Origin of the sequence: Streptomyces sp. ITFR-21, assembly GCF_031844685.1 — a bacterium.
Taxonomy (GTDB): Bacteria; Actinomycetota; Actinomycetes; order Streptomycetales; family Streptomycetaceae; genus Actinacidiphila.
The window spans coordinates 4,022,549-4,137,891 of the sequence record NZ_CP134605.1; the positions used below are offsets into that span (position 1 = coordinate 4,022,549).

Here is a 115,343-nt window from a genome sequence, read left to right on the forward strand (position 1 = left end):
GGCGCCGGAGCCGGTGAACATCCCGAGGGTGTCGAGGAGCTTCTGGTCGACGCTGATCCACCGGCCGTCGAAGGCGTCCTCGACCGCGCCGAGCGAGGCGGGCAGGTGGCCGGAGCCGTCCAGGAGGCGGTTCAGGCCGCTGAGGCCGCCGCCGTCCTTCGGGCCGCCGCCGGTGCCGCCGCTCTTTCCGCCGTCGCCGCCGGAGAGGGTGCTGTCCGCCTTCGCCAGGCCCTTGACGTCGGCCCGCACGTACAGGGTGCCCGCGATCCGCCGGACCTCGACCAGGTTCTTTCTGCCCGCCGCGTCGTCGGAGACCGCGACGGCGACCGAGACGTCCTTGTCGCCGGCCTGGAGCCGTCCGAGCGGCCGGTCGGCGCTGACCGCGTACCGGGCCCGCAGGTCCGCCAGCGACCGGGCGTCGTCCCTGGTGAAGCCGTCCTCGCCGCGCAGGACCGCGTAGATCCGGTCGGCCGGGGCGTCGAAGGAGACATCGAGGGTCAGCGACTTCTGCTCGCCCAGCGCGGTGAAGGCGTCGCGCACCGTGCCCTGGTGGTTGGCCTGGGCCGTCCCGCAGGCCGCGGAGCCGGCGGCGATCAGCGCCACCACCCCCGCGGCGGTGAGGCCCTTGCGCTTGGTGACGATGACGGCTCCCTGGTCGCTGGGAAAACATGACGATACGGCTACGACGGGAGACTACCGACGAGGGTTGTCTGAACCCGACCGGATTTCACGGCGGACCGGCCCGGGTTCACACCGGGTCGGCGCCGACCGCCCGCTCCCGCTCGCGGAACAGGAAGGCCGCCGCCACCCCGCCGATCAGCCCGAACAGGTGGCCCTGCCAGGACACGCCCGTCGCACTCGGCAGCACACCCCACAGGATCGAGCCGTAGAAGACGCCCACGATCAGCCCGACCACGATGTCCAGCGCCCGCCGGTCCACGAAGCCGCGCACCAGCAGATAGCCGAACAGGCCGAAGATCAGCCCGGAGGCGCCCGCGGTGTTGGTGTGCGCCGGCGCCACCAGCCACACTCCGAGGCCGCCGATCACGATGACGGTGAAGGCCACCGCCAGGAAGCGGCCTATGCCGCGCAGTGCCGCGATGAAGCCCAGCACCAGCAGGGGCAGGCTGTTGGACGCCACGTGCTCGAACCCGAAGTGGGTGAACGCGGACGGCACGACGTCCAGCAGCTCGCCGCTCCTGCGCGGGGTGATGCCGAGGGTGTCCAGCCGGTGCCCGGCGATCACGTCGACCGCCTCCAGCACCCACAGCAGCGCCACCCACGACAGCATCAGCACCGCCGCGGTGGTCACCCGGCCGCCGGCCCGCAGCGACCCCAGCACCGTGTCCGCCAGGCCCGTCCGGGGCCGCGCCGCGCGCCGACCGGTCGAGCCGTATGTCCCGTATGTCACCGAAACCCCCCTGCGGTCCAGTGGTCCTCCACTGGACCAACGTGCCCGGCGCGCGTCCCGGTTCCCGCGCGGACGGCCTGATCACGCTACCCACCGGCGCGGCGGTTACGCTCGACGGCGTGGAGCAGACCAGGCGCACCCCGTGGATCGTGGGCGTATCCGGTGCCTCGGGCACACCGTACGCGGCCGCGGTGCTGCGCGCGCTGCTGCGCGCCGGCGAGCAGGTGGACCTGGTGGTCAGCCGGGCCGCCCGGCTCACCCTGCTGGACGAGACCGGTGGCGCGTTCCGCGACGCGCACTGGCCCGACGACCTGGCCCGCTGGCTGGCCCGCGGCGCCGACGGCACCCCGGACGCCTTCCGGCGCGGCCTGCCCGACCTGTCGGCGGTGCGGTACTGGCCGGCCGGCGACCTGGCCGCCGGACCGTCCTCCGGGTCGTACCCGGCCAAGGGCATGCTGATCGTCCCGGCCAGCACCGCCAGCGTCGCCGGGGTGGCGCTCGGCCTGTCCAAGGACCTGCTGCAGCGGTCCGCCTCGGTGACGCTCAAGGAGCGCCGGCCGCTGGTGGTCGCGGTGCGCGAGACCCCGCTCGGCGGCCAGACCCTGCGGCACCTGGTCGCGCTGGACGACGCGGGCGCGGTCGTGCTGCCCGCCTCGCCCGCCTTCTACGCCGGCGCCACCCACATCCAGGACCTGGTGGACTTCGTGGCCGGCCGGGCGCTGGACGCCGCGGGAGTACCCCACCGGCTGTACCGGCGCTGGCGCGGCGAGCTGGGCGGGGGCGCGCCCGGCGGCGCGGCGGACGCGGGCCGCGGCGGCGGCGCGGGCCGGGCCGATTCGGCGATGGAAGAGCAGATGCACAGGGCGTAGCCCCGTTCATGCCTTAGATTCTTGTCCGGACAGCGCAGTCACGGCACGAACGGGAGGTTCCCCTCAGATGGACGTGGTGGACAGACGGCTCATCCAGGCGTTGCGTGAGAACGGCCGCGCCTCGTACGCGGAGCTGGGCCGGCTCGTGGGTCTGTCGGGGCCGAGCGTCACCGACCGGATCAACCGCCTGGAACAGGCCGGGGTGATCACCGGCTACCGCGCCACCGTCGCGCCCGCCGCCCTCGGCCTCGGCGTCACCGCGCTGGTCGGCCTCCAGCTGTCCGACGCCGCCGACCACGAGGAAGTGGCCCTGCGGCTGCGCGACCTGGACGAGATCGAGGACTGCTGGTTCATCGCCGGCGACGACTCGTACATGCTCAAGGTGCGGGTGGGCGACGTGGACGGCCTGGAGCACACCATCCGCCGGCTGTCCGGCACCAAGGGCGTGGCCAGGACCCGTACCACGGTCGTGCTGTCCACCAAGTGGGAGAACCGGGTCGGTCAGCTCCCGGAAGAGGTCTGAGCGTAAGGTCGGACGGGCCCGTCAGGGCGACCGCGGAGAAGGAGAGACATGGACGCTGGGCTCAAGCGCGAGCTGGAGGAGAAGGTCCACGCCGGCGAGCGGCTGACCCGGGAGGACGGCATCGCCCTCTACGAGTCCGACGACCTGGCCTGGCTGGGCGGCCTCGCGCACCACGTGCGCACCCGGATGAACGGTGACGTGGTCCACTTCAACGTCAACCGGCACCTGAACATGACGAACGTGTGCACCGCGTCGTGCGCGTACTGCTCCTTCCAGCGCAAGCCGGGCGAGAAGGACGCGTACACCATGCGGATCGAGGAGGCCGTCCGGCTGGCCAAGGCGATGGAGGCGGACAGCCTCACCGAGCTGCACATCGTCAACGGCCTGCACCCGACGCTGCCGTGGCGCTACTACCCGCGCTCGCTGAAGGCCCTCAAGGAGGCGCTGCCGCAGGTCTCGCTCAAGGCGTTCACCGCCACCGAGATCCACCACTTCGAGACCATCTCGGGCCTGACCGCCTCCGAGATCCTGGACGAACTCATCGACGCCGGCCTGGAGTCGCTGACCGGCGGCGGCGCCGAGATCTTCGACTGGGAGGTCCGGCAGCACATCGTGGACCACCGCACCCACTGGGAGGACTGGTCCCGCATCCACCGGCTGGCGCACGAGAAGGGCCTCAAGACGCCCTGCACGATGCTCTACGGCCACATCGAGGAGCCCCGGCACCGGGTGGACCACGTCCTGCGGCTGCGTGAACTCCAGGACGAGACCGGCGGTTTCCAGGTCTTCATCCCGCTGCGCTACCAGCACGACTTCGTGGACATGAAGGACGGCAAGGTCCGCAACACCCTCCAGGCCCGGACCACGATGGCGACCGGCGCGGAGGCGCTCAAGACCTTCGCGGTCTCCCGGCTGCTGTTCGACAACGTGCCGCACGTGAAGGTGTTCTGGGTCATGCACGGCCTGTCCACCGCGCAACTCGCGCTCAACCACGGCGCCGACGACATGGACGGCTCGGTGGTCGAGTACAAGATCACCCACGACGCCGACGACTACGGCACGCCCAACAAGCTGACCAGGGACGACATCCTGGACCTGATCCGGGACGCGGGCTTCCGGCCGGTCGAGCGCAACACCCGGTACGAGATCATCCGGGAGTACCCGGGCCCGGACGGCGACCGGCGGGAGTCGCCGCAGCCGATGCGGGTGTGACGAGCGAGACACAGGGAGCGTCCAGGGGCCGGTGACACTCCGCCGGGGGTGGTGGCTAGGATCGGCCCATGTCCCTTACCTGCCAGTTGGACCCGGTACTCGACGACGAGTTGCGGGACGGCGTCCTCGCGCTCTGGACCGAGGTCTCCGACGCGGGCGGCGCCGTCGGCTTCGTGCCGCCGGTCACCGCCGAGGACATCCGCCCCGATCTCGACGCGTCGTTCGCGGCGACCGCGGCGGGACAGCGGCGGCTGCTGGTCGGGCGCGACGAGGAGGGGCGGGTCGCCGCGACCGCCTTCCTCGGGTACAACACCCACCGGCTGATGACGCACTGGCTGTGGGTCTGCACGGTGATGGTGCACCCCCGCCACCAGGGCAAGGGGTACGGCCGTACGCTGATGGCCGCCGCCGAGCAGGCGGCCCGCACCTTCCACGGCATCGAGGCGATCCGGCTGACCTGCCGGGGCGGCACCGGGGTGGACCTTTTCTACGGCACCTGCGGGTACAAGGAGGTCGGGCGGGTGCCCGGGGCGATCCGGGTCTCGCCGGGGGACGACCGGGACGAGATCTACATGGTGCTTACTCTCTGAGGCGGGCGGGTTCCGACGCGGGCGGGTTCCGGCGCGAACAAGCTCTGACGCGGGTGGGCTCTGAAGGGGCGGGCCCTGCGGCGGGCGGTCCGGTCCCGGTCCGCCGGGCGGCGGCGGCCCGGAGCTCCCGGCCGGGAGCTCCGGGACCAGGGTTCCGGGCGCGGGCCGCGGGGTGCCGGTCGCGGAAGCGCGGGGCGCCCTGCCCGACAGATCCACAGCGGCGCGTGCTTCACTGGAGCCATGTTCCGTTACACCGCCCTGCGCTTCGGCCTCATCGTCGTCTGCTTCGGCGTCATCTGGGGGCTGGTGGAACTGCGCCTGCTGCCGGCCGGGCTCGGTGACTCCAACTTCCTCTGGGTCGCGCTGCTCGCCCTCATCGTCTCCGCCCCGCTCAGCTGGGTACTGCTGCGCGGCGCCCGCGAACAGGCCGCCCTCAAGGTCTCCCAGCGGGTCGAACGCACTCGCCTCAACCTTGCCGCCAGCGCCGGCCAGGAGGACGAGGCCGACGACGCCGCCCGTGCCGCGGCCTCCCACGACACCGAGCCGCACACGGCCTGACGGCGCCGACCGCCGCTCCGTCCGCCTGTCCGCCGGCTCGGCGCGTCTGTCCGTCCGTCTGTCCGTCCGCCGCGGGAAGGCTTGCGCGCGTCGCGCACTGCTGTCGCCCAGCTGACCGCCGAGGGCGCCGAACTGCCGGACGCGCCGGTCACCGGGCGCCGGCAGCGGCTGACCCCGGACACCACCGCCACCGTGATCTACACCTCCGGCACCACCGGCTGCCCCAAGGGCTGCGTGCTGAGCCACGGCGACTTCTTCGCCGGGGTCGACAACGCCATCGAGCTGCTCTACCGGGTGTCCAGGTCGGACAGCGCCGAACCGACCGCCACGCTGCTGTTCCTGCCGCTGTCCCACGTCTTCGGCCGGATGGTCGCGCTCGGCTGTGCCCGCGCCCGGGTCCGGCTCGGCCACGCGCCCAGCATCGCCACCGAGGACCTGCCGGCCGACCTGGCAGGCTTTCGGCCGACGTTTCTGCTGGCCATCCCGTACGTGCGCGGAGCTGTACGCGGGGCGCCGCTGAGGCGGACCGCCGCCGGACGGGATCCGGGGCCGGCGGGGTCGGTGGCAACGGGGTCGGTGGCGGCGGGCCGGTGGGTCGGCGGGCGGCCGGGTCGCCGGAAAAAGAGGCAGGGGCCCCGCTGTGTGCGGGGCCCCTTGGTACTGCAGGTTCTGGGCGCGATCGCGCCGGTGGAAAACCGGACTAGCGGGAAACTAGTTCGGGGTGACGTTCTCCGCCTGCGGGCCCTTTGGGCCCTGGGTGACGTCGAAGGTCACCGGCTGGTTCTCCTCGAGGGAGCGGAAGCCGGAGGCGTTGATCGCGGAGTAGTGAACGAAGACATCCGGGCCGCCGCCGTCCTGGGCGATGAAGCCGAAGCCCTTTTCAGCGTTGAACCACTTCACGGTTCCGGTAGCCATAAAGCCCTCCTTGGGCCCAAAGGGTTGCCCTGCTCCAGAACCTGCAACTGCGAAGTCTGAAAATTACAAAAGCCTGCGGGTTACATGCTCCGCAGGCTTTAGTACTGCAAGGAAACCAAACTGCAACTTGCGTCGAGCCTAGCATGGGCATCTTGGCTGCGGAAGGGCGGGAAGATCTCTCTTCCGCGGGTCGCCGCGCAGGCCGGGGCCGGTGGCGCCCCGGATCGGGCGCCGGCGGGGGACAGGCGCGGACATCGGGTGACAAAGGCCATACGGCGCGTCCGGCTCACCCCGGCGCGGACCCGCCAGGACGCAGGAGTAGCGTCCGCGATATGGACACATCTGCGCATGGCGACGTGGCGGGGAACCCGGCCGGGAGCGCGGCCGGCGCCGTCCGCCCCCGGGTGGGCCACATCCAGTTCCTGAACTGCGTACCGCTTTACTGGGGTCTGGCCAGAACCGGGGCGCTGCTGGACCTGGAGCTGACCAAGGACACTCCGGAGAAGCTCAGCGCGCAGCTCGTCGAGGGCCGGCTCGACATCGGCCCGGTCACCCTCATGGAGTACCTGCGGCACGCCGACGAGCTCGTCGCGCTGCCGGACATCGCGGTCGGCTGCGACGGGCCGGTGATGTCGTGCGTGATCGTCAGCCAGGTGCCGCTGGAGCGGCTCGACGGGGAGCGGGTCGCCCTCGGCTCCACCAGCCGCACCTCGGTCCGGCTGGCCGAACTGCTGCTCACCGAGCGGTACGGGGTGGCGCCGGACTACTACCGCTGCCCGCCCGACCTCTCGCTGATGATGCGGGAGGCCCAGGCCGCGGTCCTGATCGGCGACGCGGCCCTGCGCGCGTCCCTGCACGACGCCCCCCGGCTCGGCCTGGAGGTCCACGACCTCGGCCAGATGTGGAAGGACTGGACCGGCCTCCCCTTCGTCTTCGCCGTCTGGGCCGTCCGCCGCGACTACCTCGCCGCCCACCCCCGTGCCGTCCACGACGTCCACCGCGCCTTCCTCGCCTCCCGCGACCTCTCCCTCGAAGAGGTCGCCAAGGTCGCCGAGCAGGCCGCCCGCTGGGAAGCCTTCGACGAGACCCTCCTGCGCCGCTACTTCACCACCCTCGACTTCTCCCTGGGCCCCGACCAGCTCACCGGCATCGCCGAATTCGCCCACCGCGTCGGCTTCCCCCCCTCCACCCGCGTCGCCCTCCTCCCCTTTTCCTGACCGGGCCCTGGTCCCCGTCCGGCGGTTCAGTGCGGCGGCGCGAGCGTCACCTACCGTGACGATCTCGGGAACCTCCCTGCTCAAGCCCGTCATTTCACGTACGGGAATCCGTACGCATCCCGGTACCGTTCGCCGGCTCATGTCGGCACCCCCGCGTTCGACCGCGATCCCCGCCCCGGCGCCGCCGCGACGGCGACCGGGGCCGACCCGGGTTCGGGCGGGGCGGTAGGTTGGCGGGTCTGCGGGCCGTCGGACGGGTTCGCGACTCAGGAGCCACGGGGGTCGAACCTGCGGCACGTCAACGGAAGGCCCGAGCCGGTATGGCCAACGTCAACGTCACGTATCAGGACATGAGGGATGCGGCGGCCAAGCTGCGGACCGGCCAGCACGAGATCACCGAGAAGCTGCAGACACTCCAGAAGTACGTGCGGGACCTGGTGAACGGCGGCTACGTGACGGACCGCTCGTCGAGGCAGTTCGACCAGTCGTACAGCGAGTTCAACACCGGTGCCACCAAGACCATCGAGGGCATCGACGGCATGGCGAAGTTCCTGGAGAGCGCGGCCGACGCGTTCCAGCAGGCGGACGAGCAGCTGGCCAAGGGACTCGGCGGCTGACCGGGGTCGTCCACAGGGCGCGGCGTCCCTTCGGATGGCGGCTGACCGGCTGGCGTACGCTGGCCTGGTCCGCCCCACCCCCTCCGAAGGGACCGCCCCGGTGACTTCTCCGACCTTCCCGGTCTCCGCGGCCAGCGACCTCGCCGCCGTCCTCGACCGCGCCGCCCAGGGCGGCCGGGTCACCCCGGAAGAGGCGCTGGAGCTGTACCGTTCGGCCCCGCTGCACGCCCTCGGCTCCGCCGCCGACGCGATCCGCCGCCGCAGGTACGCGGGCATCGAGCACATCGCCACCTACATCATCGAACGCAACATCAACTACACGAACGTCTGCGTGACGGCGTGCAAGTTCTGCGCGTTCTACGCGGCCCCCAAGGACACCGACAAGGGCTGGAGCCGCGGCCTGGACGACATCCTGCGGCGCTGCGCCGAGACCGTCCGGCTGGGCGGCACCCAGATCATGTTCCAGGGCGGCCACCACCCCGACTACGGCGTCGAGTACTACGAGGAGCACTTCGCCGCGATCAAGCGGGAGTTCCCCCAGCTGGTCATCCACTCGCTGGGCGCCTCCGAGGTCGAGCACATGTCCCGCATCTCCGGCGTCACCGCCGAGGAGGCCATCCGCCGGATCCACGCCGCCGGCCTCGACTCCTTCGCCGGCGCCGGCGCCGAACTGCTCCCCGAGCGGCCCCGCAAGGCCATCGCCCCGCTCAAGGAGTCCGGCGAGCGCTGGCTGGAGATCATGGAGACCGCCCACCGCCTGGGCGTCGAGTCCACCTCCACCATGCTGATGGGCACCGGCGAGACCAACGCCGAGCGGATCGAGCACCTGCGGATGATCCGCGACGTCCAGGACCGCACCGGCGGCTTCCGCGCCTTCATCCCGTACACCTACCAGCCCGAGAACAACCACCTGAAGGGTCAGACACAGGCCACCCTCTTCGAGTACCTGCGGATGATCGCCATCGCCCGGATCTTCCTGGACAACGTGGCCCACATCCAGGGCTCCTGGCTCACCACCGGCAAGGAGGTCGGCCAGCTGTCGCTGCACTACGGCGCCGACGACCTCGGCTCGGTGATGCTGGAGGAGAACGTGGTGTCCTCCGCCGGCGCCCGGCACCGCTCCAACCGGATGGAGCTGATCCACCTGATCCGCGCCGCCGGACGGGTCCCGGCGCAGCGCGCGACCACATACGAGCACCTGGTCGTGCACGACGACCCGGCCGACGACCCGGTGGACGACCAGGTGGTCTCCCACCTGTCCTCGACCGCGATCGAGGGCGGCACCGCCCACCCCGAGCTGAAGCTGCTGGTCGCGGAGCGCTGAGCGGACCGGGGGCGGCGCCCCCGGGGCCGTCCGGGGCGCTGCGACCCGCGGGCCGTACGCCGCATAGGGTGGGCGGGTGACCCGCGCCTCATTGGAAAAGCAGCCGCAGGAAGTCGCCGCGATGTTCGACGGCGTCGCGGCCAGGTACGACCTGACGAACGATGTGCTGTCGCTGGGCCAGGCCCGCCTGTGGCGGCGGGCCGTGGCGCAGGCGCTGGACGTTCGGCCCGGCGAACGGGTGCTGGACCTGGGCGCGGGCACCGGCACCTCCTCGCTGCCGTTCGTCGGGGCCGGCGCCGAGGTCGTACCGTGCGACTTCTCCCTCGGCATGCTCAGGGAGGGAAAGAAGCGCCACCCCGAGCTGCCCCTGACCGCCGGGGACGCGACCCGGCTGCCGTTCGCCGACGGGTCGTTCGACGCGGTCACCATCTCCTTCGCGTTGCGCAACGTGCACGACACGGACGCGGCGCTGCGCGAGATGCGGCGGGTGGCCAGGCCCGGCGGGCGACTGGTGATCTGCGAGTTCAGCCACCCGACGCTGAAGCCGCTGCGCACGCTGTACACGGAGTACCTGATGCGGGCACTGCCGTCGCTCGCGGAGAAGGTGAGCAGCAACCCGGACGCGTACGTCTACCTCGCCGAGTCGATCCGCGCCTGGCCCGACCAGAAGGGACTGGCCGGGCGGTTGCAGGGCGCGGGCTGGTCCGCGGTGGCCTGGCGGAACCTCACCGGCGGGATCGTCGCGCTGCACCGGGGTACCAAGCGGGACGCGTAGCGCGCGGGCGGGCACGTGCCGCGTTGACAACCGGCCGCACGTGGCCCGGACCCGGCCGTCATCGACCTGGGCGTTGTCCAGCCGCCGCGGCTCGGCGGGCAGGGGCCGGACGGGACGCGGAAACACCGCTGGGCGCGGGCCGGAGCGGCGCCCGCGCCCCGCGCCTCATAGACTCGGCCCGTACCGTTGTGGCCCCGTGCAGCGACAGCGGCCCGCACCAGCATCTCGCACCACCCCCTCGCCGAAACGGGAGAGCCCCACCGTGACCGACACCGCCCTGTCCGAGCGCAGCGCCGATGTGATCGTCGTCGGCGCCGGCCCGTCCGGTTCGACGACCGCCTACTACCTGGCGAAGGCCGGACTCGACGTCCTGCTGCTGGAGAAGACGGCGTTCCCGCGCGAGAAGGTGTGCGGCGACGGACTCACCCCCCGGGCCACCAAGCAGCTCGTCGGCATGGGCATCGACATCTCCGAGGAAGCGGGCTGGCTGCGCAACAAGGGGCTGCGGATCATCAGCGGCGGACTGCGGCTGGAAATGGACTGGCCGGACCTGGCCGCGTACCCGAACTACGGACTGGTGCGCAGGCGTGAGGACTTCGACGAGCTGCTCGCCCAGCAGGCGGTCAAGGCCGGCGCGCGGCTGTACGAGCGGTGCAACGTCGGCGGCCCGATCACCGACGAGCGCACCGGCCGGATCATCGGCGTCCAGGCCAAGTTGGGCGAGGAGAAGACCCCGGCCGCCTTCTACGCGCCCCTGGTGGTCGCCGCCGACGGCAACTCCACCCGGCTGTCCCTGGGGATGGGGCTGCACCGGCGCGAGGACCGGCCGATGGGCGTCGCGGTCCGGACGTACTTCACCTCCCCCCGGCACGAGGACGACTACCTCGAGTCATGGCTGGAGCTGTGGGACCGGCGCGGCCCGCAGGCCCGCCAACTGCCCGGCTACGGCTGGATCTTCGGCCTCGGTGACGGTACGTCGAACGTGGGCCTGGGCATCCTGGACTCCTCCGCGGCGTTCCGCGAACTGGACTGGCGCGAGGTGCTCAAGGCGTGGGTCGGCTCCATGCCGGAGGACTGGGGCTTCACCCCGGACAACATGACCCAGCCGATCCGCGGCGCCGCCCTCCCGATGGCCTTCAACCGCCAACCGCACTACACCCGGGGCCTGCTGCTGGTCGGTGACGCGGCCGGCATGGTCAACCCCTTCAACGGCGAGGGCATCGCCTACGCGATGGAATCCGGCCAGCTCGCCGCCGACGTCATCACCCAGGCCCACGCCCGCGCCACCGCCGCCCAGCGCGAGTTGGCGCTGGCCGGCTACCCGCGCGTCCTCAAGTCCACCTACGGCGGCTACTACAACCTCGGCCGCGCCTTCGTGAAGCTCATCGGCAACCCCAAGATCCTCCAGCTCGCCACCCAGCGCGGCCTCACCCACCCCATGCTGATGCGCTTCTGCCTCAAGCTCCTCGCCAACCTCACCGACCCCCAGGGCGGCGACGCGATGGACCGCATCATCAACGGCATCACCAAGATCACCCCGCGCGCCTGACCGCGGGATCACCCCGCGCGCCGGACGGATCGGCGCGGGGCCCCGCCCGGCCCCGCGCGGTCGCGGCGGACACGTCCGCGCCCGAAGGCCGCCGCGGCCTCCCCAGCGGGGAGGTCGCGGCGGCCTTCGGGGTCGGGTCGGGGTCGGGTCGGGGTCGGGTCGGGGTCAGAGGACGGAGACCGCCCAGTCCGGCATGTAGTCGGCCAGTTGGTGGATGGCGACCGGGGTGGAGGGGTTGGCCGCGTCCAGGTACTGGCCGTCGCCTATGAAGACGCCCACGTGGTAGGCGCTGCCCTCGCCGCCCCAGAAGATGAGGTCGCCGGGCTGGAGGGCGCTGACGGAGACCGGGGTGCCGGCCGTGGACTGCTCCTGGGAGGTCCGCGGCAGGTCGACGCCGATCGAGGCGAACGCGGCCTGGGTGAGCCCGGAGCAGTCGTAGGAGCCGGGGCCGGTGGCGCCGTAGACGTACGGCTTGCCCAGCTGGGACTTCAGGAAGGCGATCAGCTGGTCGACCTTGCCGGAGGACGCCGGGGCGGCGGACGCGGTCGACGCCGTGGCCGTCGGCGCGGCCGAGGACGCGATCGGGGTGGCGGCGGCCGTGGTGGCGAGGCGGGGCCGCGCGGCGGCCCTGGCCGCCGCCGCGCGTTCCCGGGCGGCCTTGGCCTTCTTCGCGGCGGCCGCGGCCCTGGCCTCGGCGAACCGCTTGGCCCTGGTCGCGTCTTTGGCGGCGTCGGCGACGGCCTGTTCCCTGGCGGCGGCCAGCGACGCGTCGATGGCGTCCTGTTCGAACGCGGCGGCGGCCTGCCGGGCGCTGTCGGCGATCGTGACGGCCGCGAAGGTGCCGGTGTCCGTCGTGCGGTCGGGGCGCGTGTTGTCGGCCATGGCCGGAGCGGCCGCGCCGCTGAGAGCGAGCGCGCTGACGGCACCGCCGACGAGTCCGGCCCTGCGCACCCACGTGGGGTGGCCGGGCGCCGCGTGCCGCCGGCGGCGGGTATGGGGAGGCGAATCGGACGTATGCGTCCGTAGCTGGTTCGGGGACATGCGCTCCTGGCTATCAGGAACGGTTGGTTCCGTTCAACAAAGGTGGGATGCGCCACACTTGACGTGTTCACGGCCTAACTGACCGTTTTGCGATCGTGGCCGCCGACGGCTTTGCTCCGGTTTGGGCCGGCTGGCGGCGTATGCGTTCGTGCGCCGGTTCACGCGCGCCAATTCCGCGCTCCCCAGGCTCAGTCGACGGCGCCGCCGCGCGCTACCACGGGGTCCCGTCCAAGGCCAATTTGCTTCCGCCTGCCGCCGCTTGATAATGCGCGCACCTCTCTGACCAGCGGTAATACCCGGGGTTGGGCGGGGAAGTGGGTGTTTGGGGCTCATCGGCCGCATGATCACCGCTCATCCGACTTCATGATCGTTCGCCTCGTGGTGGAGATCACAAAGCCGGGGGCGTACCCCGTGTCGCAGATCACAGACCGGGAGGCATAGGATGCAGGCGACTTGGGCTTGTGAACTGCCTCACATAGACGCGATCTTCGCGGATCTGTGACCCGGCGAGCGCCCAGGCCACGGTCCGTACAGGTCAGTCATTGTCGACTGGAAGGAGCGGGGGACGGTGAACGCTTACGCGCCCATCCTCGTGCTGGGAGGCATCGCGGCCGGCTTCGCGGTCTTCTCCGTTTTCATGGCCTCGATCATCGGGCCGAAACGGTACAACCGGGCCAAGTTGGAAGCCTACGAGTGCGGCATCGAGCCGACGCCCCAGCCGGCCGGCGGCGGTCGCTTCCCGATCAAGTACTACCTGACGGCGATGCTCTTCATCGTCTTCGACATCGAGATCGTCTTCCTCTATCCCTGGGCCGTCACCTTCGACCGGCTGGGGATGTTCGGGCTGGTGGAGATGCTCCTCTTCGTGCTGACCGTCTTCGTCGCCTACGCCTACGTGTGGCGTCGTGGCGGCCTCGAATGGGACTAGGAAACCGGGACTAGGGGACCGAAGGGGACTCAGGAGCCAACGCATGGGTATCGAAGAGAAACTGCCGAGCGGATTTCTGCTGACGTCGGTGGAGACCGCGGCGGGATGGGTACGTAAGGCGTCGGTTTTCCCGGCCACCTTCGGACTCGCCTGCTGCGCCATCGAGATGATGACGACAGGCGCCGGGCGCTACGACATGGCCCGGTTCGGCATGGAGGTCTTCCGCGGCTCGCCGCGGCAGGCCGACCTGATGATCGTGGCGGGCCGGGTCAGCCAGAAGATGGCGCCGGTGCTGCGGCAGGTCTACGACCAGATGCCGAACCCGAAGTGGGTCATCTCGATGGGCGTCTGCGCCTCCAGCGGCGGGATGTTCAACAACTACGCGATCGTCCAGGGCGTCGACCACGTCGTGCCCGTCGACATCTACCTGCCCGGCTGCCCGCCGCGGCCGGAGATGCTGCTCGACGCGATCCTCAAGCTGCACGAGAAGATCCAGCACGGCAAGCTCGGCGTGAACCGCGTGGAGGCCGCCCGCGAGGCGGAGGAAGCGGCTCTCAAGGCGCTCCCCACCATCGAGATGAAGGGGCTCCTGCGGTGACCACCCCGAACAACGGCACCCCGAAGAACGGCGCGGGCGACGGCGGCCCGCCCGGCGGCGCCCCCGCCGGTCTGCCCGGCCGGCGCGACGAGGGCGCCGGCGAGGTCATCGGCGTCCGCCACGGCATGTTCGGCGGCTCCGGCGAGCACGGCGCCGGCGACACCTCCGGCTACGGCGGCCTGGTCCGCACGGTCCGGCTGCCCGGCGCCGGCAGCCGCCCGTACGGCGGTCCCCGCGGTGAGACCGGCGAAGGGCCCTTCGACGAGATCGCCGACGAACTCGAGGGCGCCCTGGAGGAGCAGGGCCTGCCGCCGGCCGAGGCGATCGAGAAGACCGTGGTGGACCGCGGCGAACTCACCTTCCACATCGCCCGCGAGCACCTGGTCCGGGTGGCCAGGACCCTGCGCGACGACCCGGCGCTGCGCTTCGAGCTGTGTACCGGCGTCAGCGGGGTGCACTACCCCGGTGACCAGGGCCGCGAGCTGCACGCCGTCTACCACCTGCGCTCGATCACCCACACCCGGCTGATCCGGCTTGAGGTCGGCGTCCCCGACACCGACCCGCACGTCCCGTCGCTGGTCCCGGTCTACCCGACCAACGACTGGCACGAGCGGGAGACGTACGACTTCTTCGGGATCGTCTTCGACGGCCACCCGGCCCTCACCCGGATCATGATGCCGGACGACTGGCCGGGCCACCCGCAGCGCAAGGACTACCCGCTCGGCGGCATCCCCGTCGAGTACAAGGGCGCCCAGATCCCGGCTCCCGACCAGCGGAGGTCGTACAGCTGATGAGCAGCACACACAGCACTCCCCACGCGCCCGCCCAGGCCGAGGAGCGGGAGACCACCGAAGGCCGGGTCTTCACCGTCACCGGCGGCGACTGGGACGAGCTGGCCGAGTCCGTCGCCAAGGCCGACGACGAGCGGATCATCGTCAACATGGGGCCGCAGCACCCGTCCACTCACGGCGTGCTCCGGCTGATCCTGGAGATCGACGGCGAGACGGTCACCGAGGCGCGCTCCGGCATCGGGTACCTGCACACCGGCATCGAGAAGAACATGGAGTTCAGGACCTGGGTCCAGGGCTCCACCTTCGTGACCCGGATGGACTACCTGACGCCGCTGTTCAACGAGACCGCGTACTGCCTGGCCGTCGAGAAGCTGCTCGGCATCACCGACCAGGTTCCGGACCGGGCCACCGTCATCCGGGTGCTGATGATGGAGCTCAACCGGATCTCCTCGCACCTGGTCGCCGTCGCCACCGGCGGCATGGAGCTGGGCGCCACCACGATCATGATCTACGGCTTCCGCGACCGCGAGATGATCCTCGACATCTTCGAACTGGTCACCGGCCTGCGGATGAACCACGCCTACATCCGGGTCGGCGGCCTCGCCCAGGACCTGCCGCCCGGCGCGGTCGACCAGGTGCGGGAGTTCGTGAAGAAGTTCCGCAGGAACCTGCCGGAGTACGACAAGCTCGCCACCGGCAACCCGATCTTCAAGGGACGGATGCAGGACGTCGGCTACCTGGACCTGACCGGCTGCATGGCGCTCGGCGCCACCGGACCGATCCTGCGCGCCGCCGGACTGCCGTACGACCTGCGCAAGGCCGACCCGTACTGCGGCTACGAGACCTACGACTTCGACATCCCGACCGCCGACAGCTGCGACTCCTACGGCCGCTTCACCGTCCGGCTGCAGGAGATGCGCGAGAGCCTGCGGATCGTCGAGCAGTGCCTGGACCGGCTGGCGCCGGGACCGGTGATGGTCGAGGACAAGAAGATCGCCTGGCCCGCGCAGCTCGCGCTCGGCCCCGACGGCCTCGGCAACTCCCTGGACCACATCAAGAAGATCATGGGCACCTCGATGGAGGCCCTGATCCACCACTTCAAGCTCGTCACCGAGGGCTTCCGGGTGCCGGCCGGCCAGGCGTACACCGCGGTGGAGTCGGCCAAGGGCGAGCTGGGCGTGCACGTGGTCAGCGACGGCGGCACCCGCCCGTACCGGGTCCACTTCCGCGACCCCTCCTTCACCAACCTGCAGACCATGGCGGCGATGTGCGAAGGCGGCCAGGTCGCCGACGTCATCGTCGCGGTGGCGTCCATCGACCCCGTGATGGGAGGTGTCGACCGATGACAGAAGTCGCCCTGGGCCTTCCGCAGCTGCCCGCGCCCGACTTCCCGGCCGACGTCCGGGCCCGGCTGGAGACCGACGCCAAGGAGGTGATCGCCCGCTATCCCGGCTCGCGCAGCGCCCTGCTGCCGCTGCTGCACCTGGTGCAGTCCGAGGAGGGGTACGTCTCCCGCACCGGCATCCGCTTCTGCGCCGAGCTGCTGGACCTCACCACCGCCGAGGTCACCGCGGTCGCGACCTTCTACACCATGTACCGCCGCAAGCCCTCGGGCGACTACCAGGTCGGCGTCTGCACCAACACGCTGTGCGCCGTCATGGGCGGTGACGCCATCTTCGACGAGCTCAAGCAGTACCTCGGCGTCGGCAACGACGAGACCACCGCGGACGGCAAGGTCACCCTCGAACACATCGAGTGCAACGCGGCCTGCGACTTCGCCCCGGTGGTGATGGTCAACTGGGAGTTCTTCGACAACCAGGACCCGCAGTCGGCCAAGCAGCTGGTGGACGACCTGATCGCCGGCCGCGAGGTCCGCCCGACCCGCGGCGCGCCGCTGTGCACGTACAAGGAGACCGCCCGCATTCTGGCCGGCTTCCCCGACCAGCGGCCCGGCGCCAACGACGCCACCGGCGGCGCCGGCCCGGCCTCGCTGGCCGGCCTCAGGCTGCACCGCGGCGACGGGGCGCCGGCCAAGGTCGTCGGCCAGCGCGCCGAGCCGCCCGCCGAGGACGCCGGCACGTACGCCACGCCGACCTCCCCGTCGCCCGCCCAGCACCTCAGCTCGCACGACGCGCCGCTGCCGACCGCCGAGTCCGCCCCGGCCCACCCCGCGGACCCGGTGGCAGACAACTCCGCCGCCGACCGGAACGCCGCGAACGGCACCGGCCGGAACGGCACCGAGGAGGAGAGCGAGTGATGACCGCGGAACCGGCCGAGAAGCTGCTCGCACCCGTACTGTCGGCGTTCTGGGACGACCCGCGGTCATGGACGCTGGACACCTACCGCAGGCACGAGGGCTACGAGGCCCTCACCAAGGCGCTCGCCATGGCGCCCGACGACCTGATCGCGTACGTCAAGGACTCCGGACTGCGCGGCCGCGGCGGCGCCGGCTTCCCCACCGGGATGAAGTGGCAGTTCATCCCGCAGGGCGACGGCAAACCGCACTACCTCGTCGTCAACGCCGACGAGTCCGAGCCCGGGACCTGCAAGGACATCCCGCTGCTCTTCGCCAACCCGCACGCGCTGATCGAAGGCATCGTGATCGCCTGCTACGCGATCCGCTCCCACCACGCCTTCATCTATCTCCGCGGTGAGGTGGTGCCCGTGCTGCGCCGGCTGCACGAGGCGGTACGCGAGGCGTACGAGGCCGGATACCTCGGCGAGAACATCAACGGCAGCGGCTTCGACCTGGAACTCACCGTGCACGCCGGCGCCGGCGCGTACATCTGCGGTGAGGAGACCGCGCTGCTGGACTCCCTGGAGGGCCGGCGCGGCCAGCCGAGGCTGCGGCCGCCGTTCCCCGCGGTGGAGGGGCTCTACGCCTGCCCCACCGTGGTGAACAACGTGGAGTCGATCGCGTCGGTTCCCGCGATCATCCAGCGCGGCAAGGAGTGGTTCAAGTCGATGGGCAGCGAGAAGTCCCCGGGCTTCACGCTGTACTCGCTGTCCGGCCACGTCGCCCGCCCCGGCCAGTACGAGGCGCCGCTCGGCATCACGCTGCGGCAGCTGCTCGACCTGAGCGGCGGGATCCGGCCGGGCCACCGGCTGAAGTTCTGGACCCCGGGCGGCTCCTCCACCCCAATGTTCACCGACGAGCACCTGGACGTGCCGCTGGACTACGAGGGGGTCGGCGCGGCCGGCTCCATGCTCGGCACCAAGGCGCTGCAGTGCTTCGACGAGACGACGTGCGTGGTGCGGGCCGTCACCCGGTGGACCGAGTTCTACGCCCACGAGTCGTGCGGCAAGTGCACGCCGTGCCGCGAGGGCACCTACTGGCTGGTCCAGCTGCTGCGCGACATCGAGGCCGGCAAGGGCCGGCCCGAAGACCTCGACAAGCTCAACGACATCGCCGACAACATCAACGGCAAGTCCTTCTGCGCGCTCGGCGACGGAGCCGCCGCCCCGATCTTCTCCTCGCTCAAGTACTTCCGCGCGGAGTACGAGGAGCACATCGAGCACAAGGGCTGCCCCTTCGACCCGGCCCGCTCCACCGCCTGGGCCGACAAGTCCCGTACGGAGGCCCTCGCGTGACCGTCACTACCAGCGCACCCTCCGGAGGAGCGGCGGCCGTGCCGCCGGAGAACCTGATCGCCGTCACCATCGACGGCATCGGGATCTCCGTCCCCAAGGGCACCCTTGTCATCCGGGCCGCCGAGATGCTCGGCATCGAGGTACCGCGGTTCTGCGACCACCCGCTGCTCGACCCGGTGGGCGCCTGCCGCCAGTGCATCGTCGAGATCGAGGGCCAGCGCAAGCCCGTCGCGTCCTGCACCATCACCTGCACCGACGGCATGGTGATCTCCACCCAGCTCTCCTCGCCGGTCGCCCGGAAGGCGCAGCGCGGCGTGATGGAGCTGCTGCTGATCAACCACCCGTTGGACTGCCCGGTCTGCGACAAGGGCGGCGAGTGCCCGCTGCAGAACCAGGCGATGCAGGTCGGCGAGCCGGACACCCGGTTCCAGGGCCGCAAGCGCACCTACGACAAGCCGGTGCCGATCTCGGCGCAGGTGCTGCTGGACCGCGAGCGGTGCGTGCTGTGCGCGCGCTGCACCCGCTTCAGCCAGCAGATCGCCGGCGACCCGATGATCGAACTGCTGGAGCGCGGCGCGCTGGAGCAGGTCGGCACCGGCGCCGGCGACCCGTTCCAGTCGTACTTCTCCGGCAACACCATCCAGATCTGCCCGGTGGGCGCGCTCACCTCCGCCGCGTACCGCTTCCGCTCCCGGCCGTTCGACCTGGTGTCGTCGCCGTCGGTGTGCGAGCACTGCGCCGGCGGCTGCGCCACCCGGACCGACCACCGGCGCGGCAAGGTGATGCGGCGGCTGGCCGGCAACGACCCGGAGGTCAACGAGGAGTGGCTGTGCGACAAGGGCCGCTTCGGCTTCCGGTACGCGCAGCGGCCCGACCGGATCAGCCACCCGCTGGTCCGCGGCGCCGACGGTGAACTGGCCGCCGCCAGCTGGCCCGAGGCGCTGGCCGCAGCCGCCGCCGGGCTGACCGCGGCGGCCGGCCGGGCGGCGGTGCTGACCGGCGGCCGGCTCACCGTCGAGGACTCCTACGCCTACGCCAAGTTCGCCCGGGTGGTGCTCGGCACCAACGACGTGGACTTCCGGGCCCGCGCGCACTCCGCCGAGGAGGCCGCCTTCCTGGCCGCCCGGGTGGCCGGCCGCGGCCACGACCTGGACCGCTCCGGCATCACCAACCGGCTGCTGGAGAAGGCGCCGACCGTCCTGCTGGCCGGCCTGGAGGCCGAGGAGGAGGCCCCCGGGGTCTTCCTGCGGCTGCGCAAGGCGTACCGCAAGTTCAAGCAGCAGACGTACGCGCTTGCCACCCACGCCAGCCGCGGCCTGGACAAGGCGGGCGGCATCCTGCTGCCGGCCGCGCCCGGCACCGAACCGGAGTGGCTGGACGCGCTGGCGGGCGGGGTCGGTCTGGACGAGGCCGGCCGGCTGGCCGCCGCGGCGCTGCGCGCCGAGGGCTCGGTCATCCTGGTCGGCGAGCGGCTGGCCGCCGTGCCCGGCGGGCTGACCGCCGCGATCCGGCTGGCCGCGGCCACCGGCGCCGAGCTGGCGTGGATCCCGCGCCGGGCCGGCGAGCGCGGCGCGGTCGAGGCCGGCGCGCTGCCCGGACTGCTGCCCGGCGGCCGGCCGGTCACCGACCCGCGGGGCCGCGAGGAGGTGGCCGCGATCTGGGGCGTAACCGCGCTGCCCACCCGCGCGGGCCGCGACACCGACCAGATCATCGCCGCGGCGGCGGACGGCGGACTCGCCGCGCTCGTCGTCGGCGGCGTCGAGGTCGCCGACCTGCCCGACCCGGCGCTGGCCCGCCGGGCGCTGGACGCGGTGGGCTTCCTGGTCAGCCTGGAGCAGCGGCCCAGCGAGGTCACCGAGCGCGCCGACGTGGTACTCCCGGTCGCCGCGGTGGCCGAGAAGTCCGGCGCGTTCCTCAACTGGGAGGGCCGGCTGCGGCTGTTCGAGGCCGCGATCAAGCCGGACCAGGCCACCACCCGGCACCAGCTGCCGGACGCCCGGGTGCTGACCATGCTCGCCGACGCCCTCGATGTGTCGCTGGGCCTGGCCGAGGTCCGGCAGGCGCGCGCCGAACTCGACCGGCTCTCCGGCTGGTCGGGCACGTACGGCACCCCGCCGGCCGAGACGTCCGTGGCGCTGCCGCGGCCCGAAGCGGGCCAGGCGGTGCTCGCCGGCCACCGGCTGCTGCTCGACCAGGGCCGGCTCCAGGACGGCGACGAGGCCCTGGCCGCCACCCGGCACGCCGCGGTGGCCCGGCTGTCGGCCGCGACCGCGGCGGAGGCGGGCCTGGCGGCGGGCGACCCGGTACGGGTCACCGGACCGGCCGGCACGGTCACGCTGCCTCTGGTGGTCACCCCGATGCCTAACCGGGTGGTCTGGGTGCCGCTCAACTCCGTCTCGGGCGGCGTGGCGTCCGACACCGGCGTCCGCCCCGGCCAGGTCGTCGGCATCGGCCCGGAGGTGGCCGAATGAACGCGACGAGCCGTGGAGCCGGGACGAACCGGACGAGCCAGACGAGCCGGATGGACAGCCCGACGTCGGCTCGCCGCCGCTGGGCCGGCCGGCCGCGGCCGAGCTCCGCCGCGGCGGAAAAGTGTGCGGAGGCACAGTCATGAGCGCATCGCTCGCGGCCACCACCGAGAACCTGTCGTTCTTCGGGACCGACACCTGGTGGCTGATCCTCATCAAGGCAGTGTTCTGCTTCGCCTTCGCGATGCTGACCGTGCTGTTCTCCATCGTGTGGGAGCGCAAGGTCGTCGCCTGGATGCAGCTGCGCATCGGCCCCAACCGGCACGGGCCCTGGGGCATGCTCCAGTCGCTCGCCGACGGCGTCAAGCTGATGCTGAAGGAAGACCTCGTCGTCAAGCGCGCGGACAAGGTGGTGTTCATCCTCGCGCCGGTCGTCGCGGCGATCCCGGCCTTCATGTCGTTCGCGGTGATCCCCTTCGGCCCCGCCGACAACGAGGTGTCCGTCTTCGGACAGCGCACCGCGCTGCAGCTCACCGACCTGCCGATCGGCATCCTGTTCATCCTGGCCACGGCCTCGGTCGGCATCTACGGCATCGTGCTCGCCGGCTGGTCGTCCGGCTCCACGTACCCGCTGCTCGGCGGCCTGCGCGCGTCCGCCCAGATGATCTCCTACGAGATCGCGATGGGCCTGTCCTTCGCGGCGGTCTTCCTCTACTCCGGCTCGATGTCCACCTCGACCATCGTCGAGGCCCAGCACGACCGCTGGTACGTCATCCTGCTGCCGGTGTCGTTCGTCATCTACATCTTCACGATGATCGGCGAGACCAACCGCGCCCCCTTCGACATGCCCGAGTCCGAGGGCGACCTGGTCGGCGGCTTCAACACCGAGTACAGCTCGATCAAGTTCGCGCTGTTCATGCTGGCCGAGTACGTCAACATGGTGACCGTCTCGGCGGTGGCCACCACCCTCTTCCTCGGCGGCTGGCGCGCGCCCTGGCCGATCTCCACCTTCTGGGAGGGCGCGAACCACGGCTGGTGGCCGATGCTCTGGTTCGTCGTCAAGGTCCAGCTGCTGCTGTTCTTCTTCATCTGGCTGCGCGGCACCCTGCCCCGGGTCCGCTACGACCAGCTGATGAAGCTCGGCTGGAAGGTGCTGATCCCGGTCTCCATGGTCTGGCTGATGCTGGTGGCCGCGGTCCGCGCGATGCGCAACGAGAACTACGACTTCACCAGGATCGTGCTCTACATCGGCGGCGCGGTCCTCGCGCTGCTGCTGATCTCGCTGCTGGTGGACCTGTTCCGGGACCGCGGGGACAAGCCGCAGACCGGCGGCCCGCTCGCGCCACCGCAGCGGTTCGACCCGATGGCCGGCGGCTATCCCGTGCCGCCGCTGCCGGGACAACAGGCGGAGCGGGTACCGCGCCGCCCCAGCCGGGCACAGCCCCAACTCGTCGGCGCGCCCGGACCGTCGGGCGCGGACGACGCCCAGACGGACAAGAAGGAGGACGGCGATGCCTGAGTTCCTCGGCCCGGTCGCAGGCTTCGGCGTGACCTTCAAGGCCATGTTCAAGAAGCGGCTCACCGAGCAGTACCCGGAGTACAAGAAGCCGACCGCACCGCGCTTCCACGGCCGCCACCAGCTCAACCGGCACCCGGACGGCCTGGAGAAGTGCGTCGGCTGCGAACTGTGCGCCTGGGCCTGCCCGGCGGACGCGATCTACGTGGAGGGCGCGGACAACACCGACGAGGAGCGCTACTCCCCGGGTGAGCGCTACGGCCGCGTCTACCAGATCAACTACGCGCGCTGCATCCTGTGCGGCCTGTGCATCGAGGCGTGCCCGACCAGGGCGCTCACCATGACCAACGAGTACGAGCTCGCCGACCGGACCCGCGAGTCGCTGATCTTCACCAAGGAGCAGCTGCTGGCCGGCCTCGAGGAGGGCATGGTCGAGTCGCCGCACTCGATCTTCCCGGGCATGGACGAGGGCGACTACTACCGCGGCGCGGTCACCGAGGCGGCGCCCGGCACCGTACGGCAGGTGGCGGTCTCCAAGGGCGAGACGCCGGAGCCGGCGGAGGCGCCCGAGGAGAGCGCGGCCACCGAGGCGCCCGAGGTCGTCCCGGCGCCCGGCGGGTCGCAGCCGGCCGGAACGGGGGCCGAGGTATGAGCGCCCTCGCCGCCGCCGCGTCGCAGACCTCTACCGGCGAGGCCGTCCAGTTCTGGGTGCTCGGCACCGTCGCCGTCATCGGCGCGCTCGGCACCGTCCTGATGAAGAAGTCGGTGCACAGCGCCCTGTCGCTGGCCGGCACCATGATCGTGCTCGCGGTGTTCTACCTCGCCCAGGGCGCGTACTTCCTGGGCATCGTGCAGATCGTCGTCTACACCGGCGCGATCATGATGCTGTTCCTCTTCGTGGTCATGCTGGTCGGCATCACCGCCGCCGACTCCCTCAAGGAGACGCTCAAGGGCCAGCGCTGGATGGCCGCGATCTGCGGCCTCGGCTTCGGCATCCTGCTGATCGCCGGCATCGCCAACGCCTCGCTGGACACCTTCGCCGGCACCGGGCAGGCCGACGCCGCCGGCGGCGGCAACGTCCAGGGCCTGGCCAAGCTGGTCTTCACCCAGTACGTGTGGGCGTTCGAGATCACCGGCGCGCTGCTGATCACCGCGGCGATCGGCGCGATGGTGCTCACCCACCGGGAGCGCACCGAGGAACGCAGCACCCAGCGCCAGCTGTCCGAGGCGCGGGTGCGGGCCGGCCTCCAGGTCACCCCGCTGCCCGCGCCCGGCACCTACGCCCGGCACAACGCGGTCGACATCCCCGGCCTGCTGCCCGACGGCACCGTCTCCGAGCTGTCGGTCAGCTCCACGCTGCGCGAGCGCGGCCAGATCCGCGACGTGTCCGGTGACGCGATGCGGCGGCTGGCGGCGCTGGAGCAGCGTTCCGAGGAGTGGCTGGAGCGCGACGAGCCGGAACGCCCGGTGCTGCCGGTCCGCGAGGACACCGACCGGGCCGCCGAGCGGATCCGCGACGCCGACCGCGCCGAGAGGGGTGCCAAGTGAATCCGGCCAACTACCTGTACCTGGCCGCGCTGCTGTTCACCATCGGCGCCGCCGGGGTGCTGGTCCGGCGCAACGCGATCGTGGTCTTCATGTGCGTCGAGCTGATGCTGAACGCGTGCAACCTGGCGTTCGTCACCTTCTCGCGGCTGCACGGCAACCTGGGCGGCCAGGTGATCGCCTTCTTCACGATGGTCGTCGCCGCAGCCGAGGTCGTGGTCGGCCTGGCGATCATCGTGTCGATCTTCCGTTCCCGCCACTCGGCCTCGGTCGACGACGCCAATCTGATGAAGCTGTAGAGGGGCTGCGACAGTGGAAACCCTGATCGGACTGGTGGTCGCGGCACCGCTGCTCGGCGCGGCCGTCCTACTGACCGGCGGCCGGCGGCTGGACCGGGCCGGGCACCTGCTCGGCACGTTGCTCGCGCTGCTGTCCTTCGTCTTCGGCCTGGTGCTGTTCGCCGACATGCTCGGCAAGGACGGCGACGCCCGCGCCCTGCACGCGCACCTGTTCACCTGGGTGCCGGTGGAAGGCTTCCGGGCCGACGCCGGCTTCCAGCTGGACCAGCTGTCGATGACCTTCGTGCTGCTGATCACCGGTGTGGGCACGCTGATCCACATCTACTCGATCGGCTACATGAAGGAGGACGAGCGCCGCCGCCGCTTCTTCGGCTACCTCAACCTCTTCCTCGCCGCGATGCTGCTGCTGGTGCTCGCCGACAACTACCTGCTGCTGTACGCGGGCTGGGAGGGCGTCGGCCTGGCGTCGTACCTGCTGATCGGGTTCTGGCAGCACAAGCCGAGCGCGGCGACCGCGGCGAAGAAGGCGTTCCTGGTCAACCGGGTCGGCGACATCGGCCTGTCGGTGGCGATCATGCTGATGTTCACCACGTTCGGCTCGTTCGCCTTCGGGGACGTGCTGCCGGCGGCCGGCCGGGCCGCGAGCGCCCAGCACGCGACCGTCACCGGCATCGGCTTCATGCTGCTGCTGGCCGCCTGCGGCAAGTCCGCGCAGGTGCCGCTCCAGTCGTGGCTCGGGGACGCGATGGAGGGCCCGACCCCGGTCTCGGCCCTGATCCACGCCGCCACCATGGTGACCGCCGGCGTCTACCTCATCACCCGGTCCGGGGCGATCTTCAACGCCGCCCCGGACGCGCAGACCGCGGTCGTCACCGTCGGGGCGGTCACCCTCCTCTACGGTGCGATCGTCGGTTGCGCCAAGGACGACATCAAGAAGGCGCTGGCCGGCTCCACGATGTCGCAGATCGGTTACATGATCATGGCGGCCGGCCTCGGCCCGATCGGCTACGTCTTCGCGATCATGCACCTGGTCACCCACGGCTTCTTCAAGGCCGGGCTGTTCCTCGGCGCCGGCTCGGTCATGCACGGCATGAACGACGAGGTCGACATGCGGCGCTACGGCGGCCTGCGCAAGTACATGCCGGTCACCTTCATCACCTTCGGCCTCGGCTACCTGGCGATCATCGGCTTCCCCGGCCTGTCCGGCTTCTTCTCCAAGGACAAGATCATCGAGGCGGCCTACGCCAAGGGCGGCACCGAGGGCTGGATCCTCGGCAGCGCGGCCCTGCTGGGCGCGGCGGTCACCGCGTTCTACATGACGCGGGTGATGCTGATGACGTTCTTCGGCAAGGAGCGCTGGAGCGAGACCCCGGCTCCCGACGCGCCGGACGCCGAGCCCGCGGCGGCCGGGGACGCGCACGGCGCCCCGCACCCGCACGAGTCGCCCTGGTCGATGACCGTTCCGATGATCATCCTGGCGTTCGGGTCGGTCTTCGCCGGCGCGCTGTTCAGCGTCAACAGCTCCTTCGTGAAGTGGCTGGAGCCGGTCACCGGGCACAGCGAGGGCGACTCGCCGGTCAGCACCGGCACCGTCACCGCCGCCACCATGGTCGTCCTGGTCGTCGGGGTCGGCATCGCCTGGCTGATGTACGGCCGCAAGCCCGTCCCGGCGGTCGCGCCCCGCGGCAGCCTGCTGACCAGGGCGGCCCGCCGCGACCTGCTCCAGGACGACTTCAACCACGTCGTGCTGGTACGCGGCGGGGAGCACCTGACCCGCTCGCTGGTCTACCTCGACCACTCCCTGGTCGACGGCGTCGTCAACGGCACCGCCGCCTCGGTCGGCGGCCTGTCCGGCCGCCTCCGCAGGCTGCAGAACGGCTACGTGCGCTCGTACGCCGTCTCGATGCTCGGCGGCACCGCGGTGCTGGTCGCCGCGACTCTTCTGATGAGGGCGGTCTGATAGCTCATGGCGGATTCCTTTCCCTTCCTCACGGTCACCGCCGCCCTGCCCGCGGTCGGCGCCGTGGTCACCGCGGCGGTGCCCGCGGCCCGGCGGACCGCCGCCAAGTACACGGCGCTGCTGTTCTCGCTGGGCACCCTGGTGCTGGCCGCGATCACCATGGCCCGGTTCGACCCGGGCGGCGACCGCTACCAGTTCACCGAGTCGCACGCCTGGGTGAAGAGCTTCGGCCTGCGCTACGAACTCGGCGTCGACGGCATCGCGGTCGTGCTGATCGCGCTGACCGCGCTGCTCATCCCGTTCGTGATGCTGGCCGGCTGGCACGACGCCGACACCCTCGAAGACCCCGACCCCAACCGGCGCTGGCGGCCCACCCAGGGCTTCTTCGCGCTGGTCCTGCTGGTCGAGGCGATGGTGGTGCTCTCCTTCGAGGCCACCGACGTGTTCCTCTTCTACATCTTCTTCGAAGCCATGCTGATCCCGATGTACTTCCTGATCGGCGGCTTCGGCGACCGGGCGCACTCCGGCGGTGAGGAGGAGGCGGGCCGGCAGCGCTCGTACGCGGCGGTGAAGTTCCTGCTCTACAACCTGGCCGGCGGCCTCATCATGCTGGCCGCGATCATCGGCCTGTACGCGGCCACCGCCAAGCAGCTCGGCACCGGCACCTTCTCGCTCCAGGAGATCCTGGCCGCCCGCGCCTCCGGCAAGCTGGACCTTGCGACCTCCACCGAGCGGTGGCTGTTCCTCGGCTTCTTCTTCGCCTTCGCGGTGAAGGCCCCGCTGTGGCCGCTGCACACCTGGCTGCCCAATGCGATGGGCGAGGCCACCGCTCCGGTGGCCGTGCTGATCACCGCGGTCGTCGACAAGGTCGGCACCTTCGCGATGCTGCGCTTCTGCCTCCAGCTGTTCCCGGAGGCGTCCAAGTGGGCGACGCCGGTGATCCTGGTGCTGGCGGTGATCAGCATCATCTACGGCGCGCTGCTCGCCGTCGGGCAGCGCGACATCAAGCGGCTGATCGCGTACGCGTCGGTGTCGCACTTCGGCTTCATCATCCTGGGCATCTTCGCGATGACCAGCCAGGGCCAGAGCGGCGCCACGCTCTACATGGTCAACCACGGCATCTCCACCGCCGCGCTGATGCTGGTGGCCGGCTTCCTGATCACCCGGCGCGGCTCGCGGCTCATCGCGGACTTCGGCGGGGTGCAGAAGGTGGCGCCGGTCCTGGCCGGCACCTTCATGGTCGGCGGCCTGGCCACCCTCTCGCTGCCGGGCCTGGCGCCCTTCGTCAGCGAGTTCCTGGTCCTGGTGGGCACCTTCAGCCGCTACCCGGTGCTCGGCATCATCGCCACCCTCGGCATCGTGCTCGCCGCCCTCTACGTCCTGGTGCTGTACCAGCGCACCATGACCGGCCCGGTCAAGGCCGGCATCGAGGGCATGGCCGACCTCAAGGCCCGCGAGGTCCTGGTGGTGGCCCCGCTGATCGCGCTGCTGCTCTTCCTCGGCGTGTACCCGAAACCGGTGACGGACATCGTCAACCCGTCCGTCAAGCACACGCTCTCCGACGTGCACAAGACCGACCCCAAGCCCGCGCTGGAGGCGAAGAAGTGAGCGCATCCGCATCCGCCGCCCCGGGGAGCGCCGTCCACAGCCTGTGGACGGCGGCGGCCCCCGTCGCGGACAAGATCCCGGCCCCGAAGATCGAGTACGCCCAGCTGTCCCCGGTCCTCATCGTCTTCGGTGCGGCCATGGTCGGCATCCTCGTCGAGGCGTTCGTACCGCGGAGGTCCCGCTACACCAGTCAGGTGGTGCTCGCCGTCGTCGGCCTGGCCGCCGCCTTCGCGGCCGTCGTCGCGCTGGCGGAGAAGGGGTACGGCACCACCAAGGCGCACATCGCGGCGATGGGCGCGGTCGCGGTGGACGGGCCCGCCCTGTTCCTCCAGGGCACGATCCTGCTGGTCGGGATCGTGGCCGTGTTCACCTTCGCCGAGCGCCGGCTGGACCCGAAGGCGCACGGCCGGCACGTCGACTCCTTCGCCGCGCAGGGCTCCGCGGTGCCCGGCGGCGAGCAGGAGAAGGCGGCCGTCCGGGCCGGCTTCGCCTCCACCGAGGTCTTCCCGCTGCTGCTGTTCGCGGTCGGCGGCATGCTGGTCTTCCCGGCCGCCAACGACCTGCTGACGCTCTTCGTCGCCCTCGAGGTCTTCTCGCTGCCGCTGTACATCCTGTGCGCGCTGGCCCGCCGCAACCGCCTGATGTCCCAGGAGGCGGCCGTGAAGTACTTCCTGCTGGGCGCGTTCTCCTCGGCGTTCCTGCTGTTCGGCATCGCGCTGCTCTACGGCTACTCCGGCTCGGTGTCGTACTCGACCATCTCGTCGGTGATCGACGGCACCGCCAAGACGACCCCGGCGCTGGCCGACACCACCGGCAACGACGCGCTGCTGCTGATCGGGCTCGCCATGGTCACCGTCGGCCTGTTGTTCAAGGTCGGCGCGGTGCCCTTCCACATGTGGACGCCCGACGTCTACCAGGGCGCGCCGACCCCGGTCACCGGCTTCATGGCCGCGGCCACCAAGGTCGCCGCGTTCGGCGCGCTGCTGCGGCTGCTGTACGTGGTGCTGCCCGGCATGCGGTGGGACTGGCGGCCCGTCATGTGGGGCGTCGCGATCCTCACCATGATCGCGGGCGCGGTCATCGCGGTGACCCAGACCGACGTCAAGCGGCTGCTGGCGTACTCCTCGATCGCCCACGCGGGCTTCATCCTCGCCGGTGTCATCGCCACCACGCCGGACGGCATCTCCTCCGTCCTGTTCTACCTGGCGGCGTACTCCTTCGTGACGCTCGGCGCGTTCGCGGTCGTCACCCTGGTCCGGGACGCCAACGGCGAAGCCACCCACCTGTCCCGGTGGGCCGGGCTGGGGCGGCGGTCGCCGCTGGTCGCGGCGGTCTTCGCGGTCTTCCTGCTGGCCTTCGCGGGGATCCCGCTGACCTCCGGGTTCGCGGGGAAGTTCGCGGTCTTCAAGGCGGCGGCGCAGGGCGGGGCGATGCCGCTGGTCATCGTCGGCGTCATCTCGTCCGCCGTCGCCGCGTTCTTCTACGTCCGGGTGATCGTGCTGATGTTCTTCAGCGAGCCCAAGGCCGACGGCCCCTCGGTCGCCGTCCCCAGCCCGCTGACGTCCACGGCCATCGCGATCGGTGTCGCCGTCACCCTCGTGCTGGGCCTGGCCCCGCAGTACTTCCTGGACCTGGCCGACAAGGCGAGCGTCTTCGTCCGCTGACCGGGGCGCGGCGCCGCCCCCCGCCCGACCGGCTGCCCGGGGGAGACCCCGGGCAGCCGTCGCGTCACCACTAGGTGGGGACCGCCAGCAGGAGCGCGAAGCGGTCGGCGGAGTCGGTCCACCACTGGCGGACGGTGAAGCCGCCGGCCTTCAGTTCGGCGGTGAGGGACTCGCGGCGGAACTTGCAGGAGATCTCGGTGCGCAGGTCCTCGCCGGGGCCGAAGTCGACGGACAGGTCCAGGTCGCGGACCTTGACGGTCTGCGCGGTACGGGAGCGCAGCCGCATCTCCATGCGTTCGTGCTCGGTGTTCCAGACGGCCACGTGCTCGAAGGCGTCCGGGTCGAAGTCCGCGCCCAGTTCCCGGTTGAGGACGTGCAGTACGTTCCTGTTGAACTCGGCGGTGACGCCGGCCGCGTCGTCGTAGGCGCGGATCAGCACCGCCGGGTCCTTGACCAGGTCCGCGCCCAGCAGCAGCACGTCGTCGCTGCTCAGCGCGAGCGACAGGGTGCGGTAGAAGACCTGCCGCTGCTCCGCGTCGAGGTTGCCGACGGTGCTGCCGAGGAAGGCCAGCAGCCGCGGGCCGGGTTCGTCGGACAGCGGCGGGCCGGACTCGAAGTCGGCGACGGTGGCGGCGACCTCGAGCCCCGGGTAGTCGCGGCAGATCGCCTGGCCGGCCTCCTCCAGGGCGGTGGCGCTGACGTCCAGGGGCGCGTAGCGGCGCAGCGTGCCGCCCGCGGTGAGCGCGTCGAGCAGCAGTCGGGTCTTGCGGGAGGAGCCGGAGCCCAGCTCGATGAGGGTGGCGGGCCGGATGAGGGTGGCGATCTCGGGGGCGCGGCGGGTGAGGATCTCCTGCTCGGCCCGGGTCGGGTAGTACTCCGGCAGCCGGGTGATCTGCTCGAACAGGTCGCTGCCGTGCTTGTCGTAGAACCACTTGGGCGGCAGGCTGCGCGGCGCCTCGGCCAGGCCGTGCCGTACGTCGGCGCGCAGGGTGCTGGTGAAGTAGTCGGCGGGCAGGCGGTCGTCGAGGGTGAAGCGGCTCTCGTTCATGTGGCGCGTTTCCTTGCGGTGGGGGCGCGGGGGGCGCAGGGGAACGACCCGCACGCCGGCCGTGGTGGCCAGCAGCAGCGAGTGGTCGGGGACTTCCCGCCACTCGGACGTGGTCCCGGTCATGTCACCGGTCACGCCGTCGGTGGGACTGACGGCCGCCTCGTCGTCCGGCTCGGAGGCCACCAGCGCGGTACCGGGCCCGGTGCGGTACCACAGCGTGTCGCCCCACGCCGTGGCCGCGACCGTACGGCCGTCGGTGAGCAGGAGGTTCAGCCGGGCGGTGGGCCGGGCCGCGGCGACCTCGCGGACCACCGCGGCCAGCGCGCCGCCCGGCGACTCGCCCCGCCGCAGCCGCCGGCAGATCAGGGCCCACAGCAGCGCGGAGTCGCTGTGCGTCTCCAGGTCCAGCGCCTGGGCGCCGCTGAGGTCGGTGGGCAGCCGGGTCCAGTCCGGGACGGCGCCGTTGTGGCTGAACAGCCAGCGGCCGTCCCGGAAGGGGGCCGCCGCCGACTCGTCCTGGGTGGTGCCCGCGGTGGCCGAGCGGACCGCGGCCAGCACCGCGCCGCTGCGGATGGTCCTGGCGAGCTCCGGGAAGTTGGCGTCGGCCCAGATCGGGACCGCCCGGCGGTAGCGGCCCGGCCAGGGGAAGCCGTCGTCCGGGTCCGCGTCCGGCGGATACCAGCCGAATCCGAAGCCGTCGGCGTTCACCGTCCCGTACCGCTGTCTGGCGGGCCGCCACGACTGCTCGTAGAGGCTGTGCGCGGGCTCGGTGAGCAGCCGTGCCAGCGGCACGGGCGGGCCGACGTAGGCGAGGTGCCGGCACATCAGGCGGGACTGCCGGAGGAGCCGTCCGCAGAACCGCCGCGGGCGCCGCCGCCCGGGGCGCCGGGGGTGGTGCCGGGGGCCGTGCCGTCCGTGCCGCCGGGAGCGGCGCCGGCCGGGGCGCCGCCCGCCGCGCCGGAGGCGTCCCGCGCGGTGCGGAAGCCCGCGAAGATCTGCCGCCGGACGGGGTAGTCCCAGTTGCGGAAGGTGCCCCGGACCGCCACCGGGTCGACGCCGAAGGCGCCGCCGCGCAGCACCTTGTACTCCGGGCCGAAGAAGACCTCCGAGTACTCCTTGTAGGGGAACGCCTCGAAGCCGGGGTACGGGCCGAAGTCCGAGGCGGTCCACTCCCACACGTCGCCGATCAGCTGCCGGGCGCCGCTGGGGGCGGCGCCCGCCGGGTAGCTGCCCGCCGGGGTGGGCTGGAGGTGGCGGGAGGCGAGGTTGGCGTGCTCGGGGCCCGGGTCGGCGTCGCCCCACGGGTAGCGCCGGGAGCGGCCGGTCGCCGGGTCGTGCCGGGCCGCCTTCTCCCACTCGGCCTCGGTCGGCAGCCGCCGGCCGGCCCAGCGGGCGTACGCGTCGGCCTCGTACCAGCACACGTGCAGCACCGGCTCGTCGGCCGGCACCGGCTCGACCCGGCCGAAGCGCCGCCGGATCCAGCCGCCGCCCGGCTCCCGCGACCAGAACAGCGGCGCCTGGAGGCCGACCTGCTCGACGTGCCGCCACCCCTCGGGCGTCCACCAGCGCGGGTCGCGGTAGCCGCCGTCCGCGATGAACTCCTGGTAGGCGGCGTTGGTCACCGGCACCGTGTCCAGCCAGAACGCGGCCACGTCCACGGTGTGCTCCGGGCGTTCGTTGTCCAGCGCCCACGGCTCGGCGCTGGTGCCCATGGTGAACGGGCCGCCGGGGACCAGCACCTCGCGCGGCAGCGTGGCGGCGTCGGCGGGCGCGGGCGGCGGCGCCGGCGCGTCGAGCACCGCCGGGCCCTTGCGGAGCTGGTGGGTGGCCAGCATCGTCTCGTCGTGCTGCTGCTCGTGCTGGGCGAGCATGCCGAAGACGAAGGCGCCGGCCAGCAGCGGCTCCGGGCTGTCGGCGGAGGTGTCCAGGGTGTCCAGGACCTCCCAGGTGCCGGACCGGACCTCGGCGATGTAGGCCCGGGACTCGGCGGGGCTGAGCAGCGGCAGCGCGGGGCGGTCGGCGCGCGCGTGCCGGAAGGCGTCGTAGAGCGTGTCGAGGTCGGGGCGCAGCCCCGGGCGGCGGCCGGCCTCCCGGATCAGCCACAGCTCCTCCTGGTTGCCTATGTGGGCCAGGTCCCAGACCAGGGGGGACATCAGCGGGGAGTGCTGGGCGGTCAGGTCCTCCTCGGAGACCGCGTCGGTGAGTTCGATGGTCCGGCGCCGGGCGGTCTCCAGCGCGGCGCGGGCCAGGGCGGCCGGCGACGGAACGGACGCCGGGGCGCCGGAGGCCGGGGAGCCCTCGGGTCCCGAAGCGGCCTCGGATACGGGAGGGGCCACCGTGTCAGGAGCGGCGGCAGGGACGGGAGTCGCGCCGCCTTGGGCAGCGCTGGAGCTCGTACGCGTGGAGTCGGTCACGACATGCCTTCCGGGGGATCAGGCGCGACGGAGCGCGTCCAACAGGTCATGGGCGGGGCTTCGGCCGCGGTCGGTATAGCGGTCGGCGAAGCCGGCGAGCGCCTGGATCAGGGCCGCGGGGTCGCCGGAACGCCCGAGGGCGCTCTCGGCCGCGGCGAAACAGGACCGGGCGGCCTTGGCGATGTCCGGATCGGCCAGGCCGAGCCGGGCCGCGCGCTGCCATATGACGTCGGAGGGGATCGGCTCCCCGTCCCGGCAGAGCGGCTCGGTGGCGGCGAAGGCCGCGTCGGCGGCGACCGGGTCGTCCAGCAGCGCCGCGGTCAGCGCGGTCGGCACGATCCAGTCGTCGCCGTACTGGGCGTCGATCATCCGCAGTTCCAGCCAGCCGCGCGGCCTGACCGGCGGGAACAGGGTGCTCAGGTGGTAGTCGAGGTCGGCGGTGGTGGGGGCGCGCAGCCCCGGGGCGCCACGCAGCCAGCCCCGGAAGGTCAGCCCGGCGGGCGCCGACCAGTCGCCGTCCTCGGCCCCGGGCACACACAGCACCTGGGCGTCCAGCGCGTAACGCGCCCAGGAGGTGGCCGGATCGGGGTGGTGGCCGGGCTGGTGGGTGCGGCCCGGGTCCATCAGCGCCCAGGTGGCCTGCCGGGTGGACAGCCAGCCGGTGGGCCGGCCGCCGCTCAGCGGCGAGTTGGCGAACGCGGCCACCAGCACCGGCCCGATCCGGTGGGCCAGCTCCCAGCGCGAGCGGTGGCCGGACACCCCGTCGGTGTCGTCGCCGCAGTCCAGATTGACCTGAAGTGAGGCGGTGCGCCGCATCATGGTGCGGCCCCAGGGGCCCTCGCGGTCGAAGTAGCCCTCCATCGCCCGGTAGCGGGGATGGTCGAGCACGCGGGGCGGTTCGCGGTACGGGTCCAGACCGCGGCCGACCAGGACCAGGCCGGCGCGCTCCAGGTGCTCTCGAAGGACCGCCAGGTCGGCGGTGGTGGCCTCGACGCACGCGGCGAGCGAGGGGGCGGGCGGGGAGCTGAGCTCCACCTGGCCGCCCGGCTCACGGGTGAGCCTGCCGTCCCTGGGCAGCGCGCCCGGGGCCTGGATCGGCGCGAGGGCCGCGTCCAGCCGTTCGACGGTGATCAGTTGCCGGGGGTCGGAGCGGTCCTGGACGAGCCATTCGAGCTCCACGCCGATGCGCTCGGGCGGGCCGGTCTTGAAACAGACACCGCGCACATGGGCTTCCGCCTCGTCTTCCAGCAGGTCCGCTGTCATCGGTCCACCTCCTCTCGTGATGCTCCGGAGCCGGGATCGCCGTCTCCCGGAGCGAGGACATGTCACATGTGCCGGCTCAACCTTAATTGGCCTCGTAACGGGGTGACCTTACGGAATACGGAACAGCGCTGGCTCAAGCGTTCGAATCAGCCAAATCATTCCCAGGCTCCCGCGGGTCAATCCCGCACCGCCCTTGTTGGCCTGTTTGCCATCCTTTCGGGTGGGACATAGGGAGAGAAATCCGGTTGTCAGGATTATACGGGCGGTGATCGTCCGCGTCCTGGCGTGGCCTGCCACAACGCCATGCCCCGGCGGTGATCCACACCCGACCGGCTACGCTGCCGGTGTAAGCAGCGTGACCTCGGCCCACCGCTCAGCGCCCACCCGATCCACGCCGGATCCGCAACCGAATCTCGCCAGATGCCAGATCAGCGACAGGAGTACCCCTCGTGACCGTCGTCGGGCCCTTCGGGCTGAGCGTGTGGGACGAAGCCCTCGAGGCCGACGTCCAGGCCGGCCTCGCGGCCGTGGAGGAGGGCCTGCAGGCGGCGACCAAGAGCGACGTGCCCTTCATCACCGAGACGGCCCGCCACCTGCTCCAGGCCGGCGGCAAGCGCTTCCGGCCGCTGCTGGTGATGCTGGGCGCCCAGTTCGGCGACCCGCACGCCCCCAAGGTCGTGCCCTCGGCCGTGGTGGTCGAGCTGACCCATCTGGCCACCCTCTACCACGACGACGTGATGGACGAGGCCGACGTCCGTCGGGGCGTGCCCAGCGCCAACGCCCGCTGGAGCAACTCGGTGGCGGTGCTGACCGGCGACTTCCTCTTCTCCCGGGCCTCGCACATCCTGGCCGACCTCGGCCCGGAGGCGGTACGGGTGCAGGCCGAGTCCTTCGAGCGGCTGGTCACCGGGCAGATCATGGAGACCGTCGGCCCCCGCGACGGCCGCGACCCGCTCGACCACTACCTGGAGGTCATCGCGGGCAAGACCAGCTCGCTGATGGCGGTCTCCGGCCGGTTCGGCGCGATGATGTCCGGCGCCGGCGAGTCGGTGGTCAGCATCCTCACCCAGTACGGGGAGCGGATCGGCGCCGCCTTCCAACTCGCCGACGACGTACTCGACATCGCCAGCGACGGCCGCGAGTCCGGCAAGACCCCCGGCACCGACCTGCGCGAGGGCATCCCCACCCTGCCCGTACTGCACGTGCGCCGCTGGTACATGCAGGCCGCCGGCAGCGTCTCGGCCGCCGACCGCCGGCTGAACGAGCTGCTGGACGGCGACCTCACCGACGACGCGCTGCACGCCGAGGCGCTGGAACTGCTGCGCGCCCACCCGGCCCTGGAGCAGGCCCGGCGCGACACCGTGCGGTACGCGGACGAGGCCCGCGCCGCCCTGGCCCCGCTGCCCGACATCCCGGCCAAGCTCGCCCTGGCGGGCCTGTGCGACGCCGTGGTCCACCGCACGGCCTGACCCCGCCCCCCGGGTACCGCGAGGTCGGCCCGACGCCTTCCGGCGCCGCCTGAGCACCTTCGGCGGGGAGAGCGGGGGAGCGGGGTGCCCATGGGTGGGTGCCGTCGGGCGTTATGGCACCGCCCTTTCCCCTTTTTTGCCGCCTTCTCGCCTCCGGGCGCTTCGATCCGGTGTCGACGGTCGACCGTGCTCATTCGCTCGTTCCTCGCTCGTTCCGCGCGCTCTTCCTTTCGACGCCGGCGCGCCCTTTGGCTCGCCGGCTACCCGGCCGGACGCACGGCGTGAGGTGGACGTGGGGGTGCCGTACGGCGGCGGGTTGGCCATGGGTGGGTGGCCGGTGGGGTTGGAGTGCCCATTCGTGGGTGCCGTTGGGCGCGGGGGTGCCGTCCTTTCTTTTTTTTGCCGCCTTCTCGCCTCCGGGCGCTTCGATCCGGTGTCGACGGTCGACCGTGCTCACTCCCTCGTTCCTCGCTCGTTCCGCGCGCTCTCCCTTTCGACACCGGCGCGCCCTTTGGCTCGCCGGCTACCCGGCCGGACGCACGGCGTGAGGTGGACGTGGGGGCGGAGTTGTCCGGCGCGGGGGTGCCGTCCCTCCTCTGGGCGCTTGGGGTCGGTGGGGGCGGTCGGCCGTGCGCGCCCTTCGGCTCACCGGTGCCGGGGGGTTGCTTGCGCTGGGCGGAGCTTTCCCTGGAACGTCCCCGAGGCTCGGGGACGCACGGCCTCGGGGGTTGTCATACCCGGGGCGTACATTCGGTTGCGTCCGGCGGCTGATGTGGTGAACCGGCCGGTTTGGTCAGATGGACACACCACTTCACGGCGGTCCGGGCGACAATGACCCGGGGAGTGGACGAGTGCGAGGCAGCCGACCGCCGCTGACGACGGAGGAAACGCAATGGCACGGATCCAGCCGGCACCGCCGGAAGCAGACGGCTTCGCACCCGGGACCGGCCGGGCCCGAGGACGCAGAGCCATGCGGTACGCCGTGCCCGTCGCGGTCGCGGGGGTCGCCGCGGCCACCATCAGCCTGGTGCCGGCCCTGGCCGACGCCGGCGCCCCGTCGCTGCCGCCGGTCACCGCGGAGCAGCTGCTGGCGAAGATCGCCGCCTCCGACACCCGGGCCCTGGACGGCTCGGTCCGGATCACCACCGACCTGGGCCTGCCCTCGGTCCTGTCCGGCGGCGCGAGCGGCCTCCTCGGGGGCGCCGCGGCCACCGGGTCCGGGAAGGACGCCGGCTCGCCGGCCGCGCCGCAGACCCGGCTCCCCGGGCTGCTGGTCGGCTCGCACCGGCTCCACGTGGCGGTCGACGGCCCCGACCGGCAGAAGCTGTCCGTCATCGAGTCGGCCGCCGAGTACAGCGTCGTCCACAACGGCACCCAGCTGTGGGCCTACGACAGCGCGTCCAACCAGGCGTACCACCGGACCCTGCCCCGGCCGGCGGCCGGCGACCGGCCCGAAGGGCAGCTGCCCGAAGACTTCCCGGCCACCCCGCAGGCCGCCGCCCGGCAGATCCTCAAGGCGGCCGACGGCACCGCCGCGATCACCGTCGACGGCACCGCCAGCGTTGCCGGACACAGCGCCTACCAGCTGCTCGTCACCCCGCGGCGCGCGGACGCCACCACCGTCGGCTCGGTCCGGATCGCGGTCGACTCCACCACCGGTGTGCCCCTGAAGTTCACCCTGGCCCCCAAGGGCGGCGGCAAGGCCGTCGTGGACATCGCCTTCACCAAGGTCAGCTTCACCGCGCCGGCCGCGAGCACCTTCACCTACAAGCCGGCCAAGGGCGTCAAGGTGACCGGGGGCGCCGCGGCGCCCGACCCCACCCGGAAGAAGAGGCCGGGCAGCTCCGCCGAACCCACCGTCGTCGGCAGCGGCTGGGACGCCGTCGCGGTGGTCAGGACCGGCGCCGGCCTGCCGGCCGGCGGCAAGGCGGACGGAAAGGACGCCCGGTCGCTGCTGGACGGCTTCGGCCGCCGGGTCAGCGGCTCCTACGGCAGCGGCACCCTCTTCCACACCCGCCTGGTCAACGCCCTGCTCACCGACGACGGCACCCTCTACGTCGGCGCGGTCACCCCGTCCGCGCTGACCCGCGCGGCCGGTGCCGCCGGGTGACGGTGCCATGGACACGCGCGGCGAAGTGGTGATCGAGACCCGCGGGCTCACCAAGCGGTACCACGGCACGCTCGCCGTGGACGGCCTGGACCTGCGGGTCCCGCGCGGCAGCGTGTTCGGCTTCCTCGGCCCCAACGGCTCGGGGAAAACCACCACGATCAGGATGCTGATGGGGCTGATCAGCCCGAGCGCGGGCAGCGCCGACGTGCTCGGCAGTCCGATGCCGCGCGCCGCCCGGACCGTGCTGCCGAGGGTCGGCGCGCTCATCGAGGGCCCGGCGCTCTACGGCTACCTGTCCGGCCGCGACAACCTGCTGCGGTACGACGCCGCCGACCCCGCCGCCGACCCCCGCACCCGGCGGGCCCGGGTCGGGGCGGCGCTGGACCGGGTGGGGCTGAGCGCCGCGGCGGCCAAGAGGGCGAAGGCGTACTCGCTGGGCATGAAGCAGCGACTCGGCCTGGCCGCGGCGCTGCTCCAGCCGCGCGAGCTGCTGGTGCTGGACGAGCCGACCAACGGGCTCGACCCGCAGGGCATGCGGGAGATCAGGACCCTGGTCAGGGAGCTGGCGGCGGACGGCACCACCGTCTTCCTCTCCTCCCATCTGCTGGACGAGATCGAGCAGGTCTGCACGCACGCCGCCGTGATGGCCCGCGGCCGGCTGGTCACCCAGGGCCCGGTCGCGGACCTGTCCGCCGGCGTCAGGGGCCGACGCCGGATCGCGGTCGGCACCCCGGACCCGGCGCTCGCAGCGGAGGTGCTGGCCGCCCACGGCGTACGGGAGCTGACCGCCGCGGGGGAGCGGGTCACCGGCGAGCTGCCGGTCGCCCCACCGGACCTCGCCGAGCTGACCGCGGCACTGGTCGCGGCCGGGGTCCGGGTCCGCGCGTTCGGCCCGGAACGGGCCTCCTTGGAGGACGCGTTCGTGGCACTGACCGGGGAGGGCTTCGATGTCGCGGGCTGAGCCGAACGCGGCGCGCGCGGGCGCGGAAGACGGCGGGCGGCGTATCGCGTCGAACGGGACAGGCGCGGGGACGGGCGCCGGTCGGGCCGCCGGTCCCGGCGCCCGGACAGGAGCCGGGGCCGGCCCTCTGGCCGCGAGCGGTATCGGCATCCCGACTGCCGCGGAGAGCGCGGCCGCGCCCGGGACCGGCGGCCCGAGCACCGCCCGGACCGGCACCGGCGCCGTACGGGCGCCCCGCTGGTGGTGGTCGCTCGGGCTGTTCCGGTCCGAGTTGGGCATCGTCTTCCGGCGGTGGCGGACGCTGGCGCTCCTGGCGGTGCTGGCGGGCGTGCCGCTGCTGGTCGGTATCGCGGTACGGATCGAGACCGGCGACGGCGGCTCGGTCGGCCGGGGCGAAGGGGACGGCCCCGCCTTCATCCAACAGGTCAGCGGCAATGGCCTGTTCCTGACCTTCGCCGCGCTCGCCGCGACCCTGCCGTTCTTCCTGCCGATGGCGATCGGCGTGGTCGCGGGCGACGCGGTGGCCGGTGAGGCGGGCGGCGGCACCCTGCGCTACCTGCTGGTCGCCCCGGCCGGCCGCACCCGGCTGCTGCTCGCCAAGTTCACCGCCGTGCTCGCGTTCTGCCTGGCCGGGGCGCTGACGGTGGCCCTCTCCGGGCTGGTGGTGGGCGCCGTGCTGTTCCCGGTCGGCGACGTCACCACCCTGTCCGGTACCACGGTCCCGCTGGCCGACGGCATCCTGCGGGCCCTGCTGATCGCGGTCCTGGTGGCCGCCTCGCTGGTCGGCCTGGCCGCGCTCGGCCTGTTCGTCTCCACCCTCACCGACAGCGGCGTGGGCGCGATGGCGGGCACGGTGGGCCTGCTGATCACCGTGCAGATCGTGGACGGCATCCCGCAGCTGCACGCCGTGCAGCCGTACCTCTTCCCGCACTACTGGCTGAGCTTCGCCGATGTGCTGCGCGACCCCGTGCAGTGGACGGGCATCGCCAGGAACCTGGGCCTGCAGGCCCTCTACGCGGCGGTCTTCGGCTCGGCCGCCTGGGCCCGGCTGACCAGCCGCGACATCACGGCCTGACCGGCTGCTGGGGCGCCTCCGCCGCCAGGCGGTCCGCCGAGGCCGCGGCGAGGGCGGCGCGGCCCCGGCCGGCGGTGCGCAGGGCGTCCCAGGCGAGCAGGACCAGCGCGGACCAGACCAGGAGGAACCCGGCCCAGCGCTCCAGCGCCATGTGCTCGTGGAAGTAGAAGATGCCGATCAGGAACTGCAGGACCGGGGCCACGTACTGCATCAGGCCGATCGAGGTGAGCGGCAGCCGGGTCGCGGCCATCCCGAAGCAGACCAGGGGCACCGCGGTGACCAGGCCGCAGGCGGCGAGCAGGGCCGCGTGCCCGGGGCCGTGGTGGGTGAACGTCGCGTCGCCTCGGGCGCCGAGCACCAGCAGGAACGCCAGCGCGGGCAGGAACTGCACGGAGGTCTCGGCGGCCAGCGACTCCAGGCCGCCCATGGCGATCTTCTTCTTCACCAGGCCGTAGATCCCGAAGGAGAAGGCGAGGGTGAGCGCGATCCACGGCAGCCGGCCGTAGCCGATGGTGAGCACCGCGACCGAGGCGGCCCCGATGCCGACCGCCACCCACTGCACCGGCCGCAGCCGCTCGTGCAGCACCAGCACGCCGAGCGCTATCGTCACCAGCGGGTTGATGAAGTAGCCGAGCGCCGTCTCCACCACATGGCCGGAGTTGACGCCCCAGATGTACATGCCCCAGTTCACCGAGACGGTGACCGCCGCGACCGCCACCAGCCCGAGCCGTCTGGGCTGCCGGACCAGCTCGGCCAGCCACGCCCAGCGGCGTAGCACCAGCAGGATGACGGCGACCACCACCAGCGACCACACCATCCGGTGGGCCAGGATCTCCATCGCGCCGGCCGGTTCCAGCAGCGGCCAGAACAGCGGGAAGACACCCCACAGGCCGTAGGCCGCGAAACCGTACACCAGTCCCGTACGCTGCTCGCCCATCTCGGGCCTCCCCCACCTGCCGTCGGCCGTCCCTTGCCGGGTCCGACGGTATCGGGGACACCCCCGCCCTGTCATGTCCGTTCCATGGGACGGTCATGACAGGGCGGCGGGACGGGGGATCCGGCGGTGACGGGGGATGGTCCGGGGCCCCGCCGGTCCCCGGGCCGCGGGCGGGGACCGGCCTCCCGCCGGGCGGCTCCCCGTCCGGGCCGGCGTCCGGCCGGACCCCGCAGCCAAGGGCGCTCAGTCCTTCAGCGCCGCCGCCACCGACTCCCGCAGCGGGGTGGTCGGGCGCCCGATCAGCCGGGACAGGTCGCCGCTGGTGCCGGCGATCAGCCCGCGGGCGATCGCCCGGTCCACGTCCGCCAGGATCGCGGCCAGGCCCTCCGGCAGCCCCGCCGCGACCAGCCCGGCCTGCTGCTCCTGCGGGGTCACCGGCCGGTAGACGATCTCCTTGCCGGCCAGCTCACCCACCACGGCCGCGTACTCCGCCAGGCTCCACGCGGTGTCGCCGCTCAGCTCGTACGCCCGGTTCTCGTGCCCCTCGCCGGTGAGCACGGCCGCGGCGGCAGCGGCGTAGTCGGCGCGGGCGGCCGACGCGATCCGCCCGTCGCCCGCGGCGGCCACCACCTCGCCCTGCTCCAGCACCCTGCCGAGGCCCTGGGTGTAGACCTCGGTGTACCAGCCGTTGCGCAGGAAGGTGTACGGCAGCCCGGAGCCGAGGATCAGCTCCTCGGTCGCCTTGTGCTCGTCGGCCAGCGTGAAGTCGGCGTCGGGTCCGCCGAGCACCGAGGTGTACGCGAGCAGCGCCACCCCGGCCCCGGTGGCCGCCTCGACGACCGCCGTGTGCTGCGGCACCCGCCGGCCGACCTCGCTGCCGGAGACGAAGAGCACCCGGTCGCCGGCCCGGAAGGCGTTCTTGAGCGTCTCCGGCCGGTCGTAGTCGCCGATCCGCACCTCCACGCCCCGCGCGGCGAGGTCGGCGGCCCGGTCCGCGTCCCGTACGACCGCGGTGATCCGGCCCGCGGGCGTCCCGCCGGCCAGCAGGTCGGCGATGACCAGGCGGCCGAGGTGGCCGGTGGCGGCGGTGACGACGATGCTCATGATGTGCTCCCGTGGTGCGGTGTCGTGGTGCGGTGCGGTGCGGTCCTGCGGTCCTGCGGTCCTGCGGTCCTGCGGTGCGGTGGCGCTGCGGCGCTGCGGCGCGCGGGTCGTCCGGTCCCCTGGTCCGGCGCGGGTCCCGTACCGGTTCCCGGCCTGGCGATGCCACCGTAACGGGCACGCTAACCAGGGGAAAGTACACACCTTCGAGTAGGGTACGCACATGAAGGTAATGTGCCCGGAGCGGGCCGTCCTGGAGCACCTCACCAGCCGCTGGGGGGTGCTCGTGCTGTGCGCGCTGCTCGGCGGCACCCGCCGGTTCGGCGAACTGCGCCGGGAGGTCGGCGAGGTGAGCGAGAAGATGCTCACCCAGACGCTGCGCACCCTGGAGCGGGACGGCTTCGTCCGCCGCGTGGCCCACCCGGTCATCCCGCCGCACGTCGACTACGACCTCACCGCGCTCGGCGAGCAGGCCGCCCGCCAGATCCGGGCGCTGTCCCGCTGGACCGAGGAGCACCTGCCGGACGTGTCCGCGGCCCGCGACGCCTACGACACCCGGCCGACCGCGGGCTGACCGCGAGCCCTGTATGGGACGTGCCGGCCGGCCGCGGGCCCGTCCGCCGGCCCCGTACCGGACGTGCCGCCCGGTCCCGTACAACGCGACGCCCGGCGCCGGGCGGGCCGGGCCGGGCCGGGCATCGCGGGCGGACGGGTCAGCCGACCGTCCAGGTGTCGCCGCCGGCCAGCAGCGACGACAGCTCGCCGCGGCCCTGCCGCGCCACCGCCTGCTCCAACTGGTCGGACATGTCCGTGTCGTAGACCGGCCGGGTCACGTCCCGCAGCACGCCGATCGGCGTGTGGTGGAGCGTGTCGGGGTCGGCCAGCCGGGACAGCGCGAAGGCGTTCGTCGGGCTGGCGGCGTGCGCGTCGTGGACCAGGACGCCGTCGGTGCCCTCGGCCGCGACGTCGACCACCTTCAGATCACCGGTGGCCGGGTCGCGGACCACGCCCTTGCCGCCGAGCCCGTCGCCGCCCCGCTCCTCGGCGAAGGGCGCCCCGAAGCGGATCGGCTGCCCGTGTTCCAGGCGGACCAGCGCCTCCAGCGCGCTGTCCTTGTCCTTGAGCGTGTCGAAGGCGCCGTCGTTGAAGATGTTGCAGTTCTGGTAGATCTCCACCAGCGCCGTGCCCTCGTGCGTGGCGGCGGCCCGCAGCACGCTCTGCAGGTGCTTGCGGTCGGAGTCGATGGTGCGGGCCACGAAGGACGCCTCGGCACCCAGCGCCAGCGAGATCGGGTTGAAGGGGGCGTCCAGGGAGCCCATCGGCGTGGACTTGGTGATCTTGCCGATCTCGGAGGTCGGCGAGTACTGGCCCTTGGTCAGCCCGTAGATCCGGTTGTTGAACAGCAGGATCTTCAGGTTGACGTTGCGGCGCAGCGCGTGGATCAGGTGGTTGCCGCCGATGGACAGCGCGTCGCCGTCACCGGTGACCACCCACACGCTCAGGTCCCGCCGGGACGCGGCCAGCCCGGTGGCGATCGCCGGGGCGCGGCCGTGGATGGAGTGCATGCCGTAGGTGTTCATGTAGTACGGGAAGCGGCTGGAGCAGCCGATCCCGGAGACGAACACCACGTTCTCGCGGGCCAGTCCCAGCTCGGGCATGAAGGACTGGACGGCGGCCAGGATCGCGTAGTCCCCGCAGCCGGGGCACCAGCGCACTTCCTGGTCGGTCTTGAAGTCCTTCATGGTCTGCTGGGCCGTCGCCTTGGGCACCAGTGCCAGCGCCTCAGACATTCTCACGCTCCTCAACGCTCGCCATGCCGCTCAGTTCGACGATAGCCGTGGCCAACTGCTCGGCCTTGAACGGCAGTCCGGTGACCTGGTTGTACGACACCGCGTCCACCAGGTACTTCGCCCGCAGCAGGTGGGCCAGCTGCCCGAGGTTCATCTCCGGCACCACCACCCTTTGGTAGGCCGCCAGCACCGCCCCCAGGTTCGCCGGGAAGGGGTTCAGGTTCCGCAGGTGAGCCTGTGCGACCCGGCCGCCCCCGCCGCGGATCCGGCGGACGGCCGCGGTGATCGGCCCGTACGTCGAACCCCAGCCGAGCACCAGCGTGGTGGCCTCCCCGCTCGGGTCGTCCACCGTCACGTCCGGCACCTCGACACCGTCGATCTTGGCCTGCCGGGTGCGGACCATGAAGTCGTGGTTGGCCGGGTCGTAGCTGATGTTGCCGGTGCCGTCCTGCTTCTCGATGCCGCCGATCCGGTGTTCGAGCCCGGGGGTGCCGGGCACCGCCCACGGCCGCGCCAGCGTCCGCGGGTCCCGCAGGTACGGCCAGAAGGTCCGCGTGCCGTCGGCCTCCGTGTGGTTCGGGCCGCTGGCGAACTCCACCCGCAGGTCCGGCAGTTCGGAGACCTCCGGGATCCGCCACGGCTCGGAGCCGTTGGCCAGGTAGCCGTCGGACAGCAGCAGCACCGGGGTCCGGTACGTCAGGGCGATCCGGGCCGCTTCCAGTGCCGCGGCGAAGCAGTCGGCGGCCGTGGCCGGCGCCACGATCGGCACCGGCGCCTCGCCGTTGCGCCCGTACATCGCCTGCAGCAGATCCGCCTGCTCGGTCTTGGTCGGCAGCCCGGTGGAGGGGCCGCCGCGCTGGATGTCCACGATCAGCAGCGGCAGTTCGAGGCTGACCGCCAGCCCGATCGTCTCCGACTTGAGCGCCACCCCGGGCCCCGAGGTGGTGGTCACCGCCAGCGACCCGCCGAAGGCCGCCCCCAGCGCGGCGCCGATCGCGGCGATCTCGTCCTCGGCCTGGAAGGTCCTGACCCCGAAGTTCTTGTGCTTCGACAGCTCGTGCAGGATGTCGGAGGCCGGGGTGATCGGGTACGAGCCCAGGAACAGCGGCAGCCCGCTCTGGGTGGCCGCGGCGATCAGCCCGTACGACAGCGCCAGGTTCCCGGAGATGTTCCGGTAGCGGCCGACCGGGAAGGCCGAGGCGGCCGGCTGCACCTCGTAGGAGACCGCGAAGTCCTCGGTGGTCTCGCCGAAGTTCCAGCCCGCCCGGAACGCGGTGACGTTCGCCTCCGCGATGTCCGGCTTCTTGGCGAACTTCTTCCGCAGGAACGCCTCGGTGTTGTCCGTCGGCCGGTGGTACATCCACGACAGCAGTCCGAGCGCGAACATGTTCTTCGCCCGCTCGGCGTCCTTGCGGGCCAGGCCGGAGTCCTTGAGCGCCTCCAGCGTCAGGGTGGTCAGCGGCACCGGGTGCACCGCGTACCCGGTCAGCGTGTCGTCCTCCAGCGGATTGGCCGCCCAGCCGACCTTGGCCATCGCCCGTTTGGTGAACTCGTCCGTGTCCACGATGATCTCCGCGCCCCGCGGCAGATCAGCCAGGTTGGCCTTGAGCGCCGCCGGGTTCATCGCCACCAGTACGTCGGGCGCGTCGCCCGGGGTGAGGATGTCGTGGTCGGCGAAGTGCAGTTGGAACGACGAGACCCCGGGCAGCGTCCCCGCGGGCGCCCTGATCTCGGCCGGGAAGTTCGGCAGCGTCGACAGGTCGTTGCCGAAGGACGCGGTCTCCGAGGTGAAACGGTCACCGGTCAACTGCATCCCGTCACCGGAGTCGCCCGCGAACCGGATGATCACCCGGTCCAGGCGTCTGGTCTCCTTCTCCCGTTGACGCTGTTCGCCGAGGACGTCTGTGCCGACGGGCGGTTGTCCCGTGCCCGTACTGGTGGGGGTGCTGACCTGGCTGGTCACTGAATCGGACCTCCTTCGAGGCGGCGGCTCACCGGTCATGGTACGTCGGTAAGGGTCGCCTACCCCGTACGTCCCGGAATGTGGAAGTCGCGGGTCCGCAACGGGATGGACCGGCCTTCCGGCGCGGACCGCCTGGTGTGGTGGGACGGGCTGTCAGCAACCTTTACGAGTTGAGGTAGGTCAGTACCGCCAGCACCCGACGGTGATCCCCGTCACTCGGCGCGAGGCCCAGCTTGAGGAAGATGTTGCTGACGTGCTTCTCGACCGCGCCGTCGCTGACCACCAGCTGCCTGGCGACCGCCGAGTTCGTCCGGCCCTCCGCCATCAGGCCCAGCACCTCGCGCTCCCTCCGCGTCAGCCCGGCCAGCACGTCCTGCTTGCGGCTGCGGCCCAGCAGCTGGGCGACCACCTCCGGATCCAGCGCGGTGCCGCCCTCGGCGACCCGGACCACCGCGTCCACGAACTCCCGGACGTCGGCCACCCGGTCCTTCAGCAGATAGCCCACCCCGCGCGAGGACCCGGCCAGCAGCTCGGTGGCGTACTGCTCCTCCACGTACTGCGACAGCACCAGGACACCCACCGCCGGGTGGTCGCGCCGCAGCTGTACGGCCGCGCGCACGCCCTCGTCGGTGTGCGTCGGCGGCATCCGCACATCGGCCACCACCACGTCGGGGGCCCCGCCGCGCGCAACCAGGTCGTCGACCGCCTTCAGCAGGCCCACCGCGTCGCCCACACCCGCCACCACGTCGTGGCCGCGGTCGGTCAGCAGCCGGGTCAGACCGTCCCGTAGCAGTACCGAGTCCTCGGCGATGACCACCCGCACACCGTCCTCCACCGTTCGTGGGCCCCCGCCGCGTCCGGCGGTCCGCCCTGAGTCTCCCAGCATCCCAGCAGGCGCGGGGCGGTGGGGATTACGGTTCGGTCGGGCAAGGTTGCGCCACCCGTTCACGCGGGGGGATCCTGCCCGGTCGTAGACCCGGGAGTCAGGAGGCGCCGTGATCCGGTGGCGCCCAGGGGACGCCCACGAGAGAGGAGAGCGTGTGCGCGCGGTCGGATTCGATGTCAACGGCGGCCCTGAGGTGCTGCGGCCGGTGGAGCTGCCCGTTCCGGAGCCCGGCCCCGGCCGGGTCCTGATCCGCGTCGCCTACGCCGGGGTCAACTTCGGCGAGGTGCAGCACCGGCTCGGCGACTTCGGCCCGGCCGACGGGATCGAGGTGCCCGGCCTGGAGATCTCCGGCGAGGTCGCCGAGCTCGGCGCCGGCGTCACCGGCCTGGCCCCGGGCGACCCGGTCGCCGCCTACCTGCCGGACGCCGGCGGGTACGCCGAGTACGCGGTCGCGCCGGCCGCCTTCGTCTTCCCGCTGGACGGGATATCGCTGCGCGACGGCGGCGGGGCGGCGCTGGCGCTGACCACCGCGTGGGGGGTGCTGACCGGTGCGGCCCGGCTCACCGCCGGCGACACCGTGCTCATCCACGCCGCGGCCGGCGGGGTCGGCTCCGTCGCCGCCCAGCTCGCCAGGGCGCTGGGCGCGGCCTCCGTGCACGGCACGGTCAGCTCCGCCGCCAAGGCCCGCTACGCCGAGCGGTTCGGCTACGACGCGGTGCACCTGCGGGACGGCTTCGCCGCGCACGTCTCCGACCTCGACGTCGTCCTCGACCCGATCGGCGGCCCGACCCGCCAGGCCAGCCTCACCGTACTGGCCCCCTTCGGCCGCCTCGCGGTCTACGGCGACGCCGCCCGCCGCCCCGACCTGAACCTGCCGGTCCTCCCCTTCTGGAAGAACAACCGCTCACTGACCGGCTACGACATCGCCGACCTCGCCCGCCGCGCCCCGGACCGCGTCCGCTCCCACGCCCTGTCCGCCCTCTCCCTTCTCGCCTCGGGCACGATCCGCCTCGACATCAGCGCGGAGCTCCCCCTGACCTCCGCCGCCCAGGCCCACGAAACCCTCCAGTCCGGCCTGAACGTGGGCAAGACGCTGCTCACGGTGGGGTAGCCCTGCGGGCGGCCGACCGGGGGGGCGCCCCGGTGGCCCGCCGACCGCCCTGCCCGCCGCCCTGCCCGTCGGCCGACCCGCCGCCCTGCCCGTCGGCCGACCCGTCGGCCGACCCGCCTCGGCCGGTACGGCGGGCCGCGGGACGGCAGGGGCGGCCCGGCCATGGCTGCGTCGAGGGTTCGGCGGACTGCCGGCGGGTGGCGGGGCGGTGACTGCCGGCCGCCCAGCGCCGGCCCGGCTTCTGCCCGCGGCCGCCGGGCCGGGCGCACGCACCCGCCGCTGTCGGCGGGCCGCCCCGCCCCCGAACGGGCGGACGGCGTTCCGGGGCGGCCCGGCGGGTCCGGTCAGGCCCGCCAGGGCAGCTCCGCGGTGATGCGGGTCGGGCCGCCCGCGGGGGAGTCGACGGCCAGCAGGCCGTCCACCGAGCCCAGCCGCTCGGCGAGCCCGGCGAGGCCCGAGCCGGCCGCCGCGTCCGCGCCGCCGCGGCCGTCGTCCCGGACCAGGATCATCAGCCGGTCGGCCGCCTGCCACACCTCCACCGACGCACCGCGCGCCCCGCTGTGCTTGCTGATGTTCTGCAGCAGTTCGGAGACGGTGAAGTACGCGATCCCCTCGATCGCCTCCGCCGGCCGGGCCGGCAGCTCGACGGTCACGGCGACCGGGACCGTGCAGCGGGTGGCGACCGACGACAGCGCCGCGTCCAGGCCGCGGTCGGTGAGGATCGCCGGGTGGATGCCGCGGGCGAGGTCCCGCAGCTCCTGGAGGGCGATCTTCACCTCGCCGTGCGCCTCCGCCACCATCGCCGCCCCCACGGCCGGGTCCTCCAGGAGTTTCTCCTTCGCGAGTCCGAGGTCCATCGCGAGTGCCACCAGCCGGGCCTGGGCGCCGTCGTGCAGGTCGCGCTCGATCCGGCGCAGGTCGGCCGCCGCGGTGTCGACCACCACCCCGCGGTCCGACTCCAGCTCCGCGATCCGCCGCTCCAGCTCGTCCGACGGCTGAAGCAGCCCGCGCACCAGCGCCCGGTCCACCGTCGCCATCGCCCTGGCCAGGAACGGCAGCACCGGCCACAGCACGAACAGCGAGGCCAGGGTGACGGTGAAGGTGACGACGCCCCACGGCAGCCGGATCGCGGAGTACAGCGCGTGCCGCCACGCCACCGGGTCCTTCACCGACGCGACCACCCACGGCAGGAAGCCCATCCGGCCCGGCCGCAGCGGGCGCGGCTCGTCCACCCGGACACCCAGCAGCGCCCGCGCCCGCGCCCGCTCCAGCCGGCCGAGACCGCGGCAGCCCACCAGCCCCAGCGCCAGCAGCGGCAGCCCGATCACGGTCACCGACAGGCCGGCGCCGAGGCTGAGCGTGGTGACGACGTAGACGAAGCCGACGATCGACGTGAAAAGGTTGACCAGTAGATGCGCGATCTCCTTCCACGTCACCGCGTCGAACATCGCGAACCGCGCGGGCGGCAGCGGATCGGCCGGCGGGCCGGCGGGGGCGGGCGAGGTGTCCATGCCCTCAGCCTGCCGGGCCCCGGGGCGGGTCCGCCATGGGGAGCGCTGTCCGGCCCGGGGTGGGGTTATCCCCCGGTACGCCGCCGGGCCCGCCCGCCGGGCGCGGACCGTACGCGGACAGGTCCGGGCGACGGCGCGGCGAAGGGCGCGGGGCCAGTACGGGGACGGGGGATGCGCCCGTGAAGCCAGGGCCTAGACTCCCTCCGTGTAAATCGTCTAAAGATCCATCCGGATCGCTGGACACCACGGTCAACGAGTCAAACGAGGGGCGGACGGACGTGGACTACTTCCACGGCTACTCGGTCGTCGGGCTGGTCGCGGTCGTCGGTGTGCTCTTCGTGACGGTCGCGTTCGCGGGCGGCCGGCTGCTGCGGCCGGTCGTGCCGACGCGGGAGAAGATGCTCACGTACGAGTGCGGGGTCGACCCGGTCGGCGAGGGCTGGGCGCACACCCAGATCCGCTACTACGTGTACTCCTTCCTCTATGTGATCTTCGCGGTGGACGCGATCTTCCTCTTCCCCTGGGCCACCGTTTTCGCCGCGCCGGGCTTCGGCGGCACCACGCTGGCCGAGATGTTCGTCTTCATCGGCTTCCTGGCGGTCGGACTGCTCTACGCCTGGAAGAAGGGCGTTCTCGAATGGACCTGACCCCCGCCACCACTCCGGCGGTCGAGCTGCTGCCCGAGCCGCGCCGGCTCGGCCCGCTGGCCCGGCTGGCACCCGAGCCGATGAAGGTGGTGCTCAACTGGGGCCGCCGCTACAGCCTGTGGGTCTTCAACTTCGGCCTGGCCTGCTGCGCGATCGAGTTCATCGCCGCGTCCATGGCCAAGCACGACTTCATCCGGCTCGGCGTGATCCCCTTCGCGCCCGGCCCCCGGCAGGCCGACCTGATGGTGGTCTCCGGCACGGTCACCGACAAGATGGCCCCGGCCGTCCGGCGGCTCTACGAGCAGATGCCCGAGCCGAAGTACGTCATCTCCTTCGGCGCCTGCTCCAACTGCGGCGGCCCCTACTGGGACTCGTACTCCGTGACCAAGGGCGTCGACCAGATCATCCCGGTCGACGTCTACGTGCCCGGCTGCCCGCCCCGTCCCGAGGCGCTGCTCCAGGGCATCCTCAAGCTCCAGGAGAAGATCGCCCGGGAGTCGCTGGGGGAGCGGTACGCCGCCCCCGCCGCGGCCGCCGTCCCGGCTGCCGCGCGCCCGTCCGCCGCCGCGCTGACCAGCGGCCTCGTCCGGCCGCCGGCCCCCGGCGGCGCCCCGGAGGCGGGAGACCGGTGAGCGGATTCGACCGGCTGCCGGCCGGCGCGGCCGAGGTGTTCGGCGCGGGCGCCACGGCCGCCGAGGCGTACGGCCTGCTCACCGTCGACGTCCCACCCGACACCTGGATCGCCGCGCTGACCACCGCCCGCGACGAGCTGGGCTGCACCTTCTTCGACTGGCTGAGCGCGGTCGACGAGCCGGGCACGGGCTTCCTGGTCTGCGCCCACGTCGTCTCGCTGAGCCCCGCCGCGTCCGCAGCCCCCGCTTCCGTCGGCGGTCCGGGCCCGGCCACCGCGGTCCGCCGGCTGCTGGTGCGTACCACCGTCCCGTACGGCGCCGCGGAACTGCCCACCGCGACCGGTGTCTACGCGGGCGCGGGCTGGCACGAGCGGGAGACGTACGAGATGTTCGGCGTCGCCTTCGCCGGACACCCGCACCTGGCGCCGCTGCTGCTGCCCGAGGAGTTCGAGGGGCACCCGCTGCGCAAGGACTTCGTGCTGGCCGCCCGGGTCGCGAAGGCGTGGCCGGGCGCCAAGGAGCCCGGTGAGTCGCACGAAGGGGGCCCGAAGCGGCGGCAGATGCAGCCGCCCGGGGTGCCCGACCCCAACGACTGGGGCCCGCTCAAGGGCCAGCTGCCCCCCGCCCCGGCCCGCGCCCCCCGCGCCGGCCGCCCGGCGGGCACCGCGACGGCCCGCCCGGCGGGTGAGCGTCCGGCCCGCCGCCCGAGCGCGCCTGACGCGCCCTGGGAGCAGCGGCCGACCGAGCCACCGGCCGGGCACAGCGGGCCGTCCGCCGAGCCGCCGGCCACGCCCGCCGCCGGCGACGGGCCCCCCGCCGAGGGAGGTGGGACCCCGTGAGCGACACCCTCCACGTCCTGCTGCGGCTGATCGCCGTCCTCGTCGTGTTCCTGGTCTTCCCGCTGCTGGTGGGGCAGGCCGAGCACAAGGTGATGGCGCACATGCAGGGCCGGCTCGGCCCGATGTACGCGGGCGGCTTCCACGGCTGGGCGCAACTTGTGGCCGACGGCGTGAAGTTCGCCCAGAAGGAGGATGTGGTGCCGGCCGACGCCGACCGCCGCGTCTTCCAGCTCGCGCCGGCCGTCGCCCTGCTGCCGTACCTCCTGGTGCTGATCGCGATCCCGGTCGGCCCGCACGGCTTCGTCGGCGAGGCCCTGGACGCCGGCCTGCTGTTCGTCCTGGCCATGCTGGGGGTCGGCGTCCTCGGCTCCCTGATGGCGGGCTGGGCGTCGGCCAACAAGTTCTCGCTGCTCGGCGGCCTGCGCACGGCCGCCCAGCTGATGGCGTACGAACTGCCGATGCTGCTCGCCGCCGCCTCGGTCGCCATGGCCGCCGGCACTCTCTCGCTGCCCGGGATCGTCGGCGCTTACCACTGGTGGTGGACGCTCTGGCAGCTCATGGGCGGCCTGGTCTTCTTCACCGCCGGCCTCGCCGAGCTGCAACGCCCGCCGTTCGACATGCCGGTGGCCGACTCCGAGATCATCTTCGGCGCGTACACCGAGTACACCGGGCTGCGCTTCGCGCTGTTCCTGCTCGCCGAGTACGCCGGCATCGTGGTGCTGTGCGGGCTGACCACGGTCCTGTTCCTCGGCGGCTGGCACGGCCCGTGGTCCGGCAGCGTCGGCTGGCTGTGGACGCTGCTCAAGGCCGCGGTGCTCGCCTTCGTGGTCATCTGGCTGCGGGTCAGCTACCCGCGGCTGCGCGAGGACCAGCTGCAGAAACTCGCCTGGACGGTGCTCATCCCGATCTCCCTCGCCCAGATCGCCCTGACCGGCGTCGTCAAGGTGGTGACCTCCTAAGCCATGGGTATCCCCGGATCAGGTCTGGCCAAGGGCCTCGCCGTCACCCTGCGGACGATGACGAAGCGTTCAGTCACCGCCCAGTACCCCGACGCGCAGCCCGAGCTCCCTCCCCGCTCGCGCGGTGTGATCGCGCTGTTCGAGGAGAACTGCACGGTCTGCATGCTGTGCGCCCGCGAGTGCCCCGACTGGTGCATCTACATCGACTCGCACAAGGAGACGGTGCCGGCCGCCGCCCCGGGCGGACGGGAACGCAGCCGCAACATGCTGGACCGCTTCGCCATCGACTTCTCGCTGTGCATGTACTGCGGTATCTGCATCGAGGTGTGCCCCTTCGACGCGCTGTTCTGGTCCCCGGAGTTCGAGTACGCGGAGACCGACATCCTCGACCTGACGCACGAACGGGACAAGCTGCGCGAGTGGATGTGGACGGTCCCCGCGCCGCCCGCGCTCGACCCGGCGGCGGAGGAGCCCAAGGAGATCGCGGCGGCCCGCAAGGCGGCCGACAAGGCGCTGGCGTCCCGCCCGGCCGCGCCCGCCGCGCCTGGCGGCCCTGTGCCCGGCGGCCCCGCGCCCGTCGGCCGGGCGTCCGGCGATCCGGCGCGGCCCGCCGAGCCCGGGGAGTCCGCCGAGCCGGGGCAGTCCGCCGACCCGGGGCAGTCCGCCGACCCGGGGGAGGGCCGGGCGTGAACCTCAGTGCCGCCGGCCACCATCCCGGCTTCCTCTCCCCGACCGGCGTCGAGATTACCTTCGTGCTGATCGGCCTGGCCACCCTCGGCGCGGCCGTCCTCACCGTCACCACCCGCCAACTGGTGCACGCCGCCCTCTGGCTGGTCGTCGCCCTCGGCGGCCTCGCCGTCGAGTACCTGCTGCTCACCGCCGAGTTCATCGCCTGGGTACAGGTGCTGATCTACGTCGGCTCGATCGTCGTCCTCCTGCTGTTCGGCCTGATGCTGACCAGAGCGCCCATGGGCCGCTCCCCGGACGCCGACTCGGAGAACCGCCTGGTCGCCCTGGGCGTGGCGACCGCCGCCGCGGTCACCTTGGTGTGGGTGGTCGCGGACGCCTTCCGGTCCACCTGGATCGACCTGCACGGCGTGGTCCAGGGCTCCTCGCGGGTCACCGGCGAGAGCCTCTTCCGGCACTGGGTGCTGCCTTTCGAGGCCCTGTCGGTGCTGCTGCTGGCCGCGCTGGTCGGCGCGATCGTCCTCTCCCGCCGCGACACCGCCGTCCGCGGTCCGGGCATCGACCTCGGTGCCGGATCCGCCGCCCGGTCCGGCACGGGCACCGGACCCGGTACCGGATCAGGCACCGGACCCGGCGCAGCCCCGGGCAAGGAGAACTGATGCACCTCGCCTATCCCGCCGTCCTCGCCGCCCTCCTGTTCTGCGTCGGCGTCTACGGCGTCCTCGCCCGGCGCAACGCGATCCTCGTCCTGATGTCCGTCGAGCTGATGCTCAACGCGGTCAACCTCAACCTCGTCGCCTTCGACGTCTGGCTGCGCGACACCCTGCACGCCGGCCAGGCCCTGACCCTGTTCACCATCACCGTCGCCGCAGCCGAGATCGGGCTCGGCCTGTCGATCGTGCTGCTCGTCTACCGCAACCGCGGCAGCTCCGACATCGACCGCCTCACCGCGCTGGCCGACCCGGACCCCGGCCCCGGGACCGGGCACCCCGGCGCTCCCGGCGCGCCCCGGCCGGCCGCCGACGACAAGAAGGCAGAGGCCACCGCGTGACCCTGACCGCCCTTGCCGCGCTCGTCCCCCTCCTCCCGTTCCTGGGCGCGGCGGCCGGCCTGCTGCTCGGCCGGCGCGCGCCCGGCTTCGTACGCCCGCTGGCCGTGCTGCCCACCGCCGCCGCGTTCACGCTCGCCGCGGTCGTGGCCGCCCGGCAGGGCACCGGGCAGCCCACCGACGCCGCCCACCGCCTGACCGCCACCGGCTCGGTCCCGATCGACCTCGCCCTGCACCTGGACGGCTTCTCGGTGCTCATCGCCGTCCTGGTCGGCCTCGTCGCCACCTGCGTCCAGCTCTACTCCCTCTCCTACCTGCGCGACGACCCGCGCTACCCGTCGTACGCCGCCCTGGTCTCCCTGTTCACCGCCGCGATGTTCCTGGTGGTCTACTCCGGCGACGTGATGGTGCTGCTCGTCGGCTGGGAGATCATGGGCATCTGCTCCTACTTCCTGGTCGGCCACTACTGGGAGACCGAGACCGCCCGCTCGGCCTCGATCAAGGCGTTCCTGGTCACCAAACTCGGCGACGTCCCCTTCCTGATCGGCGTGTTCGCGCTCGCCGCCGACGCCCGCACCTTCCGGATCAGCGGCATCCTCACCGCCGCCGCCCACGGACAGCTGCACCACCCCACCCTGGTGGCCCTGCTGCTGCTCGCCGGAGTGGCCGGCAAGTCCGCGCAGTTTCCGCTGCACACCTGGCTGCCCGACGCGATGGCCGGCCCCACCCCGGTGTCCGCCCTCATCCACGCCGCCACCATGGTCGCCGCCGGCATCTACCTGGTGGCCAGGCTGCTGCCGGTGTTCACCGCCTCCGCCACCGCACTGGCCGTCCTCGCCGCGATGGCCGCCGTCACCATGATCGGCTCGGGTCTGGCCGCCCTCGCCCAGGACGACATCAAGCGGGTGCTCGCGTACTCCACCATCGGCCAGCTCGGCTACACGGCCGGCGCGCTGGCCGTCGGCAACCGCGACGCCGCCGTCTTCCACCTCCTGTCGCACGGCGCCTTCAAGGCGCTGCTCTTCCTGGGCGCCGGCGTCGTCATCCACGCCGCCGGCACCAACTCGCTGAGCGCCATGTCCCGCATGGGCGGCCTGGCCAAGCGCGCACCCGACGCCGTGTGGACGATGGGCATCGCCCTCGCCGCCCTCGCGGCCCTCCCGCCGCTGTCCGGCTTCTTCTCCAAGGAGTCCGTGCTCCGAGCCGCCGAGCACGCCTCCGCCGGCCACACCGCGCACGTCCCGGCCGCCGTCGGCTGGACCGTCTTCGTGGCCGGCCTGGTCGCCGCCGTCCTCACCGCCGCCTACGCCGGGCGGCTGTTCCTGATGGCGTTCCGCGGCAGCGGCCCCGAGGCCGCCGACCACGGCAGGCAGCCCGTCCTGATGACCGCCGTGCTGTGGGTGCTCGCCGTCCCCACCCTCGCCTTCGGCGGCCTGGCCTACCGCCGGCTGCCCGACTGGTTCGGCCACGCCCCGCTCGGGCCGACGCTGATCACCTCCGTGCTCGGCACCGGACTCGCCCTGGTGGGCGCGCTGATCACCTACGGCGCCTGGAAGGCGGCAGCCGCCGCCCGCCGAACCGTCCCGCTGGGCGCGGTCACGGCCGAACCCGCCGCCGCCGAACCCGAACGCGTCGAAGCCGAGGCCGCCGCTGACCACGAGGCGGTCTACGGCGACGTCGGCGCCGCCCACGACCCGGGCGACCCCGGCCGGCTGCTGCTGGGCCCGCTGCACTGGCACGCCGCCCGCGGCTTCCACCTCGACACCCTGTACGCGGCGCTGTTCGTGCGCCCCGTGCTCGCCGCCGCCGAGCTCGTCCGCTTCCTGGACCGCGAGGTCGTCGAGACCTACGTCCGCGGCGCGGGCGGCGCCCCCCGGCTGCTCGGCGCGGCCGTCCGCAAGGCCCAGACCGGAAACGTCCAGACCTACCTCAGCGCACTGCTGGCCGGTGCGGTCGTCCTCGCCGTCCTCGTCGCCGTCGGAACGTGAGATCCCGTGAACGACACCGCCCTCCAGTACGTCCTCGCGGCGATCCTCGTGCTGCCGCTGCTCGGCGCGGCCGGCGCCCTGCTCCCGCCCCCGCCGGGCCTGCGCGGCCGCGGCCCCGACCAGGCGGTGCTCCGCCACGGCGTCACCGTCACCGGCGCCGTACTGGTCCTCACGATCGTGCTCGCGGCCGGCTTCGACCACGACCACCCCGCGACGATGCAGGCCACCACCGACCTCGACTGGATCCCCGCGCTGCGGATCCACCTCCACCTCGGCGTCGACGGCATTTCCCTCCCCCTTCTCGTGCTGAGCGCGCTGCTGACCTTCCTCTGCGCGCTGTACTCCTTCTTCCGCCCGCCCCGGTCCGACACGGCCCCGTCCCCGAAGGCGTTCGTCGCGCTGCTCCTGCTCCTGGAGTCGGGCACGCTCGCCACCTTCGCCGTCCTCGACCTGATGCTGTTCTTCCTGGCCTTCGAGACGGTCCTGATCCCGATGTACTTCCTCATCGCCCGCTGGGGCGGCGGGGACCGCGAGCGGTCGGCGCTGCGCTTCATCGTGTACACCCTCCTCGGCTCCGTGGTCATGCTGCTCGGCCTGCTTCTCATCGGGGTGAAGGCGGGCACCTTCGACATGGTGGCACTCACCACTGACAACGGGTCGTCGCTCGGTCACTCCACGCAGCTGATCGCGGTCCTCGCCATCGGCCTCGGGCTCGCCGTGAAAGCCCCCATGTGGCCGCTGCACAGCTGGCTCCCTGACGCCCACACCGCCGCCCCGACCGTCGGATCGGTGCTGCTGGCCGGCGTCCTGCTGAAGATGGGCACGTACGGCCTGGTCCGGATCGCGCTGCCGATGGCCCCCGACGGCATGCGCACCTTCGCCCCCTACCTCGGCGCCCTCGCCGTCGTCGGCATCGTCTACGGCTCGCTCGCCTGCCTCGCGCTCGCCCGGCAGGGCAACGGCGGCGACCTCAAACGCCTCATCGCGTACTCGTCCGTCGGCCACATGGGCTTCGTGCTGCTCGGCATCGCCTCGATGAGCCCCACCGGCGTCAACGGCGCCCTGTTCGCCAACATCGCCCACGGCCTCATCACCGGCCTGCTCTTCTTCCTGGTCGGCGCGGTCAAGGACCGCTACGGCTCCAGCGACCTCGACCAGCTGGCCGGCCGCTCCGGCGCCGCGCTGTACGGCCGGGCGCCGCGGCTGGGCGGCCTGCTCGCGTTCGGCGCCGTCGCCTCCCTCGGGCTGCCGGGACTGGCCGGGTTCTGGGGGGAGATGCTGGCGATGTTCGGCGCGTTCAAGCCCGCCGCCGGCCTGTCCCGCCCGGCGTTCCTGACCTTCACCGCCGTCGCCGCCTTCGGCACCCTGCTCACCGCCGGCTACCTGCTCACCGTGGTCCGCCGGGTCTGCATGGGCGACCGGGAGACCGGCCGCGCCCAACCGGCCCTCGCCGACGTCCACGGCTACGAGTTCGCCGCGTGGACGCCGCTGGCCGCACTCACCGTCCTCGCCGGGCTGTGGCCCGCCGTCCTGCTCGGGCTCACCGATCCGGCCGTACGCTCCCTGCTCGGAGGCAACTGATGCCGTCCCTCGTGCAGTCCGTCGACTGGACGGCCCTGACCCCGGTGGTCGTGCCGGCCGCGCTGGCCGTGGCGGTGCTGGTCGCCGACCTCTTCCTGCCGCCCGCGCGCAAGGCGCTGCTCGGCTGGGCCACCGCCGCCGGGTTCCTGGCCGCGGGGCTGACCCTGATCCCGCTGCGGGACGGCCGGCGCAGCACCTTCTGCCAGGCCGGCGGCCAGGAGTGCTCGTACGCCGCCGACCACTTCGCGCTCGTCGTCCAGGCGCTGGTGCTCGGCGGGGCGCTGCTCACCGCGCTGCTGTCGCTCACCGGCGAGACCGACGGCGACCCCGCGCCGCCGCCGGGCGAGTACTGGTTCCTGCTGCTGTCCTCGGCCGCGGGCGGCGCCCTGCTGCCCGCCTCCCGCGACCTGGCCACCCTGCTCGTCGCGCTGGAGGTCACCACGCTGCCCGCCTTCGCCCTGGTCGCGCTGCGCCGCGGCGACCGGCTGGCGAGCGAGGCCGCGCTGAAGTTCTTCCTGTCCTCCGTCACCGCGACCGCCGTCTCGCTGCTGGGCATCAGCTTCGTCTACGCCGCCACCGGCACCCTGAACCTGGCCGCGGTCGCCGACGGCCTCACCCACACGCCCGGTCAGCTCGACCACCTCGCCAAGGCCGGCGTCGCCCTCACCCTGGTCGGCTTCGCCTTCAAACTGGCCGCCGCGCCCTTCCACTTCTGGGTGCCCGACACCTACGCCGGCGCCCCGCTGCCGGTCGCCGCGTACCTGTCGGTGGTCGGCAAAGCGGCCGGCTTCTCCGGGCTGATCCTGGTCACCGTCGTCGCGTTCCGCCCGTACCACCACGTGTGGGGGCCGGCGCTGGGCGTCCTGGCCGCGCTGACGATGACCGTCGGCAACGTGGGGGCGCTGCGCCAGCGGCCCGACGGCGACCGCGCCGCCGTACGGCTGCTCGCCTGGTCCTCGGTCGGCCAGGCCGGCTACCTGCTGGTGCCGCTGGCCGCCGCGTCCGCCGCCGACACCCCCGCGCACACCGTCGGCACCACCGTCGCGTACGCCCTGATGTACGGCGTGGTGAACCTCGGTGCCTTCGCGGTGGCCGCGCTGGTGACGCGGACCGCCCCCCGCGGCCGGATCACCGACTACCGCGGCCTGTACGCCACCCGCCCCGCCGCCGCGCTCGCGCTCGGCTTCTTCCTGCTGTGCCTGGCCGGGCTGCCACCGGGTGTCATCGGCCTGTTCGCCAAGGTCGCGGTCTTCTCGACGGCGGTCGGCGCGGGGAAGGGGTGGCTCGCGGTGATTATGGCGGTCAACGTCGTCGTCGCCCTCGTCTACTACCTGCGGTGGACCGCGCTGCTGTTCGCCCGGCGGGAGGAGGGGGCGGGGGCCGCCGGCTCGGGTGACGTGGCGGGCGCGGGCGCGGATGCGGGTCTGGGCCTGGGCGACGCGGCCGGGGCGGCGCCGGCCGCGGCCCGTACCCCGGTCGGTCTGGCCGCGGCCATCGCGCTCACCGCCGCGGCCGGCATCGCGCTGTCCGGCGCCCCGCAGATCGTGCTCCGGTACGCGCAGGGCACGCTGCTGTAGCCGCTGCCCGCCGCTCCTCCCGCCGCGGCCGGGACCGGGGCCGTGCCTGTGCCCGCGCCCGCGCCCGCCGCCGCGGCCGGTGGCACCGGAGGACGGTCGCGCTGCGTGTGCGTCAGGGAACCAGGGGCGCTCAGGTGGCGTTGACCTGGGTAGGAGGTTCTCCTGTAGGGGGAGGGTCCCCCGCCACACACTTTGGAGGGCGTACCGTGCACCGCCGGCACAACGGGCTCAAGACCGCCGTACTCCTCGGTGGCCTTTCCGCACTCATCCTGGTCATCGGCGGTTTCTTCGGCCGGACCGGGCTCATCGTGGCGCTCGTCATCGCCCTGGGCACCAACGCGTACGCGTACTGGAACAGCGACAAGCTGGCACTGCGCGCGATGCGGGCCCGCCCGGTCAGCGAGTTCGAGGCGCCAGGGCTCTACCGGATCGTGCGCGAGCTGTCGACGGCCGCCCGGCAGCCCATGCCGCGGCTCTACATCTCGCCCACCGAGGCCCCCAACGCCTTCGCCACCGGCCGCAACCCGCGCAACGCGGCGGTCTGCTGCACCGAGGGCATCCTGCGGATCCTCGACGACCGCGAACTGCGCGGTGTCCTCGGCCACGAGCTGAGTCACGTCTACAACCGCGACATCCTGATCTCCTCGGTCGCCGGCGCGCTCGCCTCGGTGATCGTCTTCCTGGCGAACTTCGCCTGGATCATCCCGATCGGCCGCTCGGACGACGACGACGGCCCCGGCATCCTCGGCGTGCTCATGCTGATGATCCTCGGCCCGCTCGCCGCCACCTTGATCCAGCTCGCCGTCTCCCGCTCCCGGGAGTACGAGGCCGACTCCTCCGGCGCCCGCCTCACCGGCGACCCGCTGGCCCTGGCCTCCGCGCTGCGCAAGCTCGACGCCGGCACCAGGCAGCTGCCGCTGCCGCCCGAGCCGCGGCTGGAGACCGCCAGCCATATGATGATCGCCAACCCGTTCCGGCCGGGCGACGCCTCCAAGCTGTTCTCGACCCACCCCCCGATGGCCGAGCGCATCGCGCGCCTTGAGGAGATGGCAGGACACTCCCGATGAAGACAATCCTGAACGTCGTCTGGCTGGTGCTGTGCGGTCTGTGGATGTGCCTGGCGTACTTCCTGGCCGGTCTTGTCCTGTTCGTCACCGTCATCGGCATCCCGTTCGGCATCGCCGCCTTCCGGATCGGGATGTACGCGCTCTGGCCGTTCGGCTACACCGCGGTCGAACGCCGTGACGCGGGCGCCGGCTCGTTCGTCGGCAACATCCTGTGGGTGATCCTGGCCGGCTGGTGGCTGGCGCTGGGCCACATCGTCACCGGGGTGCTGCTGTGCCTGACCGTCATCGGCATCCCGTTCGGCATCGCGAACTTCAAGCTGATCCCGCTGTCGCTGATGCCGCTGGGCAAGGAGATCGTGCCGACGGACGAGCCGTTCGCCGTCCGCTGAGGGGGCCGGGGGCTGAGTGCGCGCGGGCCGGGGGAACGGGCCCGCCGGGGGCGATCCGGGCGGGCGGCCGTCGGGCGCCGACTGCCGGGTGGTCGGTCGGCGGGGTGGTCGGCCGGCCGGGGGCGCGGGCTGAGCGGCCGGGCCGGTGCGGCCGCCGCTCCGGCGGAGGGCGCGCGGCGCGGGCCGGGCGAGGTGCGCGAGGATGGCCGCTGTACACGTACGTACGGGGGCGCCGCTGTGCCCGTCACAGCCCAGCCACGCCAAGTCAAGCCAATGCCCAGTCCGGCCAAACCCAGCCAAGGAGACGGCGATGAGCCTGCAGGTCGGCGACAAGGCCCCGGACTTCACGCTCCCCGACCAGTCGGGAGCCCCCGTGACGCTCAGCGAGAAGCTGGCGCACAAGACCGTGGTCCTCTACTTCTACCCGAAGGACAACACCCGCGGCTGCACCGCCGAGGCGTGCAGCTTCCGGGACAGCTACGAGAGCTTCACCGACGCGGGCGCCGAGGTGATCGGCGTCAGCTCCGACACCGTCGCGTCGCACGAGAAGTTCGCCGGCCGCCACGAACTCCCCTTCACCCTGCTCGCCGACGCCGACAAGGCCGTACGCAAGCAGTACGGCGCCACGACGCTGGGCGTGGTCCCCGGCCGGATCACCTTCGTCATCGACCAGGAGGGCGTCATCCGGCACGCGTTCTCGTCCATGACGAACGTGGGCGCGCACGTGGACGACGCGCTGGCGGTGGTGAAGCAGCTGCAGGAAGCGTGACCGGAGGCGTCGGCTCCGGCTGACCGGGAGCGGGGGACCGCGAGCTGCCGCAGACCGGGTCGCGTCGGACCGGGTCGCGTCGGACCGGACCGCGTCGGACCGGACCGCGTCGGACCGGACCGCGTCGGACCGGGTCGGCTCTGGCCGGGTCGCTCCGCGTGGCGTCGGACCGGGAGCTGGGGCGGAGGCGGGTACGACCGCCCCAGCGCGGTCCGTCCTACGGCACCGGCGGGCTACCGGTAGTTGACGAACTGGAGCGCGAAGTCCAGGTCCTTGCCCTTGAGGAGGGCCTGCACGGCCTGGAGGTCGTCCCGGCTCTTGGAACTGACCCGCAGCTCGTCCCCCTGGACCTGGGCCTTCACGCCCTTGGGACCCTCGTCGCGGATGATCTTCGCGACCTTCTTGGCGTTGTCCTGCGAGATGCCTTCCTCGATCGACGCGAAGATCTTGTACTCCTTGCCGCTGAGCTGCGGCTCATCCGCGTCCAGCGCCTTCAGCGAGATGCCCCGCTTGACCAGCTTGGTCTCGAAGACGTCGAGGATCGCCTTCACCCGCTCCTCGGAGTTCGCCTCCATCAGGATCTTCTCGCCCGACCACGCGATCGACGCCCCGACGTTCTTGAAGTCGTACCGCTGGGAGATCTCCTTGGCGGCCTGGTTGAGGGCGTTGTCGACCTCCTGCCGCTCGACCTTCGAGACGATGTCGAAACTGGAGTCGGCCATCTTCTGTAGGCTCCTTGACTGTGTTCCATCGGCGTTCCATCGGTTCCATCACATCCGCGGCCCACCCCGGGGCCACCCCGCCAGCCTAGCCACCCCACCCACCCCCGGCCCTGATCAATCCAGTGGCGAACCACCCCTCCACATCGGGTATCGTTTACCCCGTCGCCAAGACCCCCGCCTCCAGCGGGACCCACCCGGCGTCACCTCCATGGCGGTATGCCCGAGTGGCCAATGGGAACGGACTGTAAATCCGTCGGCTCTGCCTACCGTGGTTCGAATCCACGTGCCGCCACACTTCGAGGGGCCCCTTACCTGCGCTTGTGCGGGAGAGGGGCCCCTCGCGTTGTTTGATTGCTGGCGCGAGCTGTCCCGAAGGGGCCCGCCTTGATCCACTCTCTACCGGTGCGTGTGGACTAGACGTGGACCGAGGGTTGTCGCCTTGACCTCGGAGTGCGGGCATCCGCAGGGCGGCGGCGCGGTGGGCAGGCCGAGGGTGCTGTGTCGCGTTAGGGGTGTATCGGCAGTGAGGCGATTTACGTCCTGGCGCCGAGTGGCGTGAACTGGTGCTTGTACCTCCAAGCGCATTTGGGGGGAGATAAACTGACGGTGGTGAACTCGGGCCGGTACGGCGGGTGGTAGGTCGCGCCCGCAGTGTCACCGTACGAGCGACGGTGGTCGCGGTTCTCGCCGTGGCCGCCGCAGCCAGCGCGGCGGGTTGCACCACCGCCCCGGCGGACTCCCCTGAGGCGACCTCCGGGCCGTCGCGGGGGGAGCCGCCCCTGTCCGCCCCGACATCCACCTCCCCTTCCACTCAGCCCGACGGCGGGCGGACGCCGCAGGTGGATCCGATCCAGGACGTGCTGCACCACCTGGCGAAGCCGTAGGACGCGCCGAACGCCGACGGGGTGACCCGGATCGCCTCAGGAACGCGGATGACCCGCTACTTCTGGGAAACCCAGGGCGGTCGGATGTGCCTTGCCTTGGCGTTCTCGGCCACCGATTTCACGTTCGACTGCGCCGGTCCCACAGCGGCCGAGCGTGGCCATCAGCCGGAGCTGCGGGCGTTGTTCGGCCCGGGTGCCGACCTGAGCGCCTCCTTTTATCCTGCTTTCCGTATCGGCCACGGCAACCTGATCTCACTCACCCTCGGCGGAAAGCCGGTGAAGGCCGAGTGGATCAGACGGCTCGGCCCGCAAGTCGGCGGCGGCGACGCGTACTTCGTCCCGCTATCGCACTGGCCGCGCAGCGAGCGGCTGTCCGCGAAGGTCGCCGTGAACGGCCGGCAGAAAACACTGAGCATGAACGTCGATCTCTGACCGACCGCCGGCTGCCCCTGCCCTTTGGCGCGGGTAGTCGGCGGTGCTCCGGCCGACGCGGTGGGCGACGGGTCGGGGTCCCACGTCGGAGCCGAGCCAGGCGGCGGCCGCGGGCCGCAGGCCGTAAGGCTGTTTGACGGGCTCGGACTTCAGCTCAGTGGAGGTGGATCAGGATGCGGCCGGTGTTGGTGGGGTCGGTTTCGATGCGGAGGTAGAGCTTTTTGATGTGTTTTTGGGCCAGGAAGGCCAGGACGCGCTTTTTGAGTTGGCCGGTGCCCTTGCCGGGGATGACCTGGATGGTGTCGACGCCGGTGCGGGCGGCGCGGAAGAGGGTTTCGCGCAGGGCGAGGTCGATGTCGCGGTTGTTGCGGAAGATCGGGTGCAGGTCCAGCGTGAGCACGGTGATCGCCTCCGACGGATGCGGGCCGGGGCGCGGCCCCCGGTATGCGGAGGGTACGTCCTCGGGCGCCTGGGGGACCGGTGTCACCGGCACGTTCGTGGTGCCGCTCGGGTCCGCCCGGTGGGCGGCGTCCGGCCGGGGGCCGGAACGGCCCCGGGGGACCGGGCCGTTCGGCCCACCGCGTCGGGACCTCGGCCCCCAGCGCGGCCCCCTCGCCGGGCGGGACATTGGTGTCGTAGCCGAAAGGGCCACCACCAACCGACCGAGGAGCCCGCCATGACCGTCCACCAGGAATCCCGTCCCACCGCCCAGGGTGCGCGGGCCGCCGGGGTGCCGCAGGCCGCGCGAGCGGAAGTCCCGGCGCCGCGGGTCCCGGCCGTTCGGTCCGAGCGGCCCCAGCGGTCCGAGCGGCCCGCGCAGCCCGTTCGGTCCGAGCGGCCCGTGCCGGGTCGGGCTGTTCTCGGTGGTCCGGTGGTCGGCAGGGTCGCCGCCGTGGTCCGGGTCGCCACCGGTCTGGTGTTCCTGTGGGCGTTCCTCGACAAGCTCTTCGGCTGGCACTACGCCACCGCCTCCGGCAAGGGCTGGACCGACGGCGGCTCACCCACCAAGGGCTTCCTCAGCAACGTCCAGGCAGGACCCCTCCAGTCCTTCTTCCACACCATCGCCGGCCAGGGCTGGACCGACACCCTCTTCATGCTCGCCCTCCTCGGCATCGGCCTCGCCCTCACCACCGGCGTCGCACTCCGCGCCACCGCCGTCGCCGGCACCGCCCTCATGGCCATGATGTGGGCCGCCGAATGGCCCCCTGCCCAGCACCTCACCACCGGCGACCCCACCGGCTCCTCCAACCCCCTGGTCGACTACCACGTCGTCTACGCCCTGGCCATGGTCCTGCTCGCCGTCCTCTACGCGGGCAACACCTGGGGCCTCGGCCGCACCTGGGCCCGCCTCCCCCTCGTCCGCGACCACCGCTGGCTCCAGTGACCCGCGGCTCCGCACCCGGGACCCGGACCCGGGACCCGGACCCGCTCCAAGGGGCACCGCCACTGACGGCGGTGCCCCTTTCCGTTCCCGTCCGCCCGGACCGCCGCCGCCCGTCCGCCCGGACCGCCGCCGCCCGTCCGCCCGGACCGCCGCCGCCCTCCCGCGGAGTGACGTAAGTCTCGCCGCGCGCCGGCCCGGACCCCGCGAAGACCGCCGTGCGTCAAGTCCGCTGCCGGGCCCGGGAGATGTCCCCGGAGGGCCCGTCCCGGCCGGCCGCAACCTCCGCTCGGACCGGTGGCCGGCGGCCCCGCCCGGTCGCTGACCTGGGACAACCGCGCTACGCTAATCGAACGTACGTACGAGGAGCGTATGGGGCGAAGCCGCGGACGAGCGGCGGAGAAGGGGCGCGGCGACGGAGGTGCGGCATGGCGGGCTTCGCCCATCTGCATGTCGCGTCCGGTTACTCCGAGCGGTACGGCGCCTCCCATCCCGAGCAGCTCGCGCGACGGGCCGCAGAACGGGGGATGGAGGCGTTGGCGCTCACCGACCGGGACACCGTGACCGGGGCCGTACGGTTCGCGCTGGCCTGCGGGGAGGCCGGGATCAGGCCGGTCTTCGGGATCGACCTGGCCGTCGAGGCCCTCGCCCCACACCCCCCGGGACGGTACGGCGCCACCCCACCCGCGTACGGCGGCGCCCCACACCCCCCGGGACGGTACGGCGCCACCCCACCCGTACCGCGCCACGGCACCCCGCCGCCCCCGGAACGGCACCCCGGCCCCCACACCGCCCAGCGACACGGCACCCCGCGTCCCCCGGAACAGCCCCCCGGCGCGGCGCCCCCGCGCCCCCGCACCCCTGTCCACGGCGGCGCCCACGTCCTCGAACCGCCGCTGCGCTGCGTACTGCTCGCGCAGGACGGCGAAGGCTGGGCCCGGCTGTGCCGGATCACCAGCGCCGCCCACGTGGGCACCGCCGGCAACAAGGCCCCGGTCCAGGTGCCCTGGGCAGCGCTGCGCGCGCACGGCGGCAAGGGGCTGACCGTCCTGCTGGGACCCCTCTCGGAGCCGGTGCGGGCGCTGGCGGCCGGGCGGGAGGACGCGGCGGTGCGGCTGCTCGCACCCTGGCAGGAGGTGTTCGGCGACGGGATACGGCTGGAGGCGGTCGTGCACGGCCGCCCCGGCACCGGCCCCGGGTCGCTGCGGCTGGCCGCCCGCACCCTGGCGCTGGCCGACCGGACCCGTACCACCGCCGTCCTGGCCAACGCCGTCCGCTACGCCGACCCCGGTCAGCACCGCCTCGCCGACGTACTGGACGCCGCCCGGCTGCTGCGGCCGATCGACCGGCGGCGGCTGGACGGCGGGCAGCGCTGGCTCAAGGCCGAAGCCGACATGGCGCGGATCGCCCAGGCGGTCGCCGAGCAGGCGGGGTCCGGCCCCCGGCGGGCCGGCCGGCTGCTCGCCGACACCGCCGCCACCGCCGCGGCCTGCCGCCTCGACCCGGAAGCGGACCTCGGCCTCGGCACCCGGCACCTCCCCGAACCGGAGGTCGTCGGCGCCGGCCCCGGCGGCGCCGCGGAACTGCTGCGGCGGCGTTGCGCGGACGGCCTGGCCCGGCGCGGCCTGGACCGGGACCCGCGGGCGTGCGACCGGCTGGCCGAGGAGCTGAGGGTGATCACCGAGCTGGAGTACCCCTCGTACTTCCTCGCCGTCGGCCAGGTCGTGACCGACATCCGGGAGCTGGGCATCCGGGTCGCCGCCCGCGGCTCCGGCGCGGGCTCGATGGTCTGCCACACCCTCGGCATCGCCACCGCCAACCCGCTCGACCACCGCCTGCTCTTCGAACGCTTCCTCAGCGAGAGCCGCCAGGGCCTGCCCGACATCGACATCGACGTGGAGTCCGCCCGCAGGCTGGAGTGCTACGACGCGATCTTCGCCCGTTTCGGCGGCGAGCGGGTCGCGGTCACCGCGATGCCGGAGACGTACCGGGCCCGCCGGGCGCTGCGCGACACCGGACTGGCGCTCGGCATCGCCCCGGACGAGGTGGACCGGATCGCCAAGTCCTTCCCGCACCTGCGGGCCTGCGACATCACCGGCGCGCTCGCCGAACTGCCCGAACTGCGGCAGCTCGCCGCCGAGGCCGGACGGTACGGCCCGCTGTGGGAGCTGGCCGAGGGCCTGGACTCCCTGGTGCACGGCATGGCCATGCACCCCTGCGGGGTCGTCATCGGCGACGCGACGCTGCTGGACCGGCTGCCGGTGCAGCCCACCCCGCAGGGCGACTACCCGATGGCGATGGCCGCGAAGGAGGAGATCGAGGCACTGGGCAACATCAAGCTGGACGTGCTGGCGGTACGGATGCAGTCCGCGATGGCGTACGCGGTGGCCGAGATCGAACGGGTGACCGGCGACCGTGTCGACCTCGACGACTCCCGGCAGGTGCCGCTGGACGACGTGTTCGCGTTCAAGCTCATCCAGGAGAGCCGGACCATCGGCATGTTCCAGCTCGAGTCCCCCGGGCAGCAGGACCTGCTGTCCCGGCTCCAGCCCCGGGGCGTGCAGGACGTCATCGCCGACATCAGCCTCTTCCGGCCGGGGCCGGTCCGCTCCGGGATGCCCGAGCGGTACATCGCCGCGCGGCACGGCGGCGATCCGCAGTACGCCCACCCGCATCTGGAGAAGGTGCTCGCCGACACCTACGGGGTGACGATCTGGCACGAGCAGATCATCGAGACGCTGGACGTGCTGACCGGCTGCGGCCTGGCCGAGGCCGAGGCGGCCCGGCGGGGGATCGGCGACAAGGCGCGGCTGCCGGTGGTCAGGGACTGGTTCCACCGCGAGGCGGCCGCCCGCGGCTACGCCGCCCCGGTCCGGGACCAGGTGTGGGCCACCGTCGAGGCGTTCGGCGCGTACGGCTTCTGCCGGGCGCACGCGGTCGCCTTCGCCGTCCCCGCCCTGCAGTCGGCCTGGCTGAAGGCGCACTACCCGGCGTTCCTGCTGGCCGGCCTGCTGGAACACGACCCCGGCATGTGGCCCAAGCGGGTCATCGTCTCCGACGCCCGGCGGCACGGCGTCCCGGTGCTGCCCGTGGACGTCAACCGCTCCCGGGCCGGGCACGCCGTGGAGCGGACCGGCGCGGACCGGTGGGGAGTACGGCTGGCGCTGTCCGGAGTGCGCGGCATCAGCGAGGACGAGTGCGCGCGGATCGCGGCCGGGCAGCCGTACGGATCCCTGTCGGACTTCTGGCAGCGGGGGCAGCCCAGCCGCCCGGTCGCCGAACGGCTCGCCGGGATCGGGGCGCTGGACGCGCTGCACGACGGGCGGCTGACCCGGCGGGACCTGCTGCTGCAGATCACCGAACTCCACCGGCAGTCCAGGACCCGTACCGCGGGGCCGGGCCAGCTGCCCCTGGAGGCGGACGTGGCCGGCACCGCGGAGCCGACCGGGCTACCCGAGATGACCGGCCGGGAGGCGCTGGGCGCGGAGCTGAACACGCTGGGGATCGACGTCTCCCGCCACCTGATGGAGCACCACCACCGGCTGCTGCGGGAGATCGGCGCGACCGACGCGGCGCATCTGGCGGCGGTGGCGGCGGGGCGGCAGGTCCTGGTCGCGGGGGTGCGCGCGTCGACCCAGACGCCGCCGATCGCCAGCGGCAAGCGGATCATCTTCGTCACCCTGGAGGACGGCTCCGGCCTGGTCGACCTGGCGTTCTTCGAGGACTCGCACCCCACGTGCGCCTATACGGTCTTCCACTCCGGGCTGCTGCTGGTCCGCGGCACCGTCCAGGTCCGCGGCACCCGGCGCACGATCGTCGGCACCATGGCCTGGGACCTGGACAAGATCGCCGCCGCCCGCCGCGACGACGGCCCCGAGGCGGCCCTGGCCCTCCTCGGCGCCACCCGCCCGCAGCCCACCCCGGCCCAGCCGGGCCGCACCCTCCCCGACGGCACCGCCGGCGCCCGCCTCCACCCCTACGCCGACCTCCGGCCCGCCGGCACCCGCGCGGCCGACCTCCGGAAACTGGGCCACCGCAGCCAGGGCAGCGCGGGATGAGGACACGCGGGGTGCCGGGGGTGCCGGAAGCGCCGGAAGGCGGGCGCGGGGAGTCGGTGGCGCCGGGCGGCGGGTCCGGGGAGTCGGTGGCGCCGGGTGGCGGACGTAGGGGGTCCGGGGTGTCGGGCCGTGGGTCCGGTGGGCGCGGGGAGTCGGCGGCGCCCACCGCCGGGCCCGGTGGAGCCGGCGAGCCCGGGGAGGTCCGCGCCCAGCAGCCGCCCAGGGCGCGGCACATCGCCCACCTGCGCCTGCACGGCCCCCTCGACGACGAGCGCTACGCGGACGTGCTGGAGCTGCTGGCCGGCTTCACCCCGCACGTCCAGGCCCTTCCGCCCGACGCCGTCCAGCTTGATCTGACCTCGGCACTGCGGTACTTCGGCCTGGGGCCGTACGAACTGGTCCAGCGGGCGGCGCTGCGGCTGATGGCCCTCTACGGCATCGGGACCAGCGCGGGACTGGCCGGGAACCGGATGCTGGCCGCCATGGCCGCCGCCGCGTCGGAACCGGGCCGCACCACGTACATCCCCGCCGACCGGGCCGCCGCCTGGCTGCGGCCCCGGCCGCTGACCGCGCTGCCCGGCATCGGCCGGGCGACCGCCACCACCCTCGGCGGATACGGCCTGCACACCGTCGGTCAGATCGCCGACCTCCCGGCGGTCACCCTGCAACGGCTGCTCGGCGCCGGGCCGGCCCGGCTGCTGGCCGAACGCGCCCGCGGCCACGACCCCCGCCCGGTCACCCCGGCCGAACCCTCCACCCACCTGACCGCCGACCTCGTCCTCGACCGGGACTGCCTCGACCCGGACCGGCACCACGCCGCGGTCCTCGGCCTCGCCGAACAACTCGGCCTGCGGCTACGGGCCGACGGCCAGGTCGCCGGCCGGCTCGCTCTCACCGTCCGCTACGCCGACCGCAGTTCGACCACCCGCACCCGTACCCTCGCCGAGCCCGCCGCCCACTCGCCCGCCCTCACCGCCGCCGCCCTCGCCGTCCTGGCCGGCCTGGGCCTGCAACGGGCCCGCGTCCGCGGCTTCGTCCTCCGCGCCGAGAACCTCCGCCCCGCCGCCGACGCCCACCACCAGCTCCGCCTGGACCGCACCGACACCCGCGCCCGCGCCGCCGAGGCCGCCGCCGACCGGGCCCGCCGCCGGTTCGGGGCGGGCGCGGTGGGCCCGGCGACCCTGGCCGGCGACGGACAGCCGGGAGGGGGCCCTGTATACGACTAGCTGGCCGGCGGCCCGGGCGGACGGTCGCGGCGGGTGGTGAGAGCGGCTTCGTCGAACGGCCGGTCCGGGCCCCGCACCGGCCCGATGACGTGCGCTTCGTCCGGGAGATCGCGACGGCGCCGAGAACGTTGCGCGCGGTCTGGACGAGCCGTTCCCACCGGAGCGGGCCCGGCCGCCCGGCCGGCCGCCAGAACACGCGGGTCCGCCACCAGGGAGGCGGACCCGCCCAGATCCGCGGGCAGCACGGTGAACAGGGTGTCCGGCGGTCTGGTGTCCCGCAGGACCGCGAGCGCCGTCGCGGCGACCCGGGCCGGCGGGAGGTCCAGCGCGTCGCGGTGGGCGCTGAAGACGGCGACGGCGGTGACGCCCCGCACCTGCCGGAGGAAGGGTTCGAACCCGATCCGCCCTGTCGTGCCGCGGTCCACCAGCCGCTCGCGGACATCCGGCTCCGCCATGCGGTCCGCGATGACGACGGCGGCCTGCCGCTCACACCGGTCGAACGGGCCCACGGTCTCCTCCGTCTCTCATACGGTCAGGACACCGGGATCCCGGCCCACCGACAGGACGGACAGCTCCGCGATACCGCCGGCACAGGCCCGGCAGCAGGTCCCGGACGGCCGCGGGCCGGGACAGGAACGGGTGGTGGCCGGCGTCGAGTTCGACGACTCGGCCGGCCCGGCGGGCGAACTCGCGCTGGAGCCGCGGCGGGGTGCCCCGGTCCTGGGCGCAGACGAGGTACGTCGAGGGAACCTGCTGCCATGCGGCCGCCCCGACCGGCTGTCCCATCACCCGCACGCTCTGCCGGGCGGGGTGGTCCGCCGCCTGCGTCTGGACCTCGGGGTCGCAGTCCTGCAGGAACGTGTCCACGAGCAGCTCGGGGCGGACCCCGAAGGTGCCGGCGTCGGGGTCGACGTCGAGGAACGGGGCGGGGCCGCCGTTGCCGAAATCCGACAGGCTCTGCCCGGCCTCGGGCAGGTAGCTGGAGACCGGCAGCAGGTGGCGCACCGAACCGATTCCGCGGCGGCCTCCGCGGTGACGACACCGCCGTGGCTGTGGGCGACCACGACGGTCGGCTCGTCGCCGGCCTCCAGCGCCTGCCGCACCGCGGCGACGTCCTCGGCCAGCCCCGGCCCGCCGGCGCCGCCGGCGCCTCTGCCCGCATGCTGGTCTATCACTTCGGCACCCGTGACGCCCTGCTGCGGGCCGTGCTCGGGCGGGCGCGGCAGCGTCAGCTCGACCTGTTCAACGACCTTCTGCGGGTGCGGCCCGGCGAGCCGTACACGGCCACCCTGGGCCATGCCTGGACCTCCATCACCGGCCCGGACGGGCAGCCGTACCTGCGGATGTTCGGTCGGCTGCGGGAGAGCGCCGAGCAGCAGCTGTGGCCCGACTTCCGGCGCACCGCGACGACCGGCTGGCTCGGGCCGTTGGAGGAGGGTCTGCGCAGCATCGGCCGGCCCGATCTCGCGACGCTCGTACTCGCCGTCATCCGCGGCCTCCTCATGGATCTCGACGCCACCGGCGACACCGCCCGCACCGACCGGGCCTTCCGCGACTTCCTCGGCTCGATCGAGCACCTGTCCACCACCCACCGCCCCTACGAGCCCGCGACCGCGACGACCGGCACCGGCACCGGCACCGGCACGGAACCATGAGGCGAGGTCCGGGTCGGGGTCCCGTCCGGGTCGGGGGCCGGGCCGGGTCGGGGGCCGGGCCGGGGCCGTCAACGGCCGGGTGGCGGGGGCCGGCTCGCTGGGACCGGCTCGCTGGGACCGGGGGCGGTGATCGTCGGGGGCGGTTCCTCCTCGCCCTGAGGGAGGGCGAGGAGGAACGGGGTGTCAGGCCAGGGCGAACTTCTGGGCGGCGGAGCCGTTGCAGTCCCAGATCTGCAGCCGGGTGCCGTTCGCGGTGGCGTCGGACGGGGAGTCGACGCACCGGCCCGTGGTCGGGTTGGACAGCGAGCCGTCGGTGTTGGCGACCCAGTTCTGGTAGCCGCCGCCGTTGCACGTGGCCAGCTGGAGTTTCGTGCCTGCCGCGTTGACGCCGCCGGCGATGTCCAGGCACTTGCCCAGTGTGCGCAGGGTCTGGCCGCTCCAGGTCCACTTCTGGTCGAGCGAGGTCGCCTGCAGGCAGTCCCACAGCTGGACCGCGGTGCCGTCGCCGCCGGTGTCGTCGCCCGCCACGTCCACGCACTTGCCGCCCGGACCGTAGATCGGGGTGCCGATGGCGAACCTTTGGGCGTCGGAGCCGTTGCAGTCCCAGATCCGCAGCCGGGTGCCGTTCGCGGTGGCGTCCGACGGGGAGTCGATGCACCGGCCGCTGGTCGGGTTCCGCAGCGTGCCGTCGGGCTGCCGCACCCAGCTCTGGTAGCCGCCGCTGTTGCACGTGGCGAGCTGCAACTGCGTACCCGCGGCGCTGTTGCCGCCGGCGATGTCCAGGCACTTGCCGAGGGTCTGCAGGGTCTGGCCGCTCCAGGTCCAGTGCTGGTCCTTGGCCGCCGACTGGCAGTCCCACAGCTGGACCGCGGTGCCGTCGCCGCCGGTGTCGTCGCCCGCCACGTCCACGCACTTGCCGCCCGGACCGGTGATCGTCTGGCCGGTCACCGAACCGCCGCCGCCCCCGGAGCCGGGCCCCTTGTTGTACACGGCCACCGAGTCGATGACCAGCTTGCCGCCGGAGACCGTGTCCGCGTTGGGGCCACCACCGAAGGCGTCCGGGAATCCGCCGCCGATCGCCAGGTCGTAGATGATGAAGAACGGGTGGTCGATCGCGTCGGACCAGGTGGTCGCGTCCACCTGGTTGGCGCTGACGGTGTAGAAGTTGTTCCCGTCCAGGTAGAACCGGATCTGCTCCGGCGACACCGAGCGGTCGATCTCCGCCGCGTAGTCGTGGAAGCCGGTCTGGCAGCCGGAACAGGCGCGTTCACCCGAGCCGATGCCGCTCGACTCGTTGCACGGCCCCCCCGGGCTCACGCCACAGTGGATGGTGCTGAAATCGGAGCTGCGGCCGTTGATGTCCTCCATGATGTCGACCTCGCCGGACTTCGGCCAGGTCACACCGTCGCGCAGCGGTGCGCCGAGCATCCAGAACGCCGGCCAGTAGCCCGCGCCGTTGGCGGTGGTGACGTTGGGCTGCTGGAGGACGGACTCGATGCGGACGACTCCGCCCGCCGGGGCGCCGAAGGTCGCCGCCTGGGTCTCCACACGGCCGGACGTCCATCCGCTCCGCGGGTCGGAACCGGAGTGCTGGGCCTGGAGCACCAGGTGGCCCTGGCCGTCGTAGTAGACGTTCGACGTGCTGCTCGTCATGGTCTCGATCTCACCGGTGCCGAAGTTGCTGCCCGGCCCGGTGTCGTACTTCCACAGGCTCTGGTCGATGCCGGTGCCGGACGCGCCGTTGAAGTCGTCGCTCCAGGTGAGTGTGAAGCCGGACGGTGTCGGGGGCACTGCCGCCTCGGCGTTCAGCGTCACGGCGAGGGTGGCCGCCGCCGTGACCGTGACGACGGGAACCAGGATGAACGCTCTCTTCCACCCGCCGCGCCGTGCTCTTGTGAAGGTGAAGCGCATATGTCTGACCTCCGGGGAAAAGGCAGGATGGTGCGTGTCCGCTATGCCGTCTCCGGCAGCCTGCCACGGTGGCGCGTGATGCCGACGTACGGCGGCATCACGCGCCGGACAGGCGCCGTGAGGGTGTCATGTACCGCACATAGCTTGTCGATCGGCCCGGCGTTCGACAAGACGGCTGCCGCGTTTCCCGTTCGCCCGCAGTCGACCCCGCCTCGCCCTGCCTCGCCCTGCCCCGCCTCGCCCCGCCTCGCCCCGGCCTGCCCCGCCTCGCCTCGCCCTGCCCCGCCTCGCCTCGCCCTGCCCCGCCTCGCCCTGCCCTGCCCCGCCTCGCCCCGGCCTGCCCCGCCCCGGCCCGGCCGGGCCGCGTTCCCCCCGATGTGCGGCGACGCGCCGGTGGCCGCCGCCCGCGCTCGGACGCCGGACCGGTGGAATCCCCGGACCGGCGCCTTGTTCCGGCGGCCTCGGAAACGGATCCGGGTCACTCTGATTCCGCGCGGAGGAATGACATAGGGAATCTCGCGGTCCGCGGCGCGGATTCAGCCTTCCGCGGTGCCCTGGTCGGCGTCGTCGCCTTCACTTCGGCCGTCGAGTTCACGCAGGCAACGGTGAACGGCCTCGGCCGCGTGTGCGACGGTGCCGACGCCGACGCCGAGATGAACATCCTCGGCGGCATGGCGGGTCTGGCGCTCGCCGCGTCGTTGACCGCCCGGCGGCAGCCGATCGCCTGGCCGGCCGGCGTGAAGGCCGCGCTGATCGCCTCCGCGCTGCTCCTGGTGTCGGCTGTCGGAGTGGGACCACTGCCGACCTTCCGGCACATGGACCGCACCGGACCGTCGGCCGCGAACTCGCAGCAGCGGCGGGCCGTGGCAGAAGCCGTGCGGGAATCCTTCGGAGACCACTACGAACTGGGGGAGGTGGCCGGTCAGCCGTGCGTCGGAGCCGCGTGCCGGAACATCATCTTCACCATCTTCACCCTGCTCAGTCGGGACAGGGCACACCCGGAGGCGTTCGGCAACGGCAGTCTCTCCTGGCCGGACCGGGACCATCTGAACGTGCTGCTGGAAAACAGCGACCGTCCCGGTCCCCATGGGATATCCCGTGCCGGGGGCGAAGCCTCCAGCCAGTGGGCAGGAGGCTTATCAGGTGGCCCGCTCGTACACGGGCCGGCACTACCCGTGGACGCGGCGGACGGGACCGTCTACGACGGCCTCGGGACGCGGGTCGGGACCGGCTGACCTCCGTCCGGCGCGCGGAGTCAGTCCCGCCGGCCCGCGCGGCGGACCGCTTCGGGGACGGTGATGTCGCCCGCGACGAGTTCAAGGGTGCGGCCCGCGGTGGCGGGGGCGTCGAGGAGGGCGAGCAGGACGGCGGCCACGTCGTCGCGGGGGATCGAGCCGCGGCCGGTGTCGGCGCCGAGGTTGACGCGGCCGGTGCCGGCCGCGTCGGTGAGGGCACCCGGGCGCAGGATCGTCCAGTCCAGGCCCGCGCCGCGGGCCCGGATCGCGTCGTCGGCCGCGCCCTTGGCCCGCAGGTAGGCGGTGAAGATCGGGTCGGGGTTGGCCGCCCCGGCGTCGGCGCCCCGGGAGGAGACGATCAGGAAGCGCCGTACGCCCGCCAGCTCGGCCGCGTCCGCGAGCAGCACCGCCGCGTCCCGGTCGACGGTCAGCTTGCGCTCGGCGCCGCTGCCGGGCCCCGCCCCCGCCGCGAAGACCGCCGCGTCCGCGCCGCGCAGCACCTTCGCCACCTCGTCCACCGCGGCGGCCTCCAGGTCCAGCACGACGGGCTCAGCGCCCACCGACACCAGGTCCTCGCTCTGCGCCGGGTTGCGGATCAGCCCGACCGCCTCGTCCCCGCGCCCGGCGAGCAACCGCTCCAGCCGTAGCGCGATCTGTCCGTGTCCACCCGCGATGACGGTACGCATACGCCCGACGGTACGCCGCCCGGCCCTCCTTTTGCCGCCGCCTCGCCTCCGGCCGCTTCGACCCGGGGGTGCCGTCGGGCGTGTCGGCGCCCCAGGGGGGGGTGCCCCAAGGGGGGTGCCCGGTGGGGTTGGGGTGCCGTGGTGGGTGCTGTCGGGGGGCAGGGGTGCCCGGCGGCGTGGAGGTGCCCGTGGTGGGTGCCCGGTGGGTTGGGGTGCCCCAAGGTGGGTGCTGTCGGGCGTGAGGGTGCCCGTGGTGGGTGCCCACCAGGGTTGGGGGTGCCGTGGGGTGGGTGCTGTTGGGCGTTGTGGCGCCGTCCTTTCCTCTTTTTTTGCCGCCTTCTCGCCTCCGGGCGCTTGGGTCCGGTGTCGACGGTCCTCGTCGTACGGTCGCTCCTTCGTCGCTTCCTTCTCCTCGTCTCTTTCGACACCGGCGCGCCCTTTGGCTCGCCGGCTACCGGTGGACCGTCGGGCGGATCGGTGGCCGAGGGTGGGTGCCCGTCGGGGTGAGGGTGCCCCTTTGGTGGGTGCCGTCGGGCGTCAGGGCACCCAAGGGGGGCGCAGGCCCGGGGTGGCTGGGTTACCCCACCCGGCGCCGTACGGTCCGCCGGTCCGTTCACCTGACGCCGTACGGCACCCACCCCGGGGCACCGACACGCCCGACGGCGCGCCCCCACGTCTACCGACCCGCTCGACGGTTCGCCGGGTAGCCGGTGAGCCGAAGGGCGCGCCGGTGTCGAAAGGGAGAGCGCGCGGAGTGAGCGAGGTACGAGCGAGTGAGCACGGTCGACCGTCGACACCGGGTTTAAGCGCCCGGAGGCGAAGCGGCGGCAAAAAAGGAGAAACCCGCTACTCCTCCCGGTGAGACTGCCGTGGCAGGTCGAGTACCACCCCGGCCGCCGAGTCGCAGTACTCGCGTACCGCGCTGGTCCTGGACACCACCCGGCCGCGGTGGATCACGATCCGGCTGTAGGCCAGGGAGAGGATGCCGGCGACGGTCTCGCCGCGTACCGCGAGGAGTTCGGCGGGGAAGCCCGCCTCGACCCGGACCTCGGGCAGTCCGACGACCGCTCGGGCCTCGCCGCTGACCAGGTCGTACGCCTGGGGCGCCGCGCACTCGCCGTAGGAGGCGAGCAGGAAGGCGGCCTCCAGGGGGTCGCCGCGGCCTACCGGGTTGGTGAGGTCGCCGAGCGCGCCGCTGCCCGCGGCCACCCGTACGCCCGCCGAGCGCAGCGCGCGCACCGGCGTCGAGCCGTACCGGTCCTGGACGCAGCAGCCGCCCTGCGGCAGCGCCACCACCGAGACGCCGGCCGCCGCCAGCCGGGCCGCGGTGGTGGCGACGGCCGTCGCGGGCAGCCGGCTCAGGCCGTGGCAGGGGCCGAGGGTGACGCCGGGCCGCAGGCCGCCGGCCATCGCGGCCAGCCGGGCCAGCCGGGCCGGGTCGTCGGCGGCGGTGTGCAGGTCGACCGGGACCCCGAACTCGGCGGCCAGCGACACCACCGCCTCCGTGTATCCGCTCGGATCCGGGTCCAGGTCCGGGCAGCCGCCGACCGCCGCGGCGCCCATCTTCAGCGCGTCCCGCAGCATCGCCAGCCCGTCCGCGCCCGCGGCCCCGGTCAGCAGTCGCGGCAGCGCGACCGGTTGCACCTCCACCAGGCCGCGCAGCGCCTGCCGGGCCTGCAGTACGGCCTCCAGCGCGCGCAGCCCCTGCACGTCGCCGATCCGTACGTGGCTGCGTACCGCGGTCGCGCCGTGGCCGAGTTGCAGCAGGGCGGCCTCGGTGGCCCGGCGCTGGACGTCCTGCGCGTCGCCGGTCGGCGGGCCGCCCGCGGTCAGCGCCTGGTCCAGGTGGGCGTGCGGTTCGGCGGGTGCGGGCAGCAGCAGGTAGCCCCGCAGGTCCACGGAGGTGCCGGTGGCCGCCGCGGCGGCCGGGACGAGGCTGCCGGCGGTGCCGACGGCCTCGATCCGCGGGCCGTTCAGCCGGACGTCCACGATGCGGCCGTCGGTCAGCCGGGCGCCGCACAGCAGCAGGGTGGCGGTCTCCGCGGCGGTCTCACGAGGGCTGTCGGTCATCGCGCTCCTCCGGGTGCGGGCAGGCGGACGGCGGGGCGAGCCAGGATCACGCCCCCCGACCCTAGGCCCCGCACCCCGCGCCGCCCGCCACCTGCGATTAGTACGACCGCCGTGCGCCGTCCTCTTCCCCCGGGGGCGTCCCCGGGCCCGCCCCGAGCGGGAGCCGGCTCCCCGCCCCGCCCCGCCACCGGGACGCACACCCCCGGCCGCCCGCGCGGCAGGCTCCCCGCCGCTCACCGCTCACGGCACGCCGCTCGGCCCGCGCCGTCCGCGAGCCCCCCGATCGAGCGAAGCCCGGCGTCGATGAGGTCGGCCGCGCGGCGGACGTCGGCGCACACCGCCGCATGCACCCGGGCGGGCGCGGAGCCGTCGCCGAGGTGCCTGCGCAGGCTCTGGAACTGGATGGTCCAGAGTCCGACCAGGGCGGTCGCCGCGATCTGCGGCTCCGGGTCGTCCGGGCTCGTCCCGGCCAGTGCCTCGGCGGCCGTACGGACGAGCCGGTCGGTCATGTCGCGCTGGTGGGCCCGCAGTGACGGCGTGGACTGGAGGAGTGCGCCGAAGCGCATGACCAGGCGGCCGGCCGGGACCGGGTCGTCCTGGCCGGCGAGCCAGGAGGTCATACCGCCCAGTTCGTCGGACAGCAGTCCGAGCACCGCCTCGACGGGCGACCGGCCGGGTTCGGCGGGCGCGACGTCACCGAGGTCGCCTACCGGCTCGAACCCCGCGCCGGGGGAACCCGCTTCGTCTACGAGCACACCGGCTTCACCGGCGTCGGCGGCCTGTTCACGGCGAAGCCGCTGGGCGGCGTCCGCCGCAAGATGCTCACCGTGGGGCTGCCCCGGTCCTCGCCGACCACGACGAGGAGGGCCGGCTCCGTCCCGGAAGCACGCTCCGACCGAGGTCCCAGCCGTAGTGCTCCGCGCGGCCGGGACCCGGTGCCGGCCGGTCCCCGGACCCCGCCCGGCAGGGGGGCCGCAGAGGTCGGCGCAGAGGCCGGAGCAGGGGGCGGAGCAGGGGGCGGAGAGGGTCCGCCGGGGTCCGATCTGCCCCGGGGGATACGGATTTCACGTATGGCAGCGGAGCGTGTAATGTCTTCCTCGCTCGCCCCAATAGCTCAGTCGGTAGAGCGTCTCCATGGTAAGGAGAAGGTCTACGGTTCGATTCCGTATTGGGGCTCTGATGGTCGGCCCCCCGCCTCACGGGGCGGGGACCGCCATCGCAGCGGCGTAGCTCAGTCGGTAGAGCAAGCGGCTCATAATCGCTGTGTCACCGGTTCAAGTCCGGTCGCCGCTACTCTCCGTAGCCGATTGTGGGATCGGTCCCTCAGTCGGCTACTATCCATGTGTTCATCACACCCGTTCGTCAAGGAGCACTCACGTGGCCGCCACCGACGTCCGCCCGAAGATCACGCTGGCCTGCGTGGAGTGCAAGGAGCGGAACTACATCACCAAGAAGAACCGGCGCAACGACCCGGACCGTCTTGAGATGAAGAAGCACTGCCCGCGTTGCAACGCGCACACCGCGCACCGCGAGACGCGCTGACCCGCACCCCAAGCCCACGCCGCCGTCCGCGCACAGCGCCACCGTGCGCGGACGGAACAGGACGGCAGGACTCCCACCTCCACCGGGAGTCCGCCCATCCGGCAGCTCTACGTACCGCGAGGCCGTCCCCGTGTCACCGCCGGGGGCGGCCTCGCGGCGCGTTCGGCCCGGCGTTACCGCAGTCGATCCCGCAGCCGTTCCCGTGCCCGGAGGTGCCGATGGCCCTGGACCAGTCGTTCGTGGGGCGGAGTTATCCGCCCACCGCCCCCTATGAAGTGGGCCGGGAGAAGATCCGCGAGTTCGCCGAGGCGATCGGCGACCCGCATCCCGCCTACGTGGACCCGGACGCGGCCAAGGCGCTCGGCCATTCCGACGTAATCGCCCCGCCGACCTTCGCCTTCGCCATCACCTACAAGGCGGCCGGCATCGTCATCTCCGACCCCGCCCTCGGCCTGGACTACAGCAGGGTGGTGCACGGCGACCAGAAGTTCGCCTACACCCGTCCGGTACGGGCCGGCGACCGCCTCACCGTGACCTCCACGATCGAGCGGATCAAGACGCTGGGCGGCAACGAGGTCCTGGACATCCGCGGCGAGGTCCACGACGAGTCGGGCGAGCACGTGGTGACCGCCTGGACGAAGCTGGTCGCCCGTGCGGCGGACGCGGACGACGCAGACGACGCGGCCGGCGGGGCGGCGGACGGACCGGCCGGTGGGGCCCCGGAGGGCGCGCCCGGCGAGGCGCCCGCCGTGTCCGCGCCCGCCGGGTTCGAGAGCGGGTCCGAGAGCGGGTCCGAGGCCGCGCCCGAAGGCGCGGCCGACGCGAAGGGGGAGGCGTGATGGCCGCGGCGATCGCTTACGGGGACGTGGAGGTCGGCACCGAACTGCCGTCGCGCGCCTTCCCGGTCACCCGGGCCACGCTCGTGCAGTACGCGGGTGCCTCCGGTGACTTCAACCCCATCCACTGGAACGAGAAGTTCGCCCGCGAGGTCGGCCTGCCCGACGTGATCGCCCACGGCATGTTCACCATGGCCTCCGCGGTCCGGGTCGTCACCGACTGGGTGGGCGACCCGGGCGCCGTCGTCGAGTACGGCGTCCGCTTCACCCGGCCGGTCGTCGTCCCCAACGACGACCAGGGCGCCACCGTCGAGGTCGCCGCCAAGGTCGCCGCACTTCTCGACGACAACCGCGTCCGGGTCGACGTCACCGCCACCAGCGCCGGCCAGAAGGTCCTCGGCGTCGCCCGCGCGGTCGTCCAACTGGCCTGAGCCCGATCCCTGGCCTGAGCCCGATCCCTGGCCTGAGCCCGAGCTCCGGGACGGGGCCGGCACCCGGTCCCTGACCCCCGGGCCGAGCCCGGGATCGGGGCTGGGGCTGACGCCCGCTTCCCCGCTTGCGGCTGAGCCGCGCCCGGCCCGCACACCACGCGCCCGGCCCCCGCCACCCCGGGGGGGCCGGGCGGCGGGCGTTCCAGGGCTCCCGGGGGCGGGATACGGCGGCGCCGATGATCCGACGACCGGACCGGGACGACCCCGCCTTGACGCAGGTAGTGATTGGCCACTAACTTAATCGCATGGTCAGGATGAGCGCACAGGACCGGCGTCAGAGCGTCATCCGCGCGGCGATGAGCGAGTTCGCCCACGGCGGGTACAAGGGCACCTCCACGGAGGCCATCGCCCGCCGGGTGGGCGTCTCGCAGCCGTACTTGTTCCGGCTCTTCCCCAACAAGCAGGCCATCTTCCTGGCCGCCGCCGAGTACTGCATGGACACCACCCGCGAGGCCCTCACCGCCGCCGCCGACAAAGTGCCGGCGGAGGAGCGGCTGGAGGCGATGGGGCGGGCGTACCAGGAGCTGATCCACGACGACCCGGAGCGGCTGCTCATGCAGATGCAGACGTACGTCGCGGTGGCCTCCTCCGAGGCGGCCGGGGACCCGGGGTTCGGCGAGGCGGTACGGGAACGGTGGCAGGCGCTGTGGGACGCCGTGCACCTGGAGCTGGGCGCGGACGTGGACGAGACCACGGAATTCCTGGCCTATGGAATGCTTATCAACACGCTGGTGTCGCTCGGTTTTCCGGCCGACCACCGCAACTGGGAGGGCTTCTACGTGGCGGCCAGGCCCTAGGGTCCGTTGTTCCCCAGGGGGGTGAGCGGGCGGGTGTGAGGGCGCCCGGGGCAGGGGAGGGCGTTTTTTTGCCCGCGGAAGTTAGTCATCAATAACTAATCTGAGGGGAAACGGAACGATGAACAGGCAAGCCGTAGAACGACCGGCGAGCGCGGCCTGGGCACTGGTCATCACCAGCGTGGCCGGGTTCATGGCCGCGCTGGACAACCTCGTCGTCACCACCGCGCTGCCGTCCATCCGCAAGGACCTCGGCGGCGCGCTCTCCGACCTGGAGTGGACGGTCAACGCGTACACGCTGACCTTCGCCGTCCTGCTGATGTTCGGCGCCGCGCTCGGCGACCGGTTCGGCCGCCGCCGGCTCTTCGTGGCCGGAATCGCGCTCTTCACCGTCGCCTCGGCCGCGGCGGCGCTGGCCCCCGGCATCGACGCGCTGATCGCGGCGCGGGCGGTCCAGGGCGTGGGCGCGGCCGTCATGATGCCGCTGACGCTGACGCTGCTCACCGCCGCGGTGCCGGCCGAACGCCGCGGCATGGCGTACGGAATCTGGGGCGCGGTCAACGGCCTGGCGGTGGCCAGCGGCCCGCTCATCGGCGGCGGGCTGACCGAGCACATCTCCTGGCACTGGATCTTCTGGTTGAACGTGCCGATCGGCATACTCCTCATCCCGCTGGCCCGGCTGCGGCTGCGCGAGTCCTACGCGCCGGACGCCCGGCTGGACGGGCGCGGCACGGTACTGGTCAGCCTCGGCCTGTTCGGCGTCGTCTACGCGCTGGTCAGCGCGACCTCGCACGGCTGGACCAGCGGGCGGGTGCTCGGCGGGCTGATCGGCGGCGCGCTGCTGGTGGCGCTGTTCGTCCGGCACGGGCTGACCGCGGACAAGCCGATGCTGCCGATGCGGATGTTCAGGAACCGCGGGTTCGCGGCCATCAACGCGGCGAGCCTGCTGATGTTCGTCGGCATGTTCGGCTCGATCTTCCTGCTCAGCCAGTTCCTGCAGAACGTGATCGGCTACGGGCCCACCGAGGCGGGGCTGCGGATGCTGCCGTGGACCGGAATGCCGATGATCGTGGCGCCCATCGCGGGGTACCTGTCCGACCGGATCGGGGGGCGGTCGGTGGCGGCGACCGGGCTGGCGCTGCAGGCGGTCGGGCTGGGCTGGTTCGCGCTGATCATCTCGACGGACGTGTCGTACGCGGCGCAGCTGCCGGCGCTGATCATCAGCGGGACGGGGATGGCGCTGTTCATCGCGCCGGCGACGAATCTGCTGATGTCGTCGGTGCGGGGGGCCGAGCAGGGGATCGCCTCCGGTACGAACAACGCGTTGCGGGAGATCGGTGGGGCGCTGGGGATCGCGGCGCTCGGGTCGATCTTCGCGGCGCGCGGTGGGTACGGGTCGGGGTCGCTGTTCGTGGACGGGCTGGTGCCGGCGCTGTGGGTCGGGGCGGGGATTTTGGTGGCGGGGGTGGTGGCGGCGGTGCTGTACCCGCGGGGGCGTGCGGGGGATGGTGGCGGGGCTGGGGCTGGGGCTGGGGCTGGGGACGAGGCGGCGGTGGGGGTGCGGGTGGGGGCGTGAGGGGTTTTGGTACCGGGAGTCGGGCTGCGGTCGCCGGTGCGGGGGGCTCGGGGCCGATTTCGCCCGCGGCAACCGACCGCGGCCCTGATGCCTCCGCCCCGCCGGGCGCTCCCGGCTCGCGGTCGGTCACGGGTGGACGGTGGCGTTGTCGCCGGTGACCGCCGTCCCGATGTGCTGGGCGGCGATCGCACGCCCACCCGACGCCGTCACCGTCACCCGCCCGCTCCACCAGCTGAACGACCTCCCCGTCCACACCCGCCCCCTGACCACCCGTCACCCACCGACGGGACCAGCGTAGAAACACGTTCGTCCCCGCGAGAGCGGAACGCCGAACCCACCCGCAGCGGTTCCGGCACCAGCCCACCGGACCGGAACCCGACACGCAGCCGGAATCCCCAGGCGCGTCCGCCTCTGTGGCGTCGGCGTGCGGTCGGTTGCTCGCCGGCCGGAGACGGCCGGACCTGCGCGGGCAAGAAGCAGGCGTCGTTGCAAGCGGTGAGCCCTCGCCGGGTTTCCGGCGAGGGCTTCGCTGAGCGCTGTCCTGCGCGCGGGCAGGCACGTCCTTGAGGAGGTACGGGAACAAGCGGGGGAGGATCCCGGGGCGGCCGGGCAGGGGCGCCCCGGGGCAGGGTGGGCTGATCGGGTGGGGTTACGCCGCGATGGCGTGGCGGGTGTCCGCGCCCTCGATCTGGATCTTGCGGGGCTTGGCCTTCTCGCTGACCGGGATGTGGACGGTCAGGACGCCGTGCTCGTAGGACGCGGTGATGCGGTCCGTGTCGAGGGTGTCGCCGAGGAAGACCTGCCGGGTGAAGGTGCCCAGGGTGCGCTCGTCGGCGACGAGTTCCGCGCCGTCCGGGGTGTGGCCGGGCCGCTGGGCCCTGACGGTGAGCACGTTGCGCTCGATGTCCAGGTCGATGGACTCCGGGTCGATGCCCGGGAGGTCGAAGCGGACCACGAAGTCCCCGCCGTCGCGGAAGGCGGTCAGCGGCATGGCGGCGGGCTTGGCCTGGGTGCCGAGCAGCTGCTGCGCGAGCCGGTCGAAGTCACGGAACGGGTCAGTACGCATCAGCATGGTCTGTCAGCTCCTCACGTGCTGAGAAACGGTTCGGTCGGTGTCCTGGGCGCTTCCCGCGGGTGGGTCGCGGCTTTCGGACATCACCTTTATACCCCCGGACGAGGAAAGTTGACAACTACCGACTCAAGAAGATGGATGCTTGTGTCCGCCTGTCAGAGGTGGGTGCCGACGAGGACGGGCTCGTTGGTGAGGGGGATTCCGAAGGTCTTCCGGACGCCGTCGCGGACCTCGCGGGCGAGGGTGAGGAGGTCTTCCGTGGTGGCGGTGCCGCGGTTGGTGAGGGCGAGGGTGTGTTTGGTGGAGATGCGGGCCGGGCCGGTGCCGTAGCCCTTGGGGAAGCCGGCGCGGTCGATCAGCCAGGCGGCGGACGTCTTCGTACGGCCGTCCTCCGCGGGGTAGGCGGGGGGTTCGGTGCCGGCGCCCAGGTGGGCGTGGACGCGGAGCAGGAAGGCGTCCCATGCGGCGGGGGTCAGGACCGGGTTGGTGAAGAAGGAGCCGGCCGACCAGGTGTCGTGGTCGGCGGGGTCCAGGACCATGCCCTTGCCGCGGCGCAGGGCCAGGACGGCCTGTGCGGCCTCGGCCAGCGGCACCCGGTCACCGGGTTCGACGCCGAGCGCGCGGGCGGTCTCGGCGTACTTCAGCGGCCCGGACAGGCCCCCGGCGTCCTCCAGCTCGAACCGGACCCGCAGGACGACGAACCGCTCCGGTTCCGTCTTGAACCGGCTGTGCCGGTAGGAGAACCGGCACTCGGCGTTGCCGAGGGTGACGGTCCCGCCCGCCACCCGGTCGTACGCGACCACCTCGGTGATCGTGCTCGACACCTCTTGGCCGTACGCGCCCACGTTCTGGATCGGCGTCGCCCCCGCCGACCCCGGGACGCCGGCCAGGCACTCCACCCCGGCCAGGCCGGCCGCCACCGTGGCCGTCACCGCGCCCGCCCACTCCTCCCCGGCGGCGACCTCCACCCGGGTGCCCGCCACGGTGATCCCCCGCGTGGCGACCTGCACGGCGGTGCCGCGGAACCCGCCGTCGGCGATCACCACGTTGCTGCCGCCCCCCAGCACCAGCACCGGCTCGCCCCGCCGGTCCGCCGCCGCCACCGCCTCGACCAGCTCCCCGTCCGTCCGCGCGACGACCAGCCGGTCAGCGGGCCCCCCCAGCCGAAAGGTGGTCAAATCCGCGAGCGAGGCATTCTCCTGTACGTCCACCCGCTCACCCTAAGTGCAGGGTTGCACGGCGCCCCCACTCTGCCGGGCACCCCCGCGCCGTACCGCACCTGCCCCTCGGTGCCGTTGCGCCCGACGGCCCGCCCCCGCGTCCACCGACCCGTTCGACGTTCGGCCGTGTAGCCGGTGAGCCGAAGGGCGCGCCGGTGTCGAAAGGGAGAGCGCGCGCAGTGAGCGAGGTACGAGCGAGTGAGCACGGTCGACCGTCGGCACCGGACCGAAGCGCCCGGAGGCGAAGCGGCGGCAAAAAGAGGGATTGGGCGGTGCCACAACGCCGTACGGCGCCCACCCGTGGGCACCCCTCCATGGGCGCCCACCCCACCGCACCCCACCCCACGGCGCCGATCCCCCCGGCAAAACCCCCCCTGCCACCCCCGCGCCACCCCCCCCGTGCCCCGCCCCCACCGCCCCGCCGAGCCCGACGGCCCCCACCGCCCCGCCGAGCCCGAAGCCCCCGGTCGCCCTCTAACCCTCCGCCCACGCGTCGATGTCGGCCAGGAGGCGGGTGCGGGTCTCCTCGGGGGCGCGGGAGGCGTAGACCGAGTGGCGGGCGAGTTCGGCGAGTTCGGGGTCGGTGAAGGCGTGGACGTCGCGGGCGATCTCGTACTGGGCGGCCAGCCGGGAGCCGAACAGGAGGGGGTCGTCGGCGCCCAGGGCCAGCCGGACGCCCGCGTCGAAGAGGGTCCGCAGCGGGACGTCCTCGGGCTTGTCGTAGACGCCGAGGGCGACATTGGAGGCCGGGCAGACCTCGCAGGTGACGCCCGATTCGGCGAGCCGTTTGAGCAGGTGCGGGTCTTCGGCGGCGCGGACGCCGTGGCCGATGCGTTCGGCGTGCAGGTCGTCCAGGCAGTCGCGGACGCTGGCCGGGCCGGACAGCTCGCCGCCGTGCGGGGCCGCCAGCAGGCCGCCCTCCCGGGCGATGGCGAAGGCGCGGTCGAAGTCGCGGGCCAGGCCGCGCCGCTCGTCGTTGGACAGCCCGAAGCCGACCACCCCCCGGTCGGCGTACCGGACCGCGAGCCGGGCCAGCGTACGGGCGTCCAGGGGGTGCTTCATCCGGTTCGCGGCCACCACCACGGCCATCCCCACCCCGGTCTCCCGGGAGGCGCTGCGCACCGCGTCCAGGATGATCTCCAGGGTCGGGATCAGGCCGCCGAGCCGGGGGGCGTACGAGGTCGGGTCGACCTGGATCTCCAGCCAGCCGGAGCCGTCCGCCGCGTCCTCCTCCGCGGCCTCGCGGACCAGCCGCTGGATGTCCTCCGGGGTGCGCAGGCAGGAGCGGGCGATGTCGTAGAGCCGCTGGAAGCGGAACCAGCCGCGCTCGTCGGTGGCCCGCAGCTGCGGCGGCTCGCCGGAGGTCAGCGCCTCGGGCAGGTGCACTCCGTGCTTGTCGGCCAGCTCCAGCAGGGTGCCGGGGCGCATGGAGCCGGTGAAGTGCAGATGCAGATGTGCCTTGGGCAGGCTGCGGATCTCCCGCGGAGCGGGCGGCCGGCCGCCGGGCGCCGCCGGAGCCCGGTCGCGGACCGCCGCGTACCCGCCCGGGGCCGCCGGGGCCTCCGCGTACCCTTCCGGGGCGGCCGGGCCCCGGTCCTCGGCCGCCTGGGCCCCGCCTGTCGTACGTACCTCACGTGCCATTCCAGGATCCTGCTATACCTCGGCCCCCGCCCGGTACCACTTTCTCCGAACGGGGGCTTGCCCGAATACACGGACGGCACGCGGCGGCGGCCGGAACCGGCCGGTAGCCGACCGGAAACCGCAAAGGCGGCCGGTCCGGCAACCCGGTCCGGCAACCCGGTCCGGCAACCCGGCCCGGTGTGGTCAGTCGGCGGCCTCGCCGAGCAGCTTCTGGAGCCGCGAGACGCCCTCCACCAGGTCGTCGTCACCCAGCGCGTAGCTCAGCCGCAGGTAGCCCGGGGTGCCGAAGGCCTCACCGGGGACGACCGCGACCTCGGCCTCGTCCAGGATCAGCGCGGCCAGGTCCACCGAGGTCCGCGGGCGCTTGCCGCGGATCTCCTTGCCGAGCAGTGCCTTGACCGACGGGTACACGTAGAACGCGCCCTCGGGGACCGGGCAGACCACGCCCTCGATCTCGTTGAGCATCCGGACGACGGTCTGCCGGCGCCGGTCGAAGGCGACGCGCATCTCCGCGACCGCGTCCAGGTCGCCGGAGACGGCGGCCAGCGCGGCGACCTGCGCCACGTTGGAGACGTTGGAGGTGGCGTGCGACTGGAGGTTGGTGGCGGCCTTCACCACGTCCTTCGGACCGATGATCCACCCGACCCGCCAGCCGGTCATGGCGTACGTCTTCGCCACGCCGTTGACCACGATGCACTTGTCCCGCAGCTCGGGGAAGACCGCCGGCAGCGAGGTGAAGGCCGCGTCGCCGTACACCAGGTGCTCGTAGATCTCGTCGGTGAGCACCCACAGGCCGTGCTCGACCGCCCAGCGGCCGATCGCCTCGGTGTCGGCCTCGCTGTAGACGGCGCCGGTCGGGTTGGACGGCGAGACGAAGAGCAGCACCTTGGTGCGCTCGGTGCGGGCCGCCTCCAGCTGCTCGACCGAGGCCCGGTAGCCGGTCGTCTCGTCGGTCACCACCTCGACCGGGACGCCGCCGGCCAGCCGGATCGACTCGGGGTACGTGGTCCAGTACGGGGCCGGGACGATCACCTCGTCGCCCGGGTCGAGGATCGCCGCGAACGCCTCGTAGATCGCCTGCTTGCCGCCGTTGGTCACCAGTACCTGGGACGCGTCCACCTCGTAGCCGGAGTCGCGGAGCGTCTTGGCGGCGATGGCCGCCTTCAGCTCCGGCAGGCCGCCGGCCGGGGTGTAGCGGTGGTACTTCGGGACGCGGCAGGCCTCGGCGGCGGCTTCGACGATGTAGTCGGGGGTCGGGAAGTCGGGCTCGCCGGCGCCGAAGCCGATCACCGGGCGCCCGGCGGCCTTGAGGGCCTTCGCCTTGGCGTCCACGGCCAGCGTGGCGGACTCGGAGATGGCCCCGACCCGGGCCGAAACCCGTCGGTCGGTGGTGGCGGGCCGGGCAGGCGGTACAGGGGGAGTAGCAGCGCTCATGACGAGCATGGTCCCAGACCCGATGCGGGCGCGGCACCCGTGTTTGCGGGGTATTACGGCCGGATGAACGGCCGGATCGGTGCGGGTCGCGAAACCGGTGGCCGCAAGGCGTTCGACGGGGAGCGCCGGACCACGTACACTCATCCGTCGGTGGCCCTCCCGGCAGCAGGACTGAGGTACGTTGGGGGAGTCAGCATAGGGTCGTAGCTCAATTGGTAGAGCACTGGTCTCCAAAACCAGCGGTTGCGGGTTCAAGTCCCTCCGGCCCTGCTCCACACGTTCCAGCAGGGGCGTGGGCTGTAAGCACTCGCCGTACCGCGCGACGGGCGCGGCATGGCACACGACCGGAGTCAGGTGAGGACGAGTGACCGAGATCACGGACTCCATCGATGTTCCTGAGCCTGGTACGACTCAGGACGACCAGGAGACCGAGAAGAAGCCCCGCCGCGGTGGCAAGCGCGGAAAGAAGGGCCCGCTCGGGCGCCTTGCTCTGTTCTACCGCCAGATCATCGCGGAGCTGCGCAAGGTCGTCTGGCCGAATCGTAACGACCTGGTGACGTACACCACGGTGGTGATTGTCTTCGTCGTGGTCATCATCGCGTTCGTGAGCGTGGTTGACTGGGGTTTCTCGAAGCTCGTCTCGTACGTCTTCGGCTGATCCCCGCGGCGGGCGCGATCACCATGTCGCGCGCCCGTCGCATGTCCCACCCTTGAGAGTCAGGAAGAGCAGCCACCGTGTCTGACCCGAACGTGTACGACGCCGCCGCCGATGACGAGTCTGCCGAGGGCGACGACACCGCGCTCGACATCGTCGAGGGGGCCGACGCCGACATCGACCAGGCAGAGGCTGCCGATCTTGCCGCGGGCAAGGCCGCCGAGGAAGAGGCGGTCCAGGACGCCGCGGACGCTCCCGAGGCCGCTGAGGACGACGAGGAACCCGACTCCTCGGTTCCGGACGAGGCCGCGGCGGCCCCCGGGCCGGTCGACGCGGTGGCCGCCTTCCGCGAGGAGCTGCGGACGCTGCCCGGCGAGTGGTATGTCATCCACACGTACGCGGGTTACGAGAACCGGGTGAAGTCCAACCTGGAGCAGCGTGCCGTCTCGCTCAACGTCGAGGAGTACATCTACCAGGCCGAGGTGCCCCAGGAAGAGGTCGTCCAGATCAAGAACGGCGACCGCAAGACGATCCGGCAGAACAAACTCCCCGGTTACGTCCTGGTGCGCATGGATCTGACGAACGAGTCGTGGGGCGTCGTCCGCAACACCCCCGGTGTCACCGGCTTCGTCGGCAACGCCTACGACCCGTATCCGCTGACCCTCGACGAGATCGTCAAGATGCTCGCCCCCGAGGTGGAAGCCGCCGCCGAGGCCGCCGCGATCGCCGACGGCACGGCCCAGCCCCGCAAGGTCCAGGTCCAGGTCCTCGACTTCGAGGTCGGCGACTCGGTCACCGTCACCGACGGCCCCTTCGCGACCCTCCAGGCCACGATCAACGAGATCAACCCGGACTCCAAGAAGGTCAAGGGCCTCGTCGAGATCTTCGGCCGGGAGACCCCGGTCGAGCTCAGCTTCGACCAGATCCAGAAGAACTAGGCTCCTCCCGCTTCGAAAGGGCCCCCGGTCGGCGCGTCTGCGCCGACCGGGGGCCCTTTCGGCTGCGCGGGGGCGTCGGCGCCGCAGGCCGCTCCTCCGGTGCTGCCCGCCCGGCGGGTCCGGCGGCGCATGGCCGGCCCCCTGCTCGTCGACGGACTGCGCCACGGGCAGCCGCTGAACACCGCCGCAGCCCCCGGCGCGCGGGTGGACGCGGGCGGGGGCTGCGGCGGGTGCGGGGGCGCGCGAGGCGTGAGGGACGCGCGCGGCGCCGTAAGGGTCAGTCGTCGGCGTTGAGGACCGGGAGGTAGCCGGCGGAGTGGCCGACGGCGGTGGGGTGGTAGGACTCCCAGATGGGGAGGGCCAGGTCGTGGAGGTAGTTGTCGCCGGAGCAGAGCTCGTGGCCGCGGAAGGTGCTGCGGACGTCGCCGAAGACGAAGCCGTGGGCGGCGGCGCGGGTGGCCGTGGTGGTGTCGATCAGGTCGGCGGCCTCGTCGATCTTCTGGTGCTTGGTGGCGCTGAGGCCGATGCAGAAGACGTTGAGCGTGTAGATGTCCGGGTATCCCAGGACGACGACGCGGGCCGAGGGGGCCTTGGCGTGGATTGCGTTGTAGACCGCGTCGAGCCGGCCGGGCAGGGTGTTGCGGACGTAGCTCTCGGCCGTGTTGACCCGGTTGACGCAGGTGCTGTCGGAGCCGGTGACGCAGGTGGTGATCACGTCGGAGAAGCCCGCGTCGTTGCCGCCGATGGTGACGGTGACCAGCGTGGTGGCTGAGCTCAGGCCGCCGAGCTGACTGTTGATCACATCGGTCGTCACCGCCCCGGAGCAGGCGGCGAACGTGAACGACGACGGCGCGTGGGCGGCGGCCCACAGTGCGGGGTACGCGCTGTTGCTGCGGTGGCAGTCGCCACTCGAACTGATGTAGTTCCCGGCCCCGTTGCCGGCCGAGTACGAGTCCCCGAGGGCGACGTACGAGGGTCCGGCCGCCTGGGCCGGACCGGTGCCCACGATGGCGAGGGCGAGAGCGGCTACCAGCGCGCCGAGCGCTGACAGTGACCTGGTGAGTCTCACGGAACCTCCTGGTCGGGCAGGATCGCTGCCTGGGAAAGGTGACCAGGTGATTACGTAACATCACTTGATTGACGATGTCCATGCCAAGGGCAACGCGTGTAGATTTTCTTTGCGCTTCCGTTAGGTCACGGACGGTGGCCAAGAGGCCGCTGCCCTGGGCCGCTCACCGCCGGTGGCGTGCCCGCGGGCCGGGTGTCCTCAGGCGGTGGGCGCGGTGGGCGCGTTGGGCGCGGAAGGCGCCGCGAGTGCCGCGCGGTACGGGCGGAAGAAGGCACGCAGCTCCGCCGCGTACAGCTCGGGCTCCTCGAACGCCGCGAAGTGGCCGCCCCGCGCCGGCTCGGTCACCCGGACCGCGTTCGCCGTGCGTTCGAGCCAGGCCCGCGGCGGGCGGACGACGTCGCCGCCGAAGATCGAGAAGCCGGACGGCACCTCGACCCGGCGGGCCAGCTGCGCGGGCGGGATCGCGGCGTTCGCGCTGTACATCCGCATCGAGGAGCCGATCGTCCCGGTGAGCCAGTAGAGCGTGACGTTCGTCAGGATCTCGTCCTTGGTGAAGCTCCGCTCGATGTCGCCGCCGCAGTCGCTCCACGACCGGAGCTTCTCGACGATCCACGCGGCCAGCCCGACCGGCGAGTCGGTCAGCCCGAAGGCGGCGGTCTGCGGCTTCGTCCGGTGCACGGCGGCGTACGCGCCCTCGCTCGCGCCCCAGGCCGCGGCGCCCGCCATCCAGGCGCGCTCCTCCGGCGTGAGGTCCGCCGGGTCGCCGCCGAAGATCGGCAGGCCCGCGTCGGTGCGGTGGACGGCCACGACCCGGTCGGGGTGGTCGAGCCCGAGGTAGCGGCTCACGTGGCTGCCGATGTCGCCGCCCGCCGCGCCGAACCGCGGGTAGCCGAGGACGGTCATCAGCTCGGCCCACAGGCCCGCGACGTCGACGGAGTTCAGCGGCGCGCCGGTGGGGCGGTCGGAGTACCCGAAGCCGGGCACGTCGGGCACGACCACGTCGAAGGCGTCGGCCGGGTCGGCGCCGTGCGCGCCGGGGTCGGTGAGGAGCGGGACGACCTTGGCGTAGCGCCAGAAGGAGTCCGGCCAGCCGTGGGTGAGGACCAGCGGCAGGACGGGCCCGGTCGGCGCGGCGGCCCGCACGTGCGCGAAGTGGACTCGCAGGCCGCCGCCGAGCGGGACGCGGAAGCGGGGGAACCGGGCCAGCGCCGCCTCCTGTGCCGGCCAGTCGAACCCGTCCGCCCAGTACGCGACGAGCTCGCGCAGATAGCCGAGGTCGGTGCCGAGCGACCACCCGGCGTCCTCGGGCGCGTCCGGCCAGCGCGTCGCACGCAGCCGCGTGCGGAGGTCCTCCAGCGCCGCGGGCGCGGCCCGCGGGCTGTACGGCTCGGGGCGGGGAGCGGCATCCGGCATGAAACGCATCCTACGACCCGCGCGCCGCCGGCCCGCGAACGCCCCGGCGCGTGCCGCCGGGCCGGTTCCGCGGGCCCCGGAAGCGTGCGGCGGAGGGGCCGCGCTACCCCGGGGTGCGGCGGCCCGCTGCGGGTGCCCGGCTCACCGCGCACCCCCGCGGGCGTGCAGCCAACCCCGCGCGTACGAGACGAAGCGCCGGACCGCCGGGTCCGCCTCGTCCGCCCGCCAGGCCAGGGACACCGCGTACGCCGGCGGTACGCCCCGGAAACGGCGCACGGCCACCTCGGGGGGCGCCAGCTTGCGGGCGCGGCCCAGGTCCATGACGGAGATGCCGGCGCCGGCCGCGACCGCCGCCACCACCTGCTCGAAGTCGGGCTCCTCCGCGGCCAGTTCGGGCGGCCCGTCCGGCCATACGTCGCCGACCAGTTCGTCGTACAGGCTCGGGCCGGACTCCCGCGGCCACAGCACCACCGGCAAACACCGCAGGTCCTGACGGTCCATCAGCTCACACGCGGCCAGGGGATGGCCGGCCGGCAGCACCACGGCGGCCTCCTCGCGGCTCACCACCGCGGAGTCGACGCCCGGCTCGCGCACCTCACCCCGTACGAACACCGCGTCCAACCCGCCGTCGAGCAGCAGCCGCAGGCCCCACGCGGACATCGTCGTGGTCACCGTCACCCGCACGCGCGGGTGTTCGCCGCGGAAGCGGCGGATCAGGTCCGAGACCAGGTCGTCGGCGCCCGAGCGCGAGTACGCCACCCGCAGCCGGCCGTCCGCCCCGTCGGCCACCGCCCGTACCCGCTCGCCGAGTTGGTCGGCCGCGGACAGGACGGGACCGGCGCCGGCCAGCAGGGCCTCGCCAGCCGGCGTGAGGGCGACGCCCTGCGGTCCCCGGTCGAGCAGGACCACCTTGAGCTCCTTCTCCAGCACCTTGATCTGCTGGCTCAACCCCGGTTGGGCGATCCGGAGTTCGGCCGCCGCCCGGCCGAAGTGCAGATGCCGGGCAAGTACCACGAAGTACCTCAGGCGGCGCAACTCCATGCGCTCAGCGTAACGTTCGCCGCAACCGCGCCCCGGGCCGCGCGCACCCCGCCGGGCCCGGCGGCCCCTCGCCCCCCGTACCGGCCCGACGGCCTTCACGCGCCGGCTGCTCGCCCCGGCCCCCGGCCCCGCCCGGCCCCGCCCGGCCCCGCCCGGCCCGTCGGCCCCGCCGTACACACGGCGACTCCCGTCCGCGCCCCCACCGATAAGCAACCGTGATCGCCCGCCGCACAAAGGCTATTGGACCGCCCCCGCCCCCCACCCCCAGACTCGGCAGTACCGCCGTGAGAAGGCGGTCACCCGACCATGGGCGGACTCCGCCCCGCACGCGGCGGACCGGGACGGCCCCGCCGGGCGCGGGGCAGCCCACCGCCCACGCGGCAACCCCGGCGGACCGGGCGGCCCCGCCGGCCGGTCCCGGTCGACCCCGGCGGACGCCGGCCCGCATCGGAGAGGGCGAGCATGCGCACAGGCAAGGCCGAGGTGATCACCACGGCCGAGTACGTGATGCTGTGCGGCGTCTTCTTCCTCATGGGCGCGGAGACCTACCTCGTCTCCCCGCTGCTGCCCACCCTCTCCGCCGACCTCGGCGCCTCCACCCCCGCCACCGCGCTCGTCGTGACCGCCTTCGTCGTCGCCTACGGGGTCGCCGGACCGCCGCTGGGGGTCGTGGCCGACCGCGCCCCCCGGTGGATCTTCATCGTGGCCGGCGGCGGCCTGTTCGCGGCCGGCAACGTCTTCTCCGCGCTCGCCCAGAGCCTGCCGCTGCTGGTCGCCGCGCGGGCGCTGAGCGGCCTGGGCGCGGCGATGGCCGCCCCCTCGTGCTGGGCCTACCTCGCCGAGCGCACCGCACCGGCCCGCCGGGGCCGCGCCATATCGGTCGCGGTCGCGGTCTACGGCCTCGGGCAGGTGCTCGGCGTGCCGCTGGGCACGGTCTGCGCCCAGTTCCTGGGCTGGCGGGTGGCGTTCGCCGGTATCGGCGCGGGCTTCGCCGTGATGGTCCCGCTGCTGGCCCGCCGGCTGACCCGTACGCCGGCGGTCGCGGCTCCGGCGGGTCTACGCGCGCTGATCAGGCCCTGGCGGGCGCCGCGGATCAGCCTCGGGCTGACCGCGACCCTGCTCTTCCAGGCCGGCCGGCTTGGCGCGTACACCTACGTCGGTGCCCTGTTGGCGCAGCGCTTCGGGTTCTCCCTGGCCCAGCAGGGCGCGGCGGGGCTGCTGGTCGGGGTCAGCTCGATGCTGGGGTCGCTGGCGAGCGGCCCGGTGATCGACCGGCTGCGCTCCCGGGGCCGCAGCGAGATCTGGCTGTCGGTGGTGTCCGCGGCGGTCTTCGTCCTGTCGGCGCCGGTCGCCCTGACGACCGGTCACCTCGCCCTGTGCCTGGGCGCGTTGTTCGTCTGGTGCGTGGCCGGGAGCGCCTTCTACTCCACCCAGCAGGCGTATCTGGCGAGCGCGGATCCCAGCCAGCGCGCCTCGGTCCTGGCCTGGAACAGCTCGATGATGAACGTCGGCATCGCGGCCGGCACCTCGCTGCTGGGGATGACCGCGGTGGGCTCCGCGGGGTTCGCGGCGACGGCGGCCGGGTTCGGCCTGTTCGGCGGGGCGGTGGCGCTGGCGCTGACCCGCAGCGGCCGCGGCGCGTCCGCCACGGCCACGGCGGAGGGACTCCCGCCGGCGGTCCCGCGGTACGCCCGCCCGGGTGCCCGCAACGCGTCGGGCACCTGAACCGACGGGCCGACGGGCCCGGGGGTCGCCTCGGACCGTGCGGGACGGTCGGCGGTGGTCGGTGACGGTCGGTGGTCGGTGGTCGTCGGCCATCCGGGACCCCTCGGGCGCAGCGCCCGCCGCGCCCCCGGCCGACCCGGGCCCGCCCCCGGCCGACCCCGGCAGCCGCCCCGGCCCGCCCCGGCCCGGCCCGCCCCGGCCCGCCCCGCCCCGGAAAACCCCGTTGACCCACAGTTCACCAGCCATTACACACAGAATTAGCAATTCTGAAGTGATTCCCGTCGGATCTATTTCGGAAAACGCTTGACTCCCGTGCGCCGGGTGGGTCAGAATCATGAGTATGCGAGAGCTTCGAGGTCGTTCGGGCGCGCCGTCGGCGGATTACTGCCGGGTCCGCGCCGACGCGATATGTTGCTCTCCCCTTCGGGTTCGCTGACTTTCGGCGCCGACCCCCCTCCTCCATCTGAGGTCCGACGCCAGAGCCGGGGCATTCACACTGCCCTGCGTCGGGCCGCTCATTCGCGCGATCACCCCGTGCGACCTGCGCTGGATCCCCAGAACACCCTCCGGGAATTCGGCGCGCCGACACGCGCACATTCAACCTGAGGGAAATTCATGGAAGCCGCTACGGAATCCACCAATAACCTGTACGACAGCTCGCGTCCGCTGCGGCGTACCACGCCATTCGCCTGCTCCTGCCACGCCTTCACGGACCGTGTCCAGGGCGCCCTGGAACTCCAGCGGCGCATTTACGCCACCCCGGCGGAAACCGTCCGGCAGGTATTCGAGGACATACTCGGCCAGTCCGCCGACACCGAGTTCGGCCGGGCGCATTCCCTCGGCAGGGTCCGGACCCTGGCCGAATGGCGGCGGGCCGTCCCCATCCAGCAGTACGAGGACATCGAGCCGTACGTCCGGCGCGCGCAGCTGGGCCACGACGCGGTGCTGACCACCAGCCGCCCGTACGCGTACCTCAAGACCTCCGGCTCCAGCGGGGCGCCCAAGCACATCCCGACCACCCGGCACTGGCGCGACCACTACCGGGGCTCGGCCCTGTACGCCCAGTGGGGGCTGTACTTCGAGGCGCTGGCGGTGGCCGATCCGGCCGCCGGCGGGACCGGGCACATCCCGCAGGTGCTCGACCTGTCCTGGGAGCGCGCTCCCGGCACCGTGGCCCCGGGCGCCTTACAGCCGGTGTACAGCATCTCCAACCGCCCGGCCGCCGTCAGCTCCCGCGACTGGCTCCCGCCGTGGTACGACGAGCCGTGGTTCGTCGCCGACCCCGGGGAGAGCTGGGAGGCGGCGATGTACCGCAAGCTGCGGCTGCTGGCGGGCAGCGACGTACGGGCCGTGGTCGCGCTCAACCCGTCCAAGGTCATCAGCCTCGCGCAGACCCTCGTCCGCAGGGGGGAGCAGCTGGTCGCGGACCTGCACGACGGCACCCTGGACGGCCGGCCCGCCGCCGGCCTCACCGCCGACCGGGAGGGCGCGGCACGGCTGCGGCGGGTGTTCGACGCGACCGGCGGCGCGCCCACCCTGGTGGACCTGTGGCCGCGCCTGTCACTGGCGGTGGCCTGGAACTCCGCCTCTGCTTCCCTGTACCGGGACTGGCTTGCGGAGGTGCTGCCGGGCGTGCCGCGGCTGCCGTTCAGCACCACCGGCACCGAGGGCATCGTGACCCTGCCGGTGGACGGCCACCCCTCGGCCGGGCCGCTCGCGGTCAACCAGGGCGTCTACGAGTTCGTGCCCGTCGACGACCGCGACCTGCTCGCCCCCGACACCCCGACCCTGGACTTCGCCGACCTGGAGGAGGGCCGCGAGTACCGGCTGGTGATGAGCCAGGCCAACGGGCTGCTGCGCTATGACGTGGGCGACGTGTACCGGGTGGCCGGCCGCTACGGCGCCGTGCCGCGCCTGGAGTTCACCGGTCGGGCCGGCTTCCGCAGCTCCTTCACCGGCGAGAAGCTGACCGAGACCCATGTGCACCAGGCGGTGGTGGACGCGCTGCCCGCGGGCTTCGGCAGCCGGCCGCTCTTCAGCTGCGTACCGGTCTGGGGCACCCCGCCCGGCTACCACGTCGTCATCGAGGGCGCCGCCGCGCTGGGCGCCGCCGGCCTCGAGCGTTTCCGGGAGGGCGTCGACGCGGCCCTGCGGCGGATCAACGTCGAGTACGGCGAGAAGCGCCGCTCGCAGCGGCTCGGCCGGATCGAGGTCACCGCCGTACCGGTCGGCGCGTTCGCCGCCGCCGAGGAGCGGCTGCGGGCCCGCGGCGCCTCGGCCAACCAGGTCAAGCACCACTGGTTGCAGCGCGACGGCGAGCTGCTGGACGTCTTCCGCGACCGCGGCCTGATCGCGGCGAGCACCGACGGCCGGGACGCCGCCGGCGGCGCCGAGGCCCGGGGGAGCGGCGCCGGCGGCACCGATGGTCGGGATGGCAGCGGCGGCAGCGGTGGCCGGGCCGCGTGGACCGCCGAAGGGGCCGGTGCCCGGTGACCGCCACGGCCGACCGGTCCGGCGAGTACACCACGCTCGCGCTGACCGCCGACGACGGCACGGACCTCGCCCTGCACCACTGGTCGCCAGGTGCCGACCCCGCCGCCGCGGTGTTCTACGTCCACGGCATCCAGAGCCACGCGGGCTGGCTCTACGAGACCGGTCCCGCGCTCGCCGCCCGGGGGATCGCGGTGTTCGCGCTCGACCGGCGCGGCAGCGGCGTCAGTGGTGGTCCGCGCGGCCACCTGCCGTCGGTCGGCCAGGTCTCGCGCGACTACGCGCTGGCCCTGGCCCGTACCCGCGAACTCGCCCCCGGGCTCGACCTGACGATCGTCGGGCAGAGCTTCGGCGGCAGCGTGCTGGCGGCGCTTGTCACGCAGGGCCTGGTGCCGCGGGCGCGGCTGGTGTTCTGCGCGCCCGCGCTCGGCCAGCAGCGCGCCCGGCTGGGCTCCGGCGAGGCGCTGGCGGCGGTCCGGGCCGCGGCCGGCCCGCACAGCTCGCCGCTGTCGCTGGCCGACGCGGACTACACCGACGTCAGCGGCTACCTGGACTTCATGGCCAACGACCTGCTGATGATCCGCCGGATCACGGCGGACACCCGCGCGGTGATGGTCGGCCTGGAGGACACCTACATGCGCGGCGGCTTCTGGGACGACGCCCCGGGCGCCCCCGCCTCCGTCCACTTCGCCCGCCCGGAGCACGACGCGGTCATCGACCTCGCGACCTCCTGGCAGGTCCTGTCCGGCCTCACCCACCGGGCGACCGCGGTGGACTTCGCCGGATCGGGCCACTACATCGAGTTCTCGGCGGCCCGGCACGGCTACTGGCAGTGGCTGAGCGAGGTGGCGGCCGGGCGCGCGGCGTGAGCGCGCCGCCCGGCCGCGCGCCCGGCCGTGCGGCCGGCCTCGCCCCCGCCCCCGGCCCCCGCCCGGCCCCTCCCCTGCGATCCACCTTCGCGCCGCCCGCCGCGGCGGCCCGTACCGACGAGCAGACCTACCACGAAGCGAGGACATCGGCATGACCACCACCACGCCTTCTCCCAGGGCCGCTTCCGGCCACCCGGCCGACGACACGGGCGGCCGTACCCCCGGCCGCCCGGCCGGCGGCGCGATCGAGGCGCCGCGCCCGGCCGCCTCCCTGGTCTCCGCCCGGATCGCCGGGCTCTCGCTGTCCGCCCCCTACGCCGTACCCGCCCGGCAGCCCGGTCCCGACTTCGTCAACCTGGTCAGCGGCGCGCCCGCCGTCGAGGCGCTGCCGCTGCGGGAGATCCGGGAGGTCACCAACGAGCTGTTCTCGCAGTTCGGTTCGGGCGGCCGGGCGCTGGCCTACGGCGCCAACGCCGGCGACCGCGGGCTGCGGGACCTGATCGCGGCGAGCGAGGGCGTGGACGTCGAGCGGATCCTGATCACCAACGGCGCCCTGCACGGCACCTCCCTCGCCCTCCAGGTCGTCGCCGAACCGGGCGACGTGATCGTCGTCGACGACCCGGTCTTCCCCGACACCATCCGTGTCGTGGAGAGCACCGGCGCCGACATCCACACCGTCCCGGTGGGTCCGCGCGGCTTCGACGTCGAGGTGCTCGCCGACCGGCTGCGCGCCGGACTGCGCCCGAAGGCCGTCTACACCGTGCCGGACTTCCACAACCCCGGCGGCGGCCTGCTGCCGTACGACCGGCGGCTGCGGCTGGTCGAACTCGCCGAGCACTACGGCTTCGTCATCGTCTCCGACAACCCCTACCGCCAGTTCGCCTTCGACGGCACCCGCGAGCCCGACTTCCCGCTCGGCAGCGACCGGGTGGTCGTCGCGCACACCTTCGCCAAGACCCTCGGCCCCGGCCTGCGGCTCGGCTGGCTGGTCGCCCCCGAGTGGCTGGCGCCGCACGTGGTCAACCTGCGCCGCCGCTACGACTTCCAGAGCTCCACCCTGTCCCAGGCCATCGCGCGGGCGCTGCTGGAGCGGCCGGGCTGGTTCGACGGACTGCTGCGCCGCGGCCGGGCGCTGTACCGGGCGCGGGCCGACCTCGCGGTGCGCGCCCTCCAGGAGGCCGGCGACCGGTTGGAGTTCACCGCGCCGGAGGGCGGCTTCTTCGTCTGGGCCCGGGTCACCGGCGGCCCCGAGGCCGCCGAACTCCTCGCCGACCGCGCCCTGGCGGCCGGGGTGGTCTACTCCAAGGGCACCTTCTACGACCCGCACCAGAGCGGCCGGTACGCCGACCACCTGCGCCTGGCCTTCTCCGCCCCGCAGGAGGCCCATCTGGTCGCGGGCCTGGAGCGGCTCACTTCTGTGGTGAAATCGCTGCCGTGACCACCGACAGGACACCGCGCGGCGGACCGGACAGTGACGACACGGGCCCGGCGGGGCCGGTTTCCCCCGGTACGAGCCCGGGGCCGCCGTACTCCTCGGGCGCCGACCCCGGCCGGGCGGATCTCCCGGCGGCTATCGGCGCGGGCGCGGGCGCGGGTACGGGGCCCGGCCGGGCGGATCCCCCGGGTACGGGCTCCGGGCCGGCGGGTCTGCCGGGCCCGGCCCCCGCTCCGGCCCCCGCCCCGGCCGGATCCGCGGGCGCCGCGGCCTCCGTCGGCGCCGGTGTCCCCTCCGTATGGGCCGTCCTGCGCGGCACGGACGCCGCGTCGGAAGCCGGCGCCGGTACGGACTCGGCGGCGGTCGAGCGGGGACCCGCGCCGCGGGTGGTCCGGGCCGTACCGCCGCGGACCCTGCGGGTGGCCGTGGCGCAGATCGGCAGCGGGACCGACCCGGCGGCGAACCTCGGCCTCATCGGGTCGGGCGCCGAGCGGGCGGCGGCGGCCGGCGCGGATCTGGTGGTGTTCCCCGAGGCGGCCATGTGCCGCTTCGGGGTGCCGCTGGCCTCCGTCGCCCAACCGCTGGACGGCCCCTGGGCGCGGGGTGTCCGTGCGATCGCGGCGGCGAGCGGCGTCACGGTGGTCGCGGGCATGTTCACCCCCGCCGACGGGGGCCGCGTCCACAACACCGTCGTGGTCGCCGGCCCCGGCCGCCCGCTGCGCCACTACGACAAGATCCACCTCTACGACGCCTTCGGCTACCGCGAGTCGCAGACCGTGGCACCCGGCCACGAGCCGCTGACCGTGGACGTCGCCGGCGTCACGGTCGGCGTCGCCACCTGTTACGACATCCGCTTCCCCGGCCTGTTCACCGAACTGGCCGGCCGGGGCGCCCAGGTGATCGTCGTCCCGGCGTCGTGGGGCGCCGGCCCCGGCAAGCTCGACCAGTGGACGCTGCTGGCCCGCGCGCGGGCCATGGACACGACCGCGTACCTCGTCGGCTGCGACCAGGCCGACCCCGGCGAGGCGGTGCCGCCGGGCCCGGCCCCCACCGGCGTCGGCGGCAGCCTCGCGGTCTCGCCGCTCGGCGACGTACTGGACCGGCTCGGGCCCGAACCGGGCTTCGCGGTCTGGGAGTTGGACCTCCGGGAGGTGGGCGCCGTCCGGGCGAGCATTCCCGTCCTGGCGAACCGCCGCTGGTAGCCGCCCGGCCCCGCCGCCTCGGCCTCCGCCCCGCTTCCGCCCCGCTTCCGCCTCGCCCCGGCCTCCGCCCCGGCCCCGCCGCCCCGAGGGGGCCTGCCCGCATGGCGCGAGGGCGGGGCGGGGGCGGGGCGCCGGGATCAGTCCTGGTCGAGGGCGACCTGCGTGGAGCGGTTGAGTTCCACGACGCTCTGGGAGGCGAGGAACCAGGGGGCCAGCGGGTGCCCGTAGGGCAGGTAGTGCCCGGAGTCCTCGGGAGCGAACTCACCTGTCGGGGTGACCATGTCGCCGTAAACCCCCCAGACGCGGGGCTTGCGGGAGCGGACGAAGACCGGCGCCGTCAGATGCGGGCAGTGGCGCAGCGCGAGAGCCGCGCAGGGCCGGCAGATCGGCGGCTTGGTGGTGCGTACCCCTTCGATGACGCGGGACTCCGTCCCCTCGGGCCGGGGCAGCAGGAACAGCCAGCCCCGCGAGGTACGGTCGGCCGGCCCGCCGCAGACCTGGCACAGCTTGTGCAGCATCGTCCGGTGCTGCCGCCGGGGGTGCATGGACCGGTAGTCGGGCCGCCCGACCCCGGGCGACTGCCGCGTCCGGGACCACAGCACGCCGTTGGTGTCGCGGTCGGCCGGGGTCTCGTCCCGGTACCCGATCCCGTGCGGCCGGACGATGAGACCGGACCCCGTGCCGGAGGTCTCCGCACTCCACGTGGCGGCGTACGGGACCGGCAGGTTCTTCGGCCCCCACCTCAACAGCTCCGGGGACGCGGCCGGTTGAACGGACATAACGGCGGTACTCCTTGTCTGGTGTTCTGTCGGTGCGGGTTCGCTGCGCGGGCTCTTCGCGCGGGTTTTTCGTCGGGGCCCATCGCGCGGGCCCTTCATGCGACCTCTTCATGCGGGCCCTTCGCGCGGGCCGTTCATGTGGGCCCTTCGTACGGCTCTTCGTGCGGGCTTTCCGCGGGTGCGCTTCGCGCGGCTCCGGGTGCGGGTTCCGCGGCGGAGGCGGGGGTTTTCCGGGCGGGCCCCTCGCGCGGGCTTTGCGTACGGGTCCGGTCGCCGTCAGCGCGCGCCGCCGATCTGGGCCAGCTCCGCCCAGACCCGTTTCCCGCACGGCAACGGGTCCGTTCCCCACCGGTCCGCCAGCGCCGCGACCAGCACCAGCCCGCGCCCGCACACGTCCTCGTCGCCCGGCTGCGCCCGCGGAACCGGCCGCACATACGACCCGTCGGCGACCGCCACCCGTACGGTGCCCCGCGCGGGCCGCGCGACCGAGACCTGGATCAGCCGGCACCGGGTGTGCCGTACGGCGTTCCCGACCAGCTCCGAGACGACCAACTCGGCCTCGTCGGCGAGAGCGTCCAGCCCCCACACGCCGAGCGCGGTCCGGACGAGCCGCCGCGCCTCGGCCGCGCTCGGTGCCGCGCACGGCAGGGGCTGGGTGTATGCGGGGTGCCCGGCGGGGCTGGGCGTGGAGGGCGACGCGATCATCCGACTACCTCGGGCGGGGTTGGGGTCGCACGGGTGTGCGGACCTGCAGCTTTCACTGCCCGTGACAGGCGGTGGCGTTAGGTACTAGCTTGGTACTACGCGGAGGGCTCGGCAACGCTGTCCGTAACTTTCGGACCAAATGGCATATGTAACTTGGTGGGCTCTGCGCGACATGACAGGGACTTCCCGTCGCGGCCTCGGCACTGACACGGCGGGCGCCTAAACTCGAAGCTCGGGGAGGGAAACTCATGGCAGCACCGACCGGACCCACCGTTCGGCGTATGCAACTGGGTGCGGAGCTGCGCCGGTTGAGAGAGAAGGTGGGCTTTACGCTCGCACAGGCGGTCGACGGCCTGGACCTCTCGACCACGAAGCTCTACCGCGTGGAGAACGGCCTCACCGGCCTGAAGTCGGCGGCAGAGTTGCGCGTACTGCTGGATCGGTACGGCCTGACCGACGAGGACGATATTCAGTTCCTCGCGGAGATCCACCGGGACTCGCTGAACCGGGGCTGGTGGTCGCAGTATCGCAGCGTCATGCCGTCAGGGATGGCGATGTACGTGGGACTGGAGAGCGGCGCCCGCGCGATTCGGGCCTGGCAGCCGGACGTGATCTTTTCGCTCCTGCAGGTCGAGGACTACGTCCGGGCGATGCTGCAAACCGCGAAGCCGGTCGAGGAACACACGACGGAGATCATCGAGCGCACCGTCCAGTTGCGGATGGAGCGCAAGGCACACCTGACCCGCAGGGGCAGCGGCTTGGAGCTGTGGGCCATCCTCGACGAGGCAGCGCTCCGACGTGTGATCGGCGGCCCGGATGTGATGCGGGAACAGTACGAGGAGATCATCCGGCTGACGAAGCTCGATAATGTGACCATCCAGGTCCTGCCCATGGCTGACAGCACGTACCGGTCGAGCTTCAATTTCACCCTGATGGAGTTCGACGCGCCGCAACTGACGGTCGTTCAGTCCGATGTACCCGAGGGGTCCGGCGTCAGCGACAAGGACACCACGATCTGGGCCTTCAACCGGAGGTTCGACGCCCTGCGCGCTGGGGCGCTGGCTCCGGGCGAGAGCCCGACCTTTCTGCACCGACTAGCCGGAGAGATCTGATCTGCATGACGTACCGCATGGCACCCGACATCGCCTCCGAGGGCGCTTGGTTCAAGTCCTCGTACAGTTCGGAAAACGCCACCAATTGTGTAGAGGTCGCGGACCTCACCGGCACGGGTCGGGTCGCGATCCGTGACTCCAAGGACAAGTCCGGCCCGGCCCTGGTGATCCCGGCGGAGTCCTTCGCCGCCTTCGTCACCGCCGTCCGCGAGGGCCGCTTCCCCCTCTGACCCATTCGGCCGATTCCACCCTCCTCCTCCCGTACGGCCTGCTCCCACACTGCGGGTAGCAGGCCGTACCCCTACTCGCCGAGGAGACCGCCATGCCCCCCGCCCTGTCCCTGAAAACACCTGGGATAACTGGGCCAAGAGTCCGGCGCCCTTTGACAACGGCCCGACAAGGAACAGCTCACCCGTCAGGGCAGCCAACTGGAGGTGTGGGCCATCCTGGACGAGGCCGCACTGCGCCGGGTCGTCGGCGGCCCTGACGTGATGGGCGAGCAGTACGAGGAGATCATCCGGCTGACGAAGCTCGACAATGTGACCGTCCAGGTCCTGCCCATGGCTGACAGCACGTACCGGTCAAGCTTCGATTTCACTCTTCTGGAGTTCGACGCGCCGCAACTGACGGTCGTTCAGTCCGATGTACCCGAGGGGTCCGGCGTCAGCGACAAGGACACCACGATCTGGGCCTTCAACCGGAGGTTCGACGCCCTGCGCGCTGGGGCGCTGGCTCCGGGCGAGAGCCTGATCTTTCTGCATCGACTAGCTGGAGAGATCTGATCTGCATGACGTACCGCATGGCACCTGACATCGCTCCCGAGGGCGCTTGGTTCAAGTCGTCCTACAGCCAGGAGAACGCCAATGCCTGCGTGGAGGTCGCGGACCTCACCGGCACGGGCCGGGTCGCGATCCGCGACTCCAAGGACAAGTCCGGTCCGGCCCTGGTGATCCCGGCGGAGTCCTTCGCCGCCTTCGTCACCGCCGTCCGCGAAGGTCGCTTCCCCCTCTGACCCACTGCTACCTGCGCGTGGCCGTGACCGGTGAACCGGCCCTCGGCGGCTGTCGCCGACGAGTTCCAGCACAGAGAGGGGGCCAGTGATTGACGGCACCGCTTCGGAGGGATGCGAGCAGACCCGCCCCGGTGGTGAAATCCTCGTCGCGGTCCGCGGGTGGATGAACGCCTCCGAACTCGTACGCCTCGACATGGCGGAGGACGGGACGGCGAGCGGTCCCGTACTGGGCGGAGACGTGTCGTTCATGCTCGCACGGCCCCACCTTCCCCCGGCGCTCGGAATGCTGCCCGACCTCGACGCGGGGGAGTCCGTTCCGGGGGGGCGTATCCGCTGACGCCCGGCCCGGCCGATGGCCGGAACACGGACGAGCTGTGGTCGGGGGCGGGACGCCGACGGCCGGGCCGCGTACCGTGAGAGGACCCCATTCACTTCGACCGTGAAGGCGAGGGGTCTTGTACGCACAGCAGAAGCGGCAGGGTGCGAAGCCCGGCCCGGCGAACCGGACGGTACGTACTCCCTCCGACTCGGCGGGCGGTCGCGTCGCCGGGCCGGTGCCGCCCCTTTCTCCCGCCCTGTTAGGTGCACTCCAGCGTTCCATCGGCAACCAGGCCGTCTCCCGGATCCTCGCCCGGAACAGGCCCGACGGCGTGGACCAGCGATCTGACCAAGGCCGGGACCCCGCTCACGGTCCCGGCCGGGACAGCGACTTCGGCCAGAACCGGGACCGGGACCGGCCGGAGTCGCAGGCCGAAGGCACCCTGGGCGCACCCGGTGCCGCGGGCGGCGATGAGCCCGGCGTTTACGTCTCCGGCGCCGATGAGCCCGGCGTTCAGCGGGACCTGGTGGAGCAGGCACTGCGATCGCCCGGCCGGCCGATCGATCCCGCCCGGCGCGGGGCGCTGGAGACCTTCCACCAGACCGACCTCTCCGGTGTCCGGCTGCACACCGGTGCGGTGGCGCGGCGGTCCGCCGCGGCGATCGGGGCGCGCGCCTACACGGTCGGTGCGGACATCGTCCTCGGCGCGGGCGGCGAGGACGCGGAGACGATCGGGCACGAGACCCGGCACGTCGGGCAGCAGAGCGAGGGCAGGGTCGCCGGTGTCGACAACGGCGGCGGGCTGCGGATCAGCGACCCCGGCCACACCGAGGAGCGCGAGGCGGCGGCCGACGGCGTCGCCTTCCGGCAGGGCATGCCGTACGCCCCCTCCGCCTTCGCGCGGCGGGCCGTCACCGAGCACCTCGCCGCAGCCCCGCCGCCCGGTCCCGGGGGCTCCGCGACGGTCCGGCGGGCCGTGCAGCGGATGAGGGACGACGCGGAACCGCCCGCCAAGAAGGCGCGTACGAAGGGGAAGTCCCAGAAGGACCTCGTCGACGACGTCACACAGGTGGTGATCGACTCGGGAGCCGCGAGTTACGGCGGCGGCCGGCACGGCAGGGCGACCGACGAGGTCCGGCTGCGCTATGCCCGGGACAAGGAGGAGGAGCGGTCCGGACAGACGCTGTCCCATCTGAGCTTTCTGACCTACGACGCCATCCGCGCGGCGCAGGACGCGGCCGGCGGCGGCGAGTCCGGCCGGGCCGACGTCGACGACCGCGAGGTCCAGGGGATGCTGATCAACGACCGGCTGCTCTTCGCGTCCAACTTCAACGACTCAATCGACTCCCTCAAGAAGGCCGGCGACGAACAGCGCACCCTGCGGGACCTGCTCAGGGCACAGCAGAGCGAGGAGAACCGCAGGGCCGGACTGCACGACCAGGACGCGACCGAGTACGTCGACCGGTTGAAACGGGCCGAAGCGAAGATCAACCAGGTGTTCGACGGCGAGCGCGGTGTGGACGGCGAGGACGCCACCGCGGAGGCCGTACGCGCCAGCCTGGGCCGACCGGTCATGTACGTCGATGCCGCGGATCCCCGTATGAAGGCGCTGCTTACCGAACCGCAGTACGCGGGCTCGGTGATGATGCTGCGCTTCGGGGCGACGGACAAGACGGCGAAGACGGCGAAGACGGCGGGCGCGGAGGAACCCGGGGCGAAGGCGAAACGCGCGCCCAACGCGAGCGCCACGTCCCACTCGATGCACGCCGAACAGAAACTGCTGGTGGCCATCCGCAGCGCCGGTCTGCGGCCCGAAGAGGTCAAGGGCGACTTCGCCATCGAGGGAAAGTACCGGGGCTGCCTCGGCTGCAACGCGGCCCTGCGCTACTACCGGGACGTCGCCGGCTTCGGCAACCTGGAGTTCAACCCCAACTACGGCTTCTACTACGAGAAGTCGGTGAAGACCCTCGCACAGCACCTGCGTCACGTCGTGGACGATCCGCAGTACCTGGAGTACGTCAAGGCGATGCTCGACGCACCGATGAGCACCGCTGCACCTTCCTGGCAGGCCCCGCCGCGAGACGATCCGACGTTCACCGACGACAACGGCCCGCAGACCCTGACCTCGGCCGCCAACGCGCAGGGGCGCGGATACACCACCGCGTCCGACACGGACGCCGAATCCCGAACCGCCTCGTCCGACTCCGACTCCGACAGCGGGTCCGATCCCGACCGCATGCCCGGCATCGAGGGCGCCTCCCGCACCCGGAGGCGCAAGCTGGTCACCGGCACGCGCAGCGGCGGCAGGAAGCTCGGCCCGGGAAAGGCGGGCGCCGCGACCAGGCCGACCCGCGCCGCCCGCGTCGCCGACGACGCCGACGTGGCCCGGCTCGTAGCGGTGTGGGGGAAGGGTCCGGCCGCGCGTGAGGAGCAGGGCCGGGTCTTCCGTGACATGGCCGCCGGCGGGCCCAGCGGGAAGAAGAAGATGAGCGCCGTCGAGATCGTCGAGATCACCGGTGCGTCGGAGAGCATCGTCCGCCGCCTGCTCAAGGGCACGACCGGCCACGAGGCGCGGGACGGCAGGCAGGCCGACCCCGAGCGGAAACGTGTGCCGCAGCGCGCCGGGGGCGGCGGGAAGGCCAAGAAGACGGCGACCACCTTCACCAAGGGCGCGAACGTGCTCCCCGAGAAGGACAGGGCCGACATCCAGGAGGCGCTGCGCGCCGCCGGCAACCATGCGTTCTACCGGGACTGGCAGGAACTGCACGACACGGGTAATCCGACGGGCAGGACCCTGTCCCCCGGGGACATGGACGACCGACTCGCCCGGACGCTCGACGGAATCCGCGAGCGGGTCGCCATCCCGCAGCTGGCCAGGGAGCTCTTCCTCACCGCGGACGCCCTGCGGAAGTTCCTCAACAGGAAGTTCGGGACGCTCAACGCCGGCGGGAAGCCGGCGGTGCGGCCTCCGGCCGCGCCGCCGCCCAGCACTCCGGGAGGTGACGTCGAGATGGGCGACCCGGAGCCGGCCGCGGCTTCGTCGTCGGCGGCGGCCCCGCGCGAGCCGGCCGGTTACGACCACCGGGTCGACGCCCAGGGCCAGCACACCTATGTCCGGACCAGCACCGGGGACGTCTACTACTTCGGCGACGACGGGCGCCTGGCACTGCTGCCCCCGGACCGTTCGCCCGGCCCGCAGGAGGAATCCTCCGCATCCGAGGACGACGCCGCGTCCGAGCGGGAATCCGGGCCGGAGTACAGCGACGCGGGGGACACCGACAGCGACGTGCCCTACGAGGGCAAGGGGAAGGGGAAAGCTCCGGCCAGGAGACGGTGACCGCCCGCACGGCGCGCCCGGCACCTTTCTTCTCCTCTTGCGGCTTTCCTGCGGCTTTTCTGAGGCTTTCCCACGGCTTTCCTGCGGCCTGCCTGCGCCGCGTGCTTTCGCTGGCCGCGGTGGAGACGCCCCAGGTTGTGTCGCGTGTGCTTTCGCTGGCTGCGGTGGGGGCGCCTGCGATGGGGAGGCGCGGGTTTTTGCCGCGTGTGCTTTCGTCGATGGGGGTGGGGGTGGGGGTGGAGTGGGGGTGTGCGGGGTGTGCGGGGTGGGGAGGCGCGGGGTTCCGCCGCTTGTGGTGGCGAGGTCCCGGGGGGAGATGCGCGCGGTTCGCTGCCTGGGGCGGTGTCCCGCTGGGGTCGGCGTGGTCGTGCGCGGTCCGGTAGGGCGGAGCGGGACCGGCTTGGTGCGGCGCCGCCCCCGCGGCAGGAAGCGGGCGGCCGGAATGCGGAGGCGCCGCTCCGGCAATCGCAGTACGGTCGGCCGGTGGACGATGAGGACGGCTACTTCGGAGAGCGGGTCGCGGCGGCGTACGACGCGTCGTCGGCGGACATGTTCGAGCCCGGTGTCGTGAACGAGGCGGTTACCGTGCTGGCGGGGCTGGCCGGTGACGGGCGCGCCCTTGAGCTGGGGGTCGGCACCGGCCGTCTCGCGCTCCCGCTGGCCCGCCGCGGGGTCCCGGTGCACGGCATCGACCTCTCCCGGGCGATGGTCGCGCGGCTGCGTGCCAAGCCGGACGGCGATTTGGTCGGCGTGACCGTCGGCGACTTCGCCACGACCCGGGTCGAGGGGACGTTCAGCGTCGCCTACCTGGTCTTCAACACGATCATGAACCTGACGACCCAGGCCGCCCAGGTCGCCTGCTTCCGCAACGCCGCCGCCCACCTCGCCCCCGGCGGCTCCTTCGTCATCGAGGTCGCCACCCCCGACCTGCGCCGACTCCCGCCCGGCCAGAACGCCGTCCCCTTCCACACCGGCCCGACCCGCTGGGCCTTCGACCTCTACGACGTCGCCACCCAGTCGATGAGCTCCAACTACATCGACCTGGCCGACGGCCGCGGCGACTACCGCTCCATCCCCTTCCGCTACGTCTGGCCCGCCGAACTCGACCTCATGGCCCAACTCGCCGGCCTCCACCTCCACACCCGCTGGTCCACCTGGACCGGCGCCCCCTTCACCAGCGAAAGCCCCGGCCACGTCTCGACCTGGCGAAAGCCGCTGGCGTGACCGGCGCTGCGGCGCCCCTACGCTGCGGCGCCCCGCCCCGCCCCGCCCCGCCCCGCCGCGCCCCGCCGCGCCCCGCCGCGCCTACGCTTCGGCGCTGCGGCGCCCCGCCGACGGCCTCTCGGCTCGAACCAACGGGGATCCCCGGCGCGCGCGGTGACACGTCCCCGTACGTCCCCGTACGGCCCGGGGGCCCCGCGGGACCCCCGCGGCCGCGACGCCCCACGGCCTCCCGCGGCGGGCGGGCTGCCGGAGCGCAGGGTAATCCCTGACCTCACCTGGGGCCGGGTCGGCTGGGGAAATGGGGACGCTCGTCAGGCGACGACGACCAGCTTCGGGAGCCGCCCGCGCCCGCCCTGCGGCCGCTGCGCTGCGTGGGCCTTCGTCGGCGGGCAACGGAGGGCGCTCGTCTCCGGCGAGGCAGACCGGGGCAGCCCGACACGGTGCCCCCTCGCAAGCGTCCGCGATCCGGCGAGCTGACGATCCCGGCGCCACGTCCCCGGGGGCCGGCTGCGTGCGCAGTTCCGCGACCGAGCCAGCCGTACCCTTCTTGCCTGAAGGGGCACGCGCGGCGACTCGCCTGGCGTGCTGGCCGTTTTGCCCGTTTCCTCGAAAGTGGTCCGAGACGACCAACCTCGCCGACAAAGCCGCAGGTCACCAAGACTGCTCCCCGCGCCCGCGGGGATGAACCCGATCGGGTCGCTTACGCCGCTGTCGTCAGGCACTGCTCCCCGCGCCCGCGGGGATGAACCCTTGGCAACCGTGAAAAACTGCGCGCCGGTCGTCTGCTCCCCGCGCCCGCGGGGATGAACCCTTGTGCGCCCATCGCGGGATCGAGCCAGAGGCCTGCTCCCCGCGCCCGCGGGGATGAACCCTCGCTAAGGCCGTAACCGGAAAGGGGTGACGCCTGCTCCCCGCGCCCGCGGGGATGAACCCGCGGCCGGCCGGCCGCTGCTCTGGGGGGTGTGCTGCTCCCCGCGCCCGCGGGGATGAACCCGCCATGTCGGAGTTCCTGACCCGGCCGCCCGTCTGCTCCCCGCGCCCGCGGGGATGAACCCGATGATCGGGGGCGGCGACCCCACGGCCCCGGCTGCTCCCCGCGCCCGCGGGGATGAACCCGGGTCGGTCACCGGCCGGCCCACCGGCTGCCCCTGCTCCCCGCGCCCGCGGGGATGAACCCCGCGGGTCCGTCACCGTGGGCCGGGCCACCGGCTGATCCTCGCGTCCGCGGGGATGGCCCTTGCCGTGATGGTGTTGGGAGTCCTGTGGGTGTGCTTTTCATTCCGCCGAGTCCTGGGGCCGGACGCTGGGTCGGTCCTGGCTGGGGCTTGACGTTCCGGCGTCCCCTGCGCCGGTCACGCTGGGCGGCGGGTTTTATGATCGGGCTGGCCGTACCCTTTTGCGTGAAGACGTGCGTGCAGCCCCCGTTGTGGGCGCTGGTTGATTTGTCCGTTTCCTCGAAAGTGGTTCAAAACATCGATTCCTGTCGGTAAAACCGCAGGTCATCAAGCCTGCTCCCCGTACGCGCGGGGATGAACCGCGTCCGGCCGTCGTACTCGTCGGCGTTGGTCCCTGCTCCCCGTACGCGCGGGGATGAACCCGTCTGGTAGGTGCCGGTGTAGCGGCGGTCGAGCTGCTCCCCGTACGCGCGGGGATGAACCCGACATGGCGTGCTCCTCTGGAACGGTGGTGGTCTGCTCCCCGTACGCGCGGGGATGAACCCTCGGCGTACACCGCCTGCACACGGCTGTGTGCCTGCTCCCCGTACGCGCGGGGATGAACCCGTTGTTACCGAGATTGGCCGCTAGACAGCGGGCTGCTCCCCGTACGCGCGGGGATGAACCCAGTGACGACACCATCCGCCGCTACGCCGAGGCCTGCTCCCCGTACGCGCGGGGATGAACCCGTTTCCGGGTAACGTCCTCCGGTACGGTCTCCCTGCTCCCCGTACGCGCGGGGATGAACCCGTAGTCGGGGCCGGTGTAGTCGCCGTGCGCGTCTGCTCCCCGTACGCGCGGGGATGAACCCAACCGGCAGCCCGGGATCATCCCGCAGAACCCCTGCTCCCCGTACGCGCGGGGATGAACCCACGGTGTCCCCGACATGTATGGACCCGATGGCCTGCTCCCCGTACGCGCGGGGATGAACCCGGCTATGACCCGACCGAGCGCGACGAACCCACCTGCTCCCCGTACGCGCGGGGATGAACCCGCGGCATCGATCCGTACGCGGTCATCGACTGCCTGCTCCCCGTACGCGCGGGGATGAACCCTTCACCAAGCACGGGTCGTTCGCCGCGAAGGACTGCTCCCCGTACGCGCGGGGATGAACCCGACCGTGAGCAGGACCGCGAACGCCGCCGAGGCTGCTCCCCGTACGCGCGGGGATGAACCCATGCCCAGCTGAGCCATGCCCCGTGCTAGGGCCTGCTCCCCGTACGCGCGGGGATGAACCCTTCAACGACCTGCCCGTCCTCGGTTCGCCCGGCTGCTCCCCGTACGCGCGGGGATGAACCCATCGGCAGCGCGCTCCGCCTGATCCTCCTGGACTGCTCCCCGTACGCGCGGGGATGAACCCGACGCCCATCGGCCGATCCTCGCGCCGGTGCACTGCTCCCCGTACGCGCGGGGATGAACCCCACGGAGGAGCTGCGGGCCGAGCTGCGGGGCGCTGATCCCCGTACGCGGGGGGATGAACCCGTGCCGCCCGGCCTGTATCTGAGCCTGTCGGCTGATCCTCGCGTCCGCGGGGGTGGCCCTTGCCGTGATGGTGTTGGGAGTCCTGTGGGAGTTCTTTTCGATCCGCTGAGTCCTGGGGACGGGCGCTGGGTCGGTCCCGGCTGGGGCTTGACGTTTCGGCGTCTCCTGCACCGGTCATGCTGGGCGGCGGGTTTTGTGATTGGGCTGGCCGTACCCTTTTGTGTGAAGACGTGCGTGCAGCCCCCGCTGTGGGCGCTGGTTGATTTGTCCGTTTCCTCGAAAGTGGTTCAAAACATCGATTCCTGTCGGTAAAACCGCAGGTCATCAAGTCTGCTCCCCGTACGCGCGGGGATGAACCCGGGAGTGAGCCCGATAGAAGCGCTCGTTGGTTCTGCTCCCCGTACGCGCGGGGATGAACCCGCCTCCGCGACGGACACCGGGTCCTTCGGGATCTGCTCCCCGTACGCGCGGGGATGAACCCGCTGCGGGTGATGGCGGGCGTGGGATGGGTCACTGCTCCCCGTACGCGCGGGGATGAACCCCTCGTCCGCCTCGCCGGTGCCGGCGGCGCGGGCTGCTCCCCGTACGCGCGGGGATGAACCCTCCACCGCCGTCAGGCCGTCTGGGCTGCCGACCTGCTCCCCGTACGCGCGGGGATGAACCCCCCGCCGGTGAATCGATCATGAAATGAGAGACCTGCTCCCCGTACGCGCGGGGATGAACCCTGCTCGCCCGGACCAATCCGAACCCGGGCGAGCTGCTCCCCGTACGCGCGGGGATGAACCCTCTACGCTTAGCTATCCCCATCCCGAGACGGGCTGCTCCCCGTACGCGCGGGGATGAACCCACACCGGTTCTCGCCGATGGCGATTACGTGTGCTGCTCCCCGTACGCGCGGGGATGAACCCGGCACCCAAGAAGAGCGCCCCCGACGTACCGCCTGCTCCCCGTACGCGCGGGGATGAACCCCCGCTGGGGGTTGTGCCCCTAGTGGAGATTGCCTGCTCCCCGTACGCGCGGGGATGAACCCCGGCCGGCGCACCGCGAGCGGCACCGACGACCCTGCTCCCCGTACGCGCGGGGATGAACCCGACCAGCCGGACGGCATGGTCGGCGACCAGCTCTGCTCCCCGTACGCGCGGGGATGAACCCGACACCGTGGTCCGGCTCGGGCGGCGGCTGGGCTGCTCCCCGTACGCGCGGGGATGAACCCGCGGACGGCGGCAAGGGCGCCTACCGCTGGAACTGCTCCCCGTACGCGCGGGGATGAACCCAGCCCGCCGATGTCGCCACCACGCTGCGCTGGCTGCTCCCCGTACGCGCGGGGATGAACCCTGGCTGCCGTTGAAGCCCAAGCCGAAGCTCGGCTGCTCCCCGTACGCGCGGGGATGAACCCGCGGTGCGGGCCAGCAGATCAACCATGTCGTCCTGCTCCCCGTACGCGCGGGGATGAACCCGCACTGGGCTGACGGCACCACCGCCATTACCGCTGCTCCCCGTACGCGCGGGGATGAACCCGCACTGGGCTGACGGCACCACCGCCATTACCGCTGCTCCCCGTACGCGCGGGGATGAACCCGGCAGGAAACACGTCGTCTTGGTCGGGTCGTACTGCTCCCCGTACGCGCGGGGATGAACCCGGACACGAACCTAGGTGCGTTTGCCGACCGGGCTGCTCCCCGTACGCGCGGGGATGAACCCGGGGGGTCCATCACCACCGCGTCGACCGGGTCCTGCTCCCCGTACGCGCGGGGATGAACCCGGGGGGTCCATCACCACCGCGTCGACCGGGTCCTGCTCCCCGTACGCGCGGGGATGAACCCGGGAGACGCCCCCCGCCGTGAAAGCCGGCGGGCTGCTCCCCGTACGCGCGGGGATGAACCCAGCGATGCGAACATGGGGTCGCCTCCGGTGGTCTGCTCCCCGTACGCGCGGGGATATACCCGGGATACGCCGAGCGGTGATCCGAGCGGTGATCTGCTCCCCGTACGCGCGGGGATGAACCCCTCTACGCCGACCTGCGCGACCAGCTCGCCGACTGCTCCCCGTACGCGCGGGGATGAACCCGATCCACCGCGCCATCCTCGACCTGAACGCCGCTGCTCCCCGTAGGCGCGGGGATGAACCCTCAGCAGCGAGCCGACCAAGACCGCCCGCGGTCTGCTCCCCGTACGTGCGGGGAGCGTCGCGCTCCCGGGCGGTGGGTGGGGTGAGGCTGCCGCGTCGGGTGTATCTGCCCGGTGGGATGGGCTGACCTTCTCAGGGGGGCGGGTTCGCCGAGGGCGGGGTCCGTGCCGCGTCGGGCCCTGCCGCGCCGGGAGCAGCTGGGAACCTGGCCCGCGCCGGAGGCGGACGGCGGCCGGAGCTTGGCGGTGGCGGCAGCCTGGTCGCGGCAGCTGGTCGCCCGGGGCCGGGCCCGGGGCCCGGGGGTCAGGCTGGGCCCCGGGAGCGGGCCCGGGAGGGGGAGCGGGGGGGCGCCGGGGCGAGAGGCTGACCTCTCGGTTTCGGGTCGTGACGCGATACCCGCTATCGTGGTGCGGTATGCCTGCTCGCAGGCACGAACACTCTCAACAGGACCCGGAGAGAGCAATGCCTCCCAAGAAGAAGAAGGTCACGGGGCTGATCAAGCTCCAGATCAACGCCGGTGCGGCCAACCCGGCGCCGCCGGTCGGCCCCGCGCTGGGCCAGCACGGCGTGAACATCATGGAATTCTGCAAGGCGTACAACGCGGCGACCGAGTCGCAGCGCGGCATGGTGATCCCGGTGGAGATCACGGTCTACGACGACCGCAGCTTCACGTTCATCACCAAGACCCCGCCGGCCGCCAAGCTGATCCTCAAGGCCGCGGGCGTGGACAAGGGCTCCGGCGAGCCGCACGTGAAGAAGGTCGCCAAGCTCACCCGCGACCAGGTCCGGGACATCGCCACCACCAAGCTCCCCGACCTGAACGCGAACGACCTGGACGCCGCGGAGAAGATCATCGCGGGGACGGCCCGGTCCATGGGTATCACCGTCGAGGGCTGAGACCTCGGGCGCCGAGCTCTCGAGCGCTGAGAACTCAAGCA

Annotated in this window: 97 protein-coding genes, 4 tRNA genes, 4 pseudogenes and 3 CRISPR repeat arrays (1 of these 108 cut by a window edge); of the genes and pseudogenes, 74 read left to right on the forward strand and 31 right to left on the reverse strand. The window is 72.9% G+C overall.

The window, feature by feature from the left end; genetic code table 11:
- A protein-coding gene (locus RLT57_RS17675) for a hypothetical protein (RefSeq protein ID WP_311298363.1) crosses the window boundary here: on the reverse strand, positions 1-606 show its 5' portion. It extends 603 nt beyond the left edge of the window; the window shows 606 of its 1,209 coding nt (coding positions 1-606); it begins with the start codon at positions 604-606; its stop codon lies beyond the left edge, outside the window.
- Between the two features lie 142 nt (positions 607-748).
- Positions 749-1,291, reverse strand: a complete 543-nt coding sequence (locus tag RLT57_RS17680) for a rhomboid family intramembrane serine protease (protein WP_311300756.1) — start codon at positions 1,289-1,291, stop codon at positions 749-751.
- A 239-nt stretch (positions 1,292-1,530) separates the two neighbouring features.
- Here RLT57_RS17680 and RLT57_RS17685 point away from each other — a divergent pair, with 239 nt between their 5' ends.
- The 6 genes and pseudogenes from RLT57_RS17685 to RLT57_RS17710 form a co-directional block, all read left to right on the forward strand.
- Positions 1,531-2,280, forward strand: a complete 750-nt coding sequence (locus RLT57_RS17685) for a UbiX family flavin prenyltransferase (protein WP_311298364.1) — start codon at positions 1,531-1,533, stop codon at positions 2,278-2,280.
- A 67-nt stretch (positions 2,281-2,347) separates the two neighbouring features.
- Positions 2,348-2,803 carry an Lrp/AsnC family transcriptional regulator gene (locus RLT57_RS17690; RefSeq protein WP_311298365.1) on the forward strand — a complete coding sequence of 152 codons (456 nt, stop codon included), beginning with the start codon at positions 2,348-2,350 and terminating at the stop codon, positions 2,801-2,803.
- Positions 2,804-2,851: 48 nt separating this feature from the next.
- Positions 2,852-4,015 (forward strand): aminofutalosine synthase MqnE, encoded by a 1,164-nt coding sequence (mqnE, locus tag RLT57_RS17695; protein ID WP_311298366.1) that lies wholly within the window; start codon positions 2,852-2,854, stop codon positions 4,013-4,015.
- 68 nt (positions 4,016-4,083) lie between these two features.
- Positions 4,084-4,605: a GNAT family N-acetyltransferase gene (locus RLT57_RS17700; protein ID WP_311298367.1), complete on the forward strand. Its 522-nt coding sequence runs from the start codon at positions 4,084-4,086 to the stop codon at positions 4,603-4,605.
- A gap of 240 nt (positions 4,606-4,845) precedes the next feature.
- Positions 4,846-5,163 (forward strand): DUF4229 domain-containing protein, encoded by a 318-nt coding sequence (locus RLT57_RS17705; RefSeq protein WP_311298368.1) that lies wholly within the window; start codon positions 4,846-4,848, stop codon positions 5,161-5,163.
- A 135-nt stretch (positions 5,164-5,298) separates the two neighbouring features.
- A pseudogene (locus RLT57_RS17710) lies at positions 5,299-5,655 on the forward strand (AMP-binding protein); the annotation flags it as partial.
- 219 nt (positions 5,656-5,874) lie between these two features.
- On the opposite strand, the gene RLT57_RS17715 reads toward RLT57_RS17710, so the two are convergent.
- Positions 5,875-6,078 carry a cold-shock protein gene (locus RLT57_RS17715; protein ID WP_033177709.1) on the reverse strand — a complete coding sequence of 68 codons (204 nt, stop codon included), beginning with the start codon at positions 6,076-6,078 and terminating at the stop codon, positions 5,875-5,877.
- A 332-nt stretch (positions 6,079-6,410) separates the two neighbouring features.
- Between RLT57_RS17715 and RLT57_RS17720 the strand changes: the two genes are divergently transcribed.
- The 5 genes from RLT57_RS17720 (at position 6,411) to RLT57_RS17740 (ending at position 11,560) form a co-directional block, all read left to right on the forward strand.
- Entirely contained in the window at positions 6,411-7,295 is an 885-nt protein-coding gene (locus tag RLT57_RS17720) for a menaquinone biosynthetic enzyme MqnA/MqnD family protein (RefSeq protein WP_311298369.1), read from the forward strand.
- Between the two features lie 320 nt (positions 7,296-7,615).
- Positions 7,616-7,912: a WXG100 family type VII secretion target gene (locus RLT57_RS17725; RefSeq protein WP_311298370.1), complete on the forward strand. Its 297-nt coding sequence runs from the start codon at positions 7,616-7,618 to the stop codon at positions 7,910-7,912.
- 49 nt (positions 7,913-7,961) lie between these two features.
- Positions 7,962-9,236, forward strand: a complete 1,275-nt coding sequence (gene mqnC, locus RLT57_RS17730; RefSeq protein ID WP_399129874.1) for a cyclic dehypoxanthinyl futalosine synthase — start codon at positions 7,962-7,964, stop codon at positions 9,234-9,236.
- Between the two features lie 76 nt (positions 9,237-9,312).
- On the forward strand, positions 9,313-10,011 hold the full coding sequence (locus RLT57_RS17735; RefSeq protein ID WP_311298372.1) for a demethylmenaquinone methyltransferase: 699 nt from the start codon (positions 9,313-9,315) through the stop codon (positions 10,009-10,011).
- A 262-nt stretch (positions 10,012-10,273) separates the two neighbouring features.
- Positions 10,274-11,560: a geranylgeranyl reductase family protein gene (locus RLT57_RS17740; protein WP_311298373.1), complete on the forward strand. Its 1,287-nt coding sequence runs from the start codon at positions 10,274-10,276 to the stop codon at positions 11,558-11,560.
- 165 nt (positions 11,561-11,725) lie between these two features.
- Here RLT57_RS17740 and RLT57_RS17745 read toward each other — a convergent pair whose 3' ends face one another.
- Complete coding sequence (locus tag RLT57_RS17745; protein ID WP_311298374.1) at positions 11,726-12,442, reverse strand: C40 family peptidase; 717 nt, start codon at positions 12,440-12,442, stop codon at positions 11,726-11,728.
- Positions 12,443-13,169: 727 nt separating this feature from the next.
- On the opposite strand from RLT57_RS17745, the gene RLT57_RS17750 reads away from it, so the two are divergent.
- The 14 genes from RLT57_RS17750 (at position 13,170) to nuoN (ending at position 29,569) form a co-directional block, all read left to right on the forward strand.
- Positions 13,170-13,529: an NADH-quinone oxidoreductase subunit A gene (locus RLT57_RS17750; protein WP_311298375.1), complete on the forward strand. Its 360-nt coding sequence runs from the start codon at positions 13,170-13,172 to the stop codon at positions 13,527-13,529.
- Positions 13,530-13,572: 43 nt separating this feature from the next.
- Positions 13,573-14,127: a NuoB/complex I 20 kDa subunit family protein gene (locus tag RLT57_RS17755; protein WP_311298376.1), complete on the forward strand. Its 555-nt coding sequence runs from the start codon at positions 13,573-13,575 to the stop codon at positions 14,125-14,127.
- A 71-nt stretch (positions 14,128-14,198) separates the two neighbouring features.
- Positions 14,199-14,918 (forward strand): NADH-quinone oxidoreductase subunit C, encoded by a 720-nt coding sequence (locus tag RLT57_RS17760; RefSeq protein ID WP_311300757.1) that lies wholly within the window; start codon positions 14,199-14,201, stop codon positions 14,916-14,918.
- Positions 14,918-16,264: an NADH-quinone oxidoreductase subunit D gene (locus tag RLT57_RS17765; RefSeq protein WP_311298377.1), complete on the forward strand. Its 1,347-nt coding sequence runs from the start codon at positions 14,918-14,920 to the stop codon at positions 16,262-16,264. Before RLT57_RS17760 ends, RLT57_RS17765 begins: the two co-directional genes overlap by 1 nt.
- A complete protein-coding gene (gene nuoE, locus RLT57_RS17770) occupies positions 16,261-17,175 on the forward strand; it encodes an NADH-quinone oxidoreductase subunit NuoE (protein ID WP_311298378.1) in 915 nt (304 codons plus the stop codon). Before RLT57_RS17765 ends, nuoE begins: the two co-directional genes overlap by 4 nt.
- Positions 17,175-18,509: an NADH-quinone oxidoreductase subunit NuoF gene (nuoF, locus tag RLT57_RS17775; protein WP_311298379.1), complete on the forward strand. Its 1,335-nt coding sequence runs from the start codon at positions 17,175-17,177 to the stop codon at positions 18,507-18,509. The genes nuoE and nuoF overlap by 1 nt, the downstream gene beginning before the upstream one ends.
- Positions 18,506-20,980 carry an NADH-quinone oxidoreductase subunit G gene (locus RLT57_RS17780; RefSeq protein WP_311298380.1) on the forward strand — a complete coding sequence of 825 codons (2,475 nt, stop codon included), beginning with the start codon at positions 18,506-18,508 and terminating at the stop codon, positions 20,978-20,980. The genes nuoF and RLT57_RS17780 overlap by 4 nt, the downstream gene beginning before the upstream one ends.
- Before the next feature lie 139 nt (positions 20,981-21,119).
- Positions 21,120-22,496: an NADH-quinone oxidoreductase subunit NuoH gene (gene nuoH / locus RLT57_RS17785; protein ID WP_311298381.1), complete on the forward strand. Its 1,377-nt coding sequence runs from the start codon at positions 21,120-21,122 to the stop codon at positions 22,494-22,496.
- Complete coding sequence (gene nuoI / locus RLT57_RS17790; protein WP_311298382.1) at positions 22,489-23,145, forward strand: NADH-quinone oxidoreductase subunit NuoI; 657 nt, start codon at positions 22,489-22,491, stop codon at positions 23,143-23,145. The genes nuoH and nuoI overlap by 8 nt, the downstream gene beginning before the upstream one ends.
- Entirely contained in the window at positions 23,142-24,041 is a 900-nt protein-coding gene (locus RLT57_RS17795) for an NADH-quinone oxidoreductase subunit J (RefSeq protein WP_311298383.1), read from the forward strand. Before nuoI ends, RLT57_RS17795 begins: the two co-directional genes overlap by 4 nt.
- Positions 24,038-24,337 carry an NADH-quinone oxidoreductase subunit NuoK gene (gene nuoK, locus RLT57_RS17800; RefSeq protein ID WP_311298384.1) on the forward strand — a complete coding sequence of 100 codons (300 nt, stop codon included), beginning with the start codon at positions 24,038-24,040 and terminating at the stop codon, positions 24,335-24,337. Before RLT57_RS17795 ends, nuoK (RLT57_RS17800) begins: the two co-directional genes overlap by 4 nt.
- Before the next feature lie 13 nt (positions 24,338-24,350).
- Positions 24,351-26,297 (forward strand): NADH-quinone oxidoreductase subunit L, encoded by a 1,947-nt coding sequence (gene nuoL / locus RLT57_RS17805; protein ID WP_311298385.1) that lies wholly within the window; start codon positions 24,351-24,353, stop codon positions 26,295-26,297.
- A gap of 6 nt (positions 26,298-26,303) precedes the next feature.
- Entirely contained in the window at positions 26,304-27,905 is a 1,602-nt protein-coding gene (locus RLT57_RS17810) for an NADH-quinone oxidoreductase subunit M (protein ID WP_311298386.1), read from the forward strand.
- Positions 27,902-29,569, forward strand: a complete 1,668-nt coding sequence (gene nuoN / locus RLT57_RS17815; protein WP_311298387.1) for an NADH-quinone oxidoreductase subunit NuoN — start codon at positions 27,902-27,904, stop codon at positions 29,567-29,569. The genes RLT57_RS17810 and nuoN overlap by 4 nt, the downstream gene beginning before the upstream one ends.
- 70 nt (positions 29,570-29,639) lie before the next feature.
- Here the strand turns inward: nuoN and egtD are convergent, their stop codons facing one another.
- The 4 genes and pseudogenes from egtD to egtA all read right to left on the reverse strand — a co-directional run bounded on the left by egtD (position 29,640) and on the right by egtA (position 34,294).
- Complete coding sequence (gene egtD / locus RLT57_RS17820) at positions 29,640-30,617, reverse strand: L-histidine N(alpha)-methyltransferase (protein WP_311300758.1); 978 nt, start codon at positions 30,615-30,617, stop codon at positions 29,640-29,642.
- Positions 30,618-30,713: 96 nt separating this feature from the next.
- Positions 30,714-31,442, reverse strand: a pseudogene (gene egtC / locus RLT57_RS17825) (ergothioneine biosynthesis protein EgtC); the annotation flags it as partial.
- Positions 31,442-32,953 (reverse strand): ergothioneine biosynthesis protein EgtB, encoded by a 1,512-nt coding sequence (egtB, locus tag RLT57_RS17830; RefSeq protein WP_399128893.1) that lies wholly within the window; start codon positions 32,951-32,953, stop codon positions 31,442-31,444. The gene egtB and the pseudogene egtC, both read right to left, overlap by 1 nt.
- A gap of 96 nt (positions 32,954-33,049) precedes the next feature.
- A complete protein-coding gene (gene egtA, locus RLT57_RS17835) occupies positions 33,050-34,294 on the reverse strand; it encodes an ergothioneine biosynthesis glutamate--cysteine ligase EgtA (protein ID WP_311298388.1) in 1,245 nt (414 codons plus the stop codon).
- A gap of 449 nt (positions 34,295-34,743) precedes the next feature.
- Here egtA and RLT57_RS17840 point away from each other — a divergent pair, with 449 nt between their 5' ends.
- The 4 genes from RLT57_RS17840 (at position 34,744) to RLT57_RS17855 (ending at position 39,909) form a co-directional block, all read left to right on the forward strand.
- The gene (locus tag RLT57_RS17840) at positions 34,744-35,763 is read left to right on the forward strand and encodes a polyprenyl synthetase family protein (RefSeq protein WP_311298389.1); all 1,020 of its coding nucleotides are present in this window, start codon (positions 34,744-34,746) and stop codon (positions 35,761-35,763) included.
- A gap of 892 nt (positions 35,764-36,655) precedes the next feature.
- On the forward strand, positions 36,656-37,873 hold the full coding sequence (locus RLT57_RS17845) for a LolA family protein (RefSeq protein ID WP_399128896.1): 1,218 nt from the start codon (positions 36,656-36,658) through the stop codon (positions 37,871-37,873).
- A 7-nt stretch (positions 37,874-37,880) separates the two neighbouring features.
- Positions 37,881-38,834: an ABC transporter ATP-binding protein gene (locus RLT57_RS17850; protein ID WP_311298391.1), complete on the forward strand. Its 954-nt coding sequence runs from the start codon at positions 37,881-37,883 to the stop codon at positions 38,832-38,834.
- Complete coding sequence (locus RLT57_RS17855; RefSeq protein WP_311298392.1) at positions 38,821-39,909, forward strand: ABC transporter permease; 1,089 nt, start codon at positions 38,821-38,823, stop codon at positions 39,907-39,909. Before RLT57_RS17850 ends, RLT57_RS17855 begins: the two co-directional genes overlap by 14 nt.
- Here RLT57_RS17855 and rarD read toward each other — a convergent pair.
- Positions 39,899-40,846, reverse strand: coding sequence for an EamA family transporter RarD (gene rarD, locus RLT57_RS17860; RefSeq protein ID WP_311298393.1), 948 nt, complete (start codon positions 40,844-40,846; stop codon positions 39,899-39,901). The two genes, RLT57_RS17855 and rarD, sit on opposite strands and share 11 nt — an antisense overlap.
- Positions 40,847-41,089: 243 nt before the next feature.
- Positions 41,090-41,950, reverse strand: coding sequence for an SDR family oxidoreductase (locus RLT57_RS17865; RefSeq protein ID WP_311298394.1), 861 nt, complete (start codon positions 41,948-41,950; stop codon positions 41,090-41,092).
- 229 nt (positions 41,951-42,179) lie between these two features.
- Here RLT57_RS17865 and RLT57_RS17870 point away from each other — a divergent pair, with 229 nt between their 5' ends.
- Complete coding sequence (locus tag RLT57_RS17870; RefSeq protein WP_399129876.1) at positions 42,180-42,521, forward strand: winged helix-turn-helix transcriptional regulator; 342 nt, start codon at positions 42,180-42,182, stop codon at positions 42,519-42,521.
- A gap of 139 nt (positions 42,522-42,660) precedes the next feature.
- Here RLT57_RS17870 and RLT57_RS17875 read toward each other — a convergent pair whose 3' ends face one another.
- From RLT57_RS17875 to RLT57_RS17885, 3 genes are all read right to left on the reverse strand, one after another.
- A complete protein-coding gene (locus tag RLT57_RS17875; RefSeq protein WP_311298396.1) occupies positions 42,661-43,737 on the reverse strand; it encodes a 2-oxoacid:ferredoxin oxidoreductase subunit beta in 1,077 nt (358 codons plus the stop codon).
- Positions 43,730-45,700, reverse strand: a complete 1,971-nt coding sequence (locus RLT57_RS17880) for a 2-oxoacid:acceptor oxidoreductase subunit alpha (protein ID WP_399128900.1) — start codon at positions 45,698-45,700, stop codon at positions 43,730-43,732. Before RLT57_RS17880 ends, RLT57_RS17875 begins: the two co-directional genes overlap by 8 nt.
- 163 nt (positions 45,701-45,863) lie before the next feature.
- Positions 45,864-46,523 (reverse strand): response regulator transcription factor, encoded by a 660-nt coding sequence (locus RLT57_RS17885; protein ID WP_311298398.1) that lies wholly within the window; start codon positions 46,521-46,523, stop codon positions 45,864-45,866.
- Positions 46,524-46,740: 217 nt separating this feature from the next.
- On the opposite strand from RLT57_RS17885, the gene RLT57_RS17890 reads away from it, so the two are divergent.
- On the forward strand, positions 46,741-47,697 hold the full coding sequence (locus RLT57_RS17890) for a quinone oxidoreductase family protein (RefSeq protein ID WP_311298399.1): 957 nt from the start codon (positions 46,741-46,743) through the stop codon (positions 47,695-47,697).
- A 344-nt stretch (positions 47,698-48,041) separates the two neighbouring features.
- Here the strand turns inward: RLT57_RS17890 and RLT57_RS17895 are convergent, their stop codons facing one another.
- A complete protein-coding gene (locus RLT57_RS17895) occupies positions 48,042-49,208 on the reverse strand; it encodes a sensor histidine kinase (protein ID WP_311298400.1) in 1,167 nt (388 codons plus the stop codon).
- 278 nt (positions 49,209-49,486) lie between these two features.
- On the opposite strand from RLT57_RS17895, the gene RLT57_RS17900 reads away from it, so the two are divergent.
- The 13 genes from RLT57_RS17900 (at position 49,487) to RLT57_RS17960 (ending at position 61,391) form a co-directional block, all read left to right on the forward strand.
- Complete coding sequence (locus RLT57_RS17900; protein ID WP_311298401.1) at positions 49,487-49,855, forward strand: NADH-quinone oxidoreductase subunit A; 369 nt, start codon at positions 49,487-49,489, stop codon at positions 49,853-49,855.
- Positions 49,846-50,487 carry an NADH-quinone oxidoreductase subunit B gene (locus RLT57_RS17905; RefSeq protein WP_311298402.1) on the forward strand — a complete coding sequence of 214 codons (642 nt, stop codon included), beginning with the start codon at positions 49,846-49,848 and terminating at the stop codon, positions 50,485-50,487. Before RLT57_RS17900 ends, RLT57_RS17905 begins: the two co-directional genes overlap by 10 nt.
- Positions 50,484-51,326 (forward strand): NADH-quinone oxidoreductase subunit C, encoded by an 843-nt coding sequence (locus RLT57_RS17910; RefSeq protein ID WP_399128903.1) that lies wholly within the window; start codon positions 50,484-50,486, stop codon positions 51,324-51,326. The genes RLT57_RS17905 and RLT57_RS17910 overlap by 4 nt, the downstream gene beginning before the upstream one ends.
- On the forward strand, positions 51,323-52,285 hold the full coding sequence (locus tag RLT57_RS17915) for a complex I subunit 1/NuoH family protein (protein ID WP_311298403.1): 963 nt from the start codon (positions 51,323-51,325) through the stop codon (positions 52,283-52,285). Before RLT57_RS17910 ends, RLT57_RS17915 begins: the two co-directional genes overlap by 4 nt.
- Before the next feature lie 57 nt (positions 52,286-52,342).
- Positions 52,343-52,975 (forward strand): 4Fe-4S binding protein, encoded by a 633-nt coding sequence (locus tag RLT57_RS17920; protein WP_399128905.1) that lies wholly within the window; start codon positions 52,343-52,345, stop codon positions 52,973-52,975.
- Entirely contained in the window at positions 52,972-53,631 is a 660-nt protein-coding gene (locus RLT57_RS17925; protein ID WP_311298405.1) for an NADH-quinone oxidoreductase subunit J family protein, read from the forward strand. Before RLT57_RS17920 ends, RLT57_RS17925 begins: the two co-directional genes overlap by 4 nt.
- On the forward strand, positions 53,631-54,023 hold the full coding sequence (gene nuoK / locus RLT57_RS17930; RefSeq protein ID WP_311298406.1) for an NADH-quinone oxidoreductase subunit NuoK: 393 nt from the start codon (positions 53,631-53,633) through the stop codon (positions 54,021-54,023). Before RLT57_RS17925 ends, nuoK (RLT57_RS17930) begins: the two co-directional genes overlap by 1 nt.
- On the forward strand, positions 54,020-56,008 hold the full coding sequence (locus tag RLT57_RS17935; protein ID WP_311298407.1) for an NADH-quinone oxidoreductase subunit 5 family protein: 1,989 nt from the start codon (positions 54,020-54,022) through the stop codon (positions 56,006-56,008). The genes nuoK (RLT57_RS17930) and RLT57_RS17935 overlap by 4 nt, the downstream gene beginning before the upstream one ends.
- Positions 56,009-56,014: 6 nt before the next feature.
- Positions 56,015-57,589: a complex I subunit 4 family protein gene (locus RLT57_RS17940; RefSeq protein ID WP_311298408.1), complete on the forward strand. Its 1,575-nt coding sequence runs from the start codon at positions 56,015-56,017 to the stop codon at positions 57,587-57,589.
- A complete protein-coding gene (locus RLT57_RS17945) occupies positions 57,589-59,166 on the forward strand; it encodes an NADH-quinone oxidoreductase subunit N (protein WP_311298409.1) in 1,578 nt (525 codons plus the stop codon). The genes RLT57_RS17940 and RLT57_RS17945 overlap by 1 nt, the downstream gene beginning before the upstream one ends.
- Positions 59,167-59,372: 206 nt before the next feature.
- Positions 59,373-60,233, forward strand: a complete 861-nt coding sequence (gene htpX / locus RLT57_RS17950; RefSeq protein WP_311298410.1) for a zinc metalloprotease HtpX — start codon at positions 59,373-59,375, stop codon at positions 60,231-60,233.
- Positions 60,230-60,622, forward strand: coding sequence for a YccF domain-containing protein (locus tag RLT57_RS17955; protein WP_311298411.1), 393 nt, complete (start codon positions 60,230-60,232; stop codon positions 60,620-60,622). Before htpX ends, RLT57_RS17955 begins: the two co-directional genes overlap by 4 nt.
- Before the next feature lie 310 nt (positions 60,623-60,932).
- Complete coding sequence (locus tag RLT57_RS17960; protein ID WP_311298412.1) at positions 60,933-61,391, forward strand: peroxiredoxin; 459 nt, start codon at positions 60,933-60,935, stop codon at positions 61,389-61,391.
- A gap of 233 nt (positions 61,392-61,624) precedes the next feature.
- Here the strand turns inward: RLT57_RS17960 and RLT57_RS17965 are convergent, their stop codons facing one another.
- Positions 61,625-62,113, reverse strand: a complete 489-nt coding sequence (locus tag RLT57_RS17965) for a YajQ family cyclic di-GMP-binding protein (protein ID WP_093734939.1) — start codon at positions 62,111-62,113, stop codon at positions 61,625-61,627.
- 210 nt (positions 62,114-62,323) lie between these two features.
- Between RLT57_RS17965 and RLT57_RS17970 the strand changes: the two genes are divergently transcribed.
- Positions 62,324-62,405: transfer RNA gene (locus RLT57_RS17970), tRNA-Tyr, on the forward strand.
- 640 nt (positions 62,406-63,045) lie between these two features.
- Entirely contained in the window at positions 63,046-63,429 is a 384-nt protein-coding gene (locus tag RLT57_RS17975; protein WP_311298413.1) for a hypothetical protein, read from the forward strand.
- Positions 63,430-63,583: 154 nt separating this feature from the next.
- Here the strand turns inward: RLT57_RS17975 and RLT57_RS17980 are convergent, their stop codons facing one another.
- Positions 63,584-63,916 (reverse strand): Smr/MutS family protein, encoded by a 333-nt coding sequence (locus RLT57_RS17980; RefSeq protein WP_311298414.1) that lies wholly within the window; start codon positions 63,914-63,916, stop codon positions 63,584-63,586.
- A 384-nt stretch (positions 63,917-64,300) separates the two neighbouring features.
- Between RLT57_RS17980 and RLT57_RS17985 the strand changes: the two genes are divergently transcribed.
- From RLT57_RS17985 to RLT57_RS17995, 3 genes are all read left to right on the forward strand, one after another.
- The gene (locus RLT57_RS17985; protein WP_311298415.1) at positions 64,301-64,813 is read left to right on the forward strand and encodes a hypothetical protein; all 513 of its coding nucleotides are present in this window, start codon (positions 64,301-64,303) and stop codon (positions 64,811-64,813) included.
- Positions 64,814-65,238: 425 nt separating this feature from the next.
- The gene (locus RLT57_RS17990; RefSeq protein ID WP_311298416.1) at positions 65,239-68,868 is read left to right on the forward strand and encodes a DNA polymerase III subunit alpha; all 3,630 of its coding nucleotides are present in this window, start codon (positions 65,239-65,241) and stop codon (positions 68,866-68,868) included.
- A 233-nt stretch (positions 68,869-69,101) separates the two neighbouring features.
- Complete coding sequence (locus RLT57_RS17995; protein ID WP_311300760.1) at positions 69,102-70,094, forward strand: DNA polymerase Y family protein; 993 nt, start codon at positions 69,102-69,104, stop codon at positions 70,092-70,094.
- Here RLT57_RS17995 and RLT57_RS18000 read toward each other — a convergent pair.
- Entirely contained in the window at positions 70,091-70,603 is a 513-nt protein-coding gene (locus RLT57_RS18000) for a hypothetical protein (protein WP_311298417.1), read from the reverse strand. The two genes, RLT57_RS17995 and RLT57_RS18000, sit on opposite strands and share 4 nt — an antisense overlap.
- Entirely contained in the window at positions 70,581-71,099 is a 519-nt protein-coding gene (locus RLT57_RS18005; protein WP_311298418.1) for an alpha/beta hydrolase, read from the reverse strand. Before RLT57_RS18005 ends, RLT57_RS18000 begins: the two co-directional genes overlap by 23 nt.
- 41 nt (positions 71,100-71,140) lie before the next feature.
- On the opposite strand from RLT57_RS18005, the gene RLT57_RS18010 reads away from it, so the two are divergent.
- Positions 71,141-71,749 carry a TetR/AcrR family transcriptional regulator gene (locus RLT57_RS18010; RefSeq protein ID WP_311298419.1) on the forward strand — a complete coding sequence of 203 codons (609 nt, stop codon included), beginning with the start codon at positions 71,141-71,143 and terminating at the stop codon, positions 71,747-71,749.
- A gap of 183 nt (positions 71,750-71,932) precedes the next feature.
- Here RLT57_RS18010 and RLT57_RS18015 read toward each other — a convergent pair whose 3' ends face one another.
- Positions 71,933-73,660 (reverse strand): ricin-type beta-trefoil lectin domain protein, encoded by a 1,728-nt coding sequence (locus tag RLT57_RS18015; RefSeq protein WP_311298420.1) that lies wholly within the window; start codon positions 73,658-73,660, stop codon positions 71,933-71,935.
- 605 nt (positions 73,661-74,265) lie between these two features.
- Here RLT57_RS18015 and RLT57_RS18020 point away from each other — a divergent pair.
- Entirely contained in the window at positions 74,266-74,895 is a 630-nt protein-coding gene (locus tag RLT57_RS18020) for a hypothetical protein (RefSeq protein ID WP_311298421.1), read from the forward strand.
- Positions 74,896-74,915: 20 nt separating this feature from the next.
- Here the strand turns inward: RLT57_RS18020 and RLT57_RS18025 are convergent, their stop codons facing one another.
- From RLT57_RS18025 to RLT57_RS18035, 3 genes are all read right to left on the reverse strand, one after another.
- On the reverse strand, positions 74,916-75,581 hold the full coding sequence (locus RLT57_RS18025) for an NAD(P)H-binding protein (RefSeq protein WP_311298422.1): 666 nt from the start codon (positions 75,579-75,581) through the stop codon (positions 74,916-74,918).
- An 846-nt stretch (positions 75,582-76,427) separates the two neighbouring features.
- Positions 76,428-77,651 carry an amidohydrolase family protein gene (locus tag RLT57_RS18030; RefSeq protein WP_311298423.1) on the reverse strand — a complete coding sequence of 408 codons (1,224 nt, stop codon included), beginning with the start codon at positions 77,649-77,651 and terminating at the stop codon, positions 76,428-76,430.
- Positions 77,652-77,884: 233 nt separating this feature from the next.
- A complete protein-coding gene (locus RLT57_RS18035; protein ID WP_311298424.1) occupies positions 77,885-78,406 on the reverse strand; it encodes a hypothetical protein in 522 nt (173 codons plus the stop codon).
- Between the two features lie 348 nt (positions 78,407-78,754).
- Between RLT57_RS18035 and RLT57_RS18040 the strand changes: the two genes are divergently transcribed.
- The 7 genes and pseudogenes from RLT57_RS18040 to RLT57_RS18070 all read left to right on the forward strand — a co-directional run bounded on the left by RLT57_RS18040 (position 78,755) and on the right by RLT57_RS18070 (position 82,890).
- A tRNA-Thr gene (locus tag RLT57_RS18040) sits at positions 78,755-78,827 on the forward strand.
- Between the two features lie 44 nt (positions 78,828-78,871).
- Positions 78,872-78,944: transfer RNA gene (locus tag RLT57_RS18045), tRNA-Met, on the forward strand.
- Between the two features lie 84 nt (positions 78,945-79,028).
- Positions 79,029-79,193, forward strand: a complete 165-nt coding sequence (rpmG, locus tag RLT57_RS18050; RefSeq protein ID WP_004571794.1) for a 50S ribosomal protein L33 — start codon at positions 79,029-79,031, stop codon at positions 79,191-79,193.
- A gap of 218 nt (positions 79,194-79,411) precedes the next feature.
- A pseudogene (locus RLT57_RS18055) lies at positions 79,412-79,855 on the forward strand (FAS1-like dehydratase domain-containing protein); the annotation flags it as partial.
- A 176-nt stretch (positions 79,856-80,031) separates the two neighbouring features.
- Entirely contained in the window at positions 80,032-80,460 is a 429-nt protein-coding gene (locus RLT57_RS18060) for a MaoC family dehydratase (protein ID WP_311298426.1), read from the forward strand.
- 305 nt (positions 80,461-80,765) lie between these two features.
- Entirely contained in the window at positions 80,766-81,317 is a 552-nt protein-coding gene (locus RLT57_RS18065) for a TetR/AcrR family transcriptional regulator (protein WP_311298427.1), read from the forward strand.
- Positions 81,318-81,435: 118 nt separating this feature from the next.
- Entirely contained in the window at positions 81,436-82,890 is a 1,455-nt protein-coding gene (locus RLT57_RS18070; RefSeq protein WP_311298428.1) for a DHA2 family efflux MFS transporter permease subunit, read from the forward strand.
- Between the two features lie 649 nt (positions 82,891-83,539).
- Here the strand turns inward: RLT57_RS18070 and RLT57_RS18075 are convergent.
- The 4 genes from RLT57_RS18075 to RLT57_RS18090 all read right to left on the reverse strand — a co-directional run bounded on the left by RLT57_RS18075 (position 83,540) and on the right by RLT57_RS18090 (position 88,257).
- Positions 83,540-83,962: an Hsp20/alpha crystallin family protein gene (locus tag RLT57_RS18075; RefSeq protein ID WP_311298429.1), complete on the reverse strand. Its 423-nt coding sequence runs from the start codon at positions 83,960-83,962 to the stop codon at positions 83,540-83,542.
- Positions 83,963-84,117: 155 nt separating this feature from the next.
- Positions 84,118-85,173 (reverse strand): UDP-N-acetylmuramate dehydrogenase, encoded by a 1,056-nt coding sequence (locus RLT57_RS18080; protein ID WP_311298430.1) that lies wholly within the window; start codon positions 85,171-85,173, stop codon positions 84,118-84,120.
- Between the two features lie 483 nt (positions 85,174-85,656).
- Positions 85,657-86,823, reverse strand: a complete 1,167-nt coding sequence (locus RLT57_RS18085; RefSeq protein WP_311298431.1) for an adenosine deaminase — start codon at positions 86,821-86,823, stop codon at positions 85,657-85,659.
- Positions 86,824-87,006: 183 nt separating this feature from the next.
- On the reverse strand, positions 87,007-88,257 hold the full coding sequence (locus tag RLT57_RS18090) for a pyridoxal phosphate-dependent aminotransferase (protein WP_311298432.1): 1,251 nt from the start codon (positions 88,255-88,257) through the stop codon (positions 87,007-87,009).
- Positions 88,258-88,454: 197 nt separating this feature from the next.
- On the opposite strand from RLT57_RS18090, the gene RLT57_RS18095 reads away from it, so the two are divergent.
- The 3 genes from RLT57_RS18095 to nusG all read left to right on the forward strand — a co-directional run bounded on the left by RLT57_RS18095 (position 88,455) and on the right by nusG (position 89,850).
- Positions 88,455-88,527: transfer RNA gene (locus RLT57_RS18095), tRNA-Trp, on the forward strand.
- A 94-nt stretch (positions 88,528-88,621) separates the two neighbouring features.
- Complete coding sequence (gene secE / locus RLT57_RS18100) at positions 88,622-88,915, forward strand: preprotein translocase subunit SecE (protein ID WP_311298433.1); 294 nt, start codon at positions 88,622-88,624, stop codon at positions 88,913-88,915.
- A gap of 77 nt (positions 88,916-88,992) precedes the next feature.
- Positions 88,993-89,850 carry a transcription termination/antitermination protein NusG gene (gene nusG / locus RLT57_RS18105; protein WP_399128917.1) on the forward strand — a complete coding sequence of 286 codons (858 nt, stop codon included), beginning with the start codon at positions 88,993-88,995 and terminating at the stop codon, positions 89,848-89,850.
- A gap of 277 nt (positions 89,851-90,127) precedes the next feature.
- On the opposite strand, the gene RLT57_RS18110 is transcribed toward nusG, so the two are convergent.
- From RLT57_RS18110 to RLT57_RS18120, 3 genes are all read right to left on the reverse strand, one after another.
- On the reverse strand, positions 90,128-90,919 hold the full coding sequence (locus RLT57_RS18110; protein ID WP_311298434.1) for an SGNH/GDSL hydrolase family protein: 792 nt from the start codon (positions 90,917-90,919) through the stop codon (positions 90,128-90,130).
- 198 nt (positions 90,920-91,117) lie between these two features.
- Complete coding sequence (locus RLT57_RS18115; RefSeq protein WP_311298435.1) at positions 91,118-92,332, reverse strand: epoxide hydrolase family protein; 1,215 nt, start codon at positions 92,330-92,332, stop codon at positions 91,118-91,120.
- Positions 92,333-92,473: 141 nt separating this feature from the next.
- Positions 92,474-93,373 (reverse strand): LysR family transcriptional regulator, encoded by a 900-nt coding sequence (locus RLT57_RS18120; protein WP_311298436.1) that lies wholly within the window; start codon positions 93,371-93,373, stop codon positions 92,474-92,476.
- 462 nt (positions 93,374-93,835) lie between these two features.
- Here RLT57_RS18120 and RLT57_RS18125 point away from each other — a divergent pair, with 462 nt between their 5' ends.
- The 5 genes from RLT57_RS18125 to RLT57_RS18145 all read left to right on the forward strand — a co-directional run bounded on the left by RLT57_RS18125 (position 93,836) and on the right by RLT57_RS18145 (position 101,094).
- Entirely contained in the window at positions 93,836-95,098 is a 1,263-nt protein-coding gene (locus tag RLT57_RS18125) for an MFS transporter (protein ID WP_311298437.1), read from the forward strand.
- A 615-nt stretch (positions 95,099-95,713) separates the two neighbouring features.
- Positions 95,714-97,591, forward strand: coding sequence for a GH3 auxin-responsive promoter family protein (locus RLT57_RS18130; RefSeq protein ID WP_311298438.1), 1,878 nt, complete (start codon positions 95,714-95,716; stop codon positions 97,589-97,591).
- The gene (locus RLT57_RS18135; RefSeq protein ID WP_311298439.1) at positions 97,588-98,457 is read left to right on the forward strand and encodes an alpha/beta hydrolase; all 870 of its coding nucleotides are present in this window, start codon (positions 97,588-97,590) and stop codon (positions 98,455-98,457) included. The genes RLT57_RS18130 and RLT57_RS18135 overlap by 4 nt, the downstream gene beginning before the upstream one ends.
- A 151-nt stretch (positions 98,458-98,608) precedes the next feature.
- Positions 98,609-99,895 carry a PLP-dependent aminotransferase family protein gene (locus RLT57_RS18140; protein ID WP_311298440.1) on the forward strand — a complete coding sequence of 429 codons (1,287 nt, stop codon included), beginning with the start codon at positions 98,609-98,611 and terminating at the stop codon, positions 99,893-99,895.
- On the forward strand, positions 99,892-101,094 hold the full coding sequence (locus tag RLT57_RS18145) for a carbon-nitrogen hydrolase family protein (RefSeq protein ID WP_311298441.1): 1,203 nt from the start codon (positions 99,892-99,894) through the stop codon (positions 101,092-101,094). Before RLT57_RS18140 ends, RLT57_RS18145 begins: the two co-directional genes overlap by 4 nt.
- 137 nt (positions 101,095-101,231) lie before the next feature.
- On the opposite strand, the gene RLT57_RS18150 is transcribed toward RLT57_RS18145, so the two are convergent.
- Together RLT57_RS18150 and RLT57_RS18155 are read right to left on the reverse strand one after the other, a co-directional pair.
- Complete coding sequence (locus RLT57_RS18150) at positions 101,232-101,873, reverse strand: hypothetical protein (RefSeq protein WP_311298442.1); 642 nt, start codon at positions 101,871-101,873, stop codon at positions 101,232-101,234.
- Between the two features lie 276 nt (positions 101,874-102,149).
- Positions 102,150-102,578, reverse strand: a complete 429-nt coding sequence (locus tag RLT57_RS18155; RefSeq protein ID WP_311298443.1) for an ATP-binding protein — start codon at positions 102,576-102,578, stop codon at positions 102,150-102,152.
- Between the two features lie 248 nt (positions 102,579-102,826).
- Between RLT57_RS18155 and RLT57_RS18160 the strand changes: the two genes are divergently transcribed.
- The 8 genes and pseudogenes from RLT57_RS18160 (at position 102,827) to rplK (ending at position 115,302) form a co-directional block, all read left to right on the forward strand.
- A complete protein-coding gene (locus RLT57_RS18160; protein WP_311298444.1) occupies positions 102,827-103,690 on the forward strand; it encodes a helix-turn-helix domain-containing protein in 864 nt (287 codons plus the stop codon).
- Between the two features lie 17 nt (positions 103,691-103,707).
- Positions 103,708-103,920 (forward strand): DUF397 domain-containing protein, encoded by a 213-nt coding sequence (locus tag RLT57_RS18165; RefSeq protein ID WP_311298445.1) that lies wholly within the window; start codon positions 103,708-103,710, stop codon positions 103,918-103,920.
- Positions 103,921-104,103: 183 nt separating this feature from the next.
- Positions 104,104-104,472, forward strand: a pseudogene (locus tag RLT57_RS18170) (Scr1 family TA system antitoxin-like transcriptional regulator); the annotation flags it as partial.
- A gap of 17 nt (positions 104,473-104,489) precedes the next feature.
- The gene (locus RLT57_RS18175) at positions 104,490-104,702 is read left to right on the forward strand and encodes a DUF397 domain-containing protein (protein WP_311298446.1); all 213 of its coding nucleotides are present in this window, start codon (positions 104,490-104,492) and stop codon (positions 104,700-104,702) included.
- 85 nt (positions 104,703-104,787) lie between these two features.
- Positions 104,788-105,039 (forward strand): hypothetical protein, encoded by a 252-nt coding sequence (locus RLT57_RS18180; RefSeq protein ID WP_311298447.1) that lies wholly within the window; start codon positions 104,788-104,790, stop codon positions 105,037-105,039.
- Positions 105,040-105,352: 313 nt separating this feature from the next.
- Entirely contained in the window at positions 105,353-108,358 is a 3,006-nt protein-coding gene (locus tag RLT57_RS18185) for an eCIS core domain-containing protein (protein WP_311298448.1), read from the forward strand.
- A 483-nt stretch (positions 108,359-108,841) separates the two neighbouring features.
- Complete coding sequence (locus tag RLT57_RS18190; protein WP_311298449.1) at positions 108,842-109,582, forward strand: class I SAM-dependent DNA methyltransferase; 741 nt, start codon at positions 108,842-108,844, stop codon at positions 109,580-109,582.
- A gap of 660 nt (positions 109,583-110,242) precedes the next feature.
- Positions 110,243-110,760: direct repeats of the CRISPR family, unit length 29 nt.
- Positions 110,761-111,090: 330 nt separating this feature from the next.
- Positions 111,091-112,279: direct repeats of the CRISPR family, unit length 29 nt; unit sequence CTGCTCCCCGTACGCGCGGGGATGAACCC.
- A gap of 329 nt (positions 112,280-112,608) precedes the next feature.
- Positions 112,609-114,406: direct repeats of the CRISPR family, unit length 29 nt; unit sequence CTGCTCCCCGTACGCGCGGGGATGAACCC.
- 461 nt (positions 114,407-114,867) lie between these two features.
- The gene (gene rplK, locus RLT57_RS18195) at positions 114,868-115,302 is read left to right on the forward strand and encodes a 50S ribosomal protein L11 (protein ID WP_188284025.1); all 435 of its coding nucleotides are present in this window, start codon (positions 114,868-114,870) and stop codon (positions 115,300-115,302) included.
- The last annotated feature ends 41 nt before the right edge of the window (positions 115,303-115,343 follow it).

Coding starts and splice junctions, on each gene's coding strand:
- RLT57_RS17680 (WP_311300756.1), bottom strand. CDS start 1,291: ATGCTGTCGTGGGTGGCGCTGCTGTGGGTGCTGGAGGCGGTCGACGTG.
- RLT57_RS17690 (WP_311298365.1), top strand. CDS start 2,348: ATGGACGTGGTGGACAGACGGCTCATCCAGGCGTTGCGTGAGAACGGC.
- mqnE (WP_311298366.1), top strand. CDS start 2,852: ATGGACGCTGGGCTCAAGCGCGAGCTGGAGGAGAAGGTCCACGCCGGC.
- RLT57_RS17700 (WP_311298367.1), top strand. CDS start 4,084: ATGTCCCTTACCTGCCAGTTGGACCCGGTACTCGACGACGAGTTGCGG.
- RLT57_RS17705 (WP_311298368.1), top strand. CDS start 4,846: ATGTTCCGTTACACCGCCCTGCGCTTCGGCCTCATCGTCGTCTGCTTC.
- RLT57_RS17715 (WP_033177709.1), bottom strand. CDS start 6,078: ATGGCTACCGGAACCGTGAAGTGGTTCAACGCTGAAAAGGGCTTCGGC.
- RLT57_RS17720 (WP_311298369.1), top strand. CDS start 6,411: ATGGACACATCTGCGCATGGCGACGTGGCGGGGAACCCGGCCGGGAGC.
- RLT57_RS17725 (WP_311298370.1), top strand. CDS start 7,616: ATGGCCAACGTCAACGTCACGTATCAGGACATGAGGGATGCGGCGGCC.
- RLT57_RS17745 (WP_311298374.1), bottom strand. CDS start 12,442: ATGGCCGACAACACGCGCCCCGACCGCACGACGGACACCGGCACCTTC.
- RLT57_RS17755 (WP_311298376.1), top strand. CDS start 13,573: ATGGGTATCGAAGAGAAACTGCCGAGCGGATTTCTGCTGACGTCGGTG.
- RLT57_RS17765 (WP_311298377.1), top strand. CDS start 14,918: ATGAGCAGCACACACAGCACTCCCCACGCGCCCGCCCAGGCCGAGGAG.
- nuoE (WP_311298378.1), top strand. CDS start 16,261: ATGACAGAAGTCGCCCTGGGCCTTCCGCAGCTGCCCGCGCCCGACTTC.
- nuoF (WP_311298379.1), top strand. CDS start 17,175: ATGACCGCGGAACCGGCCGAGAAGCTGCTCGCACCCGTACTGTCGGCG.
- nuoH (WP_311298381.1), top strand. CDS start 21,120: ATGAGCGCATCGCTCGCGGCCACCACCGAGAACCTGTCGTTCTTCGGG.
- nuoI (WP_311298382.1), top strand. CDS start 22,489: ATGCCTGAGTTCCTCGGCCCGGTCGCAGGCTTCGGCGTGACCTTCAAG.
- RLT57_RS17795 (WP_311298383.1), top strand. CDS start 23,142: ATGAGCGCCCTCGCCGCCGCCGCGTCGCAGACCTCTACCGGCGAGGCC.
- RLT57_RS17810 (WP_311298386.1), top strand. CDS start 26,304: ATGGCGGATTCCTTTCCCTTCCTCACGGTCACCGCCGCCCTGCCCGCG.
- egtD (WP_311300758.1), bottom strand. CDS start 30,617: ATGAACGAGAGCCGCTTCACCCTCGACGACCGCCTGCCCGCCGACTAC.
- egtA (WP_311298388.1), bottom strand. CDS start 34,294: ATGACAGCGGACCTGCTGGAAGACGAGGCGGAAGCCCATGTGCGCGGT.
- RLT57_RS17845 (WP_399128896.1), top strand. CDS start 36,656: ATGGCACGGATCCAGCCGGCACCGCCGGAAGCAGACGGCTTCGCACCC.
- RLT57_RS17850 (WP_311298391.1), top strand. CDS start 37,881: ATGGACACGCGCGGCGAAGTGGTGATCGAGACCCGCGGGCTCACCAAG.
- RLT57_RS17855 (WP_311298392.1), top strand. CDS start 38,821: ATGTCGCGGGCTGAGCCGAACGCGGCGCGCGCGGGCGCGGAAGACGGC.
- rarD (WP_311298393.1), bottom strand. CDS start 40,846: ATGGGCGAGCAGCGTACGGGACTGGTGTACGGTTTCGCGGCCTACGGC.
- RLT57_RS17865 (WP_311298394.1), bottom strand. CDS start 41,950: ATGAGCATCGTCGTCACCGCCGCCACCGGCCACCTCGGCCGCCTGGTC.
- RLT57_RS17870 (WP_399129876.1), top strand. CDS start 42,180: ATGTGCCCGGAGCGGGCCGTCCTGGAGCACCTCACCAGCCGCTGGGGG.
- RLT57_RS17875 (WP_311298396.1), bottom strand. CDS start 43,737: ATGTCTGAGGCGCTGGCACTGGTGCCCAAGGCGACGGCCCAGCAGACC.
- RLT57_RS17895 (WP_311298400.1), bottom strand. CDS start 49,208: ATGGACACCTCGCCCGCCCCCGCCGGCCCGCCGGCCGATCCGCTGCCG.
- RLT57_RS17905 (WP_311298402.1), top strand. CDS start 49,846: ATGGACCTGACCCCCGCCACCACTCCGGCGGTCGAGCTGCTGCCCGAG.
- RLT57_RS17920 (WP_399128905.1), top strand. CDS start 52,343: ATGACGAAGCGTTCAGTCACCGCCCAGTACCCCGACGCGCAGCCCGAG.
- nuoK (WP_311298406.1), top strand. CDS start 53,631: ATGCACCTCGCCTATCCCGCCGTCCTCGCCGCCCTCCTGTTCTGCGTC.
- RLT57_RS17945 (WP_311298409.1), top strand. CDS start 57,589: ATGCCGTCCCTCGTGCAGTCCGTCGACTGGACGGCCCTGACCCCGGTG.
- RLT57_RS17955 (WP_311298411.1), top strand. CDS start 60,230: ATGAAGACAATCCTGAACGTCGTCTGGCTGGTGCTGTGCGGTCTGTGG.
- RLT57_RS17960 (WP_311298412.1), top strand. CDS start 60,933: ATGAGCCTGCAGGTCGGCGACAAGGCCCCGGACTTCACGCTCCCCGAC.
- RLT57_RS17965 (WP_093734939.1), bottom strand. CDS start 62,113: ATGGCCGACTCCAGTTTCGACATCGTCTCGAAGGTCGAGCGGCAGGAG.
- RLT57_RS17975 (WP_311298413.1), top strand. CDS start 63,046: ATGACCCGCTACTTCTGGGAAACCCAGGGCGGTCGGATGTGCCTTGCC.
- RLT57_RS17990 (WP_311298416.1), top strand. CDS start 65,239: ATGGCGGGCTTCGCCCATCTGCATGTCGCGTCCGGTTACTCCGAGCGG.
- RLT57_RS18015 (WP_311298420.1), bottom strand. CDS start 73,660: ATGCGCTTCACCTTCACAAGAGCACGGCGCGGCGGGTGGAAGAGAGCG.
- RLT57_RS18025 (WP_311298422.1), bottom strand. CDS start 75,581: ATGCGTACCGTCATCGCGGGTGGACACGGACAGATCGCGCTACGGCTG.
- RLT57_RS18030 (WP_311298423.1), bottom strand. CDS start 77,651: ATGACCGACAGCCCTCGTGAGACCGCCGCGGAGACCGCCACCCTGCTG.
- RLT57_RS18060 (WP_311298426.1), top strand. CDS start 80,032: ATGGCCGCGGCGATCGCTTACGGGGACGTGGAGGTCGGCACCGAACTG.
- RLT57_RS18065 (WP_311298427.1), top strand. CDS start 80,766: ATGGTCAGGATGAGCGCACAGGACCGGCGTCAGAGCGTCATCCGCGCG.
- RLT57_RS18070 (WP_311298428.1), top strand. CDS start 81,436: ATGAACAGGCAAGCCGTAGAACGACCGGCGAGCGCGGCCTGGGCACTG.
- RLT57_RS18075 (WP_311298429.1), bottom strand. CDS start 83,962: ATGCTGATGCGTACTGACCCGTTCCGTGACTTCGACCGGCTCGCGCAG.
- RLT57_RS18085 (WP_311298431.1), bottom strand. CDS start 86,823: ATGGCACGTGAGGTACGTACGACAGGCGGGGCCCAGGCGGCCGAGGAC.
- RLT57_RS18090 (WP_311298432.1), bottom strand. CDS start 88,257: ATGAGCGCTGCTACTCCCCCTGTACCGCCTGCCCGGCCCGCCACCACC.
- RLT57_RS18115 (WP_311298435.1), bottom strand. CDS start 92,332: ATGCCGGATGCCGCTCCCCGCCCCGAGCCGTACAGCCCGCGGGCCGCG.
- RLT57_RS18120 (WP_311298436.1), bottom strand. CDS start 93,373: ATGGAGTTGCGCCGCCTGAGGTACTTCGTGGTACTTGCCCGGCATCTG.
- RLT57_RS18125 (WP_311298437.1), top strand. CDS start 93,836: ATGCGCACAGGCAAGGCCGAGGTGATCACCACGGCCGAGTACGTGATG.
- RLT57_RS18130 (WP_311298438.1), top strand. CDS start 95,714: ATGGAAGCCGCTACGGAATCCACCAATAACCTGTACGACAGCTCGCGT.
- RLT57_RS18140 (WP_311298440.1), top strand. CDS start 98,609: ATGACCACCACCACGCCTTCTCCCAGGGCCGCTTCCGGCCACCCGGCC.
- RLT57_RS18150 (WP_311298442.1), bottom strand. CDS start 101,873: ATGTCCGTTCAACCGGCCGCGTCCCCGGAGCTGTTGAGGTGGGGGCCG.
- RLT57_RS18155 (WP_311298443.1), bottom strand. CDS start 102,578: ATGATCGCGTCGCCCTCCACGCCCAGCCCCGCCGGGCACCCCGCATAC.
- RLT57_RS18160 (WP_311298444.1), top strand. CDS start 102,827: ATGGCAGCACCGACCGGACCCACCGTTCGGCGTATGCAACTGGGTGCG.
- RLT57_RS18165 (WP_311298445.1), top strand. CDS start 103,708: ATGGCACCCGACATCGCCTCCGAGGGCGCTTGGTTCAAGTCCTCGTAC.
- RLT57_RS18175 (WP_311298446.1), top strand. CDS start 104,490: ATGGCACCTGACATCGCTCCCGAGGGCGCTTGGTTCAAGTCGTCCTAC.
- rplK (WP_188284025.1), top strand. CDS start 114,868: ATGCCTCCCAAGAAGAAGAAGGTCACGGGGCTGATCAAGCTCCAGATC.